Annotated in this window: 91 protein-coding genes; 54 read left to right on the forward strand and 37 right to left on the reverse strand. The window is 65.1% G+C overall.

What is annotated here, in order from left to right; genetic code table 11:
* Positions 1–176: 176 nt before the first annotated feature.
* Positions 177–2,261, forward strand: a complete 2,085-nt coding sequence (locus JQ633_RS32360) for a DCC1-like thiol-disulfide oxidoreductase family protein (protein WP_211989877.1) — start codon at positions 177–179, stop codon at positions 2,259–2,261.
* A 405-nt stretch (positions 2,262–2,666) separates the two neighbouring features.
* Entirely contained in the window at positions 2,667–3,128 is a 462-nt protein-coding gene (locus JQ633_RS32365) for a tetratricopeptide repeat protein (protein ID WP_211989878.1), read from the forward strand.
* A gap of 7 nt (positions 3,129–3,135) precedes the next feature.
* On the opposite strand, the gene JQ633_RS32370 is transcribed toward JQ633_RS32365, so the two are convergent.
* The 6 genes from JQ633_RS32370 to JQ633_RS32395 all read right to left on the reverse strand — a co-directional run bounded on the left by JQ633_RS32370 (position 3,136) and on the right by JQ633_RS32395 (position 7,749).
* Complete coding sequence (locus tag JQ633_RS32370; protein WP_211989879.1) at positions 3,136–3,615, reverse strand: BLUF domain-containing protein; 480 nt, start codon at positions 3,613–3,615, stop codon at positions 3,136–3,138.
* A 180-nt stretch (positions 3,616–3,795) separates the two neighbouring features.
* A complete protein-coding gene (locus tag JQ633_RS32375; RefSeq protein WP_211989880.1) occupies positions 3,796–4,626 on the reverse strand; it encodes a potassium channel family protein in 831 nt (276 codons plus the stop codon).
* A 52-nt stretch (positions 4,627–4,678) separates the two neighbouring features.
* Positions 4,679–5,146 carry a YidB family protein gene (locus JQ633_RS32380; RefSeq protein ID WP_211989881.1) on the reverse strand — a complete coding sequence of 156 codons (468 nt, stop codon included), beginning with the start codon at positions 5,144–5,146 and terminating at the stop codon, positions 4,679–4,681.
* Positions 5,147–5,378: 232 nt separating this feature from the next.
* Positions 5,379–6,284 carry a transglutaminase family protein gene (locus JQ633_RS32385; protein ID WP_211989882.1) on the reverse strand — a complete coding sequence of 302 codons (906 nt, stop codon included), beginning with the start codon at positions 6,282–6,284 and terminating at the stop codon, positions 5,379–5,381.
* A 29-nt stretch (positions 6,285–6,313) separates the two neighbouring features.
* Positions 6,314–6,493, reverse strand: a complete 180-nt coding sequence (locus JQ633_RS32390) for a hypothetical protein (protein WP_211989883.1) — start codon at positions 6,491–6,493, stop codon at positions 6,314–6,316.
* Positions 6,494–6,531: 38 nt separating this feature from the next.
* On the reverse strand, positions 6,532–7,749 hold the full coding sequence (locus tag JQ633_RS32395; RefSeq protein ID WP_211989884.1) for an ABC transporter substrate-binding protein: 1,218 nt from the start codon (positions 7,747–7,749) through the stop codon (positions 6,532–6,534).
* A gap of 214 nt (positions 7,750–7,963) precedes the next feature.
* Between JQ633_RS32395 and JQ633_RS32400 the strand changes: the two genes are divergently transcribed.
* The gene (locus tag JQ633_RS32400; RefSeq protein WP_211989885.1) at positions 7,964–8,227 is read left to right on the forward strand and encodes a GlsB/YeaQ/YmgE family stress response membrane protein; all 264 of its coding nucleotides are present in this window, start codon (positions 7,964–7,966) and stop codon (positions 8,225–8,227) included.
* Between the two features lie 32 nt (positions 8,228–8,259).
* Here JQ633_RS32400 and JQ633_RS32405 read toward each other — a convergent pair whose 3' ends face one another.
* Together JQ633_RS32405 and gspD are read right to left on the reverse strand one after the other, a co-directional pair.
* Positions 8,260–8,814, reverse strand: a complete 555-nt coding sequence (locus JQ633_RS32405; protein WP_211989886.1) for a prepilin peptidase — start codon at positions 8,812–8,814, stop codon at positions 8,260–8,262.
* Between the two features lie 60 nt (positions 8,815–8,874).
* Positions 8,875–11,145: a type II secretion system secretin GspD gene (gspD, locus tag JQ633_RS32410; protein WP_249159816.1), complete on the reverse strand. Its 2,271-nt coding sequence runs from the start codon at positions 11,143–11,145 to the stop codon at positions 8,875–8,877.
* Between the two features lie 293 nt (positions 11,146–11,438).
* Here gspD and JQ633_RS32415 point away from each other — a divergent pair, with 293 nt between their 5' ends.
* From JQ633_RS32415 to JQ633_RS32460, 10 genes are read left to right on the forward strand one after another with little or no spacing between them, the layout of a single operon-like run.
* Positions 11,439–13,073 (forward strand): GspE/PulE family protein, encoded by a 1,635-nt coding sequence (locus JQ633_RS32415; protein WP_249159817.1) that lies wholly within the window; start codon positions 11,439–11,441, stop codon positions 13,071–13,073.
* A gap of 4 nt (positions 13,074–13,077) precedes the next feature.
* On the forward strand, positions 13,078–14,289 hold the full coding sequence (locus JQ633_RS32420) for a type II secretion system F family protein (protein WP_211989888.1): 1,212 nt from the start codon (positions 13,078–13,080) through the stop codon (positions 14,287–14,289).
* An 11-nt stretch (positions 14,290–14,300) separates the two neighbouring features.
* Positions 14,301–14,753 carry a type II secretion system major pseudopilin GspG gene (gene gspG / locus JQ633_RS32425; protein WP_211989889.1) on the forward strand — a complete coding sequence of 151 codons (453 nt, stop codon included), beginning with the start codon at positions 14,301–14,303 and terminating at the stop codon, positions 14,751–14,753.
* The gene (locus JQ633_RS32430) at positions 14,716–15,216 is read left to right on the forward strand and encodes a prepilin-type N-terminal cleavage/methylation domain-containing protein (RefSeq protein WP_211989890.1); all 501 of its coding nucleotides are present in this window, start codon (positions 14,716–14,718) and stop codon (positions 15,214–15,216) included. The genes gspG and JQ633_RS32430 overlap by 38 nt, the downstream gene beginning before the upstream one ends.
* Positions 15,188–15,589: a prepilin-type N-terminal cleavage/methylation domain-containing protein gene (locus JQ633_RS32435; RefSeq protein ID WP_211989891.1), complete on the forward strand. Its 402-nt coding sequence runs from the start codon at positions 15,188–15,190 to the stop codon at positions 15,587–15,589. The genes JQ633_RS32430 and JQ633_RS32435 overlap by 29 nt, the downstream gene beginning before the upstream one ends.
* Complete coding sequence (locus tag JQ633_RS32440; protein WP_211989892.1) at positions 15,586–16,308, forward strand: prepilin-type N-terminal cleavage/methylation domain-containing protein; 723 nt, start codon at positions 15,586–15,588, stop codon at positions 16,306–16,308. The genes JQ633_RS32435 and JQ633_RS32440 overlap by 4 nt, the downstream gene beginning before the upstream one ends.
* On the forward strand, positions 16,305–17,234 hold the full coding sequence (locus JQ633_RS32445) for a general secretion pathway protein GspK (protein ID WP_349631651.1): 930 nt from the start codon (positions 16,305–16,307) through the stop codon (positions 17,232–17,234). Before JQ633_RS32440 ends, JQ633_RS32445 begins: the two co-directional genes overlap by 4 nt.
* Positions 17,235–17,236: 2 nt before the next feature.
* The gene (locus JQ633_RS32450) at positions 17,237–18,286 is read left to right on the forward strand and encodes a PilN domain-containing protein (protein WP_249159818.1); all 1,050 of its coding nucleotides are present in this window, start codon (positions 17,237–17,239) and stop codon (positions 18,284–18,286) included.
* Entirely contained in the window at positions 18,283–18,846 is a 564-nt protein-coding gene (gene gspM, locus JQ633_RS32455) for a type II secretion system protein GspM (RefSeq protein WP_211989895.1), read from the forward strand. Before JQ633_RS32450 ends, gspM begins: the two co-directional genes overlap by 4 nt.
* A gap of 55 nt (positions 18,847–18,901) precedes the next feature.
* Positions 18,902–19,672 (forward strand): hypothetical protein, encoded by a 771-nt coding sequence (locus JQ633_RS32460; RefSeq protein WP_349631652.1) that lies wholly within the window; start codon positions 18,902–18,904, stop codon positions 19,670–19,672.
* A 6-nt stretch (positions 19,673–19,678) separates the two neighbouring features.
* Here JQ633_RS32460 and rffA read toward each other — a convergent pair whose 3' ends face one another.
* Entirely contained in the window at positions 19,679–20,821 is a 1,143-nt protein-coding gene (gene rffA, locus JQ633_RS32465; RefSeq protein ID WP_211989896.1) for a dTDP-4-amino-4,6-dideoxygalactose transaminase, read from the reverse strand.
* Positions 20,822–21,057: 236 nt separating this feature from the next.
* Between rffA and JQ633_RS32470 the strand changes: the two genes are divergently transcribed.
* The 7 genes from JQ633_RS32470 to JQ633_RS32500 are packed head-to-tail and all read left to right on the forward strand — an operon-like array spanning position 21,058 to position 29,088.
* Positions 21,058–22,611, forward strand: coding sequence for a lipopolysaccharide biosynthesis protein (locus JQ633_RS32470; protein ID WP_211989897.1), 1,554 nt, complete (start codon positions 21,058–21,060; stop codon positions 22,609–22,611).
* 2 nt (positions 22,612–22,613) lie between these two features.
* Positions 22,614–24,452, forward strand: coding sequence for an asparagine synthase (glutamine-hydrolyzing) (gene asnB / locus JQ633_RS32475; protein WP_211989898.1), 1,839 nt, complete (start codon positions 22,614–22,616; stop codon positions 24,450–24,452).
* A gap of 3 nt (positions 24,453–24,455) precedes the next feature.
* The gene (locus tag JQ633_RS32480) at positions 24,456–25,544 is read left to right on the forward strand and encodes a glycosyltransferase (RefSeq protein ID WP_211989899.1); all 1,089 of its coding nucleotides are present in this window, start codon (positions 24,456–24,458) and stop codon (positions 25,542–25,544) included.
* 8 nt (positions 25,545–25,552) lie between these two features.
* Positions 25,553–26,407 (forward strand): methyltransferase domain-containing protein, encoded by an 855-nt coding sequence (locus tag JQ633_RS32485; protein WP_211989900.1) that lies wholly within the window; start codon positions 25,553–25,555, stop codon positions 26,405–26,407.
* A complete protein-coding gene (locus tag JQ633_RS32490; RefSeq protein WP_211989901.1) occupies positions 26,404–26,967 on the forward strand; it encodes an acyltransferase in 564 nt (187 codons plus the stop codon). Before JQ633_RS32485 ends, JQ633_RS32490 begins: the two co-directional genes overlap by 4 nt.
* Positions 26,968–26,974: 7 nt before the next feature.
* Positions 26,975–27,904 (forward strand): NAD-dependent epimerase/dehydratase family protein, encoded by a 930-nt coding sequence (locus JQ633_RS32495; protein ID WP_211989902.1) that lies wholly within the window; start codon positions 26,975–26,977, stop codon positions 27,902–27,904.
* Complete coding sequence (locus JQ633_RS32500; protein WP_211989903.1) at positions 27,901–29,088, forward strand: glycosyltransferase family 4 protein; 1,188 nt, start codon at positions 27,901–27,903, stop codon at positions 29,086–29,088. The genes JQ633_RS32495 and JQ633_RS32500 overlap by 4 nt, the downstream gene beginning before the upstream one ends.
* Here JQ633_RS32500 and JQ633_RS32505 read toward each other — a convergent pair.
* Positions 29,085–30,392 carry a hypothetical protein gene (locus JQ633_RS32505; RefSeq protein ID WP_349631653.1) on the reverse strand — a complete coding sequence of 436 codons (1,308 nt, stop codon included), beginning with the start codon at positions 30,390–30,392 and terminating at the stop codon, positions 29,085–29,087. The genes JQ633_RS32500 and JQ633_RS32505 overlap by 4 nt on opposite strands.
* Positions 30,393–30,866: 474 nt before the next feature.
* Between JQ633_RS32505 and JQ633_RS32510 the strand changes: the two genes are divergently transcribed.
* Genes JQ633_RS32510 through JQ633_RS32520 form a run of 3 tightly spaced genes read left to right on the forward strand, consistent with a single transcriptional unit; the run spans position 30,867 to position 34,476 of the window.
* Positions 30,867–31,865 carry an NAD-dependent 4,6-dehydratase LegB gene (locus JQ633_RS32510; RefSeq protein ID WP_211989904.1) on the forward strand — a complete coding sequence of 333 codons (999 nt, stop codon included), beginning with the start codon at positions 30,867–30,869 and terminating at the stop codon, positions 31,863–31,865.
* Between the two features lie 5 nt (positions 31,866–31,870).
* The gene (locus tag JQ633_RS32515) at positions 31,871–33,103 is read left to right on the forward strand and encodes a LegC family aminotransferase (protein WP_211989905.1); all 1,233 of its coding nucleotides are present in this window, start codon (positions 31,871–31,873) and stop codon (positions 33,101–33,103) included.
* A complete protein-coding gene (locus JQ633_RS32520) occupies positions 33,103–34,476 on the forward strand; it encodes a hypothetical protein (protein ID WP_211989906.1) in 1,374 nt (457 codons plus the stop codon). Before JQ633_RS32515 ends, JQ633_RS32520 begins: the two co-directional genes overlap by 1 nt.
* On the opposite strand, the gene JQ633_RS32525 is transcribed toward JQ633_RS32520, so the two are convergent.
* Genes JQ633_RS32525 through JQ633_RS32545 form a run of 5 tightly spaced genes read right to left on the reverse strand, consistent with a single transcriptional unit; the run spans position 34,463 to position 39,925 of the window.
* Positions 34,463–35,473: a polysaccharide deacetylase family protein gene (locus JQ633_RS32525; protein ID WP_211989907.1), complete on the reverse strand. Its 1,011-nt coding sequence runs from the start codon at positions 35,471–35,473 to the stop codon at positions 34,463–34,465. The two genes, JQ633_RS32520 and JQ633_RS32525, sit on opposite strands and share 14 nt — an antisense overlap.
* A gap of 13 nt (positions 35,474–35,486) precedes the next feature.
* Positions 35,487–36,884, reverse strand: a complete 1,398-nt coding sequence (locus tag JQ633_RS32530; RefSeq protein WP_211989908.1) for an SDR family NAD(P)-dependent oxidoreductase — start codon at positions 36,882–36,884, stop codon at positions 35,487–35,489.
* Between the two features lie 9 nt (positions 36,885–36,893).
* A complete protein-coding gene (locus JQ633_RS32535) occupies positions 36,894–37,925 on the reverse strand; it encodes a hypothetical protein (protein ID WP_211989909.1) in 1,032 nt (343 codons plus the stop codon).
* 3 nt (positions 37,926–37,928) lie between these two features.
* On the reverse strand, positions 37,929–39,629 hold the full coding sequence (locus tag JQ633_RS32540; protein ID WP_211989910.1) for an HAD-IIIC family phosphatase: 1,701 nt from the start codon (positions 39,627–39,629) through the stop codon (positions 37,929–37,931).
* Positions 39,626–39,925, reverse strand: coding sequence for a hypothetical protein (locus JQ633_RS32545; protein ID WP_211989911.1), 300 nt, complete (start codon positions 39,923–39,925; stop codon positions 39,626–39,628). Before JQ633_RS32545 ends, JQ633_RS32540 begins: the two co-directional genes overlap by 4 nt.
* A gap of 76 nt (positions 39,926–40,001) precedes the next feature.
* Between JQ633_RS32545 and JQ633_RS32550 the strand changes: the two genes are divergently transcribed.
* On the forward strand, positions 40,002–41,825 hold the full coding sequence (locus JQ633_RS32550) for a hypothetical protein (RefSeq protein ID WP_211989912.1): 1,824 nt from the start codon (positions 40,002–40,004) through the stop codon (positions 41,823–41,825).
* An 83-nt stretch (positions 41,826–41,908) separates the two neighbouring features.
* Here JQ633_RS32550 and JQ633_RS32555 read toward each other — a convergent pair whose 3' ends face one another.
* The 3 genes from JQ633_RS32555 to JQ633_RS32565 form a co-directional block, all read right to left on the reverse strand.
* Entirely contained in the window at positions 41,909–42,787 is an 879-nt protein-coding gene (locus JQ633_RS32555; RefSeq protein ID WP_211989913.1) for a hypothetical protein, read from the reverse strand.
* Positions 42,780–43,616 (reverse strand): 2OG-Fe(II) oxygenase, encoded by an 837-nt coding sequence (locus JQ633_RS32560; protein ID WP_211989914.1) that lies wholly within the window; start codon positions 43,614–43,616, stop codon positions 42,780–42,782. The genes JQ633_RS32555 and JQ633_RS32560 overlap by 8 nt, the downstream gene beginning before the upstream one ends.
* A gap of 122 nt (positions 43,617–43,738) precedes the next feature.
* The gene (locus JQ633_RS32565; protein ID WP_211989915.1) at positions 43,739–44,698 is read right to left on the reverse strand and encodes an NAD-dependent epimerase/dehydratase family protein; all 960 of its coding nucleotides are present in this window, start codon (positions 44,696–44,698) and stop codon (positions 43,739–43,741) included.
* A gap of 279 nt (positions 44,699–44,977) precedes the next feature.
* Here JQ633_RS32565 and JQ633_RS32570 point away from each other — a divergent pair, with 279 nt between their 5' ends.
* Positions 44,978–46,297 carry a polysaccharide biosynthesis C-terminal domain-containing protein gene (locus JQ633_RS32570; RefSeq protein ID WP_211989916.1) on the forward strand — a complete coding sequence of 440 codons (1,320 nt, stop codon included), beginning with the start codon at positions 44,978–44,980 and terminating at the stop codon, positions 46,295–46,297.
* A 58-nt stretch (positions 46,298–46,355) separates the two neighbouring features.
* Positions 46,356–47,030, forward strand: a complete 675-nt coding sequence (locus JQ633_RS32575; protein WP_211989917.1) for a TylF/MycF/NovP-related O-methyltransferase — start codon at positions 46,356–46,358, stop codon at positions 47,028–47,030.
* On the opposite strand, the gene JQ633_RS32580 is transcribed toward JQ633_RS32575, so the two are convergent.
* The 6 genes from JQ633_RS32580 to JQ633_RS32605 form a co-directional block, all read right to left on the reverse strand.
* A complete protein-coding gene (locus tag JQ633_RS32580; RefSeq protein WP_211989918.1) occupies positions 47,023–48,378 on the reverse strand; it encodes an MBL fold metallo-hydrolase in 1,356 nt (451 codons plus the stop codon). The two genes, JQ633_RS32575 and JQ633_RS32580, sit on opposite strands and share 8 nt — an antisense overlap.
* A gap of 341 nt (positions 48,379–48,719) precedes the next feature.
* The gene (locus JQ633_RS32585) at positions 48,720–49,811 is read right to left on the reverse strand and encodes a hypothetical protein (RefSeq protein ID WP_211989919.1); all 1,092 of its coding nucleotides are present in this window, start codon (positions 49,809–49,811) and stop codon (positions 48,720–48,722) included.
* Positions 49,786–51,321 (reverse strand): MBOAT family O-acyltransferase, encoded by a 1,536-nt coding sequence (locus JQ633_RS32590; protein ID WP_211989920.1) that lies wholly within the window; start codon positions 51,319–51,321, stop codon positions 49,786–49,788. Before JQ633_RS32590 ends, JQ633_RS32585 begins: the two co-directional genes overlap by 26 nt.
* A 308-nt stretch (positions 51,322–51,629) precedes the next feature.
* The gene (locus JQ633_RS32595) at positions 51,630–52,784 is read right to left on the reverse strand and encodes a phytanoyl-CoA dioxygenase family protein (RefSeq protein ID WP_211989921.1); all 1,155 of its coding nucleotides are present in this window, start codon (positions 52,782–52,784) and stop codon (positions 51,630–51,632) included.
* Positions 52,785–52,872: 88 nt separating this feature from the next.
* Positions 52,873–54,069, reverse strand: a complete 1,197-nt coding sequence (gene neuC / locus JQ633_RS32600) for a UDP-N-acetylglucosamine 2-epimerase (protein ID WP_211989922.1) — start codon at positions 54,067–54,069, stop codon at positions 52,873–52,875.
* Between the two features lie 2 nt (positions 54,070–54,071).
* Entirely contained in the window at positions 54,072–54,812 is a 741-nt protein-coding gene (locus tag JQ633_RS32605) for an acylneuraminate cytidylyltransferase family protein (RefSeq protein WP_211989923.1), read from the reverse strand.
* A 180-nt stretch (positions 54,813–54,992) separates the two neighbouring features.
* Here JQ633_RS32605 and neuB point away from each other — a divergent pair, with 180 nt between their 5' ends.
* Genes neuB through JQ633_RS32645 form a run of 8 tightly spaced genes read left to right on the forward strand, consistent with a single transcriptional unit; the run spans position 54,993 to position 61,917 of the window.
* Positions 54,993–56,075, forward strand: coding sequence for an N-acetylneuraminate synthase (gene neuB, locus JQ633_RS32610; RefSeq protein ID WP_211989924.1), 1,083 nt, complete (start codon positions 54,993–54,995; stop codon positions 56,073–56,075).
* The gene (locus tag JQ633_RS32615; protein ID WP_211989925.1) at positions 56,072–56,704 is read left to right on the forward strand and encodes a NeuD/PglB/VioB family sugar acetyltransferase; all 633 of its coding nucleotides are present in this window, start codon (positions 56,072–56,074) and stop codon (positions 56,702–56,704) included. Before neuB ends, JQ633_RS32615 begins: the two co-directional genes overlap by 4 nt.
* 6 nt (positions 56,705–56,710) lie before the next feature.
* Positions 56,711–57,751: a nucleotidyltransferase family protein gene (locus JQ633_RS32620; RefSeq protein ID WP_211989926.1), complete on the forward strand. Its 1,041-nt coding sequence runs from the start codon at positions 56,711–56,713 to the stop codon at positions 57,749–57,751.
* Positions 57,748–58,560 (forward strand): SDR family oxidoreductase, encoded by an 813-nt coding sequence (locus JQ633_RS32625; RefSeq protein ID WP_211989927.1) that lies wholly within the window; start codon positions 57,748–57,750, stop codon positions 58,558–58,560. Before JQ633_RS32620 ends, JQ633_RS32625 begins: the two co-directional genes overlap by 4 nt.
* Positions 58,561–58,600: 40 nt before the next feature.
* Entirely contained in the window at positions 58,601–59,779 is a 1,179-nt protein-coding gene (locus tag JQ633_RS32630) for an N-acetyl sugar amidotransferase (protein ID WP_211989928.1), read from the forward strand.
* Positions 59,780–59,827: 48 nt separating this feature from the next.
* Positions 59,828–60,466 carry an imidazole glycerol phosphate synthase subunit HisH gene (gene hisH / locus JQ633_RS32635; RefSeq protein ID WP_211989929.1) on the forward strand — a complete coding sequence of 213 codons (639 nt, stop codon included), beginning with the start codon at positions 59,828–59,830 and terminating at the stop codon, positions 60,464–60,466.
* A 4-nt stretch (positions 60,467–60,470) separates the two neighbouring features.
* Positions 60,471–61,247 carry an imidazole glycerol phosphate synthase cyclase subunit gene (locus tag JQ633_RS32640; protein ID WP_211989930.1) on the forward strand — a complete coding sequence of 259 codons (777 nt, stop codon included), beginning with the start codon at positions 60,471–60,473 and terminating at the stop codon, positions 61,245–61,247.
* A gap of 4 nt (positions 61,248–61,251) precedes the next feature.
* Complete coding sequence (locus JQ633_RS32645) at positions 61,252–61,917, forward strand: hypothetical protein (protein WP_211989931.1); 666 nt, start codon at positions 61,252–61,254, stop codon at positions 61,915–61,917.
* Positions 61,918–61,977: 60 nt separating this feature from the next.
* Here the strand turns inward: JQ633_RS32645 and JQ633_RS32650 are convergent, their stop codons facing one another.
* On the reverse strand, positions 61,978–63,291 hold the full coding sequence (locus tag JQ633_RS32650) for an aminotransferase class III-fold pyridoxal phosphate-dependent enzyme (protein WP_211989932.1): 1,314 nt from the start codon (positions 63,289–63,291) through the stop codon (positions 61,978–61,980).
* A gap of 136 nt (positions 63,292–63,427) precedes the next feature.
* Here JQ633_RS32650 and JQ633_RS32655 point away from each other — a divergent pair, with 136 nt between their 5' ends.
* From JQ633_RS32655 to JQ633_RS32670, 4 genes are all read left to right on the forward strand, one after another.
* Positions 63,428–65,146: a hypothetical protein gene (locus JQ633_RS32655; protein WP_211989933.1), complete on the forward strand. Its 1,719-nt coding sequence runs from the start codon at positions 63,428–63,430 to the stop codon at positions 65,144–65,146.
* A 247-nt stretch (positions 65,147–65,393) separates the two neighbouring features.
* Entirely contained in the window at positions 65,394–66,455 is a 1,062-nt protein-coding gene (locus tag JQ633_RS32660; RefSeq protein ID WP_211989934.1) for a Gfo/Idh/MocA family protein, read from the forward strand.
* Complete coding sequence (locus JQ633_RS32665; RefSeq protein WP_211989935.1) at positions 66,452–66,919, forward strand: acyltransferase; 468 nt, start codon at positions 66,452–66,454, stop codon at positions 66,917–66,919. Before JQ633_RS32660 ends, JQ633_RS32665 begins: the two co-directional genes overlap by 4 nt.
* A gap of 10 nt (positions 66,920–66,929) precedes the next feature.
* Complete coding sequence (locus JQ633_RS32670; RefSeq protein WP_211989936.1) at positions 66,930–68,027, forward strand: DegT/DnrJ/EryC1/StrS family aminotransferase; 1,098 nt, start codon at positions 66,930–66,932, stop codon at positions 68,025–68,027.
* A 1-nt stretch (position 68,028) separates the two neighbouring features.
* Here JQ633_RS32670 and JQ633_RS32675 read toward each other — a convergent pair whose 3' ends face one another.
* On the reverse strand, positions 68,029–69,267 hold the full coding sequence (locus tag JQ633_RS32675) for a glycosyltransferase family 4 protein (protein ID WP_211989937.1): 1,239 nt from the start codon (positions 69,265–69,267) through the stop codon (positions 68,029–68,031).
* A gap of 128 nt (positions 69,268–69,395) precedes the next feature.
* A complete protein-coding gene (locus tag JQ633_RS32680; protein ID WP_211989938.1) occupies positions 69,396–69,938 on the reverse strand; it encodes an HAD family hydrolase in 543 nt (180 codons plus the stop codon).
* Between the two features lie 240 nt (positions 69,939–70,178).
* On the opposite strand from JQ633_RS32680, the gene JQ633_RS32685 reads away from it, so the two are divergent.
* Positions 70,179–70,595, forward strand: a complete 417-nt coding sequence (locus JQ633_RS32685) for a hypothetical protein (protein ID WP_211989939.1) — start codon at positions 70,179–70,181, stop codon at positions 70,593–70,595.
* A 20-nt stretch (positions 70,596–70,615) separates the two neighbouring features.
* On the opposite strand, the gene JQ633_RS32690 is transcribed toward JQ633_RS32685, so the two are convergent.
* Positions 70,616–71,839: a phenylacetate--CoA ligase family protein gene (locus JQ633_RS32690; RefSeq protein WP_211989940.1), complete on the reverse strand. Its 1,224-nt coding sequence runs from the start codon at positions 71,837–71,839 to the stop codon at positions 70,616–70,618.
* Between the two features lie 92 nt (positions 71,840–71,931).
* Here JQ633_RS32690 and JQ633_RS32695 point away from each other — a divergent pair, with 92 nt between their 5' ends.
* Positions 71,932–73,074: an AGE family epimerase/isomerase gene (locus tag JQ633_RS32695; protein ID WP_433995714.1), complete on the forward strand. Its 1,143-nt coding sequence runs from the start codon at positions 71,932–71,934 to the stop codon at positions 73,072–73,074.
* Positions 73,075–73,137: 63 nt separating this feature from the next.
* On the opposite strand, the gene JQ633_RS32700 is transcribed toward JQ633_RS32695, so the two are convergent.
* Positions 73,138–73,974 (reverse strand): ABC transporter ATP-binding protein, encoded by an 837-nt coding sequence (locus tag JQ633_RS32700; RefSeq protein ID WP_211989941.1) that lies wholly within the window; start codon positions 73,972–73,974, stop codon positions 73,138–73,140.
* A gap of 214 nt (positions 73,975–74,188) precedes the next feature.
* Here JQ633_RS32700 and JQ633_RS32705 point away from each other — a divergent pair, with 214 nt between their 5' ends.
* On the forward strand, positions 74,189–76,072 hold the full coding sequence (locus JQ633_RS32705; protein WP_211989942.1) for an FG-GAP repeat domain-containing protein: 1,884 nt from the start codon (positions 74,189–74,191) through the stop codon (positions 76,070–76,072).
* Between the two features lie 101 nt (positions 76,073–76,173).
* On the opposite strand, the gene JQ633_RS32710 is transcribed toward JQ633_RS32705, so the two are convergent.
* From JQ633_RS32710 to JQ633_RS32730, 5 genes are all read right to left on the reverse strand, one after another.
* Positions 76,174–77,457 carry an ABC transporter substrate-binding protein gene (locus tag JQ633_RS32710; RefSeq protein WP_211989943.1) on the reverse strand — a complete coding sequence of 428 codons (1,284 nt, stop codon included), beginning with the start codon at positions 77,455–77,457 and terminating at the stop codon, positions 76,174–76,176.
* A 57-nt stretch (positions 77,458–77,514) separates the two neighbouring features.
* A complete protein-coding gene (locus JQ633_RS32715; protein ID WP_211989944.1) occupies positions 77,515–78,588 on the reverse strand; it encodes a branched-chain amino acid ABC transporter permease in 1,074 nt (357 codons plus the stop codon).
* A 2-nt stretch (positions 78,589–78,590) separates the two neighbouring features.
* Positions 78,591–79,484 carry a branched-chain amino acid ABC transporter permease gene (locus JQ633_RS32720; protein ID WP_211989945.1) on the reverse strand — a complete coding sequence of 298 codons (894 nt, stop codon included), beginning with the start codon at positions 79,482–79,484 and terminating at the stop codon, positions 78,591–78,593.
* A 208-nt stretch (positions 79,485–79,692) separates the two neighbouring features.
* Positions 79,693–81,621 (reverse strand): long-chain fatty acid--CoA ligase, encoded by a 1,929-nt coding sequence (locus JQ633_RS32725; protein ID WP_211989946.1) that lies wholly within the window; start codon positions 81,619–81,621, stop codon positions 79,693–79,695.
* Entirely contained in the window at positions 81,618–82,439 is an 822-nt protein-coding gene (locus JQ633_RS32730; protein WP_211989947.1) for an ABC transporter ATP-binding protein, read from the reverse strand. The genes JQ633_RS32725 and JQ633_RS32730 overlap by 4 nt, the downstream gene beginning before the upstream one ends.
* Positions 82,440–82,898: 459 nt before the next feature.
* Here JQ633_RS32730 and JQ633_RS32735 point away from each other — a divergent pair, with 459 nt between their 5' ends.
* The 3 genes from JQ633_RS32735 to fcl all read left to right on the forward strand — a co-directional run bounded on the left by JQ633_RS32735 (position 82,899) and on the right by fcl (position 85,741).
* Positions 82,899–83,573 carry a Crp/Fnr family transcriptional regulator gene (locus tag JQ633_RS32735; protein WP_211989948.1) on the forward strand — a complete coding sequence of 225 codons (675 nt, stop codon included), beginning with the start codon at positions 82,899–82,901 and terminating at the stop codon, positions 83,571–83,573.
* Positions 83,574–83,718: 145 nt separating this feature from the next.
* Positions 83,719–84,804 carry a GDP-mannose 4,6-dehydratase gene (gmd, locus tag JQ633_RS32740; protein WP_211989949.1) on the forward strand — a complete coding sequence of 362 codons (1,086 nt, stop codon included), beginning with the start codon at positions 83,719–83,721 and terminating at the stop codon, positions 84,802–84,804.
* Complete coding sequence (gene fcl / locus JQ633_RS32745; protein ID WP_283812847.1) at positions 84,785–85,741, forward strand: GDP-L-fucose synthase; 957 nt, start codon at positions 84,785–84,787, stop codon at positions 85,739–85,741. The genes gmd and fcl overlap by 20 nt, the downstream gene beginning before the upstream one ends.
* 122 nt (positions 85,742–85,863) lie before the next feature.
* Here the strand turns inward: fcl and JQ633_RS32750 are convergent, their stop codons facing one another.
* The gene (locus tag JQ633_RS32750) at positions 85,864–86,706 is read right to left on the reverse strand and encodes a uroporphyrinogen-III synthase (RefSeq protein WP_211989950.1); all 843 of its coding nucleotides are present in this window, start codon (positions 86,704–86,706) and stop codon (positions 85,864–85,866) included.
* Positions 86,707–86,845: 139 nt separating this feature from the next.
* On the opposite strand from JQ633_RS32750, the gene purU reads away from it, so the two are divergent.
* The gene (purU, locus tag JQ633_RS32755) at positions 86,846–87,709 is read left to right on the forward strand and encodes a formyltetrahydrofolate deformylase (RefSeq protein WP_211989951.1); all 864 of its coding nucleotides are present in this window, start codon (positions 86,846–86,848) and stop codon (positions 87,707–87,709) included.
* Between the two features lie 19 nt (positions 87,710–87,728).
* Here purU and JQ633_RS32760 read toward each other — a convergent pair whose 3' ends face one another.
* A complete protein-coding gene (locus JQ633_RS32760) occupies positions 87,729–88,013 on the reverse strand; it encodes a hypothetical protein (protein WP_433995715.1) in 285 nt (94 codons plus the stop codon).
* 406 nt (positions 88,014–88,419) lie between these two features.
* Here JQ633_RS32760 and JQ633_RS32765 point away from each other — a divergent pair, with 406 nt between their 5' ends.
* The 6 genes from JQ633_RS32765 to JQ633_RS32790 all read left to right on the forward strand — a co-directional run bounded on the left by JQ633_RS32765 (position 88,420) and on the right by JQ633_RS32790 (position 94,224).
* A complete protein-coding gene (locus JQ633_RS32765; protein ID WP_249159830.1) occupies positions 88,420–89,580 on the forward strand; it encodes an ABC transporter substrate-binding protein in 1,161 nt (386 codons plus the stop codon).
* Positions 89,581–89,711: 131 nt separating this feature from the next.
* On the forward strand, positions 89,712–90,581 hold the full coding sequence (locus JQ633_RS32770; RefSeq protein ID WP_211989953.1) for a branched-chain amino acid ABC transporter permease: 870 nt from the start codon (positions 89,712–89,714) through the stop codon (positions 90,579–90,581).
* A 7-nt stretch (positions 90,582–90,588) separates the two neighbouring features.
* On the forward strand, positions 90,589–91,620 hold the full coding sequence (locus tag JQ633_RS32775; RefSeq protein ID WP_211989954.1) for a branched-chain amino acid ABC transporter permease: 1,032 nt from the start codon (positions 90,589–90,591) through the stop codon (positions 91,618–91,620).
* Positions 91,617–92,369: an ABC transporter ATP-binding protein gene (locus tag JQ633_RS32780; protein WP_211989955.1), complete on the forward strand. Its 753-nt coding sequence runs from the start codon at positions 91,617–91,619 to the stop codon at positions 92,367–92,369. The genes JQ633_RS32775 and JQ633_RS32780 overlap by 4 nt, the downstream gene beginning before the upstream one ends.
* Positions 92,362–93,078: an ABC transporter ATP-binding protein gene (locus JQ633_RS32785; protein WP_211989956.1), complete on the forward strand. Its 717-nt coding sequence runs from the start codon at positions 92,362–92,364 to the stop codon at positions 93,076–93,078. Before JQ633_RS32780 ends, JQ633_RS32785 begins: the two co-directional genes overlap by 8 nt.
* Before the next feature lie 27 nt (positions 93,079–93,105).
* Positions 93,106–94,224 (forward strand): cobalamin-independent methionine synthase II family protein, encoded by a 1,119-nt coding sequence (locus JQ633_RS32790; protein WP_211989957.1) that lies wholly within the window; start codon positions 93,106–93,108, stop codon positions 94,222–94,224.
* Positions 94,225–94,367: 143 nt separating this feature from the next.
* Here the strand turns inward: JQ633_RS32790 and JQ633_RS32795 are convergent, their stop codons facing one another.
* Positions 94,368–96,083 carry a caspase family protein gene (locus JQ633_RS32795; RefSeq protein ID WP_211989958.1) on the reverse strand — a complete coding sequence of 572 codons (1,716 nt, stop codon included), beginning with the start codon at positions 96,081–96,083 and terminating at the stop codon, positions 94,368–94,370.
* A gap of 174 nt (positions 96,084–96,257) precedes the next feature.
* Between JQ633_RS32795 and JQ633_RS32800 the strand changes: the two genes are divergently transcribed.
* The 3 genes from JQ633_RS32800 to ahcY all read left to right on the forward strand — a co-directional run bounded on the left by JQ633_RS32800 (position 96,258) and on the right by ahcY (position 100,486).
* Complete coding sequence (locus JQ633_RS32800; protein ID WP_211989959.1) at positions 96,258–97,610, forward strand: hypothetical protein; 1,353 nt, start codon at positions 96,258–96,260, stop codon at positions 97,608–97,610.
* 58 nt (positions 97,611–97,668) lie between these two features.
* Complete coding sequence (metK, locus tag JQ633_RS32805) at positions 97,669–98,862, forward strand: methionine adenosyltransferase (RefSeq protein ID WP_211989960.1); 1,194 nt, start codon at positions 97,669–97,671, stop codon at positions 98,860–98,862.
* Positions 98,863–99,061: 199 nt separating this feature from the next.
* Positions 99,062–100,486 (forward strand): adenosylhomocysteinase, encoded by a 1,425-nt coding sequence (gene ahcY, locus JQ633_RS32810; protein ID WP_211989961.1) that lies wholly within the window; start codon positions 99,062–99,064, stop codon positions 100,484–100,486.
* Positions 100,487–100,802 lie beyond the last annotated feature (316 nt).

Here is a 100,802-nt window from a genome sequence, read left to right on the forward strand (position 1 = left end):
CTCGCGACAGGTGTAGTTTCTCCCGTTCGGCAAGTCCAGTGCGCGCCGGCGGCCGGCAGGCGGCGTGCTGTTCGGTTGCGCCGACCGGAATTCTCGGGCATGTAGGCCAAGGCCTGACAGGCCGTGCCTGCGGCGCCGAGGTTCGCGCCGGCACCTGGGTTCTTTCGGTTTTTCAGATGCACGCTCCCGACACGACCGTTCGATTCTCCGCCGCGCTCAAGCTCGCGGCCGTCATCGCCGGTCTGATCGCCGTGCTCGTGGCGGCGGGAGCGCAATATCCGGTGATCAACGCGTTCACCGGCGGAATCCTGATTAGCGGCCTGCTGCTGGTTGCCGGCCTGCCGCGGGTCGCCGGGTTCTGCGCGCGCATCTTGGGTTGGCTCGACCGCATCGCGCTGGCGGCAAATCTCAAGGAAGACATCGACCTGCCGCGCGAGGCGCGCCGCATCAACCTGCTGAGGATCGCGCTCGGCCTCGTGTTCCTCTGGCGCTGGTCGAACCTGCTGCCGCTGGCGCTCGCGGCGCAGGACGATGTCGTCTCCTACGTCACCGCCTTCCTCGCGCTGCTGACCGGCGTCTGCCTGACCGTCGGATTCTTCACGCCGGTCGCGACGATGGCGCTGCTGCTCGGCGCGGTGTTCTCGTTCGATCTCACCTTCTCCGCCGGCACGCTCGGCACGCACGTGCTGCTGATGACCAATCTCCCGCTGCTGTTGTTTCCAGCCGGGACGGCGCTGTCGCTCGATGCCCGCCTCATGACGTCGCCCGGCGTGCTCGGGTCGATGGTGCGGGGCCTTTACGGCCTGCTCGGCAAGCCCACGATGCAGCGCTCGCGCATCGGGCGCCTGTTGGCGGTCACCTCCTACAGCGGCCTTTGCCTGTACTCGATCCTCTGGCACCTCGACGATCCCGCATGGCTGAAGGGGTACGCCAATCTGCAGGTGATGACGTCGTTCTACCTGTCGCGCTATCCGGATTTCTTCCAGTGGCTGTACCACGCGTACCCGTCCATCGCGCTGCTACTGTCGCGGACGTCGATCTACCTGATCATGATCTGGGAGATGTTCTTCTGGGTCTTCCTGTTCGGCAGTTTCACCCGGTATTACGTGCTGTGGATCGGCGCCATCTTCCTGTGCATCTCCGGCTTCCTCCTGCAATTGAGCTATCTGCCGTGGGTCGAAATGGTCTTCTTCACGCTGGTGTTCTGGCAGGACTGGTGGCTCAACGTCGGTGGCCGGCGATCGCTCACCGTGTTCTTCGATGACAGGTGCCGCCTGTGCGACGGCACGATGCGGTTTCTGTCCAGGGTCGACCTGTTCGCAATCGTTACTCCTTCGGGGCTGAGCCGGAGCAAGGAAGAGGTCGCCGCCGCCGGCTTGACCGAAGACGAGGTCATGGAGGATCTCTGCGCGCGCGCCGGTGACGGCAAGCTTTATCGCGGCTATGACCTCTATCTCGAACTGAGCCGCCGCGTGCTGCTTCTGCTGCCGGCCTGGCCGCTGCTCCTGATCGGCAAGCTCACCGGGCTCGGACCGCTGCTCTACCGGGCGATCGCCGCACGGCGGCGCCGGATCTTCGGCACATGCAGCCCGTCGACGATCACCGCGGACGACTTTCGTCCGGTCCATGCGGCGGATATCGCCGCGATTCCGCAGCGTCTGCTTTGGCCCTCGGCGTTCGCGCTCGCCTATCTGTCGCTGCTGGTCTGCTACGTCGCGGGAACGCTGCCTTACAGCCAGTCGCTCTGGCTGAAATATCCGGCAACATCCGTGATCTATGGCGCCGCGTTCAACTACGGGCTGGTGCCGATCAACGTGTTCAACAAGCAAGACCTCGCGATGGAGAACAATTTTGCGACCATCGAGGCTCACCGGGCCGACGCTCCGGGCGAGGAATTTCTTCTGCCGTATCTGGACAAGAACGGGCGCCGTCTGGCCTGGAATCGTTCGGACAGGTTCTACTTCGGCAATTCGGTGCTGCTTCGACGCTCGATGATCGCCTATCGCAATTATTGCTTCCTTGATCCGGACCGCCATCTGGACATTTTCCGGCCGCTGCTCAAGCTGGCCTCGGCGCAGGGTTACGTCGCGCCCTACAAGGTCACTTACTACAGCATTCCGCGGTGGGACTATGCGCAGATCCGCGATCCCGCGCACAAATCGTTCGTGCCGAACAAGGTCTGCGAGATCACGCTGGGCGACGATCTGTCGGTCAAGAACCGAACCGAGTTCGTGCCGGTGAACATTCCCGACACCAATTAATCCGGGGGATGCCGGTGTTCACTATTCAACCGCCAAATGGCCAGCTCGGTGTCATCACCCGCGCATGCGGGTGATCCAGTATTCCAGAGGCGCCATTGTTAGGCCGAAGGGCCTCGGCGTACTGGATCGCCCGGTCAAGCCGGGCGATGACGGTTGTGGATCGCGACACAGCGATCCACTGATGCATTCGTTCCTGCCGCTGTCATGAAGCCATGACGTGAAAATGAAATGACGGCTGACCGGCGCAGCTATGGATTTGCGGACTTCGGCGGAATAATCTCGCATCACACAAAGGGTGGGCAGGCCAGCATGACGAATGCAGAGAGCAGCAATTGCGGACGTGACGTGGTTTCGCGGACGCTGGGGAGCGGCCGGCTGCGAGCCTGGTCTGCTTTCGCGGCGGTCATGTTGACGGTGCTGACCGCGGCGCCGGCTTCGGCGCAGTCGATGCGCCAGGGCGTGGCGGCGTTCAATCGCCAGGACTACCAGCGCGCGTCGCGCATCTTCATTCCGCAGGCCGAGCGCGGCAATCCGATCGCGCAGACCTATCTCGGCTTCCTGTTCGAGAACGGCCGCGGCGTGCCGCAGAACTATACCGAAGCAGCGATGTGGTATCGCCGCGCCGCCGAGCAGGGCGACAGCCTCGCGCAATACTCGCTCGGCTTGCTCTACGACCGCGGCCAGGGCGTGCCGCGCGATATCGTGGAGGCCAGCAAATGGCTCAACCTCTCGGTGGCGGCCGCACCGCCCCGGACCCGCCAGGCACGCCAGCTGATCCGCGACGCCGTCACCAGCAAGATGTCGCGCGGCGAGATCGCCCAGGCGCGGCTGCGGGCGCTGGAATGGGCGCCGGTCCGCGAGCATTGAGGCAGCGCTAGGGCTCGTCGCGCTCCTGCTGCCTGACAAGATCCGTCATCAGGACGAGCAACTCGCGGCCAAATACATCGCCGTCGATCTGCGACGGGTTGGCAAGCAGACCTTCCATCTTGCGGGTCCAGTCAGGCCCGGCGGACGAGCCGGCATACGCCATCGACCAATTCGGGAAGCGCCGCGGCGTAGCGGGTCTGAAGCTCAACAGGGTGATGTCGCGATGTCTTACGTCGCGTTCGATCGCGCTGAAGATTTCCTCGACGGCAGCGTGCTCGCCTTCCAGGATCTGGCAGAAGTAGCCCTCGCTGAACAGCAGGGCGCCGGTGACGCCGAGTCTTGCGTTCTTGACCCGCGACTGCGTCAGAATATTGCGAATGGTCTCGCTTGCGGAAACATCGTGCAGGTTGCTGTTGCTGCGACTGACGTAGATCAGAGCGTGCTCAGATTGCGACATCCTTACCTGCTCCTCGATCGATCGGCCCAACGTAACGCCTCTGTAAGAGGCGAATCCACCTCATTCACTGATTCAGTGCAGCAACACGCTTGAGCAATATCTGCGTCGGGTCAAGAGCGATGCTCGTCGTTTGCTTGTCGCGCCTTGCCCGCACAGGCGGATGCAGCAATTTGCATTCTGTATCCCAGCTGTCCGTCGCCACGCACAAACCTAGTCCGAACCTTCATCGGGAATGTTCAAAACAATCCCGCAGGCCTTGCAATGCACCGCGTCGACATCGTGGCGTTGCAGGCCGCAGGCCGGACATGGGAAGCGCACCTTGGAGGGCGCGAGCAGCGCCTTGGCGAGGTTCAGGAAGAGCGTGACGCCGAAGATCATGATGACGACGGTGATCAGGCGTCCGAAGGTGCCCGGCAAGGTGATGTCGCCGAAGCCGGTCGTGGTCAGCGCGGTGACCGTGAAATACAGCGCATCGGCATAATTGGCGATCTGATGGTTGTGCGACTTCTGGGTCTCGTAGACGATTCCGGTCATCACGAAAATGAACACCGCGAGATTCGCGACGGCAAAGACCACTTCCTCGTTTCGCCGGAAGAAGGTGCTGTCGACGCGGAGCCGTGTCACGATTTGATAGTCGCGCAGCAACCGCAAGGTTCGAAAAGTACGCAGGAAGCCGCCGGCCTCTCCGGTGAGCGGAGCAAGAAACGAGATGATGACGACGATGTCGGTCCAGGTCGAAAGACGCGCGAACTCATGCAGCGGATGACGGCTGATGATCAGCCTTGCGCAGAAATCCGCAAGGATCAACACGCCGAACACGATGTCGAGCGCTTCGATGACCCCGCTGCGCGGCAGGAACGAGGTCGCGACGATGAACAGGACGGTAACGACATCGAGCGCGAGCAGGGCGTAACGGAAGCGTATCCCGCCGGGGGTTTCGCCTTCGTACAGTTGCCGGATCCTGCCTTTCAGCAGCTCAAATGGAGCAGGCTGGCGCTCGAGCAAGCCGTGTTCCTTTGGGTGGTCGCGATAAATCCCCATGGTCAACGGCTGCCGATCGTCCTGATCCGGGCTATCGTTCTCGCCAGGATGATCAAGCGTCGCGAGAAGGCAAACGCCCGTCCGGCGTGTATTTGTCGACAGCCGTTGGCAGCTCGCGCGAAAGCCGAGCTAGCAGCTCGTCTTGCGTCAGGCCGGTCTGTTGCTCCAGCGCGGCGAGGACATCTCGTCCGATGGCTTGCTTGAGCTGGGGAGGCGCGATCTCCTTGTTAGGGCCGGGGCCGACCCAGGATTCGGCGGCTTCCCCTTGTCCGTTTTTCGTGAATTGCTCGAGCAATTCATTGAGACCGCCACCAAGCAAGCCTCCGACTCCGCCCGCGCCGAGGAGGCCGCCAAACATACCCGACAGGTCGCCCTGCGCCGGCGCCTTGCCGCCGCCTTCCGGCTTCGACAAGCTACTCGTCGCGTTGTTGAACATTTCCATGAGCTTGTCGCGGTTCTGGTATCCGGCTAGCGCGACCATTCCAAGGAGCGCAGTCATCGATGGCATTCCGCGGCTCATATTCGCCTCCCGCGTTGGATCAATCGTTGCTTGAATTCGCTGCATCGACGAGGCGGAGCAGCTCGCCGCTTTCACGCAAGCATGGCTGACAGGCGCAGCCGGCTCACATCCGGACCGCAGCATCATCCGAAGCCGCTTGCGTCCGAACTGACGGTAACGTCCGTTCGTTGGAGGCAGACTTGACATGGATCAAGGAAATCGCGGCGCGCCGCCGTCCGCCGGGCACGTGTCGCTATCCCTCCGACGGATCCTGCACTTCGCCGATCTTGTGAACGGCGACGTTGATCGACATCCCGAGATAGTCACCGGGATCGCCGAACCATGAGCCGGCCAGCGGGACAGCCTGGCCTGGGTGTCGCGCAATGGCGACCGGGATCAGATCGAAGCCAGCGCTGAGGCTGTTGGTCGGGTCGTAATCCAGCCAGCCGGCGCCGGGAAGGAACACCTGCACCCATGCGTGGGTCGCGCCCGAGCCGGTCATGCCCACCGCGCCGCCATCGAGCGCGGCGTCGTACAGATAGCCGCTGACGAAGCGGGACGCGAAGCCGAGCCGGCGCAAGGTCTCGATCATCAGCCAGGCAAAGTCCCGGCATGTGCCCGATCTCGTGCGCAACGTCTCGCCGGGAGACTGGGTGCCTTCCGCGTCCCGCCCGCGATAGCTGAACTCGCTGCGGAACGAGCCCAGCATCCGGTGCAGCACGTCGATGGTACGATCCTGGTCGCCGGCGACAAAGGCCTTGGTCCATGCCGCATGGCTGCCGTCGGCATCGTCGGTGTGCGGGCGCAGGTAACCGGCGAGGTCGGTCCACTCGTCCGAAGTATACTGCACGGGAACTTCATCGGCCCGTGACTCCAGCGGAAACGACTCGATGCCCTTGACGCCGAAATAGACGCCGCGAACCTTGAACGTGAATGTCAGCTCGCTGCCGGGCTCGCCGAAGTCGATCACCGTGACGGCATTGGAGCGGGAGTCGGTGACCCAATGAATCCTTGATGGCACGCTGGTGCGCGCCGACCAGCTCAGCAGCCGGGTCGAGGCACCGCGCCGCGGCAGGAACATGGCGCGGTGCGTGCCGAACCTGACCGGCTTCGCATAGCGGTAGGTCGTGGTGTGCGTGATGTCGCCAATCATGGCCATGCGAAATCGCGCTCCGCTGCCGGTCCGTCTCAGTCGGTCTTGCGTGACCGGCGTTCCAGCCGTAGCCGTTGCGCGCGCATGCGCTCGATCTCCTCGTCGAGCACCTGCATTTTCTCGTCGCGCGCCTCGCTGCTGGATTTTGGCGCGGCGTCCGCCTTGCGGATCTTGTTGAGCGCCTTCTCAACCGAAAGCTTCGGGGTGTCGGCCATGACGCCGTTCTCCTGTGCTCGAGATACGATGCAGAGTGCTACCTGGTATCTGCGAACGCCGTTTCGAGGACGTCGCCGATCGGCTGCCAGCTGCGGCCGTCGAACTGCACCAGCCGCAAATGCTCGATCGGCCGGTAGTCGTCCTGCCCGGTATTGATCTTGATGCCGGGCAGCAGCGGGGCGGGCTGGTAGTCCTTGAGCGCGGCTGCCTGCTTCATGACGTTCTCGCGCGACAGATCGTTGCCGCATTGCCTCAGCACCTGGACCAGCGTCTCGGCGGCGGCATAGCCGTAGACCGCGGCGGCGTCATCCTTGCCGCCGGCCTTGGCGTATTTGTCGAGGAAGCTGCGCCAGTCCCTGGCGCCCTGTTCATCCTTCCAGGCGGGATCGCTCGCATCCTTCAGGAAGGCGGCCGTGATCACGCCGGTTGCATTCTCCGTGCCGGCCGGCCTGAGCACCGTCTCGATCGACGAGGACATCTGGTTGAGGATGAACACCGGCCGCCAATTCTGCTCGGCCGCGATCCGGATCACCTTGGCGGCATTTTCCGGCACCCCGGCGAACACGAAGACCTCGGCGCCCGACCGCTTCAGGATCGCGACATGCCCGTCCAGATGCTGATCGGCGACGTCATAGGCAACGTCGACCCTGATGTTGCGGGCGACATCGCCCAGCCCTTGCTCCAGTCCCTTGAACAATTCCCGTCCGAACCGGTCGTTCTGCCAGAGCGCCACGATTTTCTTTCCGGGATAGAACGCCTGGATGTAGTTGGCGTAGATGCGGCCCTCGTCGCGGTACGAGGGCTGCCAGCCCATCGTCCATGGATACAGCGTGGGCTCGCTGAGGTGCTGGTCGCCGGAAGCGACGAAGAGCTGCGGGACCTGCCGCTCGTTGAGATATTTCCGCACCGCCAGATTGCCGGGCGTCCCGAACGAGCCGAACATCAGCAGCACGTTGTCGATCTCGACCAGGATGCGCGTGAGGTCCATGGCATTGGATGTGTCGGACAGATCGTCATAGGACATGAAGCGGATCTTGCGGCCCCCGACGCCGCCGCGCTCGTTGATCATGTCGAAATAGGCAGCCTCAGCCATGCCGATATGGCTGAAGTCCTCCAGTGGGCCGCTGTAGGGCATCAGATTGCCGATTCGGATTTCGCTGTCGGTCACGCCCTGATCGCGGACCTTTTGCGTGACGAGGCCCAGTGACGTGAGCGCAACGAAGAAAACCAGCAGGGTCCGGATCAACGTGCCCATCTGCAGAACCCATCCAAAGACGCTCACCGTGACCTAGTTGTCGGTTCGGCCGCCTCGGCCCATTGATCTAGATCAACGTCGCGCCGACGAGATCGCCTCTTCGGCCGATCTTCCCCGCGCGGCGAGGGCCGGGAAGAAGCTTTGATCTAGCTCAATGGATCCCGGGTTCCCTTCAGGCATTGATGGGCGAATTGACCGACATGGAGCGATGGAAATGAGCATCCTTTGGACGATCATTATTGGATTCATCGTTGGAGTGATCGCGAAGTTCATCATGCCCGGTGACAAGTCCGAGCCCAAGGGGTTCATTCTGACGACGGTTCTGGGAATCGTCGGCGCGTTCGTCGCGACCTATCTCGGTCAGGCCGTGGGCTGGTATCGGTTCGGCGAAGGTGCAGGCCTGATCGGGAGCGTCATCGGAGCGATCATCCTGCTCTTCCTGTACGGGCTCTTCGCCGGTCGCCAGGGACGCGCGTGATCGCGTAGCTCTGGTTCTGCGCGCAACGTCTCCTAACCCAGCAGCGCCTCGGCGAGCCAGCCGAGCCAGATCGCCGGCGCGAGGAACAGGCCGAACGGCAGGAAGGCGGTCGCGCGCAACGGCCGCCGGCGCAGCGCTCCGCTGCCGATGTACGCGGCGAGCGCCGCCAGCGTCGCGACCTCGATCGCGGCCAGCACAGTCATGAAACCGAGCCAGGCGCCCGCCACCGCTGCGAGCTTGATGTCGCCCATCCCGAGGCCGTCGCGGCCGCGGTAGGCGCGGTAGCCGGCCATCAGCGCGAGGAAGGGCAGGGCCACCGCGAGCGCCCGCGCGGCCGCCCAGAGCGGGCCGGACCAGCCGGCATCGGGGCCGATGGTGGCGGCGCGCAGCAGTCCCAGGGCCGCTGCAGCGGCCGTCAGCTCATTCGGGATGATGTAGCGCCGGGCGTCGGTTGCGGCGATCGACAGCATCAGGGCGCCCAGGAACGCGCCCAGCAGCCCGTCGGGGCCGGGCGCGGCCAACAGGCTGGCCGCGACGACGGCCAAGAGGACGATGGCGAGGCCGAACTGGGCGAGCGGGTCGTCCATGGTCAAGGGATCAGGCCGGCCAGACGTGTGATCTGTGGTTGAGACGGCACTGCGGGGCCGCTAGCGCAGCGGAGAGCCGGGCGTGGGCACCACGACGACGGGACTGCTGGTCCCGACGAGGCGGCTGTTCATCTTGCTGCGCATCTGCTCGGCGATCACATGTGCATCGACGCTGTCTCGAACCAGCGTCGGGCGAATGAACAGGATCAGCTCGGTCCGCTTGCGGTTGTTGGTCTGGTGCGAGAAGGCATCGCCGACGCCGGGGATCTGGTCGAGCACCGGAATGCCCTGCCGCCCCTTGGACTCGCTCTCGCTGATCAGGCCGGCAAGCAGCACGGTCTGGCCCGACGTCACCGCGATCGAACTCTTGACGCGGCGCTGCGAGATGGTCGGCGTGAGGCCGTTCTGACCGGCATTGGCGACGCTGGAGATTTCCTGCTCGATGTCGAGCACGATGTTGCCGTTGGCGTTGGCACGCGGCAGCACGCGCAGGATGATGCCGGTGTTCTTGTAGTCGATGGTGTTGACCACGGTATTGTTGGCCGTCAGCACTGTCGCGGTGCCGGTCGAGAACGGCACCTGGTCGCCGACCTGCAGGGTTGCCATCTGGTTGTCGAGTACGACCAGTGAAGGATTGGACAGAACCTTGACGTCGGTCACGCCGTGCAGCGCGTCGAGGATGACGCGCGGCGAGTTTTCTGCGCCGACCAGCAGATTGAAGCCGGGCAGCACACGCCCCATCAGGGCGCCTGCTGCGGCGTTGACCGCGTTGTTGGGCGGCTCGATCGTGCTCCCCCCGGTGCTGCCCCCGGTCGAGAGCGTGTTGACCATCGAGCCTTGCTTGCTCGCCAGGAAGAACTGCACGCCGTAGTTCAGGTCGTTGTTCAGCGTGACCTCGGCGATCGTCGCCTCGATTGCGATCTGGCGCTGCGGGCGGTCGATCTGGCGGATGGTCTGCTCGACGACGCGCTGCGCTTCCGCATTGGCATAGACCAGCACGGCGTTGTTGGTGACGTCGGCGGTGATGCGGACATTGGGCAGGAAGCTCGGGCCGCTGGCGGGCTTGGCGCCTGATGTCGACGCGCTGCTCGACTGCTGGTCGGTGCCCGCCGCCGCCGGAGCAGGGCGTGCATTCAGCGGCGCGCCGCCCGGACCGGTGACCGGCGTCGACGCGCCGGACGCCGCGGTCGGCATTGCGCTGAGCGAGGCGATCGGGCTGCTGCCCGACGAGGACAGCGACAAGCCGGAGCCCGGCGCAATCTGGTTTGTCCCACTATCGAACAGGCCGGAGGACGCGCCGCTCGACGGCGCCACCAGCATCTCGTTGAGCATCGCCACCACGACGCGCGAATTGCCGTAGCGCAGCGGATAGGACTTCAGGTTGACCGCCTCGGTGTCGGAGCGGTCGAGCCGCGTGATCCAGGTCCCCGCGCGCTTGAGGTATTCCGGCTTCTGGCTGACCACGAGGATGGCGTTGAGGCGGCCGATCGCCTGGAACTTGACGACGCTGGAGCTGAGGCCGCCCTCGCCGGTGTCCATGATCTTCTCGAGCTCTGATATCAGCGGCTCGGGCGCGGAGTTGCGCACCGGGAAGATGCCGACGGATTGCCCGCGCATCCAGTCAGCATCGAAGCTCATGATGGTGTCGACCGCGGAGGCTCGCTCCGACCCGCTGCCGGTGACGATCAGCGTGTTGCGTCCGTTGTCCGGCCGCAGCGTGGTGGCCTTGACGCCGAAGCCGTCGAGCAGCTTGAACATGGTCAGCGCCGAGACGTAGCGCAGCGGCACCACGCTGATGCCCTGGCCGGCCTCGGCGGTGCCGTTGCGGTCCAGGCTGCCCGGACCGGCTTCCGCCGCGGGCAGCAGCCGATAGCCGCCGCGGTCGCGCACCAGCGCGACGCCGGACATCTTGAGCGCATTCTCCAGCACGTAGATGGCGTCGGCCTTCGGCACCGGGCGGACCGAGGCCAGTGTGACCGTGCCCTGCACCCGCGGGTCGATCGTGTAGCCGACGTTCAATACGTCACCAAGGATGACCTTTGCCACGGTTGCGACCGGCGCGTTCTCGAAGTTGAGATCGTAACCGCCGCCGCCAGCCTCGCGCTCGGCGGCTGCGCCGCCGGCCGGCGTGGTTCCGTCGCTGAGATAGATGGCGGACCGGGAGGCGTTTTGCTGGCGCAGACTGCTCGCCGGCGTATCCGTAGTTTGCCGGGGCAGCAAATCGATCGAATTCACTTTCTCGGCGATATCCTGCGCGCGAGGATCCTTCGGATTGGTCTCGATCGATTGGTCGGCGGTGACGATGCAGGCGGTTAGACTGAACGCGGACAAAAACAGAACGAGCGTTCCAGTCAACCCTGAACGCAGGCGCGAAAGCGGGTGCACCACTTTGAACAAAAGACGCCTACCCAGTACTACTGTTGATATTGAAATACGTCCGATCCCCTCGGCTCGAACGCCTGCTAAATTTGCGTCAGGATTATGTTTTTGCTACTAGGAGAGTCAAGCGCCGTGTTGCTGCACGCAGAGGCTGTTGCATTCCAGGTGACAAGGTGAGCGGCTGGACTCCGATGCGCGAGCTGTCCGCAGAGACCTTCCGGCAGCACCTCCTCGAAAAATTTGCGATGCCGGTACGTGTGCGTAATCGCGTCGAACATCCCGCGAACTCAACCCTGACGCGTGCACTGCGGGAATTGTGGGAGGCGAGCGATCTCTCCGCTGCCGAGTTCGCCGACGAGGTCTCGGATTATTTCGGCGTGGTGCGGCTCGGCCTGCCGCAGCTGCTCGCTGCGACACCATGTCTCGACGGCTTCTCGCGGCGCTTCCTGCGGGAGTCCACGATCTTTCCGTTCCGTGCGCCGAACGGCGGCTATCGCATCGCGGTCGCCGATCCCTCCGACACTGCGGCGATTCGCGCCGCCGAGATCGTGTTCGGCGAGCCGGTCGAGCTCGCGGTGGCCTCGTTCGAGGATATCACCACCGTGCTCGACCAGCGCATGGAGGCCGACGATGCCGCCGCGGATGCGAGCGCGAGGGCCGCCAGCCAGCAATCCGACGACGACATCGAGAGCCTTCGCGACCTCGCCAGCGGCGCGCCAGTGGTGCGCGCGCTCAACGATCTGCTCGAGCGCGCCGTCGAGCTGCGCGCCAGCGACATCCACATCGAGCCGTTCCGCACCGGTCTCGTCGTGCGCATGCGCGTCGACGGGCTGCTTCGCGCGATCCCGTCGCCGTCGGGCGTGCCGCCGCAGGCGCTGATCTCGCGCGTGAAGATTCTCGCCGGCCTCAACATCGCGGAGCGGCGGCTGCCGCAGGACGGCGCGGCGCGGGTCCGCGTCAGCCGTGCCGAGCTCGATGTCCGCGTCGCGACGATGCCGACCCAGGCCGGCGAGAGCGCGGTGATCCGGCTGCTGCCGCGTGACCGCGGCCTGCTCGAGATGAGCAAGCTCGGGCTGTTCGCGCGCGACGAGAAGATCATGTCGCGGCTGCTGACACTGCCGCACGGGATGATCGTGGTGACCGGGCCGACCGGCAGCGGCAAGACCACGACGCTGGCGACGATGCTCTCGATCCTCAACGAGCCGACCCGGAAGATCCTGACCATCGAGGATCCGGTCGAATACGAGATTCCCGGCATCAACCAGTCGCAGGTCAAGCCATCGATCGGGTTGACCTTCGCCTCGGCGATGCGCTCCTTCGTCCGCCAGGACCCTGACGTGATCATGGTCGGCGAGATCCGCGACGCCGAGACCGCGCATATCGCGGTTCATGCGGCGCTGACCGGCCATCTGGTGCTGACCACGCTGCACACCGAGACCGCGGCCGCCGCGGTGCCGCGGCTGATTGATCTCGGCGTCGAAGGCTTCCTGCTGCGGTCGACGCTGCGCGCGGTGCTGGCGCAGCGCCTGGTGCGCATGCTGTGCGACCGCTGCAAGGTGCCGCACACGTTGTCTGCCGCCGACCTCGACAACGATCCGCGCTTTGCGGTGATCGGCTTTGCGGCCGGCGAGGTGGTGCATGAGGCCGGCGGCTGCGAGCGCTGCGGCGGCACCGGCTATCGCGGCCGCAACGGCGTGTTCGAGATCCTCGAGATGACCGACGAGGTGCGCAAGCTGGTCGGACCGCAGACCGATTCGCATTCGATCGACCAGGCGGCGATCGCCGGCGGCATGACCACGATGCTGACTGACGCGGTCGCCAAATGCCGCGCCGGCGTGACCACCGTGCCCGAGGTGTTCCGCGTCACGACGATCCGGTGATGTGATGCCGAACTATCGCTACCGCGCGATGAATTCCGACGGCGAGCTGGTCTCGGGCGCGATCGCCGCGCCCGCGCCGGGCGACGTCGCGGCGAGGATCGAGCGGCTTGGCCTCGTGCTCGTCGACAACGTCACGCTGGAGGAGGGCGGCCCGGCGCGGCGCGCCTTCAGCCTGTTCAACGCGCCGCGGGCCGAGGACGTCACCATCTTCACCCGCGACCTCGCGCTCCTGCTGCGCGCCGGGGCGCGGATCAACGATGCGCTCGAGCTGCTCGCCGCCGACCGCGATTTCGGGCGGCTGCGGCCGGTGGTCGCCGACGTCCGCTCGCGCGTGATGGCCGGCGAGAGTTTTGCCGACGCGCTGGTGCGGCACCAGGGCCTGTTCCCGCCGATGTATGTCGCGCTGATCCGGGTCGGCGAGGCCTCCGGCTCGCTCGATCACGTGCTGGAGGTACTGGCCGACGAGCGCACCCGCACCGAGGCGCTGAAGCGCCGGCTCGGCGATGCCGTGCGCTATCCGCTGTTCGTGCTCGGAGCAGCAAGCTGCGTGCTGCTGTTCTTCCTCACCTTCGTGCTGCCGCAGTTCGCCAGCGTGCTGCAGGATTTCGGTGCCAAGGTCGATCCGTTCATCGCCGGGTTCCTCAAGCTCTCGACCCTGCTGCGCGCCAATTCGGACGCGGTGATGGCCGGCCTTGCCGCCGTCATCGCGGCCGCCTGGCTGCTGCTACGGCAGGAGCGGGTGCGGCACGCGCTGATCTCGGCGGTGACCCGGCTGCCGGCGATCCGCGAGGTGATGAAATATTACCGGACCTCGCTGTTCTGTCGTAATCTCGGCCTGCTGCTCGGCAGCGGCGTGAACCTGACGACGACGCTGCGCATCCTGATCGACATGATGGCGTCGGTCGGATCGACCACGGTGTGGACCGACGCCACCGATCGCGTCCGCCACGGCGCGAAGCTGTCGGAGGCGCTGGGCGATACCGACGCGTTGCCGTCGATGGCGGTGCGCATGCTGCGGCTCGGCGACGAGACCGGCCAATTGCCGATGCTGGCCGGACGGGTCGCCGAATTCTACGAGGCCAAGCTGCAGCGCACGCTGGACCGCGTGGTCGGCATTGCCGGCCCGGCGGCGATCATCGTGATCAGCGTCGTGGTCGGCGGCTTGATTGTTTCTGTGATGACTGCGCTGATGTCGGTCAGCCAGATTGTTGGTTGAGGTTTGTTGCCATGAGGAAACATTTGCAGAGAAGGCCGGCGCCGCGCCGGCGCAAATCCGAGGCCGGCTTCACGCTGGTCGAGATGCTCGTCGTGATCACCATTATCGGCCTGATCATGGCGCTGGTCGGACCGCGGGTGCTGAACTATCTCGGCGAGTCGAAGTCGAAGGCGGCGAAGATCCAGATCGAGAGCTTCTCCAGCGCGCTCGACCTGTATTATCTCGACCTCGGCCGCTATCCGAGCAGCAATGAGGGTCTCGCCGCGCTGACCCGCGGCAACAATGCGCCGGGCTGGAACGGGCCGTATCTGCGCGGCGGCGTCGTGCCCAACGATCCCTGGGGCCACAGCTATATCTATCGCACGCCGGGCGAACGCACGCCCTACGACATCATCTCGCTGGGATCGGACGGCCAGGAAGGCGGCAGTGGCACGGCAGCTGACATCACCAGCGCCGCGCGCTGACGCCGTGCGGCGCGAGGCCGGCTTCGCGCTGATCGAGATCCTCTGCGTGCTCGCGATCATCGGCCTGCTCGCCGCGATCATCCTGCCGTCGCTGCCGCGTGCCACCACGCGGGCGCGGCTGGAGAGCTATGCGGTGGCGACCGCGGCCTTGTTGAAGGCCGATCGCAGCGCCGCGCTGCGGAGGAGCGTCCAGATCGCGACGCTGGTCGATGCCGAGCAGCGCGCGATCCGCTCCGGCGCCACCGGGCGCATCGTCCGCTTCCCCGGCGACGTCACCGTCGACACCACGCTGGCTTCGCGCTGCGCGGACCGGCCGGCCGGCCACTCGATCGATTTCTTTCCGTCGGGAATGTCCTGCGGTGGCACCATCGCGCTGGCGCGCCCGGGAATGGGCTACGAGATTCGCGTCAACTGGCTGACCGGAGGCGTCGATATTGTCGCGCGCAAGCAAAAGCTGCTCTGACCGCGAGCGGGGTTTTACCCTGATCGAGGCGCTGGTGGCGCTGGCGATCATCGCGGCCGTGCTCGGCGCGATCGGCGCGGTGATCGGCACCACCGTGCAAGGGACCCGCGCGATCGACCAGAAGCTGGCGCTGAGCGGCGCCGCCGAGACCGTGCTCGCCGGACTGCCGCCGCGCGGCGCGTTGAAGCCCGGACGGCAGACCGGCACGCTTGCCGGTCATCGCTGGCGCATCGACGTCGCGCCGATCAATGCCGCCGCGGATGCGCCGCCGAGCCGGTTCGTGCCGCTCGCCGTCAACATGCGGATGCAGGGACCGGGCGGGGCGCAGATCCAGGTCACGACCGTGCGCCTCGTGCCGAAGGCCCCCGAATGAGCGCGCGACGATCATCTCAACGCTCTCGCCGTGCTGCCTGGCGCGATGAAGCCGGCTTCACGCTGCTCGAGGTGCTGCTGGCAACGCTGCTGATGACGGTGATCCTCGCCGCGCTCGCCACCGTGACCGCGCAATGGCTGCCGAACTGGAACCGGGGCATGGCCCGCGTTCAGCGCGCCGAGAAGCTCGCGATCGGGCTGGAGCGCGCGCTCGCCGACCTGTCGGTCGCCGAGATGGTGCCGATCAGCGGCGACGGCAAGCGGCCGCTGTTCGAGGGCAGCGAACTCGCCGTCACCTTCGTGCGCACCGCGGTCGGACCCAACACCCGTCCCGGCCTCGAGATCATCCGCCTGATCGAGAAGGCCGACGCCGACGGGCTGGCGCTTGTGCGCGAGCGCGCGCCGTTCGTGCCGATGCCGGCCGACGCCCAGATCCGCTTCGTCGACCAGGTGGTGCTGGTCCGCGCGCCGTTCCGTGTCAGCTTCGCCTATGCCGGGCCGGATCAGGTCTGGCAGCCGACCTGGCGCGACCAGGTGCAACTGCCGAACATGGTGCGCGTCTCGGTGCGCGACGCCGTCAGCGGGCAGGTGCTGGCGGTGTCGAGCGCCGCGATCGTGCATGTCAACGCGCCGGCGGAATGCGCGCGCGCCAAGAACGCGCTGGCGTGCCTGGCGACACGTGCCAATCCGGCGGCCGGCAAGAAGGAGGAGCAGCTGTGACGGCGGCGCCTCGCGAGACGGCCAGGGCCGAGGCATCGCAGCGCGGCTTCATCGTTATCGCGGTGCTGTGGATCCTCGCCGCTCTCACAGGCCTCGTGCTGATCTACCTGACCTATGTCACCAACACCGCGATCGTGATCGCCGGCAGCACCGACCGGATCCAGGCCGAGGCGATGGTCACCGCCGGCCTCGAGCTCACCGCGTTGCAGCTCTCGGGCTACAGCGAGGCCGCGCGTCCGAGCAGCGGAACGTTCAATGCGCGGGTGGGGCCGGGCCGGGTGTTCGTGACCTTCCGCTCCGAGGCGGCCCGGGTCGATCTCAATGTCGCTTCGAAGGGGCTGCTGGCGGGCCTGATGGCCGGGCTCGGCGTCGGCGCGGACAATGCCGCCGCCTATGCCGACCGCATCCTCGCCTGGCGGGCGCCGACCGAGCTCGGCGACAGCGATCCCGAGACCGTGTTCTACAAGACCTCGGGCGCTCCCTACGCGCCGCGCCACGCGCCGTTTCCCGCGCCCGAGGAGCTGTGGCTGGTCCGCGGTATCCCGCCGGCGGTGATCGAGCGCATGCTGCCCTTCGTCACGGTGTTCAGCAATGTCGCCGAGGTCAACGTCCGCGATGCCGCGCCGCAGGTGCTGGCGGCGCTGCCGAACATGACGCCAGAGGCGCTGCAGGCGGTGCTGTCGCAGCGTGGCGACCCTGCGCTCGATCCGCGCAGCCTGGTCGGCATGACCGGCGGCGAGGGTGCGACGATCGCCGCCGCGCGGGCCTATCGCGTCAGCGTCGATGCCGAACTCGGTGACGGACGCCGGCGCAGCAGCGAGGTGGTGATCCTGCTTCTCGAAAGCGGCGACGAGCCCTATCGTGTATTGTCGTGGCGCAACAATTCCGACGGCAGCACGGCGCCGCAAAGGGCTTCAAGGCGATGACCATGGTCTCAAACCTCCGCGCGATCCTGAGCGCCTGGACCGGCAGCGTCGCGCAGGCGATCATCGCCGGCGCCGGCCGCCTGGTCTCGCCGCGCGTGGTCCGCCTGGTCGAGGCCGACGACGGCGGCTTTGCGGTGGAGGCGACGGGCAAGGCCGACAAGTCGCGCATCGCCTATGCCGACGGCGCGTTGTCGGCGCCCGACCTCGCATCCCTGTTCCGCGGCAAGCGCGTCGAGATCGTGCTGCAGCCGAAGCGCTTCCTGTTCCGGCCGCTGGAACTGCCGGCGCGGGCGGCGGATTTCCTCGAGGGCATCGTGCGCGCGCAGATCGATCGCCTGACGCCGTGGAGCGCGACCGAGGCCGTGTTCGGCTGCACCGCGCCGGTCGCCGCCGGCAGCGACGCCATCACCACGATGATCGCCGCGACCACGCGCAAGGCCGCGACCGGCTACGCGCAGGCGGTCGCCGCTTTCCACCCGTCGGAGGTCGCGATCCTGACCGACGTCGAGGGCGATGCGGGCCGCATCAAGGTGTTCGAGCAGAGCGCGCGCGGCCATCTCGATGCGGCGAAGCTCGGCCGGGGGCTTCAGTTGATGCTTGGCATCGCCGCCGTGGTCGCGGTGCTGTCGGCCGGAGCGTCGGCCTATGTCGCCAGCAGCCTCGGCGGCCAGGAAGAGGAGGTGGCGCGGCAGATCTCGGCGCGCCGCGCCGCGATCCGCGCCGGTGCCGATGGTAGCGACCGTTCGCCGGTCGCGGCGCTGGAGCGGCGCAAATACGAGACGCCGGCGAGCGTGATCGTGCTGGAGACGCTGAGCCGGGTGCTGCCCGATCACACCTATGTCTCCGAGCTGCGCCTCGCCGGCAACAAGCTGCAGATCTCCGGCATCACCAGCGATGCGCCGTCGCTGATCCCGCTGATCGAGCAGTCGCAGCACTTCACCCGCGCCACCTTCTATGCGCCGACCACGCGCGCACCGTCCGATCCCGGCGAGCGCTTCCACATCGAGGCGCGGGTCGAGCCGAAGAACAGCCTTGGCGGAGTCGCGCCATGAGCGCCGCGGCCAACATCGTAACGCGCACGCTGGCGCAGTCGCCGCTGATCGCGGTGGTGCTCTATCTCGCAGTGCTCGGCGGGCTCGTGACCACGAGCGCGCTCGCGATCGGCGACATCCTCGACCATCAGCGCACGCTGGCGCAGAGCTCCGATCTGCTCGAGCAGCTGCGCGGGCGCAAGCCGCGCGGCGCCGCGGCGTTGTCAGCGGAGCACCCGGGCACGCCGTTCCTCGAGGGACCGACGGTGACGGTCGCCGGCGCCGCGCTGCTGCAGCGGGTCGCGAGCGCGATCGGCAATGTCGGCGGCACCGTGCAGTCCTCGCAGGTCGACGTGCTCGGCACCCAGGCGAAGGACGGCTTCGTCGGGCTCGTCGTCAGCTGCGAGATGGAGCAGGCCTCGCTGCAGAAGCTGCTCTACGATCTCGAGGTCGGCATGCCCTATCTGTTCGTCGACCAGCTCGACGTGCAGGTGCCGCAGCTGACCGCGACCAGCGACACCGGAACCGGCCGCATCCGCGTCGTGCTCGGTGTCTCTGGTCAATGGCAGGGCGGGAAGTAACCCAGAGTGGGAACGGTGCGTCCGGTTGAAGGAATGCGCCGCGGCGGATAGGCTGGTGGCCGAGCGGTTGCGATGTCGCCGCACGGCAGGTGTCTGGATCAGAATGGTCAAGTGGCCCAAATTCGCGCGTCTTCTTCTGGTGTCGGGCGCCATGCTGTCGATTGGCGTGTCCGCACAGCTCAGGGCCGCGACGTCGTCGCTGGATGTGTTTTCGGCCGACCGCGCCGGCGACGGCGCTGATTCGGTCGATGTCGGCGGCCTGAAGCCGCTGGCGCCTCCGCCAAATCGGGAACCAGCAAGGGCGCTGCCGAGCGGCAATCCGCTGTGGTCGGTGCCGCTGTCGACGCTGACCGCGACCGGGGCGCGGCCGTTGTTCTCGGCCTCGCGGCGGCCACCGCAGCGTGCGGTGGTCGGGTTGCCCGCCGAGCCCGCGGCCGCCCCGCCGCCAGGTCCGGTGGAACCAGAGCGTCCCGAACTGGCGCTGATCGGCGCGGTGGTCGGCGACGGCGATGCCATCGCGGTGTTTCTCGACAGAACGACGCAGAAGGCGATTCGGCTGCGTCAGGGCGACACGCACGAAGGCTGGCAGCTCAGCGCCGTGCAAGGCCGCGAAGTCACCTTCAAGAAGGCCGGCCGCAGCGAAGTTCTGGCGCTGCAGCGTCCGGAGACGGCAGCCGCGCCGTCCGCCGGCGGTCTGTCGCCGTCGGCTGTCGGTCTTCCCCTGACGCCACCAATGCCGCCGCAGCCGGTGGCCGGCGCGGTCGGCTCCTACGCGCCGTTCGTCCCGCGCTCGACGCCGAAGAACGGCGAATCGGACGGGCTCTGAACGCGCTCACGCCGCGAGGATGCTGCCGAGCGCGTCGCATACGCGCTGCTGCTGGCTTTCGGTCAGGCCGACCCACATCGGCAGCCTGATCAACCGTTCCGACAGCTGTGTCGTCAGCGACAGTTCGCCATCGGCGCGGCCGAACCGCAGGCCCGCGGGCGAGGAGTGCAGCGGCACGTAGTGGAACACCGAGCCGATGCCGTTGTCCTTCAGTTTCCGAAGTACTGCCTGGCGGTCGATGCCGGGCGCCAGCAGCACGTAGTAGAGATGGCCGTTGTGCCGGCAGTCCGCGGGCACGATCGGACGGCGCAGCAGGCCGCGCTGCTCCAGCGCCGCGAGCCCGGCGTGATAGCGGTGCCACAGCGTGAGCCGCTCGCGCGTGATCTGCTCGACCGCTTCGAGCTGCGCCCACAGGAATGCCGCGGTGATCTCGCCCGGCAGATAGGACGAGCCGACATCCTGCCAGGTGTATTTGTCGACCTCGCCGCGATAGAAGCGGGCACGATCGGTGCCCTTCTCGCGGAGGATCTCAGCGCGCTGCACCAGCGCGGCGTCGTTGACCAGCAGCGCGCCGCCTTCGCCCGAGATCACGTTCTTGGTCTCGTGGAAGCTGAAGCTGCCGAGATCGCCGATCGCGCCCAGCGCGCGGTCCTTGTAGAAGGCGGCGACGCCCTGCGCCGCATCCTCGACGACGGCGAGCCCGTGCCGCCTTGCGACCGCCATGATGCTGTCCATCTCGCAACCGACGCCGGCATAATGCACCGGCGCGATCGCACGGGTGCGCGGCGTGATGGCTTGCTCGATCAGGCGTTCGTCGAGGTTGAGCGTATCCTCGCGGATGTCGACGAAGACGGGAACGCCGCCGCGCAGCACGAACGCATTCGCGGTCGAGACGAAGGTGAAGGACGGCATGATGATCTCGTCGCCGGGCTCGATGTCGAGCAGCAGCGCCGTCATATCGAGCGCGGAGGAGCAGGAATGGGTGAGCAGCGCCCTGGCGCAGCCGGTCTGCTGCTCGATCCAGCGATGGCAGCGCGTCGTGAAGGTGCCGTCGCCCGACAGATGCAGCAAGCGCTGCGCCTCGGCCATGTGGTCGAGCTCGTTCCCGGTCATAAAGGGCCGGTTGAACGGAATGGGATCGTTGGCCACGGTGCTGCTTTCGGGCCTTCTTTCAGGCCTTGGGATGGCGGCGGAATTGCCTGCGGTCGACGCCAGATAGGCGGTTTCGGGGCGCAGAATCAACGCCCAATTGGCGTCGACGGGAGCGGGTGCGGCCAACTCTCGACAATCACCGCGCCGGCTGCTAGCCCGTCCCCGGGCTGAAGGATTTTGCCTTTATTGAAGAGGCACTTGAAGCGCGTCGAAACGGTGGCCTGAAAGCTGGCATGGCGTTGAAAAAGGGACCGTCCGATCTGCTCGGTAACTCGGCATGGAATGCGATTGCCTTTGCGGTCGCGGTGCTGCTCAACCTCGCGATTCTGCCGTTCGTGATCTACCGGCTCGGACTTGCCGCCTTCGGCGTCGCGGGCCTCGTGACCGCCTGCGTGGCGCCGGCGCTGATGTTCAGCAATGCGCTTGGCCTGTCGACGGCGCGCGAACTCGCCCAGCGCCTCGCGCCATCCGATCAGGGCGAGGCGCGGCGCTTCTTCGCGACCGCGCTTGCGCTGGCCATGATCGTCGGCGGTCTGATCGCGCTCACGCTGTGCCTCGCTGGAGCGCCGCTTGCGCGGCTCGGATTTCATCTCGGCGGCGCGGCGGCCGATGATCTCAACCTCGCCTTCGCGCTGGCCGGCGCCGGCTGGCTGATGCAATGCCTGTTCGCGGTGTTCCTGTCGTTGTTCACGGCGCGCCAGGATTATCGCCGGATCGCATCGATCAGCATCACGGGCACGCTGGTGACCACGCTGTCGATGCTGCTGCTGATCCCGCTCGCGCCGCGGGCCTCGACCTTTCTCGGCTGCCAGGCGCTCGGCTTTACCACCAACTTCCTGATGGCGTTCGGCTGGTCGCGGCGGACGATCGGCGAGTGGCTGTCGCGGCCCGCGCTCGACCGCGGCGCGCTGCATGCGCTGGTCAAGCTGGGCGGCTGGCAGTTCGCGGCGCAGAGCGGCGCGCTGCTCGCCGGCCAGGCGGACCGCTATCTGCTCGGCGCGCTGCTGCAGCCGCAATTCGTCGGCTTCTACAGCGTCGCGCAGCGGCTGGAGGAGGCGGTCTATATCGGCGTGCTCAAGGTCGGCGAAATCCTGTTCCCGTTCTTCAGCACGCTGCAGAAGGAGGACGACGACCGCAAGGCCGACCTGCTGCTGCGCTCGTCCTGGATCCTCAACGTGCTCGCCGCGAGCGCGCTGGGCGGGTTGATCCCCGTCGCCGGAGCGCTGCTGTATCGCTGGACCGGCGCCGAGGTGGCGGCCGAAGCCGAACTGGTGCTGGTCGTGCTGGCGATCAGCGGCATCCTGGGCTCCAACGCCAACGTATTTGCGTTCTACCTGCTGTCGCAGGGGCAATCGCGCTACAACGCGCTGATCTCGTTGCTCACGGGCATCTTCACGCTGGTGACCAGCGCCTTCGCGTTGCCCTATTTCGGTTGGCAGGCGGCCGGCTGGAGTACCTGTATCGGCATGATCGCGCAGATGATCACCACGGTGGTCCTGCTGCGGCGGACCTTCAGGCTTTCGGGCCTGTGGTCGCGTCTGCTGCATTTCGTCCTGATCCCGCTCGCGGTCGGGATCACGGTCGCGCTGGCGCTGCGTTTTGAGTTCGGCCACGCGGCATTCGACCACACGCCGTCATGGTGGTATGTGATCTCGCTCTACGTGGCGTCGGCGGCGGCGGTCTTCGTTGTCGCGGTCGTCGCCTCGCAGCTTGGCCCCCATCGCGCCGTCTGCTGGCGCGATCTCAGCGCCATCGTTACTCGCTTCTTGCCGTTGAGGGCCGTCTAGACATGTGCGGGATCGCAGGCATCGTCAATCTCCGCGGCAATCCCGTGGAGCCGGCCGAGATCGAACGGCTGCGCGGCCTGATAGCGCATCGCGGACCGTTCGGCGAAGGCAGCTGGTTCAATGGCCGCCGCAATCTCGCCTTCGGCCACCGCCGGCTCGCGGTGATCGATCCGACCGAGGGCGGCCGTCAGCCGATGACGTCCGGCGATGGCCGCCACGTCATCGTTTACAATGGCGAGATCTACAATTTCCTCGAACTGCGCCGCGAGCTCGAGACGAAGGGCGCGACCTTCCGCAGCCAGTCCGATACCGAGGTGATCCTGGCCGCCTGGCAGGCCTGGGGCGAGGACATGCTGCCGCGCTTCAACGGCGAGTGGGCGCTGGCGATCTACGACACCACCACGGACGAATTGTTCCTTGCGCGCGACCACTTCGGCATCAAGCCGCTGCACTATGCGCTGTCGTCCGAGCGTTTCGTGTTCGCTTCCGAGCAGCGGGCGCTGGCGCGCAGCGGGCTGATCGATGCGACGATCGACGTCGACGTGGTGCGCCGCCTTTTGCTCGATCCGTTCGGGATCGAAGGCAGCGAGCGGAGCCTGTTCCAACAGGTGCGCCGTTTGCAGGGCGGGCACTGCATGTGGTTGCGCAATGGACGCGTCGCGTTGCGCCGCTGGTGGCGGACCGTGGACCGGTTGCCTGACGTGCCGCGAGATGAAGCGGACCGCGTGACGCGCTTCCGCGAGCTGTTCCACGATGCCGTAGCGCTGCGTATGCGCAGCGACGTTCCGATCGGAACCTGCCTGTCCGGCGGCTTCGATTCATCGGCCGTGATCTGTGCGATGTCTTCGCACGAGAAGGCGGGGATGGGCCCGCGCGACTCGACCGCCTGGCGCCACGCCTTTGTCGCGACCTTTCCCGGCGCCAGCAACGACGAGCGGCCGATGGCCGAGGAGGCCGCCGCTTGGGCCGAGGTCAAGCCGACCTTCCTCGAGATCGGACGAAGCGACGCGCTGACCGACATCGACCGCATCCTCGACGACAATGACGACGTCTACATCTCGCTGCCGAGCGCGGCCTGGTTGATCTATCGCGAGCTCCGCCGCCAGAACGTCACGGTGTCGCTCGATGGCCACGGCGCCGACGAGTTGATGGGCGCTTACATGCAGGAGGGCCAATCCGCTGCCTTCCGGATCCGCAACGCGGCAGCCGCGCTCACCTCGCGCCTGCCGTTGGCACAGCGCGGCGTCGACCTGCTGCGGGCGCAGATGATCCGGCGCCAGGGCCACTATTTCCTGCGCGGAGGCCTTGGCGCGATGCCGGCGCCGCTGCCGCTGGTCGCCGAGGACGATGAGCTGCCGCGCCACTGGGGCGCCTTGAACCGGCGGCTCTACCGCATGTTCCACTCGACCACGCTGCCGACCATCCTGCGCAATTTCGACCGGCTCTCGATGGCGCACGGCATCGAGGTGCGCATGCCGTTCATGGACTGGCGGCTGGTGACCTACACCATGGCACTGCCGGAGACGAGCAAGCTTGCCGACGGCCGCACCAAGGTGGTGGCGCGGCAGGCGATGGAAAATCTGATGCCGGAAAGCATCCGCACCGCGCGCCGCAAGGTCGGCTTCAACTCGCCGATGCCGGAATGGCTGAACGGGCCGCTGGCCGGCTGGACCTCCGAGCTGCTCGCCCGCAAGGTTCCCGCCTTTGCCGATCTGGTCGATGAAACATCGCTGCGCGAAGCTGTCGCCCGCTTGACGGCGCGGCAAGGCTGGGATTGGGAGAGCGTCGGCCGGGTCTGGCCGTATTTGAACATGAAATGGATGTTGGCAAGGTACGCGTAAGCGATGCGTCTATTCCAGAATAGCGGCCTGTATCCGTCCTATCTGCCGCGCCTGAACCAACTCGCCGCGAACGCGACGCGTTTCGAGGCGCGGCGCGACGTGTTCCTGCACGACCGCTTCGGCGCGCCGCATTTCCTCAAGCCCGTGCTCGACGGCTCGCCCGACGCCTTCTTCACCAACGGCGATGACGAGGTGCTGCAGCGGCAATGGGCGAAGGCGCAGGGCATGCCGGGGACGCCGGCGCTCGAGGTGATCCTGCTGGCGCAGATCGAGCATCACAAGACCGAGGTGTTCTACAACATCGATCCGGTGCGCTATCCGAGCACGTTCGTCGCCAAACTGCCGGCCAGCGTGAAGACGACGCTGTGCTGGCGCGCGGCGCCCTCGGGCAATGCCGACCTGTCGGCCTATGGCGCCGTGCTCGGAAACTTCCCCTCGATCCTCGAGTCCTGGCGCAGCAAGGGCTGCCGCGCCGAACTGTTCTTTCCCTCTGTCGACCCCGTGATGGAGGAATACGGCAACGGCGAGCGGCCGATCGACGTGGCATTCGTCGGCGGCTATTCGCGGCATCACAGCGCGCGCGGCAGGACGCTCGAGCAGGTGGCGGGGCTTGCCGGCAGCCATCGCATGGTGTTCTGCCTCGACGCCTCGCGGCTGACGCGGCTTGCGGAAAGCGCGATCGGCCGCTTGCTGCCGCTGGGCAAGCACCGGCGGCCCGACGCCATTGCGGCGATCGCAAGACCGCCGGTGTTCGGCCGCGATCTCTATCAGCTGTTCGGATCGGCGAAGATCGTGCTCAACGGCGCCATCGACATGGCCGGCAACGATCGCGGCAACATGCGCTGCTTCGAGGCGATGGGGTGCGGCGCGCTGCTGGTCTCGGACGCCGGAAACTATCCCGAGGGGATGCAGGGCGGCGAGACGATCGCGATCTACAATTCGGGCAATGATTGCCCGATAAAGATCGAGGCCTGCCTGCGCGACTGGGACGAATTGCAAGCGACAGCCGAGAAAGGCCGCCGCGCGGTCAGAGATTTATATAGCAAAGAGCGGCAGTGGGCTCTATTTGGAAAACTGCTGGAGCGCCTCTAGGAGCGGACATGCACGTTGATGGTCTGGCTTTCAGGATCAAGGAGATTGCCGACGCGGCAGCGTCCCCGCTCTATCTGCTGGGCGGGCGCCGCCCTTGGTCGTTCGGCTACTATACGCGCAAGAAGGCGAGCATCGAGAGCGCGATCGACGCAGCCGCCGTTCAGCCCGGCCGGCAGCTCCCTGACGGGTTCGGCGTCGCGATCGACGAACGGGTCGTCGAATATCCCTGGCTGTTCGACCGGCTGCGTCGCGACGGCGTCAAGCTCGGCCGGATGCTCGATGCGGGCTCGACGCTGAACCACGACTACATTCTCAACCGCGATCCGCTGCGCAAGGCGGACCTGACCATCATGACGCTGGCGCCGGAAAAGCGCTGCTACTGGCACGATGGCTATTCCTACGTGTTTGGTGATTTCCGAAAGACGAGGTTCGAGGACGGGGCCTTCGACACCATCATCAGTATCTCGACGCTGGAGCATGTCGGGCTCGACAACACGATGCTCTACACCAACGATCCCGCGAAGTCGGAAACCAACAAGCATGGTTTCGTCGATGCCGTCAGCGAATTCCGGCGTATCATCGCTCCAGGCGGCCGTTGCCTGATCACGGTGCCTTACGGGCGCTACGAGAACTTCAACTGGTTCCAGCTGTTCGATCGCGAGATGATCCAGGCGCTGATCGATGCCTTCGGACCGTCGTCCTTCGACCTCGAGTTCTTTGCCTATCAGAAGACGGGCTGGCGGCGTGCCTCGCAGGCCGAAGTCGCCGACGCGACGGCGTTCGATCCGCACAGCGGCCGCGGTCAAACTGACGATCGAGCGGGCTGCGCGCGCGCCATTGCCTGCATCGAGATGATCAGATGAACCTCGACTACTGGCTGCAGCGGGCCGTAGGGCGCGCGACCTGCCGGCTCGGACCGCAGGCGAAGCTGATGCCGACGGCGCGGATCCGCAATATCCGCGGCGACAGCGGCTGCATCGTGGTCGGCGAGAGCAGCATCATCCGCGGCGAACTGCTGACATTTGCGCATGGCGGGCGGATCGAAATCGGCTCCTGGTGCTATGTCGGCGAGCATACGCGAATCTGGTCGGCGGCGTCCGTGCAGATCGGAAACAGGGTGCTGATCTCGCACGGCGTCAATATCTTCGACAACCTGACCCATCCGGTCGATCCGGTGGCCCGCCACGAGCAGATCAGGGAGATGTTCACCCGCGGCCATCCGCGAAAGATCGACCTTGACGAGCGTCCGGTCGCGATCGGTGACGATGCCTGGATCGGAGCCGGCGCGTTCGTGATGCGGGGTCTGACAATCGGCGCCCGCGCCATCATCGCCGCCGGCGCCGTCGTCACCAAGGACATTGCGGAGGATACGGTGGTCGCCGGCAACCCCGCGCGCGTGATACGTTCCATACTCGAGGCATGAAGAGCGCATGACGATCTGGATCACCGGCGCGAACGGGTTCATCGGCCGCCATCTCGTGCGCGAGCTGGCTGCTGCGGGCCATGCCGTGCATGGTGTCGGCCACGGCGCGCTCGACGCCACGGAGATCCGCCGGCTCGGGCTGCGGAGCTGGATCAATGGCGAGATCGATGCGGCCAACCTGAATGCACTGGCGGCAGCGCACGGCGCGCCGGCACGGGTGTTCCATCTGGCCGGCGGATCATCGGTCGGTGTTTCGATCGAGCGTCCGTTCGAGGATTTCTCCCGCACCGTGGCGAGCACCGCGCGGCTGCTGGAATGGCTGCGCGGCTCCGCGCCGGACTGCGCGCTGATCGCGGCGTCGAGCGCGGCGGTCTACGGGGCCGATCATGTCGGCCCGATCCCGGAGAGCGCCGCACCGGCGCCGATGTCGCCCTACGGCGAGCACAAGCTGATGATGGAGCAGATGTGCCGGAGCTATGCGCGAAGCTTCGGCATTCGCTGCACCATCGTGAGGCTGTTCTCGGTCTACGGACCCGAATTGCGCAAGCAGCTGCTCTGGGACATCTGCTCGCGGCTGAAGGGCGAGCCGCAGCGGCTCGATCTCGGCGGAACCGGCCGCGAGATCCGTGACTGGACCGACGTGCGCGATGTTGCGCGCCTGCTGGCCGTGCTCGCGGAGCGATCGCCGCAGGATGGCTTCAGCGTCATCAATGGCGGTTCGGGCCGCGGGACCAGCGTCGCCGATATCGCCGACGGCCTCGTCAGGCAGTGGGGCAACGCGACGGCCGTGCATTATTCCGGAATCGGCCGGCCCGGCGATCCCGTCAGCCTGCTGGCCGATGATGCGAGCCTGCGCCACACCGGGTTTGCGTGGACGATTGCGCTCGACCGCGGGCTTGCGGACTATGTGGCCTGGTTCAGGCAGCAGGCCTCATGACGGTATCGCCTCCGATGCGCATTGCGTTCAACTTCATTTCGCGCCGGCTGTGGGCCGGCGGGTACAATTATCAGGCCAACCTGTTCGCGGCGCTGGCTCGTTTTCGCCCGGGCGAATTCACCCCGGTGATGTTTGCCGGCAACCAGAGCGATGAGAGCGAGGTAGCCGGCATCGCTGCGATCCAGGGCGTCGAGGTCGTGCGGTCGGCGGCCTTCGATGGACAGCGGGAATTGCCCGCAGCCATCGGGCTCGGCCTGGCGCCCGGCGCAGCCGCGGCGTTTGCGGCCGCGCGGATCGATGCGGTGGTCGAATCGGCGCGCTTCTACGGCTGGCGGCTGCCGATTCCGGCGGTGGCCTGGATACCCGATCTGCAACACCGGTCGTTGCCGCATCTGTTCTCGCGGGCCGGGCGCTGGCGGCGCGAGCTGGGTTTTCGGATGCAGATCGGCTCCGGCCGGACCATCATGCTCAGCAGCGAAAGCGCGCTGCGCGATTTCAAGGCGTATTATCCGCGCGCAAGGAACCGGATCTGCGTGGTTCGCTTCGCAACGCGGCCGCCATCCGCGCTGCTCGACACCAATCCCGCCGAAGTGCTCGCGACCTACAATCTGCCGGCCAACTATTTCTATCTGCCGAACCAGTTCTATCCCCACAAGAACCATCGGCTTGTGGTCGACGCCCTGACGATCCTGAAGGACCGCGGGGCCGACGTGGTCGTCTGCGCGTCCGGCAGCAAGGAAGACCCGCGCGAGCCCGGCTTCTACGATCTGGTCAATGCGGAGATCCAGCGTCGCGGCCTCGCTGCGCAGTTCCGCCACGTCGGCATCATTCCGTTGGCTCATGTCTACGCGCTGCTGCGGGCCTCGACGGGATTGCTCAACCCGTCGCGTTTCGAGGGCTGGAGCACGACGGTGGAGGAGGCGAAGTCGTTCGGCGTTCCGATGATCCTGTCCGATATCGACGTGCACCGCGAGCAGACCGCCGGCACCGCGCGCTATTTCGGCGTCGATGATCCGGTCGCGCTGGCGGATCACCTGATGGAGGTTTCACGGCAAGCCGGGGCGCCCGTGGTTCGCAACATCGTCCCGCACCAGGACGACAGCGTCAGCGCTTTCGCGGCCAGCTTTGCAGCGACCGTGCGACAGACCGTTCAACGCGACGACGGCGGGAAGGCGGCGGACTAGCCTCGCTCCGCGGCACGTTCGGCGGACAACGGCGTGATGTACCAGAGCAGGAACAGCAGCAGCGCGCCGTGAGTCACCAGTACGGTCGTGAAGGGAACGTTGACGATCAGCTGAACCAGCACGGCTCCGGAGATCAGGACGAAGCGCGGCGGAAGATTCGCCGAGGCTCGGTTGCCCAGCGCGACGACCAATCCGCACACGAAGGCCGGAACCGGTGCGAACAACGGTCCGACCGATGCAACCCCTTCGGTCGCGAACAGCGACGCGTTGAAATACCCGCCGATGCCGAACGCTTTGTAGATGACTGCCGAGAGCGGCTCGTCATAGGCGCACGACACCAGCCGCTTCAACACTCCGATCTGGCAGTAGTGGGTCAGATCATGCTTGAAGAAGAAGTCGTTGTAATAGTCCATCGCGAGCGACGGGATCGCGACCATTCGGAAATTGACCAGCCCGAAATAGGGGATTGCCACCGAATAGGGCACCAGCTCGAACTTGAAGAGCGTGAACATCAACAGTCCGATCACAAGCGGCACCAGCAGCGAGACGATGACGGCAATCCTGAGTTCGAAAATCCTTGAAAGGATCGCCATCACCGCGAGCCAGGCCGAGGCGAGCAGGGTGATCTTGCTGACGGTGACCGGGTAGAACGCCAGCAGGATGAACAGCGCCGCCGCGGCGCGCCATACTTTCTTCAGCTCGATGCAGCAGGCAAAGGCGAACGGCAGCAAGGCGCCGATCGCGATCCCCATCAGATAGTTGACGGCGGTGGGCGTGCTGAGCATCAGGCGGTACTCGTAGATCTGATCGATCGAAACCAGACGGAAGCCGTAGGTTGCGCCGATCGACACCACCACGGCGCCGAACACGAGAATGGCGTCGATCAGCCGGTCCAGCGCCTTTGGCGAAAGGGTCCAGTGCCGCGGCAGCGGCGATCGAATGAACAGCGCGGGCAGCAGAAAAGCGATGCCCGATGCGAGCGCGGACAATCCGCTGAGCGCGTGATTATAGATGAATTCCGAGAACTGATTGAGCCACAGATAGCCGGCAATCATCGTGAAGAGATAGAATCCGACGAAGTAGCCGAAGCTGAACTCGGCATACACGAATGCGATCGCAACGACCGAGAACACGGCGACGACTGCGACCGCAGCAAGCAGGCCGCTTTGCCGGAAGAAGATGTGATAATCGGAATAGAGATGCGCGACGCAGGCCAGCGAGAGGCAGGTCACCACGATATGAGCGAGAACCAGCAGCGGCAGCCTGTAGCGTTCCGGCGTCAGGCCGCGACCGATCCCGTTCACCTGTTTTCTCTCCAGCAAGGCTTGGCAGCAACAGGCCGTGCGATACCTTATTCAAAACGCGCAGACAACGGCTGTTGCGATGAGGCCCTGCGGCGCCATACGCGGCGCGACGCCGCGTTTCCCGCGCTCCGGACCGCGTCTTCCGCGAAATGCGATGCAACCGCTGCTGGACGTGTCTGTCGCCGCGCCCCCTTCGTCCGCGGGATTCGGAAGGGCCAGGGAATGTGCGCTTCCGCAATGCTTTTTCGGGTACGCGCGCCTCATTCGCGTGCGGTTCCAGTCGGATGCAAGTCCGCTGAATAAATTGTAGTTATTTCAATATCTTGTGAGCGAAATGCACGCTTGTGCGATTGACGCCGTGGGGCTCCGGCGGACGCTTCATTGGCGTTCCGGCACTTTCCATCTGGCCTCGCGGCACCGGAGTGGCTAGAAGGCGGCGGTAATGCCGGGCGCGGCGTTCAAGGAGATTTGGGGTTGCAAAAGGTATTGCTGACGGGCGCTGGTGGATTCATCGGCTCCCATCTTGCTGAAGAACTGGTTCGCCGACAGTTCGATGTGCGCGCTTTCGTGCACTACAACAGCATGGGCTCGTATGGCTGGCTGGATACGCTGCCGGGCGACGTGCTCGGCAAGATCGACGTGTTCGCCGGCAACGTCTGTGATCCAAATGGGCTACGGACCGCGATGAAGGGCTGCGATGCCGTGCTGCATCTCGCCGCCCTCATTGCGATCCCCTATTCGTACCATTCGCCGGATACCTATCTCGATACGAACATCCGCGGCACGCTGAACGTGCTGCAGGCCGCGCGCGATCTCGATGTCGGCCACGTGGTGCATACCTCGACCAGCGAGGTCTACGGCACCGCGCAGTTCGTTCCGATCACCGAGGAGCATCCGCTGCAGGGGCAGTCGCCTTATTCGGCGACCAAGATCGGGGCGGACCAGATCGCGCTGTCGTTCGAGAAGTCGTTCGGCACGCCGGTGACCGTGGTGCGGCCGTTCAACACCTACGGTCCGCGGCAGTCCACCCGCGCGGTGATTCCAACCATCATCACCCAGGTTGCCGCCGGGGCGCGCCGCATCAAGCTCGGCAGCATCCACCCGACCCGCGACTTCAACTATGTCGCCGACACCGTCGGCGGCTTCGTCGCGGCGCTGGAGAAGCGGGCCGGCATCGGCGAGGTCGTCAACATCGGCAGCGGCTTCGAGATTTCGATCGGCGACACCGCGCGCCTGATCGCCGAGCTGATGGGAGCTGAGATCGAGATCGAGCAGGACGACGTCCGCATCCGTCCCGACCGCAGCGAGGTGGAACGGTTGTGGGCCGATAACGCCAAGGCCGCCAAGCTGCTCGGCTGGTCGCCGCGCTTCGGCGGCGTCGACGGATTGCGCAAGGGCCTCGAGCAGACCATCGCATGGTTCACCAAGCAGGAGAACCTGTCCCGCTATCGCGCCAACACATACACGCTGTGAGTTCGATGAGCCCCTTGTCCGCACCGGCCGGCGACCTCGGTCCGACCGTACTCGACCCGCAACCCCTGCTCGACGCGGTCGATGCCGTGCTCGGCGCGCATCGGCGTCCGGTCGAGCTGCACGAACCGAGGTTCGGCGCGCGCGAGCGCGAGTTCGTGCTGGATTGCATCGATACCAACTGGGTCTCCTCCGCCGGTCAGTACGTCACCCGGTTCGAGCAGATGGCCGCGGAAGCGACCGGCGCCCGCCATGCGGTGGCGATCGTCAACGGCACCGCCGCGCTGCATGCCGCGCTCGTGCTCGAAGGCGTGCAGCCGAACGACGAGGTGCTGCTGCCGGCAATCACCTTCGTCGCCACCGCGAATGCGGTGAGCCACGCCGGCGCGGTTCCGCATTTCGTCGATTCGACCTGGGATACGCTCGGGATCGATCCCGTCGCGCTCGAGAAGCACCTTGCCGCGATCGCCGTGCAGCGCGATGGCGGATGGGTGAACCGGGAGACCGGCCGCCGGCTGCGCGCGGTGGTTCCGGTCCACATCTTCGGGCATCCGGTCGACATGGCCGCGCTCGGCGCGGTCGCCGCGAAATACGGCCTCGTCGTGGTCGAGGACGCGACCGAATCGCTCGGCTCGACCTGGAACGGGAAGGGATGCGGCACCTTCGGTCATTCCGCGGTGCTCAGCTTCAACGGCAACAAGATCGTCACCACCGGCGGCGGCGGCATGATCCTGACCGACGACGACGAGCACGCCCGCCACGCGCGGCACTTCACCTCGACCGCGAAGAAGTCGCACGCCTGGGCGTTCGACCATGACGAGGTGGCCTATAATTACCGCCTGCCCAACATCAATGCAGCGCTTGGCTGCGCGCAGATGGAACGGCTGCCGGGGATGGTCGCCGCCAAGCGGCGGCTCGCCGAGCGCTATCTGCAGGCGTTCAGCGCGTTCCCCTGGGCGCGCATCTATCGCGAGCCGGCCGGGGCGCAGAGCAATTACTGGCTGAACCTCCTGGTGCTCGACGCCGAGCATGCCGGTGAGCGCGACCGTCTGCTGGCGGCGCTGCACGGTCATGGCATCCGCGCCCGGCCGCTGTGGACGCCGATGCACAAGCTTCCGATGTATCGCGACTGCCCGCGTTCGCCGCTCGGCGTCGCCGAGGACATGTCGGCACGCTGCATCAACCTGCCGAGCAGCCCATTCCTCGCCGACGGCGCCGCAGACGACGCGAACCAGACCTGATGCCGCGGATCGTCTTCTTCACGATCCACCGTACGACGGCATGGTGGAAGTTCCTGGCGTCGCGGATGGATTTTGCCGATGTCACGGTGATGAGCGATTTGCGCAACGAGGGTGACTACTCGCTCGTCGATGACTTCTATCGTTTCATGCGGAGCGGCAACGCGGCCAAGGTCGCGCTCGAACGCTTCGGCGAAGCCGGCTGCGCGGACATCATCCTGCGCTGCCGAACGCTCCGCAGCCTGAAGCGCGACCTTGCCCTGAAGTTGATTGGCGGGATGACACAGGCGATCGAACTCGCCTTCGACCGCCTCGATCCGCGGCTGGTGCTGACCTTCACGATGGACCGCTACGTGATGGACGTGATGGATCGTGTCGCGCGCGCGCGCGGCGTCGATTTCCTGGAGATGACGGCTTCCATCATTCCGGATCAGATATTCCTCCACCGCCGCGGCCGCCTCGTCGAGCTCAAGGAGCCTTCCGCGGAAGAGCTGAGCGCGGCCACCGACGCGCTGTGCTCGGGAGATTTCGCCCCGGTCTATGTCAAGAGCGCCAGGGACTTTTCGAAGAAGAAGTTCTGGAAGGTGTTCGGGTATTTTGCGCTGCGCGGCGCGTTCTTCAATCTGTGGCGCTTCGTCAAGCGCGATCCGTACAACATTCATTTCATCGATGCGCAGAAGCGTCACAAGCACAAGGTCAGGCCCGGCGACGCCGTCGTGCTGGATCTGCTTCGCCAGGATTGGCGGGAGCGACTGGACGCGGTGCCGAAGGAGCGCCGGGTGTTCTGCGGCCTCCAGCTGTTCCCGGAAGCGTCGCTGGACTACTGGCTGAATTCCTACGACATGCTGCGGCACGACGATGTGATCGTGCGCTACTGCGAGGTCCTGGGAAAAGCGGGCTACCACACCTTCATCAAGGATCACCCGCTGCAGTTCGGTTTCCGCCAGCGGGAGCTGTTCGAGCGGTTGTCGAAGCTGCCCTATGTGACGTGCGTTCCGTACGACGTGCCCGCGAATTTCCTGCTCTCGCAATGCCAGGTGTCGATCACCTTCACCGGCACCATCGGTTTCCAGGCGGCGCTGGCCGGGCTTTGCTCGATCGTGACCGAGCCATACTACTCGACCGACGAGCATTTCCTCCAGGTGCGCGAGTTCAGCGAGATCGACGGTATCGTCGATCGCGTGGCGCAGTGGCGGCGTCCGGACGACCTTGCGGCGGCGCAACGCCAGATCGTGAGGAAGCTGGCGGGTGCAGGCGCCGCCGGAAACTATTTCACCTGGATGGATTTCGATCCCGACGACGAGTTGGCCTGGGAGAGCACCAACTCGCTGGTCAGGGCGTTCAACCGCTATCTGCCCCAGTTCATGAAGCCTTGACGGCGGCGTCGGCACCGGCCGCCAGCGTCCACTCGTTGATGGGCGCGGCCGCGTCCTTCGGCAGGTGATTGGTGTCGAGGCGCGGCAGGCGGAAGCGGGCAGCCGCGCTTGTCTCCGACAGCGCGACTTCGGTGGTGAGTGCGAGCTTGAAGCCCCGCGACGCGATCGCGTTGACGGTGTCGGCATTGTAGCTGCCGTAGGGATAGCACATGCTGCGATAGCCGGGAGCGGCGCCGACGGCATCGAGCAGCCCCAGCGACGCCTCGATGTCGGCTTCCTGCTCCTCGCGGGGGAGATGCCCCAGCCACTGATGCAGGCTGCCGTGCGAACCGATGTGCATGCCGCAGCTGCGCATCAGGCGCAATTGCTCCACCGTGGCGTAGAGTTCGCCGGCGAAGGTTGCCTCGTCGGCAGCGACGTGACGGCGGAACAGCTGCTCGATCAATTCGCCACGCAGCACCGAAGGCAGCGCATGCTGCAGCATCAGCTTGATGTAGTCGACGTTGGCCGGATCGAGAAAATTCCCGACCATGTATTTCTCGCGATAATGCGCCAGCGGCTCCAGGCCGAATTCCGCGGCGCGCTCGCGGCACGCCGTCTCGATCGTGGCGACGAGATCGTCGGGATCGACGTTGGAAGCGAGGATGAAATGGATCTTGTTGACGTCGAGCACCCTGCGGTCGATCGCCGAGCATGACGGCGGAAAGAACGAACCCTGGATCTTGCGCTCCATGAGCTTGGGAAGCACGTAGGTGTAATGGTCGAGGTAGCCGTCGTCGAAGGTCAGCAGCGCCGGGCGGGGCGGGAGCTCGTCGGCGCCGTCGATGGCATCGATGAGCTGCTCCATCGTGACGAACGAATAATGCCGGGAGAGATAGCCGAGCTGCTCCTCGAAAAGATCGAGATCGAGGCCCTTGATCCGGGGGAAACGCGTACGCTTCAGCGGCCGCACATAGTGGTACATGACGATCGTCAGATTGCCGGCCGGCTTGTCCATCTTTCCCCTCCGCTTACGCCGATTGCACTGCGCGGATCAGCGGCAGCATCACGGACTCCGGCGACTGCGCCTTCACCTTCAGGAACGTCTCGGTCTGCCTGGTCGTGATCCGTGGCAGCCGCGCGACAATGATCTTCAGGCGCGGATTGGCTTTTTCCATCCGCGCGCAGAGCCGTTCGCCGATCGCTTTCGCACTGGCATATTCCAGCAGGTCCGGCGCCGCCTCGTCGATCGCGACCGTCGAGGGATAGAACACCGTCAACTTGCCGCGCGTCTGTGCGAGCAGCTGCTGGACGACATCGTAGAAGCCGTCGACGAAGACCGCGGTGAACTCCCGGAAATCCGCGGCCTGATAGAGTTCGATGCGGCGGCGGAAAATGCGCGGCGAGGCGAAATAGTAGATCTGGCCGCCGTCCCAGCCGGAGGCGGCGAGCTCGGCGAGGCCCTGCGACGGTGCGCCGGCGTCGAGCGTGATGACGCGGCCCGTTGCGCCGAGGTCGCGAAGGCTCTGCAACGTCTCGCCGAGGTCGGATGCGTGCCTGGTCAGCACCGGATCGGCGCCGCCGGCCGCGAGCAGCCTTGCCGTCGTGGCGCCAAGTCCGCTCGCCGCGCCGATCACAAGCGGCTGCTTGCCGCTGAACTCGGCCGGCGCAACCATGCTGCGCAGCGCCTCGTCCGTGGCAGGGGCGGGCGGTTCGCGTCCCGCGAAAGCGGACACGGTCCCCTTGATCCCCATGCCCTGAACGTCGATCTCGACGAGGCTCATGGCGTCGTGGAATTTGCTCACCCCGAAGCCAAGTACGCCGCCGCTCGAGGGCGTGCTCGTGAGCGCAACTTTCGACAGCATGCTGCGAAGGCCCGGGACGTCCATCCCGACCAGGGTCGAGATGGCGGCAAGTCCGATCAGGCGATCGCTGCCGAGGGCGGAGGCCAGCGCGCCGAACCGGGTGGCGAGCGCGGCCGCGCCCGCCGGAAGCGCGACGACACCGGTCAGCCCGGAGATATCCGCCAGCGCGCGTGCGCGGGGCGCTGCCGGCACGGTGCCCGGCTCGAAACGCGCGGGTCCGTCGGCGCCGCGCTCGCCGAGCTCGAGGCGTGCCACCATGGCGATGTCCCGCCGCACCGTGACACGGATGAGCCTGCCGTCATCGGACACGGCCGCCGCGACCTCGTCGCCGACGACGATCGGCTTGACGAATGTCGCATCGATCGCAGCGAACGAAATACCAGGCCGCTTTGCGGCAAACTCGTCCAGCGCCCAGAGCAGGATGTGCATGCCATGCACCACCAGCGCGCCGGGAAAATGCCGCGCCGCCCACTCCGGATCGACATGGATCGGATTGTGGTCGCCGGAGGCCGCCGCAAACCAGCGCTGATCGTCGATCCCGAAACGTCGCGTAGAAGCAGTCATGGACTGGTCCTACAGCAGGTTGGGGCGGTCTTGGTCGGCATCGCCCTTGCAGACGATGCGAGCCTCGCCCGGACCGCGCAGCGAGAAGGCGAGTTCGACATTCGAGCGCTCGAACGGCTCGAAATAGCCGGGCAGCACGATCCTGGCCTCCTTGGCCGGTGGCAGCTTCAGGAAGCCGGCTTCGGCGAGTTCAGCCTGAAGTCCGCTGCAGAAGAAGTCGACATATTCTGCGCCGCTGCTGCGCAGGATCTCCTGGAAGGTGGCACCGGCCCCGCGCAGCGCGGCGCCGTCACCGAGGAAGTCGACCATGCGCAGTGCGGTCGCGCCTTCCGCCGTGCAGCTGCGCAAGACGCAGATTGCGGCGCGCGGACCGTCGGCCAGGAGGAGTGCCTGATAGCGATAGAAGGGATGGGAAAGATAGCGCCCGTGGATGAACGCGCGGGTCTTTCGCGGCACCTGTGGAGAGGCATCGAGGCCGAGATCCTCGGTGGCGGTCCAGAAATTGTCCCGATCGAGCCAGCGGAACGTCGCGCCCGAACTGAGACGCGTCGCGTCCCTCGGGCCTGCGGGGACGGCAGCCAGCTTGTAGTTTTCGACGGCGCCGTTGAGCATGTAGTGCCGCGACAACATGTCGACGTGATAGCCGAGCGCCTGATAGATGCCCTTGGTCGCGAGGTTGAGGCCCACGGTGCCAATCCATTTCGGCGCCATCAGACTGTCGAGCTTGCGCAACAGCAGCAACCCGAGGCCATGGGCGAAATCCGGACGGACCTTCCAGGTCGTCAGCCACAGCGTATCGGCCTCGCCCGCGAGCGTGGCGTCGTAGCGGCTCGCCAGGATGAAACCGAGAATGCCGACGATCCGCTTGTCGTCGTCGCGCGCCGCGATGAAATTGTAGCGCTGGTTGGCCTCATCGCGGTGTTGCCAGTCCATCAGCGCCTCGCTGCGCGCCAGCACGTGGTTGGCGCTCCAGTAGTCGCGGATGAAGTCCATCAGATCCTGTCGATCTGCAAGCCCGCACAGTTCGAGAGCAATACCCATCGGTCAGATCGCGGCAGCCAGATGGCGGGCCGGCTCGACATCGTTCTCCAGCGTGATGAAGGCGGGCTTCGGATAGTCCGACGCCGCCTTCCACACGAAGACGTTGTCTCCGCTGTCCGAGAAGCCCGAGTTCTGCCAGAACTCCAGGCATGGGCGATTCTTCGCGGTCGGAATGAACCGCGCGATCACCGTATCGCAGCCTGCGCGGGAGGCCGCCTGCACTGCCAGATGAACCATGAGCTGTTCGACCTGCCGGCCCATGGCGCGGCAGCTCAGCACATAGTCGACGATCTCGATCGCTTCGCCGACCTGTTCCCAGCTCACAATTCCGGTCAATCCAAGATCGCCGAAGCGGTCGGAGACCGTGACGGCGGCGAGGTTGCGGTTGGTGCCGCTCTCGAGCCACTGATGCAGCTCCTTTTCCGTCGTGCGCCGGGTGCGCAGGTTGAGCTGATTGGTCTTGTTCATCAGCTGCACGATGCGCTTCACGTTCGATGCGGAGACCGGGCCGGCATGGACGCGAACGTCCAGCGAGCTGTGCCAGTCGTCCAGCGAGGAGGCGACGGTGAGGCTTTCGCGCCGTTCACGTTCCTGAACGTACATGCGCGTGCGCTCGCGATCCTCCGAGGTGACCGAAGCGCGATCGAAACAATCGAGCTGGCGCAGTGCGTCGGCGTATTTCGACGGATCGCTCGGCCATTCCGGCACCAGGACTTCCGGAAGCGCCTCGCGCACCCGGCCGCGTTCGATCGGGTTGTCGTCGATGAACACGGTCGATTGCAGGCCGAGATTGAGCTCCTCGACGAGTTCGGCGATGTTCTGCGCCTTGTCCTTCCAGTTGATGCGCCAGGCGGCGAGATCGTCCTTGCGGATGATCATTTCGGGATGTTTCGTGATCGCCTCGAGCGCCACCGCTTCGTCGTTCTTGCTGACGACCGCAATGGCGATGCCGCGGTTGACGAGCGTCTTCAGGACGCTCTGGAATTCGGAATAGGCCTCGCCGACATGGTCATGGCCGCCGAGCCGCAGATTCTCCCAGCCGTCGTCGCCGACGATGCCGCCCCACATCGTGTCGTCGAGGTCGACGACGACCAGCTTGCGGTTCTGGCCCGACGCGGTGCGAAGCGCCGATTTGAGGTCCGCCGCCGCGGCCTTGCAGACCTTCTCCGTGAACGGTGCCTTGGCGAGATACCAGGATTTGCGGTCGCGCGGATTGTCCGAGGCGTCGATCCAGCGCTGGCTGTCGAGCATGAAGACATCGGCGGCCTCGCCGAGCTGCTCGGCCAGCCGCAGGTTCATGCGCGCGAGCTGGCGCGCCGCGCCTTGCTTGCCCCAGTTCAACAGGCCGAGGCCGCGATCATGAAAGGTCGGCGCCCAGCTGGCGACGAAGACATATTTGCAGCGGCTGGCAAAGCGCTTGATCATTGCGGCGAACGCATCGATCTCGGCGTCGAGGCGATCGGGCTCGGCCTGCTGTCCCGCCAGCAGCTTCGCATATTCGGGAATGACGCCCTCGGGCCGGGTCCAGATCAGGGCAACCGTGTCGGGCGCCACGGCTTCCTCATTCGAGAGGACCTGGAAGACCTGGCCGTAGGGCGCGCTGGTTGCGGCACATGCCGGCATGCTGCGATCGGCCGAGATGTATCTGGCGACCAGTTCGGCGTTGAAGTCGGACACCACCGAGACGTTGTGGGGCTTGCTCATGCGCGCACGGCCTCATCGACCAGTTCGGCGAGCGCGGCGGGCGTGGAAAATCGCGCCAGATTGTCTTCCAGCTCCCGGCCGTCGAGCAGGCTGATCTCCTTGCCGGACACCTTGGTGACCTGGCGCTCGAGGTTGAGAATCAGCATCGTCAGGGCAAGCGAGTCGAGGCTGCCGCCTTCGCCAACCAGCAGCACGTCCGGACGCTTTTCGATGGCTTCTTCCGGGGGTCTCAGCTCGTTGATCTCGTCGAGGCAGCCATAGACCAGAGCGAGGATTTGTCCCGTATTTGGGGGCATTTGCCATAGTTCCCTAAGTGTCCGGATAGGCGAACATTTTAGGATTTCGCGCGGCATTTGTCACGTGCGCCGAGGCGTGGAAATTGCGCAATTCCTCAGCGGAGCCGCCCGGGGCCGGCACGCGAGGATAAGGCGATGCAAGCCGGTAAGGTACCGGCATTGCGGTATCGGAGTCGCCTTGCTAGAGAGCGTGCCTGTGGCGCCGGTATTTTCCAGGGGCGATATGCAGCAGTTTATTCGGCTGGCCGGCGGTCTCTCGTCGCCGGCAATTCTCATTGTCGCGATCTGGTGCGTGGCGCTCGCACTGGTTGCCTTTGGGCCGATCGATTATCCGGGGCAGCCGTCGGGAACCGTGCTCGCGGTGGTCGGAACCGGAGTCGCGCTGTTTCTCCTCGGATATCGCGGCGGCGGCGAATTGTTCGACCGCTGGTTCGCGCGGGAATCCATGCCGGAGCCCTCCGCAAGGATGCTCAACCGCGCGGTTACCGTCGCCTCGTTGCTTGGAATTGCCGGAATCGGCTTCGTCGCGATCGATCGCGTGCTCCTGAGCGGCGTGGGCAACGGCGGTTATGCCGAACTGCTGCGCTGTGCGCCGGGACTGATCAACGCCATCGCGATCAAGCGGACGCCGATCCTGTATCTCGGCTACCTGATGTTTTCGTTCGGCTTCGTCTCCCTGGTCCTGTTCCTGCTGAGAGGCGAGGTCATCAAGGGCTGGGCGGCGGCGCTCGCGCAATTGTCGATCGTGGCACCGGTCGGATACGCGCTGCTCTATTCCGGGCGGATGCCGATCCTGCTCGCGCTCACGCTGGTCGTCGCCGCGATCCTGGTCCGCATCAGCGAGGGACGTAAACCCTTGCCGCCTGGTCACCATTTGCTGCTCAAGACGGTGGTGGCGGTCGCGCTGTTTGCGATTTATTCGAGCTCGATCTGGTCGAGCCGGCAGAATTTCTGCACCAAATTGACACCGCTGATTCATCAGCTCGAGGACAAGCAGCAAGGGGCCGCTCTGCCGCCGCCCGCTGCAGTGACTTCGGGCCAGGTATCGGCCGTTCATGAAGAGACACCTTCCGCCGCACAGACTCCTCCTGTCGCACAGACACCTCCCGCCACACAGACACCTCCCGCCACACAGACACCTTCCGCCGCGCAGACACCTCCTGCCGCACAGACACGTCCCGCCGCACAGGCGCCCCCCGCCGCACAGACACCTCCCGCCGCGCAACCTACGCCGGTCATCTCGGCGACTGAACTCAGCAAGCAGATGGCGGCCGTGACGGCCGCGCCCGCCGCAGCGCCTCAGGCGCTGACCGCCGACGCCATGCTGGCAACGATGCGCGAGGCCTGGAATGTCAAGCCGCGCGGCTACGTCATCTCCGCACTCGAGGCCGGTTACCTGTCGCCGCGCGCTGCGAATATCGCCCTCAGCAGCTATTTCTACCTGACGCATGGCGTGCGCATGATCGATATCGGCTGGCAGGCGCGGAACGGCTTGTCGCGGCAATGGGGCGTCTATGAGGTCGGGGTGCTGTCGCCGATCCTGCGGGTGTTCTTCCCGAACGACCTGCAGGTGACCACCATGGAAGCGGAGCAGCGATCTGCCGGGCTGTTCGGCTTCTTCCCGACGGCGTGGCTTTCCGCCTTCATCGACTTCGGATTGGTCGGCGCGATCGTCTATGTGCTGATCTGGGGTGGCATGGCAGGCTGGGGTGCTGCCGGCGCGAAGAAGTCGCGCCTGCTCACGCCGCAGCTGCTGTTGGTGTTCGTCCTCAGCAGCATCCTGCTCAGCCCAATTCAGGCGCCGCTGGGAATAGCCAACTCCGCGTTGCTGCTCGGCTCGATGATCGCCGTCGGGCTGGTCGTCGACATCTTCACCCGATGGTCGGCGAAGGCGAGCTAGAGCGACTTCTGCCGAAGAAGATTCCAGGTTCGGGTTAGGGAAAGCGCGAGCTCCGTTCCGATTCGGTCGGAACGGAAATGGCGCTACGGGTTGGACAAATAGGGATTGGTCAGCACGGCGATCTTGGGCCGCTTCGTCGTGTTGTAGGCGACACCGCGGAACTCGTGGTCGAGAATGTGCGCGTAGTAGATCTGACCGTGCCAAAGTGCATTCTTGAAAATTCTGTACTTGGGCAAGAAGTTCACCGGCGCAATCTTCCTGAGATCGTGGGTGTCGTTGAAAGCGTCGATCGCCAGCAGCTCGCCGCAGAACCGGTTGTGATCGATGTAGGCGACGTCGTCGAAATACATCGGAACGGCAGGCAGATAGCGCTCCGGCTGCCACGTCAGAACCTCGAGCGATTGCTCGGTGCTGAAAAAATAGTCGACGTCGATCGAGATGAAGCCGATGGTCGAGGTAATCTCGCGCTCGGCCTGCTTGAGCGTCTGTTCGATCGGGCCATAGTAGATCTTGGCATTCGGAGGCAGCGCCTTCAGCAGCGCGGCCTTGTCGATCGGAGGATAGTCGCCGGTGAAGTAATGTTCGGGATGATCCCGATAGTCGCGGGGCGGCGGCATGCCCTCGCCGGAGTCGAAGCCGATGATGTCGAACTCGACCCCGGTTTCCTTGGTGACCCGTTCGGCGATCCAGCACATGTTCATGAGGCCGGCGCCGGCGGCGACGCCGAACTCCAGCAGCGCGAGGCGCTTGATGCCATAGCTCTTGGCGTGGTCTGCCGCCGCCAGGATCGAATAGGCCGAAGCATGCCGTGGCATGACGTCGTACTCGATCTTGCTGCGCGTTGAGCCGAACAGCATCACGAAGATCGAAGCCAGATTGTAAATGAGCGGCTCGCCGAGCCGCTCAACATAGATTCGCTTCCAAATTCGACCGAGAAGCAGCTTCTTCCAGATACTATTCATTGGTAGAGCCGGCTCCGGGATTGGTGTTGATCTCCTTCTTGCCGCGGCCAACGCCGAGCGTCTTGGAGACCATGTTGCGCAATGCGTTGTCGGCGACGCCGACGATCTTCTTGACCGTTTCGTCGGGGCGTCCGGTGAACGAGGTGACGTGGAAATAGTCGGTCTGGTCCGGCGAGATCGTCGAGAAATAGTAGTTCGAGACGCAGCAGCGGGGCCGGTCGACCTGGACCGGGCTCACCGAATGCCACGAGGTCTTGTTGGTTTCCATCACCAGCAAGCGGTTCTGCTGGGAGATGATCGTGACCGGCACCGAGCAATCGTCATCCCACAGCTCGAAATTGCCGCCATTCTCCATCGCCCAGTCCGGCGAGACATAGTACAGCAGATTGAGCCGGCGATAGCGATCGCGCTTGGCATCATGGCTGTTGTCGATGTGCGGGTTGAGGAAGTCCCCCTTGAACATCATCGACAGGCCACCGGCATAGAGCGAGGGATCCGGCTCGATCTGCGTGAAGCCGACGATATCGGACACCTTGGCGACCACGGAGGGGTCCTGCATCGCATAGGTCAGATCGGCGAGGATCGGTGCATATTCGCTGAGATCCGCGCTGGTCCGCTTCTTCTCGCGAAAGGTCTCCTTGCTGAAGAAGCCCGCGCCGTCGCGCGGATAGGCGTTGTAGGCCTCATTGGCGAGTTCGAGCGGCAGGAAATTATCGATGTAGAAGTGCCGGGTCGTCGTGCCGACCGGGCCCTGCCACTGCGACAGGATGTTCGCCCTCTCGCCCTCAAGACGATCCAGAATGAGGTCGACAATCTGCTTGCGCTGCATGTTCCGCTCCCTTGCCGTGTGACGTCCGGCTGTTACACGCAATTGCCTGAATTGTGAAGATAGGAACCGATCTCGGCTCTTGAATTATTTGAAGAATCCGCGGCCGGGGAGGGCGCGTGCCGCTAGCCCTTCGGCAGGCCGTTGAACCATTCGACCGTCTGCGCCACGCTTTGCCGGAAGTCGCTGGGCAGCGGCCCGCACACCGCCTTGGTTGCCGTCAGGTCGAACTGGTACTCCGTCAGAATGTTCTTCAGCCGGCGTGAGGTCAGCGGGAATTGCTTGATGCCGAGCGCAATCGCCGCATCGCCCGAATGCGCCAGGGCCCGCGCCACGAACACCGGCATGCGCGGAATCCGGCGCGCGTGAAACGCGCGCTGAAACGCATCGCCCCAGGCGACGAGATCGAGGGGCTCATAGTCGGCGAGATAGAACGTCTTGCGGTGCACCTGATCTGTCGGCGCCTTCAGCAATTGCAGGTACTGATGGGTGATGTTTCCCACATAGCTGAAGGACTTCAGCAGCGGCTCGCTGCCGACGTGGAAATAATAGCCGCGCTGGATCATGCGCAGGAAGCGCTGATAGTGCGCGCTCATACCAGGCCCCCACACCGTGGTGGGGCGGGCGAGGCACCAGACGCTGCCGCCGCCGTCCTGCTCGCGGACGATCTGCTCGGTCAGCACCTTGCTGCGACCGTAGGAGGAGTCCGGATTGTAGTCGGTATCGCTGCTCGGGACGTAGTCGACGCGGCACACCAGCTGCGACGAGGTCCATGCCGTCCGCTTGATCGACGGCGTGCGGCTGACGGCCGCGATGACGTTTCGAACGCCTTCGACATTGGCGGGGTATTCGGCGACATCGGCGGTTTCGTCGATATCGATCCGTGCTGCGAGGTGGACCAGCGCATCTGGCGCGCAGGCCTGCACGGCCTCCTGCAACTTTCCGGCGTCGAGAATGTCGCAGACAATATCCGTCGACGGACCTGCTCGCTTGTCGAGCCCGCGGACTTCCCAGCCCTCGGTCTTCAATCGTTGCGCGAGCGCCTGCCCGATAAAGCCGGAGCTGCCGGTAATAAGAACTTTCATGCGAAATTGGCTGTTTTTGAGCAGGAGGCGGTCGCTTGACCGGTTTGCCGGGCTGATTTACCAAACCGACCAGTCGATTGCAAACTGCGGCGAAATACCCGCAAGCCGGCGTGTTTGCGGTCGGCGGTTTCCGTCACCCGTGCAGGCCCACCGGCGCTCGCGTCATGAAAAAGCACTCGCTTCCGCCGCATTCCAGGCCCGCAACCGCGCTTTGTGGCCGATCGGCCTGCGCCTGCCGCGCATGAGCGCGCCTGCCGCACAAATCTGATACGGTCAAATATGCGAAGCTTCCTGGTCAAGCGTCTCAAGCGGCCTGTGATCGTTGCCGCCGCCTCGGTGCTGATCCTGCGCGGTCTTACTCTGGCAAGCCGGTTCCTGCTGTCGCTGCTGCTCGCGCGGATGCTGCTGCCCGAAGAGTTCGGCGAGTACGGCCTGTTTACCGCGATCCTGGCCTATGCCCTGCTCGGCATGGGGCTGGAATTCTACTCCTACATGTATCGCGAAATGGTGCCGGCGCCGCCGGAGCGCCGGGTGCAGATCATCGCGGACGAGATGGCGCTCGGAGCCGTTTCGTTCGTCGCGATCGCGTTCCTCGCCGGGTTTGCGGTGCTTGGCGGCCTGCTCTCGGTGAGTTCGACGCTCTGGCTGCTGCTGATCCTGGCCACCGATCACGTGTCGCTCGAGGCAACGCGTTTCCTCGTCATCTCCTCGCGCCCGATCAAGGCCTACATGACGGTGTTCCTTCGCGGAGGCGTCTGGGTCTACGTGCTGGCCGCACTCATGTACTTCGTCCCTTCCACGCGTACGCTTGAAACGGTTCTGATCGCCTGGGCTCTCGGCGGGCTGAGCGCGGTTGTCTTCGCTGCGGTCGTGATGAGCAATCTGCCGTGGAGCGGGCTGAAAGGCCGCTCAACGGACTGGGCCTGGGTCCGGAACGGCCTGAGGGTTGCGCGTCCCTTCATGATCGCATCCGCCGGCGCTCAGCTGCTGACCTATGTCGATCGGTTCATCATCGATCATTTTCAGGGACGTGAGACGCTCGGTCTCTACACGTTCTATTCGACGATCGCGATCGGGCTGCTCTCGCTGGGGGCTTCCGTATCGCATCAGTACCTTCCGAAGGTGATCGAGGGATACAACGAAAGCCCGCAGGCATATCGGGCCAGCCTGCGCACCTTTTTCGTCGCGCTTTCCGGGGTCATGGCTGCGGTGGTCGCGATCTCCGGTCTGGCAATGAAGCCGCTGCTGTCGCTCGCGGGCCTCGATGCCTATGCGGCCAGCGTTTCGGTGTTCTGGCTGATGCTGCCGGGCGTATTGCTGAGAGGGATCGCGGACGTGCCTTCCTATGCGGTATATTCGGCTGGAGACGACAAGAGCTTGCTGTATTGCAATATTGCCTCCGCGGCCGTCTCGATTGCGTTGAACTTCCTTTTGATTCCAACGCTCGGAATCCATGGCGCGGCGCTGTCGAGCACGGTGGCGAGCGCGTCGCTGTTCTGCGGGCTTTGGTATCTTGCCCGGCGCCGGATCTCCAGCAACGACACGCGCCATGCAACCGGTGGCAGCCGTACTGCCGAGGAACCCGGCGGCGCTTCCTGAGCATTGATCTGTCGCGGATTACGGGCTACATCGCAGCATTCTACTGGGGGAAATTGCCGTGCAGACCAAGATAAGCCCGAAGCGAATTCTCGCGAACACGCTCTATCCGCGGTATTCGGCGTTTGTCGACAAGCTCAACCGGAATCCGCTGTTCGTCAAGTTCATCAAGGAAAATGAACCGACCGCTCCCTGTTTTGAAGAGCGGTACGAGATGTACGATCACGTCATGAAGCATATCGGCGATGGCGCGGTCGACTATCTCGAGTTCGGCGTCTGGAAGGGCGCGAGCATCAAGTACTGGGCCGAGCACAACGCGCAGTCCGAGAGCCGCTTCGCGGGGTTCGACACCTTCACGGGACTTCCGGAGGCCTGGGATTTCCGGCCGGCGGGGACGTTCGACGTTGAGGGCAAGATTCCCGAGATCAACGATCCGCGGGTGCAGTTCGTCGCCGGACTGTTTCAGCAGACCCTGCCGCAATTCTTGAACGGTTTCTCAATCCGAAACCGGCTGGTGCTTCACCTCGATGCCGACCTCTATTCGGCGACGCTCTATGTCCTGGCGCGGCTGCATCATCTGATCGTGCCCGGGACGATCCTGATGTTCGACGAGTTCGGCGACGTCCAGCACGAGTTCAGGGCCTACAACGATTACATATCGTCGCACATGCGCGAGTGCAGGGTTCTGTGCGGGTCGTACCAGTACTACACGCTGGCGCTGGAAGTCGTTAAGTAGCGCTGGCCGCCTTCGCCGCGGCTGCTCTGACCGATGCCAGGTGAACGTAGGAATACATCACGAGGTAGGACATGATATCCCGATTGTATTGATCGGGCGGGTTGCGCTTAAACTCCGCGTTATATCCAGTGTAAAGGTTTTCAAACAGCGACTCGCCGTTCAGAACGGCCGTCATCAACTCCGAGCTGACATAAACCTCCTTGTTGCTTTGCTGCGGACTGACAAGGCCCGTGCCGAATTTCACGGTGTGTCGGTCGGTGTCGTCGAGCACAATCGAAAGCGTCTTGCCGAGGATGGTCGGGGCAAACTTCGATCGGTCGACCTTCGATCTGACGAAGGTGTCGAACTTCGTCAGGAAATCGTCCACCGCCTCCGAAATGCCGGGCCTGATGCGATTCGAGGCGCGGTAGGTATCGCACGCGTCGATCTTGCCATAGAGCTCGTAGAACCTGGTCGACGCCGATTTGATGGCCTCGTCATCATAGGCGCGGCCGAGGAACGACTGGCGGACGCCCTCGAAATCGAATGTGTCGCCCGGATAGATGTCCAGCACCTTCACCGATTCCGGAATGTCGTGGCCAAAATCCCGTGTGAGCAGCGCGGGCGTGGGGAAGATCGAATCCGCCAGATATTCCGGCTTGCCCTTGACGAAAACCGACGCGAAGCCGGCATAGGTTATGAAGTTGGGGATGCCGAGCTCTGCCGCATTCTTCGTGCCTTCGCGGATCATGCCGCGAACCTTCGACAGCAACAGGGCCTTTTTCTCCGCAGTATCGAAGTTTCGATAGTTCAGCGGAAAGCCGGATGCCGAGTTGGTCTGCGACATGTACACAGCCCGCTTCGGTCCATGCACGTCGACTTCCGCTTGCAGCGCCGCCTTGATGTGAGGTGTCAGCGCATTCCAGTTGTCGTTGCAGTGAATGATAAGCGCATCGGGGGTGCGAACGGAGTAGGTGGCGTCGTCGAGAGAAACCGCATCATTACGGAAGCTCTTGATCGTGAACGGCCCGATCGTGACGCCGGTCTCGTCGGCCACGAAGTAATTGGTAAGCCCGATCCTCTTGACGCGGTTTGAAACGCTCGGCGAAGCGTAGTCGGACGATATGATCGCCGTGTCCTTGTCGAACAGGCGCAACAGGTCATCGTCACAATGGTCGTCGTGACCGTGAGAGATCAGCAGCGACAGCTTGTCCTTGAGCGCGGCCAGGTAGGCAGGATGGACCACCATCGGGAATGTCGGCAGCCAGCTTCCGAAGGCGGGCTTTTCGAACCACGGGTCGGTCAGCAGGAAGTGCTCCTGATACCGGATCAGCACCGACGAATGATTGATGAAAGTGAGGTTTGTCATTTGCCGCCCGTATCCAGGAGAAACGCACCGTAGTCGAGCATGGGCAGGACGATCTCGCAATAGGACGAGGACCGGCAACTCACCGACAGTGGCACCTCTAAATCACGGTGCGTTTCCAGGGACGCGCAACATGATCTGCTTTGTTCGAGCATGACTTCTCCGGAGAACGGTCTCCGCTCCTCCGGATCACGCTGCAAGCTCGCTGGTCTATACAACCTGCGGCGGCATGCAGGCAACCGGGCGAACGTCGCGAGACAATGGATTCGATCTACCCGAGGGCAGGATGAGGCCAGGGCAGCGTTTCGGGAACTCCGCACAGCCCGGCCGGACCGCGCGCGGGGTTACCCCGATCCGGCCTTGCCGAAGCACTTTTCGCGAGCCTCTCCCGCAAGGATGGCCGACCCTTTTTCGTTCACATGGTCGGTGTTCTGGAACATCGAAAGATCGTCGAACCGATCCCAGAAGCTGACGTAGGGGATTCCATTGGCCCTGGCCACTTCCTGGTAGAACTTGCGGGTTTCGGCGAAACCTGGAATGCGGTCGGCCCGTTCACGATAGAACCGGTCGACCGGGTAGTTGACCAGACATACCTTGGCCCCTCGGGAGACGAGAAAGGCGATCAGGTCGCGATAGATGCGGGCCTCGTCCCGCTCACGGAAATTCGCCGCGGGGGTATGGGTGGTGACCTCGAATTCCATGAGGGCGTTGAACGCGGCCAGCGACTCCTGATCCACCTTCTGCCGGGATGCCGGATCTGCCGCTGTCGCGGCGGCCTTCGTCGCGCCGTCGGCCGCCTGGGTCGGGGCGGCGGGCCTGGCGCCGGCCGGCGAGGCGCCGGGGGATGTTGCCGCCGCGGCCGGGGCAGGTGCCGGCGCATCGTCTGTCTTCGCCTGGTTGATCAGCATGCCGCCGACATGCGCCCAAAGCTGATCGTAGCTCGGCGGCTGCTCCGTGAGCTTGCCCGTCGTCAACAGCCTCAGCCAGTATTGGGACATGAAGCCGCGATGCGTCGGATCAAGGATCCTCAGACGAATGTTGGAGTACGTCTCGGGAACGTAGCTGCCCTGTGCCTCGAGGCGATACTCGGCGAAGGAATGCGGGTCCGCCTGGATGATGACCTGGCCGGGCTTGAGGCTCCGGTAATAGAACCTGACGCGGTCGTTCATTTTGCGGATCGTCGTGGCGCCGGTGCCCAGATTGATGAAATCCCCGGCATTGTAGTCACGCACCGAGTAGACGTGGGAATCTCCGAACGCCGCGTTCGGCTGACTTGAAGAGACGAGACGCGATGCGATCTGCTCAAAATTGTCGTGTGGGGCAACGTAGACGCGGAGCATCCACTCGGATGCGACCGCGAAGGTCACGACAACGGCCGCGACAATGGAGAGGAACAAAAACAGCCAATGCTTAGAACTGAAAGTAGATGAACTCACTTGGCACTCCCGCGTAGATGGTGGCCAGCACCACGAGTCCGACAAGGGCACTGACGACTGCCGACAGCGGCGTCGGGCGGAAGGCCAGCACACGAGCCAGTCTGCTCCGGCCATCGGTTTCGTCGCGAAGCAGGAGCTGCTGCGAATTTGGCAGGATGAACACGAACAGCGTCACCGCGAGCATCCACGCAACCGCGGTCCGGCTTCCGAACGTGACCAGGTCGCCCGTGTGCATATGCAGCGCCTGCATGACGTGCGGGCTGAAAGGACCCAGCATCGCTTGATATCGTTCGGGGAACAGGATGCCGAAGCTTCCGGTCATGGCCTTGAGCATGACCATGGCACCCGTCCAGGATTCCGACCGAAAGAATACCCAGGAGACCAGCACCGCGGGAAACACCAGCAGCGAACACAGCGCCGCGACTGCATCGGCGATGCGCGAGTTCGGCAAGAAGCGGTCCTTCAGGTAGCGGAACGCATGATTGACGATCAGGTAGAGTCCGTGAAGGCCGCCCCAGATCACGAACAGCCAGCTTGCCCCGTGCCACAGGCCGCCCAGCAGCATGACGATCATCAGGTTGACGTATCTGCGGACCGATCCGTCCCGGCTTCCTCCGAGTGGAATGTAGAGATAGTCCCTCAGGAAGCGCGACAGCGTGATGTGCCAGCTGCGCCAGAATTCGATGATGCTGCCGGACTTGTACGGCGAGTCGAAATTGATCGGCAGCCTGACGCCAAACAGCATCGAGAGACCGATGGCGATGTCGCTGTAGCCGGAGAAATCGAAGTAGATCTGGTAGGTGAACGCGAGCGCGGCGCCCCATGCGTCGAAGAAACTGATCGGCTGCGCCATGTTGGCGAGGCGAAAGCCCGGCGCCGCGTAGCTCGCCATGGTGTCGGCGATCATCACCTTCTTGAATAATCCGCAGACGATGTAGGCGAAGCCGGTGGCCACCTCGGCATGGGAGATGCTCCGCAGCCGCTCATTGGTGAACTGCGACATCACCTCCTTGTGGTGAATGATCGGGCCGGCAATCAGGTGCGGGAAATAGGAGACGAACAGCGCATATTTGGGCAGGCCGAGGTCGTCGGTGCGGTTGCGATAGACATCGACCAGGAAGGCGATCTGGATGAACGTGACGAACGAGATGCCGAGCGGGAGCTCGAGGGCAACCGACGGCACCTCGATCTTGAACAGAAAGGCGAGCGTCTGCAGGACGAAGTTGGTGTATTTGAAATAGCCCAGCACCGCGAGATTGGCCGCGATCGCCACGCCCAGCACGAGCTTCGACTTGCTCTTCGAGAGGTGCTGAGCAACGGCATAGTTGCCCGCGATCGAGCCGAACAGCAGGATCAGATATCGCGGCTCCCACGCGCCGTAGAATGTCGCGGAGCAGACGAATAGCCAGATGAACACCCATTGGATGTTGCCGTAGCGGCGGCAGACCAAAAAGCCGATGCAGGTGATTGGGAGAAAGAGCAGCAGAAATTGCAGGGAATTGAAAAGCATTTGGAACCCGCGCCGACCTCTTGAGAGATCACCACGTCCTACCGGGTGATCTCTGACGTGCTTCTATGCCGCGAATGAGCTGCATGCCACAGGCCGGCCAGGATATCGAGGGCACGCGTGGTCAGCGATACGTCAGGGCTCGACCGACCCTCATGATGTCATCTCCCGCCGGCGCGCGATTTTCGGCGCTGCCGGCACATACAACCGGCGGCGTTCGCGCGCCCCCGGCGCATGAGCTCGTACCGGAGGTCGGTCTCGCGCCGGCGCAGGGACGAGGTGCTGATTCGATGTCTGACGGCGATCGGCCGTCAGATTTCAGCCAGGACGATGAACAGGCAGCGCCGCTCGCCGCTATTGACCATACCGCCGCGATGGATGCCGTTGCCGTCGAACAGGATGCAATTGCCGTAGTTGGAGGTGGCGCTGAAATGCCCCTCGCGCAGCCGCGGCACATCCGGGGAATCGTCCACCAGGTCGCCGCCGAAATCGGCCTTCTTGCGCAGGAATGCCGGCAGCGCCATCAGCTTCTTGCGCGTCTCCGGCTTGCGGCTCGAGAAGCCGCTGAAATCGTTGGTCCGGCGTACCATCCCTTCGAACCAGCCGACCTTCGCATTGTGGCTGCCGCGGATGTAGCAGAACGGGCCGCCGTCGGGCCCGATGTCATGCACATAGATCGCGCATTTGAGCATGCCGTAGGTGGCGTCGACGTGCAGATAGCTGCCCCAGGGATCAGTGAGCTGGGTGTCCGGGAACACGCGCCGCCAGAATGCGAGATCCTGGTCGTTGATCTGCGCATTGACGTGCTTCACGCCGACCGGGCGGCCGAGATAGGCGCTCGCGGCCTCGGCGATGCCGTAGCGCTTGAAGATCGCATCGACGGTCGCGAACGCGCCCGGATCGGCCGAGCGGGTGCACCAGAACACGTTGTCGTCGAACTTGCGCTTCTCCGGCGGAAGGTGGGCGCGACGATCGTCGAGCTTGTCGAAGGCGGGCTTGGTCGCAACGCGGATCTGATCGAGCTCGTCGGGCGTCAGATTGAGGCAGACGATGCCGTCGGACTTGATCTTGTTGAGCAGGGCCGGGTTCGCCGGTATGGCCGGACGCCGCGCGCCGGTCAGCGAGCCGATGATGCGGCTGCCCCGGATGCGCGCATACATCGTGATGTAGCGCAGCGCAGTCGAGGCATTGAGGCCGGTGAAGCCTGCCTCCTTGCTCAGCAGCGGCATGTTTTCATAATCGACGATGCGGCGGATCGTGACGAAGGCGAAGGTACGCACGAAAATCTTCAGCGCCTGGAACCGCTCGGCCAATGTGGGCTTCGGCAGCATGCGGCCGTAGGCCGGATGGGCGTCATAGTCGATCTCGGGCAGGACGCTGCCGCGATAGGGCGGGATCGGCAGCTCTCGGATATCGGCTGCACGCGCGGTCGGCGCCGTATCGGAAAGTGAGTCGATTGTCGTCATGTCGGGTCCCCCGGCGGCGCGCGGATCATTTCCAAGGCCGCCCGATCTATACAACCTGCGACGTCGCTGAGGCAACCGGGCCGGTCCGCTAGGACACAGGAACCGTTCCGTTCAGCGTGTCCCCTAAGTCATGGAAATGCTTGGGAAAAGCTGCGCGCAGGTCGATCCCTTGAAGGGTTCCAGCAATGCGCTGCGATGCGCCGCCACGCCCATAGGGCGGGATCAGTGATGGATCGGGCCGGAATCGCCCGGCAAGGATGTCGTCGAGGGCGGCGAGAATGGCCGCCGAATCCGCCGGGCAATCGATGATCGAGGCGGCGCGAAGCCGGCCCTGCTGGCGATCGCCGATGTTGATCGAGGGCGCGCCCACGGCCGGTGCCTCCAGGATGCCGCTCGAGGAGTTGCCGACCACGGCGTCGGTGAGCCGCAGCGCGGCCCAGTAGCGGTCGCTGCCCAGCGAGGTGAACAGATGCGCCCGGTCCGGCCGGCCCGCGACAAAGCTGCGGATGGCATCGTCGATCGCGCGGTAGCCGGGGTCGGCGTTGACGCCGGTGAAGATGAAGCTGCGCTCCTTCACCTCTGCCAGCGCGCCGAGCAGCGCGGCGGTGTTGGTTGCGTCGGCCTGCGGCTGTGCCGTGGTCGGATGCAGCGTGATCAGCAGGAAGCGCTCCGGGCCGCCGATGCCGAGCTGTGCAAACAGTTCGGCGCGGGTGAGGGCGGGCGCGGTCGTCGCGAGGTCGAGGCCCGGCGCGCCGACATTGAAGACGAAGTCGGGGTTTTCGCCCATCTGGATGACGCGGCGCCGGTACGGCTCGGCGGCGACGAAATGCAGGCAGGCCATCTTGGTGATGGCGTGGCGGATGGCGTCGTCGAAGGCGCCGGCGGTGACCTCGCCGCCGTGGATATGCGCGATCGGGATGTTGAGCAGCGTTGCCGCGACCGCGGCGGCGAGGATCTCGTAGCGGTCGCCCAGCACGACGAGGATTTCGGGCTCGAGCTGCGCAAGCACGTCGGCAAAGCCCGAGACGCCGATGCCGGTGCCGCGGGCCACCGTCTCGGCGCGGTCGTCGTCGAGCTTGAGGTCGATCTTCGCGACGAGCGGAAAGCCGTCGGCCTCGATTGCGCGCCAGGTCTCGCCGAATCGCGGTACCAGATGCATGCCGCAGGCGATCACGCTGAGCGCGACATCATCGGCGGCCTTGAGCCGGGTCAGGATCCCCCGCAGCAATCCGTAGTCGGCCCGCGATCCGGTGACAACGGCGATGCGGCGGGGCGCTGCGGTCATCGTCAGGTCCGCCACGGCGAGGCGTCGAGCATGCCGTGTTCGATCACGTAGGACGCGTAGGCGAGGTCGGCCGCGCTCTCGATCTCGATCGAGTGCAGGCGGTCCATCATGATGCCGTAGCTCGCGGCAGGATCGGCGTAGATCTTGCGGTGCTTGCGCATGGCGTCCCAGCCGACGAGGTAGAGCGCGCCGTTCATCGTCACTTCCGGCGCCTGGTCCTGCCGCCGCTGCGCCGGCGTCCTCAGCATCTTGTCGACGATGCCGCCGATCGAGCCGTCCGCGCCGAGCGTGCCGACGAAGATCGAGGCGACCTCGGTCTCGCGCATGCCGACCACGAGGCTCGCCTTGCGCGCCATGAACAATTCGACCGCCTCGTCGAAATGTTCCGGCCGTGCGAACGGCGACGACGGCTCCAGCAGCATGATCGCGTCGTAGCGCCGTCCTTCATTGGCCTCGATCCAGTCCATGGCATGAAGTACCACGTCGTTGGAGGAGGCGGTGTCGGTCGCAAGCTCGGCGGGCCGCTCGAACAGCATCTCGGCGCCGTGGCGGACCGCCTCGGCGCGAATCGCCTCGCTGTCGCTGGAGACGATCAGGCGGCTGCAATAGCGCGATTGCCGCGCCGCCCTGGCCTTGTAGCCGGTCAGGCTTAGGCCGCCGATCTCGCGCAGGTTCTTGCCCGGCAATCCCTTCGATCCGCCGCGGCCCACCAGAAGAAACAAGATCTGCGCCGTATCAGCCATTTGCTCGACAGCCCCATGCGTTGTGCCCGGAAAACAGGCGCAAATTCCACCTTGGTCAGGAGGCTGTGGAACATCATGCAAGCCGCCCGCTCGCGTTGCTTTTACCAGTGTACTCGACTAAGACAACCGCTTGATTGGAGGGTGATTTCGGTTACCCACCGTGTCCCCGACGAAACCCTGATGCAGCGCCGAACCCTGATCATTGCCGAGGCTGGTGTAAACCACAACGGAGACCCGGCGCGGGCGCTGGCGCTCGTGGAGGCGGCTGCGCGGGCCGGGGCCGACGTCGTCAAGTTTCAATCCTTCCGCGCCGACAAGTTGGCGACCAGCGCGGCCGCGAAGGCGAGCTATCAGCAGGCCACGACCGGAAACCAGCAGTCGCAGCTCGAGATGCTGCGCGCGCTCGAGCTCAGCGGCGACGACGAGGAGCGCATCGCCGCGGCCTGCGCCGCCGCCGGCATCACCTATATGTCGACCCCGTTCGACGCCGACAGCGCCACCCATCTGGTCCGGCGGATCGGCGTCTCGACGTTGAAGGTCGGCTCCGGCGATCTCACCAACGCGCCGCTGTTGCTGCATCTGGCACGCTTCAAGCTGCCGATCATCCTGTCGACCGGCATGGCGACGCTTGCCGAGGTCGAGCAGGCGCTCGGCGTCATCGCCTTCGGCTATCTCGGCGATGCGGGCGCTAATCCCACGCCGGCCGATCTCGCGAGGATCCTGCTGGATCGCCCGGCCTGGGGTGAACTGCGCGCCAAGGTCACGCTGCTGCATTGCACGACCGAATATCCGGCCGATCCGCAATCGATTAATCTGCGTGCGATGGCGACGCTGCGCGATGCGTTCGGCCTCGCGGTCGGTTTCTCCGACCACAGCCGCGGCATTCACATCGCCGCTGCGGCGGTGGCGCTCGGCGCGACCGTGATCGAGAAGCACATGACGCTCGACCGCAATCTGCCGGGGCCCGATCACCGCGCCTCGATCGAGCCGGACGAGATGGCGGCGATGATCGCCTCGATCCGCGATATCGAGCTGGCGCTCGGCGACGGCCGCAAGGTGCCGGCGCCGGAAGAGGTGCCGAACCGCAGCGTGGCGCGCAGGAGTCTCGTCGCCATCAGGCCGATCAGGAGCGGCGAGCGCTTCACCGAGGACAATCTCGGCGTCAAGCGGCCCGGCGACGGTGTTTCGCCGATCGAATACTGGAACTATCTCGGCAGGACCGCCCCGCGCGATTACGCCGCCAACGAGGCGCTTGAGCCATGAGCGTGATCGTGCTCTGCGCCGGCGGCCATGCCAAGGTCGTCATCGAGGCGTTGCTGAGCCGTGGCATACGGCCGGCCGCGGTGACTGACCGTGACGCGGCGCGCATCGGCGCCACCGTCGGCGGCATTCCGATCACCGGGCCGGACGACGATATTTTGAAGATGGACGCCGCATCGGTCGAGCTTGCCAATGGTCTCGGCAACCGCGCCTCGCGTTCGGACGCGGGACTGGCCGGCCGCCGTGCGCTGTTTGGCCGTTTCGCCGCGCTGGGCTACAGGTTTCCGGTGATCGCGCACGCATCCGCGGTGATCGCCTCGGACGCCGTGCTCGGCGACGGCGCGCAGGTGATGGCTGGTGGCGTGATCCAGCCGGCGGCGCGGGTCGGCCGCAACGTGCTGGTGAATACGCGCGCGGTGGTGGAGCATGACTGCGTGGTCGGCGATCACGCGCATATCGCGCCGGGGGCGATCCTTTGCGGCGGCGTTTCGGTCGGCGAGGGCGCGCATATCGGCGCGGGGGCAGTGGTTTTGGTGGGTGTCAGCGTCGGAGCGGGAGCGATCGTTGCCGCCGGCGCCGTTGTTGCAAGGAACGTCGAGGCCGGCGGATTCGCCGGCGGCGGCCGGGACTAGGTTATTATGAACGAGATATTTGTTGTCAGTGAAAAAACCCCTTTGATCGAGACGCTGCGACGGATCGATCAGGGACAATTGCAGCTCGCCGTGGTGGAGCGCGACGGCAAGATCGTCGGCACCGTGACGGACGGCGACGTGCGGCGCGCGCTGCTCAGCGGCGTCAGCCTCGACGCGTCGGTCGATCTCGTCATGAACCGCAACCCGATCACCGCGCCGGTCGGCATCTCCAATGCCGCTGCGCTCAATATGATGCGCAAGCGTTCGATCCATCAGCTGCCGGTCGTCGATTCCGATGGCCAGGTGGTCGAGATCAAGCTGATCGACGACCTTGCGCTGGCGCAGCAATCCGATCACTGGGTGGTCCTGATGGCCGGCGGCCTCGGCTCGCGGCTGAAACCGCTGACCGACGACCTTCCCAAGCCGCTGATCCGCGTCGGCGACAAGCCGATCCTGGAGACCGTGCTGGGCGGCTTCATCAAGGCCGGCTTCGGCAAGTTCTTCATCTCGGTCAACTACAAGGCCGAGATGATCCGTGAGTATTTCGGCGACGGCTCGGCCTGGGGCGTCGAGATCAGCTATCTGCAGGAGAACGAGCGGCTCGGCACTGCCGGCGCGCTGTCGCTCCTGCCGGAGCGCCCGAAGCGGGCGTTCTTCGTGATGAACGGCGACCTGCTGACGACGGTGAATTTCGAGCAGCTGCTGAAATATCATCACCAGCATCAGGCGTTCTCCACCGTCTGCGTCCGCGAGCATTCCGTGACAGTGCCGTTCGGCGTGATCGATTTCGACGATCACCGCCTGGTCGGCATCCGCGAGAAGCCGACGCAGAAATTCTTCGTCAATGCCGGCGTCTATCTGCTCGATCCGGGCGTGCTGGATCATCTCAATGGCAACGAGGCGGTCGACATGCCGACGCTGATCGAGCGGACCATCGCCGACGGCAAGCAGTCGGTGGTGTTCCCGTTGCGTGAATACTGGATCGATGTCGGCCGTCTCGATGACCTGCAGCGCGCCTCCGACGAGTTCCAGAGGATCTTTGGATGAGCACCGAGCGCTCCCTGCGTGAAATGATGTCGCTCGGCGGGCGCGTCGCGCTCGTCACCGGCGGTGCCGGCCATATCGGCCGCGCGATTGCCGACGGCCTCGCCGAACTCGGCGCCAACATCGCGCTGGTCGATATCGCCGCGTCCGCCGGCGCGGATGCTGCCGCCAAGCTGACCGAGCGCTGGTCGGTCAGCGCCGAGGCCTTTGCATGCGATTTCGAGCAGGCCGATGCGGTGCGGAACCTGCCGCGGCGGGTGCGCGAAAAATTCGGCCGCATCGACGTCATCGTCAACTGTGCCGCCTTCGTCGGCACCAGCGGGCTCGAGGGCTGGGCCGTGCCGTTTGCGCAGCAGTCCGATACCACCTGGCGGCGGGCGCTCGAGGTCAACCTGACCGCGCCGTTCGTCCTGGTGCAGGCCGCCGCCGAGGATCTGGCGGCGTCCGGGCATGGCAGCGTGATCAATATTTCCTCGATCTATGGGCTCGCCGGCCCGGATTGGCGGCTCTATGAGGGGACCAGCCTCGGCAATCCCGCGGCTTACGCGGCCAGCAAGGGCGGCCTGCTGCAGATGACCCGCTGGCTCGCTACCACGCTGGCGCCGCGGGTCCGGGTCAATGCGGTTGCGCCGGGCGGCGTGTTCCGGGCGACGCCGGAGCCGTTCCTCAGTCGTTACGTGGCCCGCACCCCGCTCGGCCGGATGGCGACGGAGGACGACATGAAGGGCGCGGTAGCCTATCTGGCGAGCGATCTGTCGGCCTACGTCACCGGCCAGTGCATTGCGGTCGACGGGGGCTGGACGGCGTGGTAAGCCCGTCGACAAAATCCATGCAATTGCGGGAATCTCTAAAATGTTGAGCTGTAGCAAGTGCTTATTGCCGGAAACGGCGGAAGCGACGTCGTTCGATGACGAAGGTTCATGCAGCGTCTGCCGCCAGATTGAGGTCCGTGACACCCAGATCGACTGGGACGACCGTCACAAGCAGATGCAGGAACTGGTCGCGCAATATCGCGACAAGGGCCTGTACGATTGCATCGTGCCGTATTCCGGCGGCAAGGACAGCGTTTTCCAGCTCTGGTACGTCGTCAAGAAGCTCGGCCTGAAGCCGCTGGTGGTGCGCTTCGACCACTGGTTCTACCGGCCGCTGGTCGAGGAGAACAACACCTCGGTGTTCAAGCAACTCGGCGTCGACGTTCTCAACTTCACGCCGAACTGGCACGTGGTGCGCGAGCTGATGCTGGAATCGCTGAAGCGCCGCGGCGACTTCTGCTGGCACTGCCACACCGGCATCTACGCCCACACCATGCAGATCGCGATCCGCTACGAGACGCCGCTGCTGTTCTGGGGCGAGAGCCTCGCCGAATACCAGTCGTTCTATTCTTATGACGAGATGGAAGAGGTCGACGAGAAGCGCTTCAACCGCGCCATGAATCTCGGCATCACCGCCGACGACATGTACGAATTCCTCGGCGGCCGCGTCGCCAAGCGCGACCTCTATCCGTTCGTCTATCCGCCGCGCAAGGAGCTGATGCGGATCAAGTGCCGCTCGATCTGCCTCGGCAGCTACATCAAGTGGGACACCAAGAAGCACGTCGAGATCATCAAGAGGGAGCTCGGCTGGAAGGGCCAGGAGGTCGAGGGCATTCCGCCGGAATACGACTACGAGAAGATCGAGTGCTTCTTCCAGGGTGTCCGTGATTACCTGAAGTACATCAAGCGCGGCATGGGCCGGACCAACCACCTCGCCAACGTCGACATCCGCAACAAGCGCATGACCCGCGAGCAGGGCGAGGCCCTGGTGCGCGAATTCGACGGCAAGCGGCCGCCGAGCCTCGATCTGTTCCTCGACTATCTGCAGCTCACCGAGGAGCAGTTCCTCGGCATCGCGATCAAGCACGAGGTCAGCCCGTGGCAGTTCTCGCCGAACCAGGTCGAGCCGGGCCGCAAGATGCCCGACATGGACCAATGGGATCGCACCTCGGTGCCGTGGCCGAACCATCCGGGCGTCGAGATCGGCGGCAAGGGTTAGTCGGGGTTTGATCGGACCGCGCCGGGCCGGCGCGGCGGGAGCGGGGCGATGTCACACGTTGCGATCGTCGATTACGGCATCAACAATGTTCGCTCGGTGCGCAACGCCGTCGAATATTGCGGCTTCGATCCCGTCGTCACCCATGACGAGGACGCGATCGCCGACGCCTCGCACGTGATCCTGCCCGGCGTCGGCGCGTTCGGCGACGCCATGACCAACATCCGCGCTCGCGGCATCGATGCGATGCTGGAGCGCCACGTCCGCGAGAAGGGCAAGCCCTTCCTCGCGGTCTGCCTCGGCATGCAGCTGCTCGCCAAGACCTCCGAGGAGCATGCTGACGACAACGTCGCGCATCGCGGGCTCGGCTGGTTCGACGCCGACGTGCTGCGGCTGATGCCCAACGATCCCGCGCTGAAGATCCCGCATATGGGCTGGAACATGGTGGCGAAGGAGCGCAGCCATCCGATCCTGGCCGGGATTCGCGAGAGCAACCTCGCGTTCTATTTCGTGCATTCCTTCGCCATGCGCTGCAACGTCGAGAGCGACGTGGTCGGCTACGCCCAGTATGGCCAGTCCGTCACTGCGATCATCGCGCGCGACAACGTCGTGGCGACCCAGTTCCATCCCGAGAAGAGCCAGGACAGCGGCATCGAGCTGGTAAGCAATTTCCTCCGCTGGAATCCTTGAAGCGATGCTGAAAAAGAGACTGATCCCGAAATTCCTGCTGCGTGATGGCAGGCTGGTGAAATACGTCCGCTTCTTCGAGAACGAGCGCGCCGCCGGCAATCCGGTGACGACGGCCAAGGTCTACAACGATTACGGCGTCGACGAGCTGATCGTGCTCGACATCGTGCCGAGCGCTGCCTCGCGCAGCCGCGTCGTCGAGATCATCGAGCGGATGTCGGAAGAGATCTTCATGCCCTTCACGGTCGGCGGCGGCGTCAAGACGCTCGAGGACGTCAACATGCTGCTGCGCGCCGGCGCCGACAAGGTCTCGGTCAATTCGGAGGCGGTGCGACGGCCGGAGTTCCTGCGCGAGGCGGCGCGGACGTTCGGCGACCAGTGCATGACGGTCTCGATCGACTACAAGCGGATCAGCCCCGATCAGGCCAGCGTGTTCATCGACGGCGGCCGTGAGCAGGTCGCGCTCGACCCGGTCGAATGGGCGCGGCGCTGCGAGGACCTGCATTGCGGCGAGGTGCTGCTCGGCTCGATCGACCGCGACGGCACCATGTCGGGCTATGACCTCGACATGATCCACGCCGTCTCGCGCGCGCTGAGCGTGCCGCTGATCGTCTCCGGCGGCTGCGGCTCGCTGCAGCATGCGATCGACGCGCTGGAGGCCGGCGCCTCCGCGGTCGCGATCTCGTCGATGTTCCTGTTCACCGACCACAGCCCGATCAAGCTGCGCAGCCATCTGGCCTCGCGCGGCCTCGACGTTCGCTCCAGCTCCTCCAGCAGGAACTAGCACCGTGCAGCTCTCGCTTGGCCGCAATGAACTCGCGCTCTATGTGCAGAGGCAGTTCGAGACCTTCTTCCCCGACGGCGCCGACCTCGGCGACCTGCCGGCCTTCGTCGACAAGGCGCTCGGCCGCATCGAGCATTGTTTTTCGCGGGTCCGGCTCAAGGGCTTCACTGCGAACGGCGAGGCGAGGTTCTCGCACTGGCACTGCGACCAGTATGCGATCTTCCTGTATTATCTCGCCAACACTGCCTTCCGTGAAAAGCCCGGCCATCCGATCGCCGACAAGGCCTATGCGCTGAACAAGGCGCTGCATGCGCTCGATGCGTTCTACGAGGTCGAACTGCCCGACGTGTTCGCGGTCCAGCATCCGGTCGGCACCGTGCTCGGCCGCGCCAGCTATTCGGATTATTTCATCTGCTATCACAACTGCACGGTCGGCGCGAACCTCGAGAACGACTATCCGTCGTTCGGCTGCGGCATCGTGATGTATGGCGGCAGCCGGATCATCGGCAAGACGGCGGTCGGCGACAACAGCTTCGTCTCGACCGGCGCGATCGTCATCGACGGCGGCACGCTGGCCGCCGACAGCGTGCTGCACGGCATCTATCCCAACGCGCGCCGCTCGGCGACGTCGCGTAACGTGGTGCGCGACATCTTCGGGGTCACGAGCTAGCCTAGTCTTGATGCGCCTTCCTGCCGCGAAGCGATGGCCGCTGCGCCGAAAAACGCCCGCTCAGGTCAGCCGCTTGAAGCCGGAATGCGCGACCGGGCCGCGCAGCAGCTGCTTGATCGCCTTCTGGTCGACCGCGGCGCGCAGCTCGCGGAACACCTCGTTCACGGCTTCCAGATAGCGGTCGACATGGGCATCGGTGTGCGCCCACATCGCATAGAAAGAGCCGGTGGCGAAGATGCCGCGGTCGAGCATCATCTGGGTGAACAGCGTGCGGGTTTCCTGCGCCTCGGGCAGCTCGAACGCAAAGTGGCCGAGCGGCGAGATGCCGGAGATATGCACCGGCAGGCCGGTGGCCTGCGCTGCTTCCGCCCAGCCCTTCTGGACGCGGCTGCCGATCCGCATCAGGTGCCTTGCGACATTCTGCTCGCGATGCTTGCGCAGCGTGGCGAGCGCCGCGACCGGGCCGACGCGCTCGGTCCAGGCGGTCGAACTGACGAAGGTCTCCTGCGCGGCATCCATCACCGAGGCGCGGCCGACGATCGCGGCCATCGGAAAGCCGTTGGCGATCGCCTTGGCGAACACCGCGATATCAGGGTCGACGCCATAGGCGAGATGCGCGCCGCCGGAATTGATGCGGAAGCCCGAGGTCACCTCGTCGAAGATCAGCGCCGCGCCGCAGCGGTCGGCGAGGGCGCGGATGCCCTGGATGAAGGCCGGCTCTGGCTCGCTCGAGCGCACCGGCTCCATCACGATCGCGGCGAGCCGCTCGCCGTGCTCGGCGACGATCGCCTCGATCTCGTCGAGCTTGTTGAAGTGGAACGGCTGCATCAGCCCGGCGAGGCCGCGCGGCACGCCCTTGGTGTCGAGGCCAGGCAGCAGATGGCCGTCGAGCGCGGTGGTGGCGCCGAGATTGGCGCTGAGATACCAGTCGTGCCAGCCGTGATAGCCGCAGAACGCCACCATGTCGCGGCCGGTCGCGGCGCGCGCGATCCGGACGGCGATCGCCATCGCCTCGCCGCCGGCGCGGCCGAAGCGCACCATGTCCGCCCACGGGTGCAGTTCGACCAAAAGCTCGGCAAGCTCGATATCCTCGGCGCAGTTCAGCGTCGACATCGAGCCCATGTCGATCGCGGACTTCACCGCCGCATCGACGTCCGGATCGGCAAAGCCCAGGATGGTGGCGCCGATCCCGCAATAGCTCATGTCGAGATAGGTCTTGCCGTCGAGATCGGTGACCTCGGCGCCCTTGGCCGACTTGAAATAGCTCGGCCATTGCTCGGGAAGGAACATTTCCGGCCGCTTGGAGAGCAGCTGCGTTCCGCCAGGGATCACCTTGCGGGCGCGCCGGTAAAGTGCCTGTCCTGTTCCCGACATCAAATCAAATCCTTCCCCGAAAACCTTCGGCTGAATACCCCATGGGCCGGTTCCGGGCAAGGCTGTCCGCCCGCGCGCCTCGGCTTGCAATCGCCGCACAGGACTGCGACAGACACCGGGCCAAGGGGCGGGGGCGATGGACGAGACGATCGGCACACTAAGCGAGAGGCGCCTTCGGACCGCGGGCTTCGCCGCCCTCGCGTTCGTCGTCGTGCTGTGGCTCGGCGTCTCCGCGCTCGCGGTGTCGCGGCAGGGGACATGGCCGGACGAGGCTGCCTACATCCTGAAATCGTGGTGGTACGTCAGCGGCGCCGTCCGTCCCTATTCGGCCGAGGATGCGACCTGGTATCAGCCGCTGATCTACTATGTGATCGGCCTCTGGCAGTGGATGGTCGGTCACGGCGTCATCGCCTCGCGATCGGACACCGTGCTGATCACCGCGATCAACATCGGCCTGCTCGCAGGCCTGCTGCGGCGATTGAACTGCGGGATCTGGCCGATCGTCTTTGCGATCATCGTCTTTGCACTCACCGAGGACAGCGTCTTCTATTTCAGCAGCGCTACCCCCTACGCATTTGCGATCTGCCTGCAACTGATCGCGCTGCATCTGATGCTGACGATGCGCGGCAATGCCGGCTACGCCCTCGCCATCGCGCTCGGCGTCGTGTTGACGATGATCTATTTCGTCAGGATCAACCTGGTTTCGTTCATTGCGCTGAGTCTCGCGATCGTCTGGGTCAGGGCCGGCCGCGATCGCTGGCGCGTCTATGCGTTCGCGGCGGGCATTTTCGTCGCGACATGGCTGAGCCTGGCGTGGCTGTGGGGGCAACGTTTCGTCTATGTCTCGCTGTGGTTTCCAATCGTCACGGACTGGCTGTCCCGTGCCGGCGTGATGCCGTACCCGCATGCGATGAGCCTGAGCCAGCAATTGCTGATGCAGGGCGTACCGAGCCGCAGCCTGCCCGAACTGTTGTCCTACATGTTCGGTCCGGACATGATGCTGAACTGGCTCGTGGCGCACCACGTCGTGCCGCTCGCCGCGGCGGTCTTCGCCCTCGGCGTGCTGGTGTTCCGCCGCTCGCCGAACCGGGGATGGATTGCGACATTCCTCGCCGCCTACCTTTTCCTGCTGCTGTTCCACCACTTCGGCGCGCAATCCTATTGCCCGATCTGCATCCAGGGCTACGCGAACTATTTCAACTATTTCGGTGCGCTCGCGGGCGCGCTGGCGCTGAGCGGATGGTCCGGGCCGCCGCGGCGCAAAGCGCCCGGCGGCCCGGTTGCGGCCGGAGCGGTGGCGGCGGCGCTGGTGCTGGCGTCGCTGCAATCCTGGTACCTGTCGGGGAGCAACCGGCTGCCATCGATTCGCAATCAGGCGAGCGCGCTTCCGAGCGAGGTGCGCCGCATCGGCGCGGCCCTCAAGGGTCATCTGCCGGCAAATTCGCTGGTCGGCCTCGTCAGCATGGATCCGAGGATTCCGCTGGCACTGGCCGATGCCGACGCGCGGATTTCTCCCGTCGCGCTGTCCCTGACGTCGTTCTACCGCAAGCTCAACGACAATCTGACGGCCGAGCAGAAAGCGGTGGCGACGGCAGAGATCGCGGAGCTGTCGCTCTGGACCGATTCGACCGCCGAAAACTGGATGCGCAACGACTACGAGTTCCTTCTCGTGCAGCGGCGGCCAGACCGGTTTCCGTCCTGGCTGATCTGGGCTCCCGATGCCCCGCTGGTGACGCGCGGATTGGCAAAGTGCTTCGAGCGGATCGATGCGCGGGCGTTCGACGACGTGACGCCGCCGCTGTCGGTCGAGCTCTATCGCCGCACCGGCCGCGGCGACGCCTGTGTCAGCGATTGAACGGCAGGGTTGATTGCTCCGCGGCGCGCCGTGCCGGGCACCGGTGGGCCACGGACACCGGAATTCCCCCTGCCGGCTGGCCCGGGGGCCGCATAAGCGCCTTGCCTTGTTGCGAGTTTTCCGAGTAATGGACGGTATCGTGCGGCCCCCAAAGGCCGCTTGTTCCCTCGGCGATTGGGCCGGTCGTAATGGCTTGCGATAAGCCAAAAACGATAAGCCAAGAGATAAGCCAACACAGGGCCTTTGCATGATCAGATTTGGCCTGCTCGGTTGCGGGCGTATCGCCAAGCGTCATTCCGACCTGCTGGGCGGCAATCACATCGAAGGGGCGAAGCTGGTCGCGGTTTGCGATCCGGTCCCGGCGCGCGCCGACGCGATCGCCGGCAAGTTCGGCGTTCCCGCCCATTACGACATGGATGAGTTTCTGGCGCGCAACGACGTCGACGCGGTCGCGGTCCTGACCCCGAGCGGGCTGCATCCGGCGCACGTGATCGCCTGTGCCAAAGCCGGCAAGCATGTCGTGGTCGAGAAGCCGATGGCGCTGCGGCTGCAGGACGCCGACGACATGATCCGGGCCTGCGACGAGGCCGGGGTCAAGATGTTCATCGTCAAGCAGAACCGCTTCAACGTGCCGGTGGTCAAGGCGCGCGAGGCGCTCGACGCCGGCCGCTTCGGCAAGCTGATCCTGGGCACGGTACGCGTGCGCTGGTGCCGCGACCAGGGCTATTACGACCAGGACGACTGGCGCGGCACCTGGGCCTATGACGGCGGCGTGCTGACCAATCAGGCCAGCCACCATGTCGACATGCTGGAGTGGTTCTTCGGCGACGTCGTCAGCGTCCATGCGCGCGCGACCACCGCGCTCGCCAGGATCGAGACCGAGGACACCGCCGTCGCGACGCTGAAATTCCGCAACGGCGCGCTCGGCATCATCGAAGCCACCACTGCGGCGCGTCCGACCGATCTCGAGGGATCGCTCTCGATCCTCGGCGAACGGGGAACGGTCGAAATCTCCGGCTTCGCGGTCAACCAGATCCGGCACTGGCGCTTCATCGACGAATTGCCGTCGGACAAGGACGTCGTCGAGAAGTTCTCGGTCAATCCGCCCAACGTCTACGGTTTCGGCCACCAGGCCTATTACCACCACGTGGTCGATTGCCTGATCAACCAGCGCTCGGCGCTGGTCGACGGGCTCGAGGGCCGCAAGAGCCTGGAGCTGATCTCCGCGCTCTACGAATCGATCGAGACCGGCGCGGAAGTCGCGCTGCGCTTCACGCCGCGGCTGAGCCGGCTGGGCGTCGCCTCGTGAACCGGCCGGAGGTGCATCAAGCCGGCGTTCGCGACGTCGCGTTCGGTGCGCGCGTCAAGATCGTCGAGCCGTGCAACCTCTACGGATGCAGCATCGGCGACGACTGCTTCGTCGGCCCCTTCACCGAGATCCAGAAGGGCGTCGTGATCGGCGCGCGCACCCGCGTGCAGTCGCATGCCTTCGTCTGCGAACTCGTCACCATCGGCGAGGACTGCTTCGTCGGCCACGGCGTGATGTTCGTCAACGACACGTTCTCCACCGGCGGACCGGCGCGCGGCCGCAAGGAACTGTGGCGCGAGACCGTGATCGGCAACCGCGTCTCGATCGGCTCCAACGCGACCATCATGCCGGTTCGGATCGTCGACGACGTCGTCATCGGCGCAGGCGCGGTCGTGACCAAGGACATCAACACGCCCGGCACCTATGCCGGCAATCCGGCGCGCCGGCTGCTGGCGAGCCAATAGGGGACGCTCAATGACGGTGCCATTCGCCGACCTGCAGCTGCAATACCAGAACATCAAGGGCGAGATCGACGCCGCGATCGCCGCCGTCATCCGCGACAACGCCTTCATCCGCGGCAGCTATGTCGACGACTTCGAGCAGGAATTCGCGGCCGCGTCCGAGACCGCCCATTGCGTCTCCTGCGCCAACGGCACCGATGCGCTCTACCTCGCGATGCGGGCTTTGAAGGTGCAGCCCGGCGATGAGGTGATCACGACGGCGCATTCCTGGATCTCGACCGCGGCGATGATCACCCATGCCGGCGCCAATGTCGTGTTCTGCGACACCGAGGCCGGCACTTTCACGATCGATCCGGCGGCGATCGAGGCCGCGATCACGCCGCGCACGGTCGGCATCATTCCGGTGCATCTGTACGGGCAGCCCGCCGACATGGACGCAATCATGGCGATTGCAAACAAGCACAAGCTCTGGGTGATCGAGGATTGCGCCCAGGCGCATCTCGCGCGCTACAAGGGCAAGATGGTCGGAACGTTCGGCGAGGCCGCGACCTATTCGTTCTATCCGGGCAAGAATCTCGGCGCGATGGGCGATGCCGGCGCCGTCGTCACCAATGATGCGGCACTTGCCGAGCACATGACCATGCTGGCGCGCCATGGCGGGCTGGTGAAGCACCAGCACCGCATCGAGGGCATCAACAGCCGGCTCGACGGCATGCAGGCCGCGATCCTGTCGGCGAAGCTGCCGCATCTTGCGGCCTGGACCGAGGCGCGGCAGCAAGCCGCGAGGGTCTACGACGCCGGGCTGAACCAGATCGAGGACGTCGTGGTGCCCGAGGTCGCGCCGGAGCGCAGCCACGTCTACCACCTCTACACGATCAGGCATCCGCGCCGCGATGCGCTGGCGGCGCATCTGAACGCCAACGGCGTGCAGACCGCGATCAACTATCCGACTGCCTTGCCGTTCCTGGCGGCCTATGCGCGGCTCGGCCACCGTCCGGAGCAATTTCCGAACGCGCACCGCGATCAGGGCCAGATCCTCTCGCTGCCGATGTTCGCCGAGATCTCCCGGCCGCAGCAGGACGAGGTGATCGATCTGGTGCGCAAGTTCTAGATCAGCGCTCAGCCTTGATCTGGGCGATGACGTCGCGATAGCGCGCCAGCGCCGCCGCCTCGGTGAACTTCTCGGCGGCGACCGCCGCTGACCGGCCCATCCGCGCGACCTCGTTCAAATCGGCTGCAGCCGCGCGGATCGCCTCCGCAAGGCGCACAGGATCCTCGGGCGGGACCACCCAGCCGATGTTCTCGTCACGAACCTCGATCGCCGCTTCGGAATGGTCCTCCGAGCCGACCATGACGGCACGCCCGATCGCCAGCAGATTGTAGAGACGGCTGGGAATCGAGACGCCGGCCATGTTGCGGCGATAGGGGATGGCCCAGACGTCGCAAGCGGACAGGAATTCGACCAGATCCGCGGCCGGCACCGGATCGAGCAGCGTCACATTGGGCAGCCTGGCCGCCGATTGAAGGTCGCCGAGCTGTTTCCAGCCGACGCCCCAGCCCGACAACAGGAAGTGGATATTGGCCTCGTCGCGGAGAATTCTGGCTGCCTCGAACACCGTGGTCGGATCGTGGGTGAAGCCGAGATTGCCCGACAGACCGACCACCAGATGCGCACTGTCGCGCGGCCTGAAGCAGTTCGATGGCGCCGGTTCGCGATATCCCACCGACAGGAACGTCCAGTTCGGAATGAAGTGAAGCTTCTCGGGCCTGACGCCCGCATATTTCAAGAGCAGCGGAGGGACGTCGCGGCCGATCACGACGATGCCGTCCAGTGCCCTGAACATGATGCCGTTCAGGAAGCGCAGGCTTCTGTTGACCAGCGATGTCGCACTGATGAAGCCGCCTGCTTCCAGCGCCTCGGGATAGAGATCGTAGATCAGCAGGGCGGTCGCCGCGCCGCGCAGCTTGGCGGCGAGCACGACGGCGTAAGGCAGCGTGAATGGCGTCGTCACGCAAAACACCAGGTCGCCCCGGCGCGCCTGCCTCAGCACCCCAAAGAACATCGAGGCGGCGAGGGCGACAACCGCCAGCGCCCGCCAAACGATCGAGGCTTTGCTGGCTTGCAGGCTGCGCAGCTCGATCACCCGCGGATTGGCGCGGTCACCATCCGCAGCGGACGCGGACCCCTTGGTCGCGGACAGCACCACGACCTCGGCATCGGCTGCGAAGGCGCCGGCGATCTTGCCGACATAAGTTGCGGTCGTGGTGGGGTCCGGCGGGTAGAACTGGGTGGCGAAAACGATCCGTTTGAACGTTTCCCGACGGACTGGCTTTTCGGATGCGGACGGCATCGGGGCGGATTGCTTTCGGTTGGCCACTGTCTCAAAACCCGCTCTGTAGGTGATCGCGGCACCGTGCTCAAGCGTCTTGGGCCGTCAAACCGCCATGCCGGCGCAACGGCCGGCCATCGCGCGGTCGATCAGCCGATTTGCAGCAGCGGCCTGACGAACAGTTCCAGATCGGGTCCCGAAAACAGGTAGCCCTTGAGCCCGGCGGCGCGCGCGGCCTCCAGATCGGTCGGCTGGTCGCCGATCAGAAAGCTGCGCTCGACATCGACCGGAAACCGTGCCAGCAGGTCGTTGATCATGCCGGGCGCAGGTTTGCGGCGATGGCTCACTTGCCGATAGCGCTCAACGCTTCCTTCGGGGTGGAACGGGCAGTATTCGAAGGCGTCGATATGCGCGCCGATGCCGGCGAGTTCGTCCGCCATCCAGCGGTGCAGCTCCTCGACATGCGCCTCCTCATAGAGGCCGCGCGCGACGCCGGACTGGTTGGTGACCACGAACGCGAAATAGCCGGCATCGTTGACCGCCTTGACCGCCTCACGCGCGCCGTCGATCCACACCAGTTTGTCGCTCTCGAACAGGTAGCCGATATCCCTGTTGAGGACGCCGTCCCGATCGAAGAATACGGCCGGTCTCGTTGCGCGGTCGCCGCGGAGGCCGTTCGGGTCCTGCGGCATTCGCTCGGGTGGTGCGGGCAGCTTCGTTCTCCATATCAACCGTACAGTGTGCCGTGCTGCAACACAATCGGCTCAACAGTGCTCAAACCGGGAAGCCGGCACCGGCCAATTCGGCCATCGCGACGCGCGTCCGGCTATGCTAGCATTCGCGCAACCGAAGTTGCCAAAACGGAGGTGCACCGATGATACGATCAAGAAGCAGGCTTGCATCGGTGCGGTTGGTACAATTGTCGAGCGTCGATGGTCAGGTTTAGCGCAGCCGTTGCTGCATTGTTCGTTCTCTACTTCCCGCTCGCGGCGTGGGTTGATCACAGCTACGTCAATCTGGTCCCAAGGGGCAAGATCGTGGTTCGGCTGGTCAAGCCGTTCGAGACCTATGCCTACGCCAACCTGAGCAGTCCGGAGACGCTGAATCGCCTTTCGCAGTGGGCCGACGACGAGAAGGCGGATCCGCAGCGATCTCCGATCATCATCTACGAGGATGGCGTGCCGCTCGGGCCCGGCCACAATTCGTTCGCGGACATCGCGAAACTGGGGGCCGGGCGATTTTCCCACTGGCGAATGGGAGTGGTGTTTTCGGCCAGCGACAACAGCAACCCCAATACCAACGGCCGGAACTATTGGGCCGTGCTGCCCGACGAACACAGCCGTCACTAATGAGATCGCAAGCGCCGGCTCTACCGCTCGTCGGCGATCACCTTGCCGTCGTTCGGCAGCGCGCCGGCGCCGACCATCTCGACAGTGCCGCCGAGCTTGGTGACCGCACGCAGCGTCGCCGCAACCTCGTCCTGCAACGCCTTCGCCGCTGAGGCGCATTCGGCCTTCAGCGTCATCACGTCGGTCTCGCCGGCGCGGCTGACGACGAGGCGCAGCCGTCCGAGCTCGGGATGCCGCTTGCCGATCTCGGCGACCTGTTCGGGCCGGACGAACATGCCCTTGACCTTGGTGGTCTGGTCGGCGCGGCCCATCCAGCCCTTGATGCGCAGGTTGGTGCGCCCGCACGGGCTCTTCCCCGGCAGCGCCGCGGTCAGGTCGCCGAGCGCGAGGCGGATCCAGGGATGGTGCGGATCGAGCGAGGTGACGACGATCTCGCCGACGTCACCGGGCGCCACCGGATCGCCGGTGCCGGGCTTGACGATCTCCAGGATCAGGTCCTCGTTGACGGTCATGCCCTCGCGCGCCGGCGTCTCGAACGCGATCATGCCGAGGTCGGCGGTGCCGAAGGCCTGGTAGGCCTCGATGCCGCGTGACTTCATTTCCTCCTGCAGCGATTTCGGGAACGCAGCGCCGGAGACCAGCGCGCGCTTGATCGAGGAGACGTCGCGGCCGGCGCTTGCGGCGGCATCGAGCAGGATCTTCAGGAAGTCCGGCGTGCCGCTATAGCCGACCGGGCGGTAGGCCTCGATCAGCTCGAACTGCTGCTCGGTATTCCCAGGACCGGCCGGGATCACCGCGCAGCCGAGCGCCCGCGCCGAGGCGTCGAAGATGAAGCCGCCCGGGGTGAGGTGATAGCTGAAGGTGTTCAGCACCACGTCGCCCTCGCGGAAGCCGGCCGCGAACAGCGCCCGCGCGCCGCGCCAGGGATCGGCCTGACGGCCCTCCGGTTCGAAGATCGGGCCGGGCGAGGTGAACAGGCGGGCGAACGAGCCCGCATTGCCGGCCACGAAGCCGCCGAACGGCGGAGCGGCCTTGTGCAGGGCAGGCAGCTCCGATTTGCGCAGCACCGGCAGCCGCGCCAGCGCGTCCCGGCCGGTGACGGAGGCCGGATCGACGCCCCTCAAGAGATTGGCGTAGGCGGGGGCGGCCATCGCCTGGTGCAGCACCTCGGGGAGGCGGGCGAACAAGGCCGCCTCGCGCTCGGCCGGATCGCGGGTTTCGAGGGTGTCGTAATGGTCGGTCATGGCTGGTCCTTGGCAAGATTCGCGCGGGTTGCGCGCCGCCTCGTGCGTGCTATCAGACGGCGTTTACGGACGTTGGGACTGTTCCAGGGACTATGATGGCTGAAGCACAGGACGGAGCGGCCGACGTCGTCGCGAGATTGAAGAGCCGGATCATCGACCATGCGCTGCCGCTGTGGTCGACGGTGGGCTGGGATGCCGGGGCCGGCGGCTTTATCGACCGGCTGCAGCAGGACGGCAGCGCCGATCACGCCGCTCCGCGCCGGGTGCTGGTGCAGGCGCGCCAGATCTATTGCTACGCCAAGGCGGCGCAGATGGGCTGGTATCCGGAAGGCCGCGCGATCGCGCTGAAGGGGCTGGAGTACCTGCTCGCCAAGGCCAAGGCGCCGGATGGCCGTCCCGGCTTCGTCTACAGCCTGACGGCGGACGGAGGCGTCGGCGACGCCTCGCGCGACACCTATAGCCACGCCTTCGTGCTGCTCGCGCTCGCGACCGCCTATGGCCTCGACCAGGACGCCCAGATACGCGCCGAGATCGACACCCTGCTGGCGTTCCTCGACGCCCAGCTGCGCTCGCCGCATGGCGGCTTTCAGGAAGGGCTGCCGCCGTCGATGCCGCGCCGGCAGAACCCGCAGATGCACCTGTTCGAGGCGATCATCGCCTGCTTCGATGCGACCCACGATCTGTCGTTCCAGAACCGCGCCGGCGAGTTCTTCGCGCTGTTTCTCGCCAGTCTCTACGACAAGCAGGCACGCGTGCTCGGCGAATATTTCGAGGAGGACTGGTCGAAGATTCCGCCCGTCAGCGTCGAGCCCGGCCACCTCGCGGAGTGGGTGTGGCTGCTCAAGGGCTTCGAGCGGATCACCGGCTGCCCGACCGGGCGCCCGCGCGGCGAGCTCTTGGCATCGGCGCTGCGCTACCGTGATGCGGCGACCGGCTGCCTGGTCGACGAGGGCGATGCTGAAGGCAACATCCGCCGTCACACGCGGCGGCTGTGGCCGCAGAGCGAGCTGGCGAAGGCCTGGATCGCGCAGGCCGAGGCCGGCGAGAGCGGAGCGGCGGACGAAGCGCGCGCGGCGCTGCTGCTGCTCGAGCGGCACTATCTCAGCCATCCGGTCGTGGGCGGCTGGTACGACCAGTTCGACCGTGACGGCAACTCGCTGGTCGCCACCATTCCTGCCTCGTCGTTCTACCACGTGCTCTGCGCCGTGACGGAAGCGGAGCAGGTGCTCGGCTAGAGCTGCTTTGGTCTGACGCATCGTCACGCTGATCGATCCTGCCTCATTCAAACGCCGGCCGGCTCACAACCAGCGCTTGCGCCGCTTGAAGCTCTTCAGGTTCTTGAAGCTCTTGCGCTGGTCGCCGGCGCCGCCGAGGTAGAATTCCTTGACGTCCTCGTTGTCGCGCAGCTCGTCGGCGGAGCCGTCGAGCACCACCTTGCCCTGCTCCATGATGTAGCCGTGGCTCGCGACCGACAGCGCGGCGCGCGCATTCTGCTCGACCAGCAGGATGGTGACGCCGAGATCGCGGTTGATCTCCTTGATGATCGCGAACACTTCCTTGACCAGCAGCGGCGACAGGCCCATCGACGGCTCGTCCATCAGGATCATCTTCGGGCGCGCCATCAGCGCCCGGCCGATCGCCAGCATCTGCTGCTCGCCGCCGGAGAGATAGCCGGCAAGACCGGTGCGCTCCTTCAGGCGCGGGAAATATTTGAACACCATGTCGATATCGCTGCCGACCTCGTTGTCGCGGCGGGTGAAGGCGCCGAGCCGCAGATTCTCCAGCGACGTCATGTCGGCGACGATGCGGCGGCCCTCCATCACCTGGAAGATGCCGCGACGCACGATCTTGTCCGGATCGATGCCGTTGATGCGCTGGCCCTCGAACAGGATCTCGCCGCGCGTGACCTCGCCGTCCTCGGTCTTGAGCAGGCCGGAGATCGCCTTCAGCGTGGTCGACTTGCCGGCGCCGTTGGCGCCGAGCAGCGCCACGATCGCGCCCTTCGGCACCTCGAGGCTGAGGCCGCGCAGCACCAGGATGACGTCGTCATAGACGACCTCGATGTTGTTGACGCTGAGCAGCGGCGTCGTGACCAGCTCTGGGCGAGCGTGCGGTTCAGATGCGGAGACTTGCACGGGTGAAGTCCTTCCGTTGCCGGGATGATGCGTTGGAAATGTTTTGAAACGGCGCGAACGCGGCGTCGCGGGCCTGCGTCATCGGCAGACGTCGTTCGACGTTAGCAAAATTTAACGCGCCGGAGCGCTGCCGGCGGCGTCGCCGCTCGAACGTTCGCGCGTCGCACGACGACACAATTGCGGTGCGATGCGGCGGTGAGCCAGGAGCCTTGATATGACGGCCTACAGCTTCAGATCGATCGACGTTCCGGCCGCGGCCGGCACCTACACCTATATCGGCGTCACCGGCGTCGATGCGGCCGGCGATGCGGTCGGGTATTACGGCTACACCGATGGCGACGGCGATTCCTACTTCCACGGCTTCGTGGCTGCACGCGGTGAGTCGGTTGGAACGACGTTCGATCCGCCGGGATCGAGCGACACCAACGGCGTCTTCGTCACGGCCGGCGGGGTGATCTACGGCGACTACGTCGACTACGCCAATCGGCAGAACGGCTTCATCGATCACAATGGCAGCGTGACGCAGTACAATTTCGCGCCCAACGAATACACCATTCTTTCCGGGCTCGACGACGCCGGCAACATGTTCGGCGACTTCTATCTCGGCTTCGGCACGGTCGAGAGCTTCGTCGACATCAACGGTGTGTTCTCCATCGTCAATGTCAGTGGATCGAGCGGAACGTCGGTGTCCGGGATCAACGCGTCCGGTGAGATCGTCGGCACCTATTCCGACGCGACCTATCACAATCACGGCTTCATCATTCAGAACGGCGTCACCACGGTCATCGACGGACCGGGCGCATATACGACCAGTCTCGTCGGCGTCAGCAACGCCGGTCTGGTGGCCGGCAACTACGCCGATCCGTCCGGGCACGACCACGGACTGATCGACAGCAACGGCGTCATCGACTCCTTCGACATCGCCGGCTCTGCGGAAACCCAGATCACCGCCATCAACGCGGCGGGCGAACTGGTCGGAAACTACGCCGACGGCTCGGGTCACCTTCACGGCTTTACGGACATCGGCGGCATCATCGCCACTGTCGACATGCCGGGTGCGACCGACACCAACATTCTCGGCGTCGACGCGGCCGGCGACATTTTCGGGTATTACAACGACGCGCAGGGCCAGCACGGCTTCGTCGGATCGCTCGCCGCGCCGCCGCCCCCACCACCTCCGCCTCCACCGATGCCGCCCGCGGATTTGCTGGTGCCCTCCGACTTCAACGCCGACGGTCACGACGACATCCTGTGGCGCGACGACAATGGCACCATGTCGGTCTGGAGCAGCGGCGATATCAGTAATGCGCACTGGATATCCGGTCCGGGCATCGTGCCGAGCTCTCAGCACGTTGCCGGCATCGGCGATTTCGACGGCAATGGCGCCAGCGACATCCTGTGGCGCGATGACGACGGCGCAGTCTTCGTCTGGGACGGCGGCCAGCCCGCTGCCGCGCAAACGCTCGCCGCCGCCGGCGTTGTTCCCGCCGGCTGGCACATCGTCGGCACCGGCGACTTCGACGGCAACGGCCACGATGACATTCTCTGGCAGAACGACAACGGCACGGTGTCGATCTGGAACAACGGCAGCATCAACGGTGCGCACTATATCGCCAGCGCGGGGCAGGTGCCGTCGAGCTGGCACATCGTCGGCACCGGCGACTTCGACGGCAACGGCCACGACGACATCCTCTGGCAGAACGACAACGGCGCGGTCTCGATCTGGGATAACGGCAGCATCAACGGCGCGCACTATATCGCCAGCGCGGGCCAGGTGCCGTCGAACTGGCACATCGTCGGCACCGGCGATTTCGACGGCAACGGCCACGACGATATCCTCTGGCAAAACGACAACGGCACGGTCTCGATCTGGGACAACGGCAGCATCGCCGGCGCGCACTGGATCTCCGGTCCAGGCGCGATGCCGGGCTCCGAGCATATCGTCGGCATTGGTGACTATGACGGCAACGGCCACGACGACATCCTCTGGCAGGACAGCAACACCGACACGCTCACGATCTGGAACAACGCGCAGCCTGCCACCGCACATACTGCGGCCAACGCGGGCGTCGTTCCCGGCGACTGGCATATCGTGTGAGCCGCGGCGCGACTGCGCACACATACCGCCGGCGCTTGTCCATCATCCGTCGCCGGGCCGAGGCCCGGCGACAGCTTCTGCTTCTTCTGCGACCTCTTACCTCACCAGCCGAACCATTCCGGCTTGCGCGGCAGCTCGACCGTCTTCACCTTGTCGAGCTTGATCGTGCCCTTGCTCATCAGGTCATTGATGTCGCCGTCGGTCGCGCCCGAGACCTTCGAGCGATAGAGGTCGACCTTCATCGTCGGGCGGTGATCCTTCTCGGTCCAGGTCGAGGGATTGCAGACGCCTTCCATGCCGGCCGGCACCCAGTCCTTCTTCTGGTAGAAGCCCTTGGCAACGTTCTCGCCGGTGGCGCCGCCGTTCTTGGCGGCCCAGTCGAGTGCTTCCTTCAGGTACAGCGCGCTGCACACCGCTGCGATGTAATGCACCGGGCGATACACCTTGCCGGACGGGTCGGACATCTTGGAGATTTCCATCACCGTCTTCATGCCGGGCGCGTTGCCGCCCCAGGCAACCGCGGTGCGCAGCGGGAAGATCACGCCGTCTGCGGCATCGCCCGCGGTCTTGGCGGCGTTCTCGTCCATGCCCCAGACGTTGCCGAGGAACTGGACGTCGACGCCGGCGGCTTTGCAGGCCTTCAGCACCGAGATGTTGGAAGCCGCGGTGTTGCCGAGATAGGCGTAGTTGGCGCCGGAGCTCTTCAGGCTCAGGCACTGCGCCGAGTAGTCGCCGGGCGACAGAGCGAACACCAGCGGCGGCAGCACCTCGAAGCCGAGCTCCTTCGCAAGCGCCTCACCGGCGGCCTTCGGCGCGTTGGGGTAGGGGTGGTTGGCGCCCATATGGACGAATTTCGGGCTGCCGGACTTGCCCTTGGCCTTCCAGTCCTCCGCCGCCCAGGTCAGCATCGCGCGCATCGAGTCCGAATAGCTCGGGCCGTAGAAGAAGTTATACGGCGCGGGCTTGGCCTTGCCGCTGGTGCCTTCCGGATCGGTCAGTGCTGCGGCGTAGGAGCCGGAGATGTCGGGGATCTTGTCCTGGGCGAGGAAGCCGGTCAGCGCCTCGGTGTCAGCGGTGCCCCAGCCCATGATCGCGGCGACCTTGCCGTCGGGGGCCGACCACTTCTTGTACAGCGCGATCGCGCGCGGCACCTGGTAGCCGTAGTCGTTGCTGTCGACATGGAGCTGCTTGCCGCCGACGCCGCCGTTCTTGTTGACCCAGGCGAAGGTGTCGGCGACGCCCTGGCCGTAGGGCGTACCGACGTCGGACGTGCCGCCCGAGAGGTCCTGCAGATGGCCGATCGCGATCTGGGCCTGTGCGGCGGTGGCGGCGCTGCCGATCAGCAGCGCCAGCGAGACCGAGCTCAAAAGGGATCTAATCGTCATTGTTGTTTCCTCCTGTTATTCGTTGAACGATCTTGTGCGTAATATCCCGCGCCTGCCTCAATGCGAGAACGGGTAGAGTTTCCAATAGGCCTTGATCTGCCGCCAGCGATGCGCGAGGCCGTCAGGCTCGAACATCAGGAAGCCGATGATGATCAGGCCGATCGCGATCTCGCGCAGGAAGGTGATGTTGTTGTTGAGCTGCAGCGCCTTGTCGATCGCGCCGCCCTTCAGCCACGCGCTCAGCCATTCCATCGATTCCGGCAGCAGCACCACGAAGGCGGTACCCATCAGCGTGCCCATCACTGAGCCGGTGCCGCCGATGATCACCATGGCGAGGAACAGCACTGAGCGCTCGATGCCGAAGCCTTCCTGCGAGACCACCAGCTGGTAATGCGCGTAGAGCGCGCCGGCGATGCCGGCGAAGAACGCGGCCAGCCCGAACGACAGCGTGCGGTACTTGGTGAGGTTGATGCCCATGATCTCGGCGGAGAGGTAATGGTCGCGGATCGCGACCAGCGCGCGGCCGTCGCGCGTGCGCATCAAATTGGTGACGAGCAGATAGCTGACCACCATGTAGGCCAGCACGACGTAGAAATACTGCTTATCGCCGCGCAACGTATAGCCGAAGATCGAGAACGGATTGGCGCTCGCCGGCACCGAGCCGCCGGAGAACCATTCGGCGCGCGAAAAGAAGTCGAGCAGGATGTACTGCGCGGCGAGCGTGGCGATGACGAGGTAGAGTCCCTTCAGCCGCGCCGCCGGCACGCCGAAGATCAGGCCGACCAGCGCGGTGATCACGCCGGCGAGCGGGATGGCGAAGAACACCGGGATCGGCGCGTTGTTGGAAATGTAGGCTGAAGTAAAGGCGCCGAACAGGAAGAACGCGGCATGGCCGATCGAGATCTGGCCGGTAAAGCCGACCAGCACGTTCAGGCCGAGCGCGGCGATCGCGAAGATGCCGATCTGGATCGCGATCGACAGCAGATAATTGCTCAGCAGCATCGGCGCGAAGCAGGCCAGTGCAATGCCGGCGATCGCAAAGTTGCGGCTGGTCGCCGTCGGGAAGATCGTGGTGTCGGCCGCATAGCTGGTGCGGAAATCGCCCGACGGAATCAGGGTGGTTGTTGCCATGATCAGACCCGCTCAATGTCCTTGGTGCCGAACAGGCCGTAAGGCTTGATCATCAGGATGATGATCAAGACGTAGAACGGCGCGATCTCGTAAAGATTGCCCCAGTGCAGATATTCGCTGTCGACATATTGCGCGACGTTCTCCAGCAGCCCGATGATGATGCCGCCGAGCACCGCGCCGCCGACCGAGTCGAGGCCGCCGAGGATCGCCGCCGGAAACACCTTGATGCCGTAGGCGGAGAGGCCGGACGACACGCCGTTGACCACCGCGACCACGACGCCGGCGACCGCCGAGACGGTGGCCGAGATCGCCCAGGCCATCGCGAACACGCTCTTGACGGAGATGCCGAGCGACTGCGCGACCTGCTGGTTGAAGGCGGTGGCGCGCATCGCGAGGCCATATTTGGAGGCGCGGAAGAACCAGGCCATGCCGACCATCATGGCGAGAGAGACCACGAGGCTCATGACATAGACGGTCTGGATCTGCAGCCCGAACAGGCTGACCGACTGGCTCTGGAACACGCGCGGGAACGGCTGCGGGTTGACGCCGAAGATCCACTTCAGCGCCGCCTGGAACACGGTGGACAGGCCGATCGTCACCATGATGACCGAAATGATCGGCTCGCCGATCATCGGCCGCAGGATGATGACCTGGATCGCGATGCCGAAGATGAACATGAACACCAGCGTGATCGGCATGCCGATCCAGAACGGCAGCTGCCACTTGGTCAGCAGCGCCCAGCACACCCAGGCGCCGACCAGCAGCAGTTCGCCCTGCGCGAAATTGACCACCTGCGTCGCCTTGTAGATCAGCACGAACGACATCGCGACCACGCCATAGAGCGTGCCGACCACGAGGCCGTTGACGATGAGCTGGATCAGGAACTGGGTGTTCATGGGGTGAGGTAGCTCCCGACGGCAGCAGCACCCTCGCCCCTTGTGGGAGAGGGTGGCTTCGCGAAGCGAAGCCGGGTGAGGGGTTGTCTCCGCATCGGGATCGTGGAGAGAGGACCCCTCACCCGAGCGAGATTGTGTCGACCGGCGGCGCTGCCCTCTCCCACAAGGGGAGAGGGCGCACTAACGCGCATCGCGTCCTGCTGGCACATCATTCCGCGGCCTCCGCGGTCACCGCGCGGCCGAGATCGACCACCTGCAGCGTGGTGCGGACGCGCTGTGTGGTGCCGTCCTGGAAGCGGATCACGGTGTCGACGGGGATGTTGGCCTTGCCGCGGTAGATTGCATCGATGATATCGGCGTATTTCTCGTTGATGACGCCGCGGCGGACTTTTCTGGTGCGCGTTAGTTCGCCGTCGTCGGCGTCGAGCTCCTTGTACAGCAACAGGAAGCGCGAGATGCGCTGCGCCGGCGGCAGCGTGGCGTTGACGGTCTCGACCTCTTTCTTCAGCAGCGCATAGACCTCGGGGCGCGAGGAGAGGTCGGTGTAGGTGGTGAACGAGAGCCGGTTCTTCTCCGCCCATTTCGAGATGATCGAGTAGCGGATGCAGATCATCGCCGCGAGCGCCTCGCGGCCGGCGCCGAGCACGACGGCTTCGGCGACGTAGGGCGAGAACTTCAGCTTGTTCTCGATATATTGCGGCGAGAAGCGGTCGCCGCGCGAGGTCTCGGCGAGATCCTTGATGCGGTCGATCACGACCAGCTGCTTGTTGTCGTTGTAGTAGCCGGCGTCGCCCGAATACATCCAGCCGTCCTTGATGTCGGCGACCGAGGCCTCGGGGTTCTTGTAGTAGCCGAGGAACATGTTGGGGTGGCGCACCACGATCTCGCCGACGCCGTTGACGTCGGGATTGTCGACCCGGATCTCGATGGTGTGGTCCATCGGGACGCCGGTCGTGTCGGGGTCGACCTTGCCTTCGGGATGCAGCGTGTAGGCGCCGAGCAGTTCGGTCTGGCCGTAGAGCGTGCGCAGCGGCACGCCCATCGCCTGGAAGAACTTGAAGGTCTCCGGCCCCAGCGCGGCGCCGCCGGTCGCCGCCGAGCGCAGGCGGGTGAAGCCGAGCCGGTCGCGCAGCGCGCGGAACAGCAGCTTGTCGGCGAACATCGAGCGCTTGCCCTCGGCGAGCGCGGCAAGGCCGGTCTTCATGCCGAGATCGTAGAGGCGCTGCTTGAACGGGGAGGCATCCATCACGCCGGCGCGGACGTCGGCGGCGATCGATTCCCAGACCCTCGGCGCGAACAGCACGAAGGTCGGCGCGATCTCGCGGAAGTCGTGCATCATGGTGTCGGGCTCTTCGACGAAGTTGACCTTCATCCGGCAGAGCAGCCCTTTGCCGAGGGCGTAGACCTGTTCCATGATCCAGGGCAACGGCAGCACCGAGACGTATTCGTCGTCCGGTCCCTTGGGATCGAAAGACAGATACGTCGCGCAGTGCCGCAGCACGCGTCCCGCCGCGAGCATCGCGAGCTTCGGATTGGCCGTGGTGCCCGACGTCGTGCAGAGGATCGCGACGTCCTCGCCCTGGGTGGCGTCGACCAGCCTGTCGTAGAGGCCCGGCTCGCGCGCGGCGCGCTCGCGGCCCATGGCGACCAGCTTGCTCGCCTCCATCAGCCGCGGATCGTCATACTTCCGCATGCCGCGCGGGTCGGAATAGACGATGTGCTTGAGGTGCGGCACGCGGTCGGCGAGGCCGAGCAGCTTGTCGACCTGCTCCTCGTCCTCGGCGAACACCAGCCTGGCCTCGCCATAGTTGAGGAGATAGGCGGCTTCCTCGTCCAGCACGTCGCGGTAGAGGCCGAGGCTCATTCCGCCGATGGCGTGGGCCGCGATCTCGGCGGCGACCCAGTCCGGCCGGTTGTCGCCGATGATGCCGATCACGTCGCCGCGGCCGAGCCCGAGCGCGACCATGCCGAGCGCGAAGTCATGGGTGCGGGTCTGGTAGTCGTTCCAGGTGAATTCGCGCCACAGCCCGAGATCCTTTTCGCGCAGCGCGATCTCGCCGCCGTGCTCTTTCGCATTGAGGCGCAGCATCTTGGGGAAGGTGTCGGCCTGCGCGGCGCGACCGGCATAGTCCATCATGCCGCGCTCTCCCGCACCGACGCCTTGTCGTCGGGATCGACCAGCGTTTCATCCTCTTCGCCGAGATAGGCGCGCTTGACGTGCGGATCGGCGAGCACGGTCGCCGGATCGCCCTCGGCGATCTTGCGGCCGAAATCCAGCACCATGACGCGGTGGGAGATGTCCATCACGACGCCCATGTCGTGCTCGATCATCATCACCGTCATGCCGAACTCCTCGTTGAGATCGACGATGTAGCGCGCCATGTCTTCCTTCTCTTCGAAGTTCATGCCGGCCATCGGCTCGTCGAGCAGGATCAGCCGCGGCTCCAGCGCCATCGCGCGGGCGAGCTCGACGCGTTTGCGCAGACCATAAGGGAGAGTGCCGGCGGTCGCCTTGCGCACCGACTGCAGGTCGAGGAAGTCGATGATCTCCTCGACCTTGCGGCGGTGCTCGAGCTCCTCGCGGCGCGCGCCGGTCAGCCAGTACAGCGATCCGGTGAGGAAGTTGTTCTTCAGGAGGTGATGGCGGCCGACCATGATGTTGTCGAGCACGCTCATATGGTGAAACAGCGCGAGGTTCTGGAAGGTGCGGCCGATGCCGAGCGCGGGCCGCGCATTCGGATTGAGGCCGGTGATATCCTTGCCCTGCCAGAACAGCTGGCCTTCGGTCGGCCGGTAGCGGCCGGAGATGCAGTTGACGATCGAAGTCTTGCCGGCGCCATTCGGGCCGATGATGGAGAACAGCTCGCCCTCGTTGACGCCGAAGCTCACATCGGTCAGTGCGCGAACGCCACCGAATCGCAATGAGACTCCGCGCACCTCAAGACTGTAAGCCACCCTGTTCCCTCCGGAGTAAGGCGCTTGGTGCGCTCTTCATCTTCTGTTCGAAAGCTCGAACTCGTTGTCGAGCTCGATCTTAAATTCGATCTTACATGGGCCGCTGTGGGGTGACCATCCGACTGATGCCGGGTGTCCGAGCTGCGCTCGCGTTCTCCGACATCATGCGCGGTAACGCCGCACCCACCTGTCCCAACCTCGCATCAACTGCCACTGGCGATCCATCGGGGAGCGCGCGGCGTTACGCGAGGTGGCTCTCCATACGGGAAAGCGATAGGCTGAATTGTCATGTGCCGGACAATTGGTCAGGAATTTTCTGGTCAGGGATTTCCATCTGGCATTCCAGGCGTCGGGGTTCCTGACCAGCGCCGCGACGTTGTTGCGGCGCAATATACTGTGCTGAATAGACTGGGCTGAACAGGCTTTGAACGTGCTTTGGGGTGGGGTGCCGTCGCTAGAATGATCGCTGCTGATTACCTGAAGCGCATCGCGGCCTGGTCGCGCGAATTGACCGAGCAGGAAATCGAGATCGCGCGCGCCGGCGTCTCCGAGAAATCCTACCGTGCCAACGAATTCATCTTCGCGCGCGGCGACAATTTCCAGTACTGGACCGGCATCGTCACCGGCCTTGCGCGGATGGGCATCGTCTCGCGCGGCGGCAAGGCCGCGAGCTTCGCCGGCCTCACCGCCGGCGCGTGGTTCGGCGAGGGCACCGTGCTCAAGAACGAGCCGCGGCGCTACGACGTGGTGGCGCTGCGCGACACCCGCCTGGCGATGATGGACCGCCGGACCTTCGTCTGGCTGTTCGAGAACAGCGTCGGCTTCAACCGCTTCCTGGTCGGCCAGCTCAACGAGCGGCTCGGCCAGTTCATCGCGCTGCTCGAATACGGCCGCACGCTGGATGCGACCGCGCGGCTGGCCCGCTCGATCGCCTCGCTGTTCAATCCGATCCTCTATCCGGACCTGACGCGACACCTGGAGATCACCCAGGAGGAGATCGGGGCGCTGTCCGGGATCTCCCGGCAGAACGCCAACCAGTGCCTGAAACGGCTGGAACGGGAGGGGCTGCTCCGGCTGGAATATGGCGGGGTGACCATCATCGACCTGGAACGGCTGCGCCATTACGGCGAATGACGTTCCCCGGTTGTTCCGGGGCCATTTTACGGGGCTTTGAGGCCCGATTCGGCCCGTCCAGGCATTAGACTTGCGCCGGGTCGGATGCTACAGACCGGCCCGACCCGATCGGGCCCCCGCGCATATTTCGCGCTCTGGAGAAGATATGGCAGTTCAGGAATCGAAGCGGCGCGTTGCGCTGATCACCGGTGTGACCGGGCAGGACGGCGCATATCTCGCCGAATATCTGCTCGGCCTCGGCTACACCGTGCATGGCATCAAGCGCCGGTCGTCCTCGTTCAACACCGCGCGCGTCGACCACCTCTATCAGGACCCGCATGTCGGCAATGTGCCGTTCCTGATGCACTACGGTGACATGACCGATTCGACCAATCTGATCCGCCTGATGCAGCAGATCCGGCCGACCGAGGTCTACAACCTTGCCGCGCAGAGCCACGTCGCGGTCAGCTTCGAGAGCCCGGAATACACCGCCAATGCCGACGCCATCGGCGTGCTGCGCCTGCTGGAGGCGATCCGCATCCTCGGCATGGAAAAGGAGACGCGGTTCTACCAGGCCTCGACCTCGGAACTTTACGGCCTGGTGCAGGAAGTGCCGCAGAAGGAGACCACGCCGTTCTACCCGCGCTCGCCCTATGGCGTCGCCAAGCTGTACGGCTACTGGATCACGGTGAACTACCGCGAAGCCTACGGCATGTTCGCCAGCAACGGCATCCTGTTCAACCACGAGAGCCCGATCCGCGGCGAAACCTTCGTGACGCGCAAGATCACGCGCGGCGTCGCCCGCATCGAGGTCGGCCTCGAGAGCACCATCTATCTCGGCAATCTCGAGGCCAAGCGCGACTGGGGTCATGCCCGCGACTACGTCGAGGGCATGCACATGATCCTGCAGGCAGATAGCCCCGACGACTTCGTGCTGTCGACCGGCGAGACCCGCTCCGTGCGCGAGTTCGTCGAACTGGCGTTCGCCGAAGTCGGCCGAAACGTCGAATGGCGCGGCACGGGTGTCGACGAGACCGGCATCGACAAGGCATCCGGCAAGACCCTGGTTCGCATCGATCCGACCTATTTCCGCCCGACCGAGGTCGATCTGCTGATCGGCGACGCCAGCAAGGCGCGCGCCAAGCTCGGCTGGAAGCCGAAGACCCCGTTCGCGCAGCTGGTGAAGGAAATGGTCGCCGGCGATCTCGCCGATGCCAGACAGGACGCCGCCAATGGCAAACGCTCCGTTTGAACTGAAGGGCAAGACGGTCTTCGTCGCCGGCCATCGCGGCATGGTCGGCTCGGCGCTGATGCGCCGGCTGGCCGGCGAAGGCGCGACTCTGCTGACGATCTCGCGCGGTGAGGTCGATCTGCGCAACCAGGCCGCGGTCGATGCCTGGTTCGCCGCGAAGAAGCCGCAGGCGGTATTCCTCGCCGCCGCCAAGGTGGGCGGCATCGTCGCCAACAACACGCTGCGCGCCGAATTCCTCTACGACAATCTCGCGATCGCGACCAACGTGATCCAGGCCTCGCACGCCAATGGCTGCGAGAAGCTGATGTTCTTCGGCTCGTCCTGCATCTATCCGCGGCTGGCACCGCAGCCGCTGCGCGAGGATTCGATGCTGACCGGCCCGCTGGAGCCGACCAACGAGCCCTATGCGATCGCCAAGATCGCCGGCATCAAGATGGCGGAAGCCTATCGCAGCCAGTACGGCTCCGATTTCATCAGCGTGATGCCGACCAATCTCTACGGTCCCGGCGATAATTATCATCCCGAATACAGCCACGTCGTCGCCGCGCTGATCCGCCGCTTCCACGAGGCCAAGCTGTCGGGCGCCAGCAGCGTCGTGGTCTGGGGCACCGGCACGCCGCGGCGCGAATTCCTCTATGTCGACGATCTCGCCGACGCCTGCATCCATCTGATGAAGACCTATTCCTCGCCCGAACTGGTCAACATCGGTACCGGCGAGGACATCACGATCGCCGAATTCGCCCGCGTGGTGGCGGCAGCCGTCGGCTATCGCGGCGAGATCGGTTTCGACACCTCGCGGCCCGACGGCACGCCGCGCAAGCTGCTCGACGTCAGCCGCCTCGCCAAACTCGGCTGGCGCGCGACGACCTCGCTCGAGGACGGTATCAAGCGTGCGTATCAGGCGTTTCTCAGCGAGACCAAGCAGGCCGCGGAGTAGGCCGCGGCACTCTCCGCGCCCTCAGGGATTTGTAGCCCGCATGAGCGAAGCGATATGCGGGAGAGGCTCCCCGGATATCCCGGGCTACGAAGTTACTACACAGCTCGCTATACCGGTTACGGCTATCTCGCCGCCACCCGCGGCGGCTTCTTCGCCAGCTCGGTTGCCATCGCCGAGATCAGCGGCTTCATGAAGAACGCATCGTTCGCCGGATAAATGTCGGTGCGCAGGCCAACGGCTTTCAATTCATCCGACACCACGGGCCCGACGGACGCGATCGGCGTCCGCTCCAACCCCTCGCGCAACTGCGCCTCGCAACCATGCGCCTTGGCCACGTCCATCAGGCGGCGGACCTGCCCCGAGCTCGTCAGCGCGATCGCATCGATGCGGCCCTGCGCCATCTCCGTGATCGCGGTGACGATGTTGGCGTCCGCGGCCTGCGCGTCATAGACGTATGGCAGCACGGGATCGACCTCGGCACCCTGTGCCTTGATCGCGCCGATCAGTGTCGCGTGGTCCTTGTCGGGATAGAGCTGCAGGCCGAGGCGATGGCCGCTCAGGTCGAGCTTTCCCAGCATCTCGGCGACACCCTCCGAGGTCGGCTTCTCCGTCGTCATCTGCGGCTCCAGGCCGATCTCGCGCAGCGCGCGTCCGGGCTTCGGGCCGCGGGCGAATTTGCGCGCCTTGGCGAGGCTGCCGACGAACTCGGCCTCGACCCCGATCCGGCGCACCACCTTCATCAGGCGGCGCAGGCCCTCGCCGGTCATCAGCACGAGATCGTCGAGCGGCCGGTCGATGGCGCGGCGGATCCAGGCCTCGATCGGCGCCGGATCGGGCGCGTCGTGGATGGTGAACATCGGGCATTGCAGCACGTCCGCGCCCTGCTCGGTGAGCAGGCGGGAGAACTGCGCCTCCTCGCGGGTTTCGAGGATCAGGATGCGGTAGCCGTTCAGCCGGTCAGCCATGATGGTGCTCTAACAAACATTGTCGTCATTGGTTCGATTTGAACCCTGCGGCGGGGATTGGCGCAAGGGCGCGGGCGGTGTTAGACGGGGGCCGAAAATTCGCCGCTCCGCGCATCTGCTCAAATGCTGGTCAATCTGCATGCCCGATCGCCAATTCGTCCTCACCCTGTCCTGTCCGGATCGCCCGGGGATCGTCTCGGCGGTCTCGACCTTCCTCGCCCATAACGGGCAGAACATCCTCGACGCCCAGCAGTTCGACGACATCGAGACCGGCAAGTTCTTCATGCGTGTGGTGTTCACCGCGGCCGACCTCGCGGTCGAGCTGGCGGCGCTGCAGACCGGCTTTGCCGCGATCGCCGAGCGCTTCGCGATGGACTGGCAGATGCGCGACCGCGCGGCCCGCCGCCGTGTGATGCTGCTGGTGTCGAAGTCCGATCACTGCCTGGTCGATATCCTCTACCGCTGGCGCACCGGCGAGCTCGAGATGATCCCGACCGCCATCGTCTCCAACCATCCGCGCGAGAGCTATGGCGCGCTCGATTTCGGCGACATCCCGTTCCATTATCTGCCGGTGACGAAGGAGACCAAGCGCCAGCAGGAAGACGCGGTGTGGAAGCTGGTCCAGGACACCGGCACCGATCTCGTGGTGCTGGCGCGCTACATGCAGATCCTCTCGGACGAGATGTCGGCGCGGCTGAGCGGCCGCTGCATCAACATCCATCACTCGTTCCTGCCGGGCTTCAAGGGCGCCAAGCCCTATCACCAGGCGCATGAGCGCGGCGTCAAGCTGATCGGCGCCACTGCGCATTACGTCACCAGCGATCTCGACGAGGGCCCGATCATCGACCAGGACGTCGAGCGCATCAGCCATCGCGACACTCCCGAGGATCTCGTGCGCAAGGGCCGCGACATCGAGCGGCGCGTGCTGGCGCGGGCGATCCGCTACCATCTCGCCGACCGCGTCATCCTCAACGGCCGCAAGACCGTGGTGTTCGTGGATTAGCGCGCGAACAAAGAAAGCGTTAGCGCGCGGGGGCCGGCGAGGTCGCGGCGGGTGCTGCGTTGGCATCGTCGCCGCGCTCCGCGGCAGGCAGCTGCCGCTTGCGCTCGCGCTCCTTCATGAAGGCATCGTATTCCGGCGTGCCCTGTCGTGGCGGTGCGTCCGAGGGCAGGCCACCCGCCCAGGTCGGAATGTAGTCGGCCATGCCGGCCGAGAGCTTTTCATTGACCGTGCCGCATCCGCCCAGTGCGCAGGATGCGAGCACCAGGACGGTCACGACGGGGATATGGCGGGTACGCATCAGCATCGGAGAACGATAGATCCCTAATCTTTAAGGATGATGGATTTAGGGCACGACCGTTCGAATGCAATTGCGCTTGTTTGTTGACATCGCCATTTCGTTTGTACAATCGTACAAATCACGCGATGGTCAATTCCGACCTGCGAAGCCTTTGGCCACGCGAGGTTTCCTTGTCTCGGGTGCCGTCGCGCTTGCAGATCGGTACCGGTAATTTGATACCAAGGAAATGCTGGCCGGATCGCGCGCGCCGGCCGCGGCACTCGTCCATCGTCCGATTGACAATGGGGCTGCGGACGACGCCATGTCGCCTTGCGGCCTGGCCGCAAACAAGATGGGGTAACGTGAGGCAAGGGCCGGGGACTCGGTTCGCCTTGGAAGGGGGAGAGGGACGCTGATGTACAATCGTCGCAATATGTTGCTGTGGGCCGCGACCACGGTCTCGGTCGCCGGGCTCTGCGCCATGCCGGCGCACGCGCAGGACAGCGTGAAGATCGGACTGATCCTGCCGATGACCGGCGGTCAGGCCTCGACCGGCAAGCAGATCGACAACGCCATCAAGCTCTACATGCAACAGAAGGGCGACACCGTCGCCGGCAAGAAAATCGAGGTCATCCTGAAGGATGACGCGGCGGTGCCCGACAACACCAAGCGTCTCGCCCAGGAGCTGATCGTCAACGACAAGGTCAATTTCATCGCCGGCTTCGGCGTGACGCCGGCCGCGCTCGCCGCGGCGCCGCTGGCGACGCAGGCCAAGATTCCGGAAGTGGTGATGGCCGCCGGCACCTCGATCATCACCGAGCGCTCGCCCTATATCGTGCGCACCAGCTTCACGCTGGCGCAGTCCTCCACGATCATCGGCGACTGGGCGATCAAGAACGGCATCAAGAAGGTGGCGACGCTGACCTCCGACTATGCGCCGGGCAATGACGCGCTGACCTTCTTCAAGCAGCACTTCACCGCCGGCGGCGGCGAGGTCGTCGAAGAGGTCAAGGTGCCGCTCGCCAATCCGGACTTCGCGCCGTTCCTGCAGCGCATGAAGGATGCCAAGCCCGACGCGATGTTCGTGTTCGTGCCGGCCGGGCAGGGCGGCAACTTCATGAAGCAGTATGCCGAACGCGGGCTCGACAAGAGCGGCATCAAGGTGATCGGGCCGGGCGACGTCATGGATGACGACCTGCTCAACAACATGGGCGATGCCGCGCTCGGCGCGGTCACCGCGCATCTCTATTCGGCGGCGCATCCGTCCGCGATGAACAAGGATTTCGTCGCCGCCTACAAGAAGGCGTTCGGCAACCGTCCCGGCTTCATGGCGGTCAGCGGCTATGACGGCATCCACCTGATCTACGAGGCGCTGAAGAAGACGGGTGGCGATACCAACGGCGACAAGCTGATCGAGGCGATGAAGGGCATGAAGTGGGAGAGCCCGCGCGGCCCGATCTCGATCGACCCGGAAACCCGCGACATCGTGCAGAACATCTACATTCGCAAGGTCGAGAAGGTCGACGGCGAGCTCTACAACGTCGAGTTCGCGACCTTCGAGGCCGTCAAGGATTCCGGCAAGACCAAGAAGTGACGCGAAAGAACGCCACCCCCGATGCGCAATTGCGCGTCGGGGGATATCGAAATCGCTGAAAAGGATTCCGCGTTCAGCGCTGTCGCACTGCCCCGGAATGACGAGTCACTATCAGGTTTGTCTGGCTCCTCATGGCCTCTGTCCTCACCAACCTGTTCGACGGCGTCGCCTACGGCATGCTGCTGTTCGTGCTGGCCTGCGGGCTTGCCGTGACGCTCGGGCTGATGAACTTCGTCAACCTCGCGCACGGCGCCTTCGCGATGGCCGGCGGCTACATCTGCGCGGTGCTGGTCAACAATTCCGGCTGGCCGTTCTTCGCCGCGCTGCCGCTCGCGTTCGTCGCCAGCGCCGCGATCGGCATCGTGCTGGAGCGCACGCTGTACCGCCATCTCTATACCCGCAGCCATCTCGACCAGGTGCTGTTCTCGATCGGGCTCGTCTTCATGTCGGTCGCGGCGGTCGACTACATCATGGGATCGTCGCGGATCTTCATCAAGCTGCCGGCGGCGCTGGAAGGGCAGCTCGATTTGTTCGGCGTCGGCATCGGCCGCTATCGGCTGATGATCGTGGTGATCTGCGGCCTGCTGACGCTGGCGCTGCAACTGATTTTGGCCAAGACCCGGTTCGGCAGCCGCCTGCGCGCCGCGGTCGACGATCCGCGCGCGGCGATCGGGCTCGGCATCAACGTGCCGCAGGTGTTCGCCTTCACATTCGCATTCGGTTGCGGGCTCGCCGGCCTCGGCGGCGCGCTGAGCGCGGAGATCCTCGGGCTCGATCCGTATTTCCCGCTGAAGTTCATGATCTACTTCCTCATCGTCGTCACGGTCGGCGGTTCGTCCTCGATCACCGGGCCTTTCCTGGCCTCGCTGCTGCTCGGCATCGCCGATGTCGCCGGCAAATATTACGTGCCGAAGATGGGTCCGTTCGTGATCTACACCGTGATGATCGTGATCCTGCTGTGGCGTCCGAACGGCCTGTTCGGCCGCACCGCGGCGCGGTGAGCCGGCCATGACCGCGCTGTCGGACGTTTCGACCCACGCAATGGCCAGCGCGCGCTGGCGGCCCGGCGAGATCGCCTTCTGGGTGCTGGCGCTGGCCTGCGCCTTCCTGTTCCCGTCGCGCTATCTGATCATGACCGACATCGTGCGGCTCGCGCTGTTCGCGCTGTCGCTCGATCTGATCCTCGGTTATGCCGGCATCGTCTCGCTCGGCCATGCCGCGTTCTTCGGCGTCGGCGCCTATTCGGCAGGCCTGCTGGCGCTGCACGGCATCATCAATGAGCCGGTCATCGCGCTCGTCGTTGCCGGTTTGGTCGCGGCGGTGCTCGGCTTCCTGACCAGCTTCCTCGTCATCCGCGGCGTCGACCTGACGCGTCTGATGGTGACGCTCGGCATCGCGCTGCTGCTGGAGGCGCTGGCCGAGCGCTTCTCCAACATCACGGGCGGCACCGACGGCCTGCAGGGCATCGAAATGCAGCCGATCCTCGGGCTGTTCGCCTTCGACATGTTCGGCAAGACCGGGTTGTTCTATTCGCTGATCGTGCTGTTCATCCTCTTCTTGTTGGCCCGCCGCGTGGTGCATTCGCCGTTCGGTCTGTCGCTGCGCGCGATCAGGAACAATCCGCTGCGCGCGGCGGCGATCGGCATGCCGGTCAACCGCCGCCTGATCGCGATCTACACGCTCGCCGCGTTCTATGCAGGGATCGCCGGCGCGCTGTTCACCCAGACCACGGCGCTGGCTTCGCTCGACGTGTTTTCCTTCGAACGCTCTGCCGACCTGATGCTGGTGCTTGTGATCGGCGGCACCGGTTATCTCTATGGCGGGCTGATCGGCGCGGTCGTGTTCAAGATGCTGCAGGAGCTGTTTCAGAGCATCACCCCGCAATATTGGCTGTTCTGGATCGGCCTCGTGCTGGTGGTGATGGTGCTGGTCGGCCGCGAGCGCATCCACCGCTGGGTGCTGTTCGTGCCGAACCTCGTCATCCGCCAGTTCGCCGGCCGCAAGGCGGTCGTTGCCGTGCCCGAGAGGGACGCGCCATGACGATCGCGCTGGAGACCCGCAATCTCGAAAAGTCGTTCGGCGGGCTGCGCGTCACCCGCGATCTGTCGCTCAAGGTGGCGCAGGGCGCCCGCCATGCGCTGATCGGGCCGAACGGCGCCGGCAAGACCACCGTCATCAACCAGCTCACCGGCGTGCTGAAGCCGAACGGCGGCCGCATCCTGCTCGAAGGCAGCGACATCACCGACCTTGCCGTGCACAAGCGGGTGCTGCGCGGCCTGTCGCGCACCTTCCAGATCAACCAGCTCTATGCCGAGCTGACCCCGCTCGAGACCATCGGCCTTGCCGTCTCCGAGCGGATGGGCCGCGGCGGCGACTGGTGGCGGCGGATGGGGACGCGCGACGACGTCAACGCCGAGATCGCCGAGATCCTGTCGCGCTTCCATCTGCTCGACGTCATGACCGAACTCACCTCGACGCTGCCCTATGGCAAGCAGCGGCTGCTCGAGATCGCGGTCGCGATCGCCGCCAAGCCGCGGGTGCTGCTGCTCGACGAGCCGGCCGCCGGCGTGCCGGAGAGCGAGCGCCACGACATCCTCGCCGCGGTCGCGGCGCTGCCGCGCGATGTCACGGTGCTGCTGATCGAGCACGACATGGACCTCGTGTTCTCCTTTGCCGACCGCATCTCGGTGCTGGTCAATGGCGGGCTGCTCACCGAGGGCGCGCCCGACGAGGTCGCGCGCGATCCGCAGGTCAAGGCGGTCTATCTCGGGGAGGCCGCCCATGCCTGATCTGCTCGCGATCAAGGGCCTGCGCGCCGGCTATGGTGAGGCCGTGGTGCTGCCCGATATGTCGCTGGCCCTCGCCGAAGGGCAGGTGCTGGCGCTGCTCGGGCGCAACGGCACCGGCAAGACCACGTTGATCAATTCGATCGTCGGGATCACGCGGAGGTTCGGCGGCACCCTGTCGCTCGCAGGCCTCGACATCACCGCGCTGCGGCCGGACCAGCGCGCCCGCGCCGGAATCGGCTGGGTGCCGCAGGAGCGCAACATCTTCCGCTCGCTGACGGTGGAAGAGAACATGACCGCGGTGGCGCAGCCCGGGCCGTGGACGGTCGAGCGGGTCTACGAGATGTTTCCACGGCTGAAGGAACGTCGCGGCAATTTCGGTAACCAGCTGTCCGGCGGCGAGCAGCAGATGCTGGCGATCGGTCGTGCGCTGACCTTGAATCCGAAAGTGCTGCTGCTGGACGAGCCGACCGAGGGGCTGGCGCCGATCATCGTCGAGGAATTGCTGAAGGCGATCGGAACCATCACGCGTGCCGGCGGCATCTGCTCCGTTATCGTCGAGCAGCATGCGCAGAAGATTCTAGGGCTCGCCGACCGCGTTGTGATATTGGAGCGCGGCACGATCGTGCACGACGCGGCGAGCAGCGCGCTGAAGGCCGATCCGTCCGTCCTCGAGCGCCATCTCGGCGTCTCCGGGGCCAAAGCAAATTAGAACATCAGAAACGTCCGGGAGTTGACCATGCAGCGAACCAAGCCTCCGTTCCGCGCCGACGAGGTCGGCAGCCTGTTGCGCCCGCCGAAGATCAAGGAGGCCCGCGCGAAGCTGGAGAAGGGCGAGATCTCGGCCGACGAACTGCGCAAGGTCGAGGACATGGAGATCGAGAAGGTCGTGCACAAGCAGGCCTCGCTCGGGCTGAAGCTTGCGACCGACGGCGAGTTCCGGCGCTCCTGGTGGCATTTCGATTTCCTCAGCCATCTCACCGGCTGCGAGCTGTTCCATCCCGACATGGGCATCCAGTTCGCGGGCGTGCAGACCCGGCACGACGCCATCAGGGTGATCGGCAAGCTCGACTTCTCCGACCGGCACCCGATGCTCGATCACTTCCGCTTCCTGAAGAAGTGCGCCGACCAGGCCCATGTCACGCCGAAGATGACGATCCCGTCGCCCGCGGTGCTGCACTTCCGCGGCGGCCGCAAGTTGATCTCGAAGGAGGTCTATCCCGACCTCGAGGAATTCTATCAGGACCTCGGCAAGACCTATCGCAAGGCGGTGAGGGCGTTCTATGACGCCGGCTGCCGCTATCTGCAGTTCGACGACACCGTGTGGGCCTATCTGTGTTCGCAGGAGGAACTGCAGAAGTCGCGCGAGCGGGGCGACAATCCCGACGGCTTGCAGGAGATCTATGCCCGCATCATCAACTACGCGATCGCCGAACGGCCGTCCGACATGGTGATCACGACCCATGTCTGCCGCGGCAATTTCCGCTCGACCTGGATCTCCTCCGGCGGCTACGAGCCGGTGGCCGAGACCATGCTGGCCGGCACCAATTACGACGGCTACTTCCTCGAATATGATTCCGACCGTGCCGGCGGCTTCGAGCCGTTGCGCTTCCTGCCGAAGGGCAACAAGGTCGTGGTGGTCGGCGTCATCACCTCGAAGTTCGGCGAGCTCGAGAAGAGGGACGACATCAAGCGGCGGCTGGAGGAGGCGGCGAAGTTCGCCCCGCTCGAGCAGCTCGCGCTGTCGCCGCAATGCGGCTTTGCCTCGACCGAAGAGGGCAACATCCTCTCCGAGGAAGAGCAGTGGGCCAAGCTGCGGCTGGCGGTCGAGATCGCCGGCGAGGTGTGGGGGAAGTAGAACTCACTCTGCCGTCATTGCGAGGAGCTCGCGACAAAATTGCATAGCAATTTTGCGCTGAAGCGACGAAGCAATCCATTTGTCCGCGTGTGCGGAGCGATGGATTGCCTCGCTTCGCTCGCAATGACGGGGAAAGACGTGCGTCACTTCTCCGCCAGAAAGACCTCGCCGAGCAGCGAGGAATTCGACCACGGCACCTGCTTGCCCTTGGTCGCGGCGACCACCTCGGCGCGGACGCGGGTCAGCATCTGCTGCACTTCGAGCCCGGGCGTGCCGATGTGGCGCGACAGCGCCGCCGAGAACGGGCTGTTGGCGCCTTCGCCGTCGAGCGCGACCTGGCCCGGCGCAGTCGCGAACGCGATCAGCGTGCCGGCGCCGAGTGTCGAACCGGAGCCGAGCGAGGTCGGCGCGGCGAGGCCGACGGGTCCGCCCTCGATCGCACGGCTGGTGCCCGCCGACGCCAGCTGCGGCGCCATCGGGTTATTGCGGCAGGCATCGAGGATCAGGATGTTGGTGCGGATCTGGTCGTCGAGGCCGGCCGTGATGGTGTCCATGTCGACCATCGCGTCGGTCATGCGGCCGCCGGCCTTGAACTCGATATCGACAGGCACGAGGTAGTTGCGGCCGTCGACCTGCACGCCGTGCCCGGCATAATACACCACCGCGATCTGCGACCGCGCCGCCTCGCGCAGGAAGTCGCGGATCGTCCGCTGCATGGCGTCGCGGTCGAGGTCGAGGCCTTCGGCGACGGTGAAGCCGATCTCGCGCAGGCTCTTGGCCATCGCCCGCGCATCGTTCGGCGGATTGGGCAGCGCCGTGACATGCGCATAGCTGCCATTGCCGATCACCAGCGCCACGCGCCGGTTGCCTTCGGCGACCTTGGCTTGTGCCACCGGCGGCGCAGGTTCAGCAGCGGGCGCAGCCGGAGCGGTCGCGTCGGTGGCTGAATTCGCGGCCTTGCGCGGCACGGCCGCCTCCTGCAGCAGCGAGAGCCGCACTTTGGCGGTGGCCTGGTTGGCCTTGCTGCCGGCATCGGAGGCGCGGCCTTCGAGCACCGCGGCATAATCCTGCTTGGCGTGCTCGGCGTCGCCCTTCGCCTCATAGGTCAGGCCGCGCTGGGTGTAGGCCGAGATCAGCACGCTGCCCGGCGGCGTCATGATGTTGACCGGCGCCTTCGCCTTGGCCAGCCGGATCGCCTCGGTGGTGTCTGCAATCGCGCGGTCGGCATCGCCCTTGGCGCGCCAGATCACCGCGCGGTTGATCAAGGGCTGCGGCAGCGACGGGTCGATGCGGATCGCCTCGTTGATGTCGGCCAGCGCGCCGTCGAGATCGCCGAGCGCCTGTTTGGCGCCGCCCCGGTTCTGATAGGAGAACGCCGATTTCGGCCCGGCCTTGATCGCGGCGTCGTAGTCGGCGATCGCCTTGGCGTAGTCGCCTTTGTTGCGCCAGGCGTTGCCGCGGTTGTGGAAGATGATGCCGCTCGGCGGCCCCATCCGCAGCGCGTCGTTGAAATCGGCGATCGCGATGTCGTTCTCGCCCTTGTCGTAATAGGCCGAGCCGCGCAGATTGTAGACGGCGACGCTGGGCTTGAGCCGGATCGCCTCGGTGGCGTCGGCGATCACCCGGGCATATTCACCCTTCTTGTTCCAGCCGACCGCGCGCCAGAAATAGATGGTCGCGAGCTTCTCGCCGGAAAACACCTTCAGCGCGATGATCTTGTTGCAGGCGTCGATCATCTGGTCGGCCGGCGTGGTTTCGGTGGTGCAGAGTGGGCCGAGCTGCGCCCGCGTTTGGGCGAGGCAGGGCGCGGCCCACAGCGCGACGGCGAGCAGGGCGGGGATCAGAAGCAGGCGGCGCATGGGGCGTCCCGAGGCAGGCGTTTGTGACAATCGCGCGACTGCGGAGCCGCCCGATAGATGTTTTGTGATCGGAGCGCAGAAGGGGGTTCAATCGGTGGGAAATCGGTGGTAAGAGCTCATCGCTTTATTGCTCTGCCCACTCCCGTCCCACTTGGTGCTCCCACCCCCGATCTCATGAAGAACGACGAAATCCTCAGCGAGATCACGGACTTCTGCCGGCGTTCCGACATGGCGGAGACGACGTTCGGCCGCCGTGCCGTCAATGACGGCAAGCTGGTGCACCGGTTGCGCGAGGGCAAGCGCATCACCATCGACACGCTCGACCGCATCAACGCCTTCATCGCCGCCTCCACCCCGGGCGGGGTGGCGCCGCCGCGCGGCCTTGTGGTGCCGCCGGAGAAGCGCGACCCGCGGGGCAATTTCCGCTTCTTCGAGAACCGCCAGCGCTATCTGCTGTTCGTCCACACCTGCAGCGAGAAGCGGGTGGTTGCCGACCGGGTGGCGTTGGAACTGTCCGCCATCCAGCCACGGCCGCCGGCGCTGCGCGTTTTCGACGCCGGCATGGGCGACGGCACGGTGCTGGCACGGGTGCTGCGGGCAATGCACGGCCGGTTTCCCCACATGCCGTTCTACGTCGCCGGCAAGGAGCTGAGCGTGGAGGATATCCGCCTCACGCTCGACAAGGTGCCGGACCGCATCGTGGAGCATCCGGCCAGCGTCTTCGTGTTCACCAACATGTACTACGCCGAGGCCCCCTGGCTGACGCCCCGGGCGAATGCCGCGGCCGCCAGCATGGTCTGGCACGAGGTGCCGCTGCGGGGCAGCGCCTCCGGCGACTTCGAGGCCCAGATCGCGGAGCTCGGGCCGTTTCTCGAGCAGAACTGGCGCGCCAATGTCAGCCAGCGAACTGCGATGCCGATCTACGAACGGCCGGTGGCGCTCGTGCTGTATCGGGAGGATCACCGCTTCCTGCTCGACGGCATCATCCCGCGGGCCGGGCGCACCGAGGCCAATTTCGATCTTGTGATCGCTTCGCAGCCCTACCGGGCGAAATCCTCGGTGAATTTCCGCGCCAAGCGCATCATCGCGCCATTGGCCCGGGCGCTGCGCAGCGGCGGGCGGCTGATAGGAATCCACTCCCACGGACACGATCCGGGGCTTGAAATCATTCAAGCGGTCTGGCCCGGGGAAAACCCTTTCGCGGTCAGCCGCCATGAGATATTGCGCGCCGTGAAGTACGAACTTGGCGCGGCCGGACGCGAGCTCAACTTTAATGCCTACGCGGATAACCGCTCGATCTTTCGCTATGATATGGAGGCGCTGCCCAATGAGGTGACCGGCTCGATCGGAACCTCGACGGCCTTTGCAGCCTGGAACGCGGCGGTGTATGTCGCCCAGATTGAAGACGACCGGTTGACCGAAATGACTGACGCGCGGACCCTCGATGCGACAAGAGAGGTTCTGCGCAAACACAACGGGCTTTGGTTCTACGACGAATCCTACGTCATCTCGCGTCGTCGCGACTGACATTCCACGACACCACAACGACCACCGCCGCAATGGCGATTATCAAGAGGTTTGACTGATGCGCGCGTCCTATCTGTTCACCAGCGAGTCGGTTTCCGAGGGCCATCCGGACAAGGTCTGCGATCGCATCTCGGACGAGATCGTCGACCTGTTCTATCGCGAAGGTCCGAAGGCGGGTATCGATCCCTGGCAGATCCGCGCGGCCTGCGAGACGCTCGCCACCACCAACAAGGTGGTGATCGCCGGTGAGACCCGTGGCCCGAGCTCGGTCACCAACGAGCATATCGAGGGCGTGGTGCGCGCCGCGATCAAGGACATCGGCTACGAGCAGGAAGGCTTCCACTGGAAGACCTGCGACATCGAGATCCTGCTGCATCCGCAGTCGGCCGACATCGCGCAGGGCGTCGACGCGCAGCAGCCCGAGAACAAGGAAGAGGGCGCCGGCGACCAGGGCATCATGTTCGGCTACGCCACCAACGAGACACCGGACCTGATGCCGGCTCCGATCTTCTACGCCCACAAGATCCTGCGCCTGATCTCGGAAGCGCGTCACTCCGGCCGCGAGAAGGTGCTCGGTCCGGACTCCAAGAGCCAGGTCACGGTGCAGTACGAGAACGGCAAGCCGGTCGGCGTGCGCGAGATCGTGGTCTCTCATCAGCATCTCGTCGAGGACATCTCGTCGAAGCAGATCCGCGACATCGTCGAGCCCTATGTGCGCCAGGCGCTGCCGCAGGAGTGGATCACCGACAAGACGATCTGGCACATCAACCCGACCGGCAAGTTCTACATCGGCGGTCCCGACGGCGATTCAGGCCTGACCGGCCGCAAGATCATCGTCGACACCTATGGCGGCGCGGCGCCGCATGGCGGCGGCGCGTTCTCCGGCAAGGATCCGACCAAGGTCGATCGCTCCGCCGCCTATGCCGCGCGCTACGTCGCCAAGAACATCGTCGCGGCCGGTCTCGCCGACCGCTGCACGCTGCAGCTCGCCTACGCGATCGGCGTGGCGCGTCCGCTGTCGATCTACATCGACACCCACGGCACCGGCAAGGTGTCGGAGGACGAGCTCGAGAAGGCCGCGGCGAAGGCGATGGATCTGACGCCACGCGGCATCCGCACCCATCTCGACCTCAACCGCCCGATCTACGCGCGCACCTCCGCCTACGGCCATTTCGGCCGCACGCCGGACAATGAAGGCGGCTTCTCCTGGGAGAAGACCGATCTCGTCGAGCCGCTGAAGCGCGCGCTCTAAGCTCTTACCTCGCCCCGCTTGCGGGGAGAGGTCGCCGCGAAGCGGCGGGTGAGGGGACTATCCGCTGGCTCAGTGCGCGGACGGAGCCCCTCACCCCGACCCTCTCCCCGTAAGAACGGGGAGAGGGAGAAGGCCGCGCAGCTGCGCGTTCGGCTCGCTTTGTTACTGACACGCTGGACTCACCGATTAGGAAAACATCATGAACGCCCCCACGAAGCCCGGCTTCACCGACTACATCGTCAAGGACATTTCGCTCGCCGATTTCGGCCGCAAGGAGATCTCGCTGGCCGAGACCGAGATGCCCGGCCTGATGGCGACCCGCGAGGAGTATGGCCCGAAGCAGCCGCTGAAGGGCGCGCGCATCGCCGGCTCGCTGCACATGACGATCCAGACCGCCGTGCTGATCGAGACGCTGGCCGCGCTCGGCGCCGATATCCGCTGGGTCTCCTGCAACATCTATTCGACCCAGGATCACGCCGCCGCTGCGATCGCGGCCGCCGGCATTCCGGTGTTCGCCGTCAAGGGCGAGACGCTGACCGAGTACTGGGACTACACCGCCAAGCTGTTCGACTGGCACGGCGGCGGCACCCCCAACATGATCCTCGATGACGGCGGCGATGCCACCATGCTGGTGCATCACGGCCTGCGCGCCGAGCAGGGCGACGTCGCCTTCCTCGACAAGCCGGGTTCGGAGGAGGAGGAAGTCTTCTTCGCGCTGATCAAGCGCCTGTTGAAGGAGAAGCCGAAGGGCTGGTTCGCCGAGATCGCAAACAACATCAAGGGCGTCTCGGAAGAAACCACCACGGGCGTGCACCGTCTCTACGAGATGGAAAAGGCAGGCAAGCTGCTGTTCCCGGCGATCAACGTCAACGACAGCGTCACCAAGTCGAAGTTCGACAACCTCTACGGCTGCCGCGAGTCGCTGGTCGACGGCATCCGCCGCGGCACCGACGTGATGATGTCGGGCAAGCTCGCGATGGTCGCCGGCTTCGGCGACGTCGGCAAGGGCTCGGCCGCCTCGCTGCGCCAGGCCGGCTGCCGCGTCATGGTCTCCGAGGTCGATCCGATCTGCGCGCTGCAGGCGATGATGGAAGGCTACGAGGTCGTGACCATGGAGGATGCCGCGCCGCGCGCCGACATCTTCGTCACCGCCACCGGCAACAAGGACATCATCACCATCGAGCACATGCGCGCGATGAAGGATCGCGCCATCGTCTGCAACATCGGCCACTTCGACAACGAGATCCAGATCGCCTCGCTGCGTAATCTGAAGTGGAACAACATCAAGCCGCAGGTCGACGAGATCGAATTCCCCGACAAGCACCGCATCATCCTGTTGTCGGAAGGGCGCCTCGTGAACCTCGGCAACGCGATGGGCCATCCGTCCTTCGTGATGTCGGCCTCCTTCACCAACCAGACGCTGGCGCAGATCGAGCTGTTCGCCCACAACAACGGCAAGTACGACAAGAAGGTCTACGTGCTGCCGAAGACGCTGGACGAGAAGGTCGCCCGCCTGCACCTCGCCAAGGTCGGCGCCAAGCTGACCGAGCTGCGCAAGGACCAGGCCGACTACATCGGCGTCAAGCAGGAAGGCCCGTACAAGAGCGATCACTATCGCTATTGATCTGCTGTTGCGTGAATTGAGTGGAAGGCCCCGGCATCGTCCGGGGCCTTTTTGCTTGGCGGGTGCTGTTCGTTCTCATGCGTCGTCCTGGCGAAAGCCAGGACCCATAACCACCGAACGTGCTTGTGAACGCGATCGCAGCCCCAGCGCCGCGAACAACTGACGGTTGGGATAATGGGTCCTGGCTTTCGCCAGGACGACAGCGAATTCGGTTCGCATCTCGCGCCCAACAATACGCTGTCATCGCCCGGCTTGATGTTCAGCCCGGGGACATGACCGACGGGTGTTCGGGGACATAGCCGACACTTGTTCCGCT

Origin of the sequence: Bradyrhizobium tropiciagri, assembly GCF_018130505.1 — a bacterium.
Taxonomy (GTDB): Bacteria; Pseudomonadota; Alphaproteobacteria; order Rhizobiales; family Xanthobacteraceae; genus Bradyrhizobium; species Bradyrhizobium tropiciagri_B.

Bases quoted from the DNA above. Each gene is read 5' to 3' on its own strand.
- JQ633_RS32500 (WP_211989903.1), top strand. From the start codon at position 27,901: ATGACGGTATCGCCTCCGATGCGCATTGCGTTCAACTTCATTTCGCGC.
- ahcY (WP_211989961.1), top strand. From the start codon at position 99,062: ATGAACGCCCCCACGAAGCCCGGCTTCACCGACTACATCGTCAAGGAC.
- JQ633_RS32715 (WP_211989944.1), bottom strand. From the start codon at position 78,588: ATGGCAACAACCACCCTGATTCCGTCGGGCGATTTCCGCACCAGCTAT.
- neuC (WP_211989922.1), bottom strand. From the start codon at position 54,069: ATGACCGCAGCGCCCCGCCGCATCGCCGTTGTCACCGGATCGCGGGCC.
- JQ633_RS32775 (WP_211989954.1), top strand. From the start codon at position 90,589: ATGACCGCGCTGTCGGACGTTTCGACCCACGCAATGGCCAGCGCGCGC.
- JQ633_RS32530 (WP_211989908.1), bottom strand. From the start codon at position 36,884: ATGACTGCTTCTACGCGACGTTTCGGGATCGACGATCAGCGCTGGTTT.
- JQ633_RS32690 (WP_211989940.1), bottom strand. From the start codon at position 71,839: ATGACCGACCATTACGACACCCTCGAAACCCGCGATCCGGCCGAGCGC.
- JQ633_RS32590 (WP_211989920.1), bottom strand. From the start codon at position 51,321: ATGCTTTTCAATTCCCTGCAATTTCTGCTGCTCTTTCTCCCAATCACC.
- JQ633_RS32580 (WP_211989918.1), bottom strand. From the start codon at position 48,378: ATGACAAACCTCACTTTCATCAATCATTCGTCGGTGCTGATCCGGTAT.
- JQ633_RS32765 (WP_249159830.1), top strand. From the start codon at position 88,420: ATGTTGCTGTGGGCCGCGACCACGGTCTCGGTCGCCGGGCTCTGCGCC.
- JQ633_RS32365 (WP_211989878.1), top strand. From the start codon at position 2,667: ATGTTGACGGTGCTGACCGCGGCGCCGGCTTCGGCGCAGTCGATGCGC.
- JQ633_RS32440 (WP_211989892.1), top strand. From the start codon at position 15,586: ATGAGCGCGCGACGATCATCTCAACGCTCTCGCCGTGCTGCCTGGCGC.
- JQ633_RS32800 (WP_211989959.1), top strand. From the start codon at position 96,258: ATGAAGAACGACGAAATCCTCAGCGAGATCACGGACTTCTGCCGGCGT.
- JQ633_RS32620 (WP_211989926.1), top strand. From the start codon at position 56,711: ATGAACGAGATATTTGTTGTCAGTGAAAAAACCCCTTTGATCGAGACG.
- JQ633_RS32520 (WP_211989906.1), top strand. From the start codon at position 33,103: ATGCCGCGGATCGTCTTCTTCACGATCCACCGTACGACGGCATGGTGG.
- JQ633_RS32595 (WP_211989921.1), bottom strand. From the start codon at position 52,784: ATGACGACAATCGACTCACTTTCCGATACGGCGCCGACCGCGCGTGCA.
- JQ633_RS32625 (WP_211989927.1), top strand. From the start codon at position 57,748: ATGAGCACCGAGCGCTCCCTGCGTGAAATGATGTCGCTCGGCGGGCGC.
- JQ633_RS32375 (WP_211989880.1), bottom strand. From the start codon at position 4,626: ATGGGGATTTATCGCGACCACCCAAAGGAACACGGCTTGCTCGAGCGC.
- JQ633_RS32385 (WP_211989882.1), bottom strand. From the start codon at position 6,284: ATGGCCATGATTGGCGACATCACGCACACCACGACCTACCGCTATGCG.
- gspM (WP_211989895.1), top strand. From the start codon at position 18,283: ATGAGCGCCGCGGCCAACATCGTAACGCGCACGCTGGCGCAGTCGCCG.
- JQ633_RS32545 (WP_211989911.1), bottom strand. From the start codon at position 39,925: ATGCCCCCAAATACGGGACAAATCCTCGCTCTGGTCTATGGCTGCCTC.
- purU (WP_211989951.1), top strand. From the start codon at position 86,846: ATGCCCGATCGCCAATTCGTCCTCACCCTGTCCTGTCCGGATCGCCCG.
- JQ633_RS32540 (WP_211989910.1), bottom strand. From the start codon at position 39,629: ATGAGCAAGCCCCACAACGTCTCGGTGGTGTCCGACTTCAACGCCGAA.
- JQ633_RS32675 (WP_211989937.1), bottom strand. From the start codon at position 69,267: ATGCCGTCCGCATCCGAAAAGCCAGTCCGTCGGGAAACGTTCAAACGG.
- JQ633_RS32515 (WP_211989905.1), top strand. From the start codon at position 31,871: ATGAGCCCCTTGTCCGCACCGGCCGGCGACCTCGGTCCGACCGTACTC.
- JQ633_RS32395 (WP_211989884.1), bottom strand. From the start codon at position 7,749: ATGGGCACGTTGATCCGGACCCTGCTGGTTTTCTTCGTTGCGCTCACG.
- JQ633_RS32565 (WP_211989915.1), bottom strand. From the start codon at position 44,698: ATGAAAGTTCTTATTACCGGCAGCTCCGGCTTTATCGGGCAGGCGCTC.
- JQ633_RS32735 (WP_211989948.1), top strand. From the start codon at position 82,899: ATGATCGCTGCTGATTACCTGAAGCGCATCGCGGCCTGGTCGCGCGAA.
- JQ633_RS32630 (WP_211989928.1), top strand. From the start codon at position 58,601: ATGTTGAGCTGTAGCAAGTGCTTATTGCCGGAAACGGCGGAAGCGACG.
- JQ633_RS32640 (WP_211989930.1), top strand. From the start codon at position 60,471: ATGCTGAAAAAGAGACTGATCCCGAAATTCCTGCTGCGTGATGGCAGG.
- neuB (WP_211989924.1), top strand. From the start codon at position 54,993: ATGCAGCGCCGAACCCTGATCATTGCCGAGGCTGGTGTAAACCACAAC.
- hisH (WP_211989929.1), top strand. From the start codon at position 59,828: ATGTCACACGTTGCGATCGTCGATTACGGCATCAACAATGTTCGCTCG.
- JQ633_RS32535 (WP_211989909.1), bottom strand. From the start codon at position 37,925: ATGGGTATTGCTCTCGAACTGTGCGGGCTTGCAGATCGACAGGATCTG.
- gspG (WP_211989889.1), top strand. From the start codon at position 14,301: ATGAGGAAACATTTGCAGAGAAGGCCGGCGCCGCGCCGGCGCAAATCC.
- JQ633_RS32495 (WP_211989902.1), top strand. From the start codon at position 26,975: ATGACGATCTGGATCACCGGCGCGAACGGGTTCATCGGCCGCCATCTC.
- JQ633_RS32615 (WP_211989925.1), top strand. From the start codon at position 56,072: ATGAGCGTGATCGTGCTCTGCGCCGGCGGCCATGCCAAGGTCGTCATC.
- metK (WP_211989960.1), top strand. From the start codon at position 97,669: ATGCGCGCGTCCTATCTGTTCACCAGCGAGTCGGTTTCCGAGGGCCAT.
- JQ633_RS32405 (WP_211989886.1), bottom strand. From the start codon at position 8,814: ATGGACGACCCGCTCGCCCAGTTCGGCCTCGCCATCGTCCTCTTGGCC.
- JQ633_RS32480 (WP_211989899.1), top strand. From the start codon at position 24,456: ATGCGTCTATTCCAGAATAGCGGCCTGTATCCGTCCTATCTGCCGCGC.
- JQ633_RS32420 (WP_211989888.1), top strand. From the start codon at position 13,078: ATGCCGAACTATCGCTACCGCGCGATGAATTCCGACGGCGAGCTGGTC.
- JQ633_RS32785 (WP_211989956.1), top strand. From the start codon at position 92,362: ATGCCTGATCTGCTCGCGATCAAGGGCCTGCGCGCCGGCTATGGTGAG.
- fcl (WP_283812847.1), top strand. From the start codon at position 84,785: ATGGCAAACGCTCCGTTTGAACTGAAGGGCAAGACGGTCTTCGTCGCC.
- JQ633_RS32720 (WP_211989945.1), bottom strand. From the start codon at position 79,484: ATGAACACCCAGTTCCTGATCCAGCTCATCGTCAACGGCCTCGTGGTC.
- JQ633_RS32525 (WP_211989907.1), bottom strand. From the start codon at position 35,473: ATGGACAAGCCGGCCGGCAATCTGACGATCGTCATGTACCACTATGTG.
- JQ633_RS32570 (WP_211989916.1), top strand. From the start codon at position 44,978: ATGCGAAGCTTCCTGGTCAAGCGTCTCAAGCGGCCTGTGATCGTTGCC.
- asnB (WP_211989898.1), top strand. From the start codon at position 22,614: ATGTGCGGGATCGCAGGCATCGTCAATCTCCGCGGCAATCCCGTGGAG.
- JQ633_RS32450 (WP_249159818.1), top strand. From the start codon at position 17,237: ATGGTCTCAAACCTCCGCGCGATCCTGAGCGCCTGGACCGGCAGCGTC.
- JQ633_RS32760 (WP_433995715.1), bottom strand. From the start codon at position 88,013: ATGCTGATGCGTACCCGCCATATCCCCGTCGTGACCGTCCTGGTGCTC.
- JQ633_RS32390 (WP_211989883.1), bottom strand. From the start codon at position 6,493: ATGGCCGACACCCCGAAGCTTTCGGTTGAGAAGGCGCTCAACAAGATC.
- JQ633_RS32670 (WP_211989936.1), top strand. From the start codon at position 66,930: ATGACGGTGCCATTCGCCGACCTGCAGCTGCAATACCAGAACATCAAG.
- JQ633_RS32710 (WP_211989943.1), bottom strand. From the start codon at position 77,457: ATGACGATTAGATCCCTTTTGAGCTCGGTCTCGCTGGCGCTGCTGATC.
- JQ633_RS32655 (WP_211989933.1), top strand. From the start codon at position 63,428: ATGGACGAGACGATCGGCACACTAAGCGAGAGGCGCCTTCGGACCGCG.
- JQ633_RS32780 (WP_211989955.1), top strand. From the start codon at position 91,617: ATGACGATCGCGCTGGAGACCCGCAATCTCGAAAAGTCGTTCGGCGGG.
- JQ633_RS32490 (WP_211989901.1), top strand. From the start codon at position 26,404: ATGAACCTCGACTACTGGCTGCAGCGGGCCGTAGGGCGCGCGACCTGC.
- JQ633_RS32360 (WP_211989877.1), top strand. From the start codon at position 177: ATGCACGCTCCCGACACGACCGTTCGATTCTCCGCCGCGCTCAAGCTC.
- JQ633_RS32560 (WP_211989914.1), bottom strand. From the start codon at position 43,616: ATGCAGCGCAAGCAGATTGTCGACCTCATTCTGGATCGTCTTGAGGGC.
- JQ633_RS32705 (WP_211989942.1), top strand. From the start codon at position 74,189: ATGACGGCCTACAGCTTCAGATCGATCGACGTTCCGGCCGCGGCCGGC.
- JQ633_RS32770 (WP_211989953.1), top strand. From the start codon at position 89,712: ATGGCCTCTGTCCTCACCAACCTGTTCGACGGCGTCGCCTACGGCATG.
- JQ633_RS32650 (WP_211989932.1), bottom strand. From the start codon at position 63,291: ATGTCGGGAACAGGACAGGCACTTTACCGGCGCGCCCGCAAGGTGATC.
- gmd (WP_211989949.1), top strand. From the start codon at position 83,719: ATGGCAGTTCAGGAATCGAAGCGGCGCGTTGCGCTGATCACCGGTGTG.
- JQ633_RS32725 (WP_211989946.1), bottom strand. From the start codon at position 81,621: ATGATGGACTATGCCGGTCGCGCCGCGCAGGCCGACACCTTCCCCAAG.
- JQ633_RS32605 (WP_211989923.1), bottom strand. From the start codon at position 54,812: ATGGCTGATACGGCGCAGATCTTGTTTCTTCTGGTGGGCCGCGGCGGA.
- JQ633_RS32695 (WP_433995714.1), top strand. From the start codon at position 71,932: ATGATGGCTGAAGCACAGGACGGAGCGGCCGACGTCGTCGCGAGATTG.
- JQ633_RS32685 (WP_211989939.1), top strand. From the start codon at position 70,179: ATGGTCAGGTTTAGCGCAGCCGTTGCTGCATTGTTCGTTCTCTACTTC.
- JQ633_RS32400 (WP_211989885.1), top strand. From the start codon at position 7,964: ATGAGCATCCTTTGGACGATCATTATTGGATTCATCGTTGGAGTGATC.
- JQ633_RS32380 (WP_211989881.1), bottom strand. From the start codon at position 5,146: ATGAGCCGCGGAATGCCATCGATGACTGCGCTCCTTGGAATGGTCGCG.
- JQ633_RS32795 (WP_211989958.1), bottom strand. From the start codon at position 96,083: ATGCGCCGCCTGCTTCTGATCCCCGCCCTGCTCGCCGTCGCGCTGTGG.
- JQ633_RS32415 (WP_249159817.1), top strand. From the start codon at position 11,439: ATGCCGGTACGTGTGCGTAATCGCGTCGAACATCCCGCGAACTCAACC.
- JQ633_RS32790 (WP_211989957.1), top strand. From the start codon at position 93,106: ATGCAGCGAACCAAGCCTCCGTTCCGCGCCGACGAGGTCGGCAGCCTG.
- JQ633_RS32680 (WP_211989938.1), bottom strand. From the start codon at position 69,938: ATGCCGCAGGACCCGAACGGCCTCCGCGGCGACCGCGCAACGAGACCG.
- JQ633_RS32660 (WP_211989934.1), top strand. From the start codon at position 65,394: ATGATCAGATTTGGCCTGCTCGGTTGCGGGCGTATCGCCAAGCGTCAT.
- JQ633_RS32470 (WP_211989897.1), top strand. From the start codon at position 21,058: ATGGCGTTGAAAAAGGGACCGTCCGATCTGCTCGGTAACTCGGCATGG.
- JQ633_RS32485 (WP_211989900.1), top strand. From the start codon at position 25,553: ATGCACGTTGATGGTCTGGCTTTCAGGATCAAGGAGATTGCCGACGCG.
- JQ633_RS32750 (WP_211989950.1), bottom strand. From the start codon at position 86,706: ATGGCTGACCGGCTGAACGGCTACCGCATCCTGATCCTCGAAACCCGC.
- JQ633_RS32555 (WP_211989913.1), bottom strand. From the start codon at position 42,787: ATGAATAGTATCTGGAAGAAGCTGCTTCTCGGTCGAATTTGGAAGCGA.